This is a genomic window from Leptothrix ochracea, assembly GCF_041083635.1.
Taxonomy (GTDB): Bacteria; Pseudomonadota; Gammaproteobacteria; order Burkholderiales; family Burkholderiaceae_C; genus Sphaerotilus; species Sphaerotilus ochraceus.
The window spans coordinates 1-81,151 of sequence record NZ_JBFPHB010000024.1 but is presented as its reverse complement, the minus strand read 5'-3'; the positions used below and the strand labels follow the sequence as shown (position 1 = coordinate 81,151).

Below are 81,151 nucleotides of genomic sequence, written 5' to 3'. Positions count from 1 at the left end.
CACACTTATCGGCTGCAAATTTTTAAAGAACTTCTCGCCGTCTTGCGAGTCGCTAATCAGTCAGTGATCAGCAGAGAAACGAGATTTTGCCTGTAAACGTAATCCCTGTCAAGGGTGTGGGTATTAAAAGTTCTTCCGGGTCGCCCAACTCAATTGGGCAATCGCAACCACCGTTTCAACCAAATCCTCGATCGCCTCATCCAAAGTCGCCAGAGGATGCTCTTGATCCAGAGCCTCGGTGCACGCCAACTCCTCCTCCGTTTGCTCCGGCAAATGCCGTAACAAGCAAGCCATCAGATCAGGCAAGCCCGGGGCACGCAGATCACCCAAACCCGGGAACAGGTCCTGCGCATGCTCAAACCCAAGCACCCAGCCGCCTAACGCCTCCTGAATCGCCGACTTACCACGCAATACGGGCGCGCCGCGAGCATCCGTCGGCACAGCAACAATCGGACTAAACCAACCATCACCGGATAAAGCAACCTCCATCGCGGCATACCGCCTCAAGACCAGCGCAGCAAGCCCAGGAGCCCGCGACCGACCCCAATCAGGGTGCCCATCCTCAAACACCCCCGCACCCGACTCACCAAAATTCCAATCAAAAACCGCCGGCAACCATTGAGCAGGCATCACCGGATGGGGCGATAACAGAACACCACACAAGAACCCATCCAAAGAAACGATATCCAACGGCTCCAGATACGGGGGCAACGCCATCAACCCATCCTCAAGGATCGCCAACTCCGCCTCCAGAAGATCACCCCGACCCCGCATATCCACGCTGCTCATGACACCCACCTAAAGACAAATCACAGGCGACGATCAGATCATAAATTCCACACTTTGGCCCCGATTCACGCATAAAAAAACCACCTGCTCATCGCAGGTGGTCAAAGACGAAAATAGCTCGCCACTTCAAATCAAGCTAGGGCTTCGCAGGCTTTTTATCAATGATCCGCGTAAGACACCCACCCAACCAGAAGCAAAATTATCAAGAGTCGTTCCGTGTGACAGCAACGGAAGCGACTTTACAAAAACACTTTTCATAGAGACATCCCCATTTCGGTGGAGCATGCGTAACAAAAAGCAACAGAATCAAGGGCCCAAGCCGCACCCACAAACACCCAGCACCGAGAAGCCCATGAAAAAAGCCAGCACCACAAAATAGTGCTGGCTTTTTATTTGGTGCGGCTGGCAGGATTCGAACCCACGACCCCTTGGTTCGTAGCCAAGTACTCTATCCAACTGAGCTACAGCCGCTGAAGTTCATAACTATAGCACGGATTTTTTAGTGGTCAAGAAATTTTGATCACTTCATCAAAACAATTTTGAGCGCGCTCCAAATCACCCTCTCGCTCGGCCAAATGACCAAGAGCCCGCCATGCCTTCATACGTGTCGCAACATCAGCCTTGGTTGATCCCGCCGTAAATTCCAGCAACCGCCGCGCTCGCCCCCAAAGCTGTCGCTCGATCAAGGCCGCTCCAGCCGCATAGGCCACCATCGGATCCTGTGGGCAGGCCTCCACAGCCGCTTCTAAGAGGCCCAGCCAATCCGCAGGCAATTCATCAAGCACCAAAACCAAGGCGTGAGCCAATGCCGCGCGTTCGAGCTGACCGTAACCCGAGCATTGCTCCCAGTGCGGCTTGAGCCAGAGTCGGGCATCCGTGGTATTTCCAAACCCTGCTGCACGCTCAACGGCTCGCGCGGCCACCATCGGATCCCGTCGATCCGAGGGTTCGAGGTCGTTCCAAATCCGCTGCACCTGATCAAAATCACGCCCCGCATCGATGGTTTCCAAGGCCAGCGAACGCAAGAGGCCCTGTGCAGCCAATGGAGCGAACCCTTGGTGCTTGGCCAACAATCGCGCGGTATGCAGCGCCTCCTTCGGCTCTCGTGCCAAGCGCGCCGCCTGCAAGCGCAAGCGCAAGGCCTGCGTACGCCGACCAACACCCGGGGAAAGGACCGCCAACTCCTGCATCGCCCGGGAGGCATCCCGATCATCCAAGGCCCACTCAATGGCCAGAAGGTGCGCCCCTTCGGCAATCGTTGTGCTTTCAGACCGGTTTGCCACCAGAGATCGAACACGCTCAATCGCCGCATCACGACGCGAACGATCTTGTAATCGATGCAGACTGTGCGCCGCCAACAGCTGCATCAAAGCCAGAGACTCCATATCCGAGGACAACTCAGGGGTGGACTCATGCAAGCTCATCGCTCGACGGGCGGAACGGTAGGCACGCGTGTATCGGGCGGCAAAGAAATAGGCCAATGACTCCCGAAATGCCGCCTGTGCAGCCAACTCGCGACGTGAACTGCGCCAAGCCTGTGCACGGCGCGGCAAATCGATCAATGTTGTCGAAGCTCGAATCACCGCAAACCCGACCAAAAGGACCGCCAACAACAACACGATGGCAAAGTTCAGGCCCAGTTCAATCCGATAGGGCGCCCAGTAAATCGACACCAATCCATCGTTGAGGCCAAACGTCTCCGCCGAGACAGCCGCCAGAACAAACAACAACAATAGCCAGACAATGCCTCGCACAGCCGCCCCTTCATTGGCTTTCAATGACCCGCCGTTGCCGCCGCGATGGCCGCAAGGGTGGCTTCTGGCTTGGGCACGCCCACTTGCTGGCTTTGGGTGGTCACCTGCTTGAGGGACTCCAACACCACTTGGGTGCGCCGCGATCCAAGATCAAAGTAGCGTCCCAAGGTTTGAGTCACTTGCATCAAGTCAGCACGAGCCACATCGGATTGATGGGACAAGAGCGCCAACCGTGCATTCATCACCCTCAATTTCAGGTTTTCTCGCAGGAAATACGCTTGGTCCGGTGCAATCAGCATGGCCTCAGGGCGATCGATGCGAGTGACCCGAATCAGCCCCTTCATATCGTTCCAAATCTGATGGGCCAAAGACTGACCTTCCGAAAACAACGGCCCCCAACCAAGAGAACTGCCCCCCCCTTTGGATGCAGCCCCCCCCACCATCGGTGCAGTCGTAGTCGTGGTCGCAGCAACGTTTATAGAGGGTCCTGGCGTTTGAGGTCGCGCCTCCAACTGATTGAACATGGGCAATTCATCGATCAGCCGCACGACTTCATCCAATCGAATCAGCAGCGCACCCACATCGGCAACACCAACGCTGCGGATGCGATCTAAATCACCCGCGATGGCACGACGGACCCGCTCTAAACGGGGTTGATTCACGCGTGTCAGCCGTTCATCAGCGGCACGCAGTGCTGCCACCAAAGGCTCGGCGCTGCCCGTGATGGCTGTCTGCTGCAAGGCCACCCGCAATCCGGCGTCTACATCGGTCAATAGATTTTCATCGCGCGAACGGGCCAGCGACTGCATCAATTCTTCAACTTGCGTGCGCTGCAAGGCGACTTCAGCCAGTCGGTTTTCCAGCAACGACACCTTCGCCGCCGCATCTCGGGTCTGGTCTTGCGCTTGGCGAGCCAGTAAACGCGCCTCACCAGCTTGATCCGCACTGGTTTGCTGCCGCCGAACAAGCTCTTGTTCGAGGGTCGCAAACTGATCTTTCAGCGACCCAACGCTCCAAAGGGCCGCACTACTCACCAGCAACCCCACACCCAACACAACCGCCGCCCAGACGGGTGATTGGCGCGCGATCAAACCCTGTTGGCCAGCAGTGGGAGCAGCAGACGTGCCCGCGCCCGATGGCATCGGGGATCGAACATCCAAGGGAGAAGGCGCATTTGAAGGCACCGAAGGTAAGCGATCTGGTGAATGAGAAGAGGGCTCGCCAATGGCAGGACGAGTCGGCTCGAACGCGGGGCGATCAAGCGAAGGGGGCTCGGCCAGCACCGAGTCACGACGAGGAGAAGACGTTTCGTTCACGGGGCAATGGGCGGGGAAGGGACGACCGCAGATGCGCGATTGTATCGATCAAGGCGGTGTATCACGATCTGCATGTAAAGCGTGAATGATCTGAGCAGGATCCGGGACGGACAAACGAACGGCGCTAAATCCATGCTCCAACGCAGTTTGAGCAATCCGCTCATGCGTAGCAACCACCATGGCGGCACGCACACCCGCAAGGTCATCGGAAGCACGGGAAGTGGCATGCAGCACATGCTGCATCAGATGACGAATGGCTTCTGAGCTGCTGAAAAGCCACGCATGGCGGCCAGGGTTTGCCGCCAACTGCGCCACAAGTGCGCTCGCAGCCGCATCCCACACAGGCCCGAGTCGCTGGTAAGCGCACAACGCGTGGACATCCGCTCCATGCTGCTGAAGGGTCTCCGTGAGCCAATCGCGACCGGCTTCGCCGCGCACAATCAACACTCGCTGCCCAGCCCAGTGCAGGCTCACCAACACTTGCGTCCACAAGGCCTCAGCATCAAATTGGGGTGACTGGGGTGACGGCGCGGCGATCCGTGCTTGGGGAACTCCATGGGCTTGCAACGCCGCCACCGTGCCCATACCTGTCGCCCCCGCCAAGGTCAGCTCAGGCCAAGACGCGCCGGCCGGCCGGCGCTGGAAAAACTGAGCCACCGCATTGGGACTGACAAACATCACCAACCGATGTGCCGCCAATGTTCGCCAAGCCTCGGCAGCAAGATGTGCGTGTGCCGGGGCCCCCTCAATGCGCAGCAGCGGCAGCGCCATCGCCGGCTGCTGCAAAGCATGCAAACGCGCGACCCAAGCGTCAGCCTGCGGCTGGGGCCGGGTCACCACCAAAGTCACAAAGCGACCCGCTGGCGGCATGAAGAAAACTCAGTCTTAGGCCGTCGCCGACGGCAAAGCGGCCAACAGCGCATCGCCACCTTGGCTGCGCAATTGCGCCACCACCGCCAGACCCAGCGCTTCAGCTTGCTCAGTGGTGATCACTTCTGCTTGGGCCATCGCACGGACCAAAGGGACCGTGGCATCGCCCGGATGACCAAGAAGTGCATCCAACTGCAAGACCGAACCGTTCCAGCGCGCGTGAGCCGCCAAAGGCATGCTGCAACTGCCTCCCAAGGCCCGCGAGACGGCACGTTCGGCGTGCACGGCCAACCAAGTCGGTTGATGGGTCAGGGTTTGCATGGCGGCGGAGATTTCGACAGCATCTTGACGAATTTCCAAGCCCAAAGCCCCTTGCCCAGCTGCTGGCAACATTTCATCGAGTTCCAGGCAGCTGCGAATGCGCTGCGCCAATCCAAGCCGTTTCAAACCAGCTGCGGCCAAGATGATGGCGTCGTACTGACCTTCATCGAGCTTGCGCAGGCGCGTATCCAAGTTACCGCGCAAAGGCTGCACATCCAAATCGGGCCGACGGGCTTTGAGCTGCACCACCCGCCGCAGACTGGAGGTTCCGACACGAGCACCGTGGGGCAAATCAGCCAAGCAAGCGTGGTTGTTCGAGACAAAGGCGTCGCGGGGATCTTCTCGGTCCAAAACCGTCACCAACACGAAGCCTTCGGGCATGTCCATCGGGACGTCTTTGAGCGAGTGCACGGCCAAATGGGCCCGACCCTCTTCAAGCGCCACCTCCAGTTCCTTGACGAACAGCCCCTTACCACCCACCTTGGACAAGGCGCGGTCAAGGATCTGATCGCCACGGGTCGTCATGCCCAACAAATCAACCGACCAGCCGAACCGAGCGGCCAACAGGTCACGGACGTGCTCGGCTTGCCACAGGGCCAGACGACTTTCACGGGTAGCAATGGTGCAAGAAAGGGTGTGCGTAGTCATGGCGCTATTGTCCCGCATGTCGCACCACGATCAGCGCACGCACGGATGGTAGGATGTGATCAGAAACAAAGTTACCAACTTTTCCTGTTTGAGGTTTCAATGCCACGCGCCAAAAGCACGCTACCGACACCCCCAGAAACCTTGCTCGACACGGAGGCCATGCAAGCCAGTGCTGCTGAAAAGAATCGACCCTTGGTCGAAGACATTCGACTGCTGGGTCGTTTGCTCGGCGACGTGATCCGCGAACAGGAAGGTCAAGCCGCCTTCGAGCTGATTGAGCGCGTGCGCCAACTCTCGGTCGCCTACCGACTCAAGCGCGATTCCAGCGCCGGCAAGGCGTTGGATCGCTTGTTGAAAAATCTGACCGGCGACCAAACCGTCAGCGTGATTCGCGCCTTCAGCTATTTCTCGCATCTGGCCAACATCGCCGAAGACCGCCACCACGTGCGTCGGCGAGAACACCATGAGGAACAAGGCCATCTGCACGAAGGCTCGCTGACCATGAGTTTCGAGCGCTTGGCCCAAGCCAATATCCACGCTGATCAAATCGTTCATGCGCTGGACCACGCCTACATCTCGCCCGTCCTGACGGCACACCCCACCGAAGTCCAACGTAAAAGCATTTTGGATGCCGAACGGGCGGTGGCGGAACTGATTGGCCGACGGGACACCCTGGGTTCAGCCTCTGATCGACGCGACAACGAAGAATTTTTACGCGCGCGGATCACCCAGCTGTGGCAGACCCGCATGTTGCGCTACACCAAGCTCACGGTTTCAGATGAGATTGAGAACGCGCTGAGCTACTACCCCGCGACCTTTCTGACCCAGTTGCCCCGGCTCTATCGCGAAATCGAACAAGCCTTGCCTGGCCACCCCATTCCGAATTTCTTGCGCATGGGCCATTGGATCGGTGGCGACCGCGATGGCAATCCCAACGTGACCGCCGACACGCTTAAACGTGCGCTCTCTCGGCAATGCGAAACCGCGTTGCGCTACTACTTGACGGAAGTGCATGCTCTCGGAGCCGAGCTGTCGGTGTCACAGATGCTGGCACCTGTCACCGCCGCCATGCAAGCGCTGGCGACCCAATCGCCAGATCAGAATGCCCATCGCGAAGATGAGCCTTACCGTCGTGCGCTGATCGGTATCTATGCCCGCTTAGCCGCCACGTTGATGGCCTTGACCGGCACAGAGGCCCTGCGCCATGCGGTTGCCCCCCAAAAACCCTACGCTGACGCCGAGAGTTTCTTGGCTGATCTGCGCACGATTGAGGCCTCGCTCAAGTACCACCACGCTCAAGCCATGATCGTGCCGCGTTTGGCCCCGCTGATGCGGGCGGTGCAGGTGTTTGGCTTTCACCTCGCCACGGTTGATTTACGCCAAAGCTCGGATCAACACGAAGCGGTGGTGGCGGAGTTACTGCGCGCGGCCAAGGTCGAAGCGGATTACAGCGCGCTGGATGAGGCCGCTCGCCGTGACTTGCTGCTACGCCTACTCAACGACGCACGCCCGTTGCGCTTGATCGCAGGGGAGTATTCCGAGCACACCCGCAGCGAGCTGGCGATTTTCGAAACCGCCCGTTTGATGCGCACGAGCTATGGCCGCCATGCCATCCGGCACTACATCATTTCGCACACCGAGACCGTGAGCGACTTGCTCGAAGTACTGCTGCTGCAAAAGGAAGTGGGCCTGATGCGCGGCACGCTCGATGAAAGTGCAACGGCCGATCTGATCGTGGTGCCGTTGTTCGAAACCATCGGCGACTTGCGCAACGCCGCACCCATCATGCGCGAGTACTACGCCCTGCCCGGCATCGCGGCCATGATGGCCCGCTCCGGCAACGAGCAAGACGTGATGCTGGGCTACAGCGATAGCAACAAAGATGGCGGCTTTTTCACCAGCAACTGGGAGTTGTATCGCGCCGAGATCGAACTGGTGGAACTGTTCGACGCCCTGCGACGCAAAAACGGTCTGATCCTGCGCCTGTTCCATGGCCGAGGCGGTACCGTCGGCCGAGGCGGCGGCCCCAGCTACGACGCCATCTTGGCGCAACCTCCGGGCACCGTGAACGGCCAAATCCGCCTGACTGAACAAGGTGAGATCATCGCTTCCAAGTACGCCCACCCTGAAATTGGCCGACGCAACCTCGAAACCTTGGTGGCGGCCACGCTGGAAGCCACGCTGCTGCATCCCACGCAAAGTGCCCCGGCGACGTTCTTAGCGACGGCAGAGGCCCTGTCCGAAGCCAGCATGAAGGCCTACCGGCGCATCGTCTACGAGACCGAGGGCTTCACCGATTACTTCTTCGCGGCCACGCCCATTCGGGAAATTGCCGGCCTCAACATCGGCTCACGCCCGGCATCACGCAAAGCCACCCGCGCCATCGAAGATCTGCGCGCCATTCCCTGGGGCTTCAGTTGGGGTCAGTGCCGCATCGCTTTGCCCGGCTGGTGTGGGTTTGGCTCGGCGGTCAAAGATTTGCTGGCCACCGATGCCAACAAATTGGCCTTGCTACAGCAGATGTACCGCGAGTGGCCGTTTTTCCGCACGCTGCTGTCCAACCTTGACATGGTGCTGGCCAAAACCGATTTAGCGATTGCTGCGCGCTATGTTGAACTGGTCGAAGACCGTGAACTGGGGGAAACCATCTTCAAGGCGATCCAAGATGAATGGCATCGAACCCAAGAGGCCCTGAGCCAGATCACCGGAGACACGCAACGCTTGGCGACCAATCCAAGCTTGGCCCGATCCATCGAACACCGGTTCCCGTACTTGGATCCGCTCAACCACTTGCAGGTCGAATTGCTGCGTCGCTTCCGACTCCGTCGCGAGGATCATCCGGGCATGGAACGTATTCAGCGCGGCATTCATCTATCGATCAACGGTATTGCGGCCGGATTGCGCAACACGGGCTGACCGCCCGTCTCACAACAAAGTCGTAACTAGACCGACAATCCGACTTCGCCGGCGCGATCGGGCCGGAAAGGAACTGTTGTGAGCTGGAATTTGCGCCCTTCTTCGATGGCAGACCTTCTCAGGAAAAGTCTGCGAAGCCTCTGGAGTTCACTGCGTCACCACCCGCCTGCTGCGTGGGTGACGTTGGTGATCTCCTTGGTCCTGACATGGGCGGGCTGGTATGTGACCAATCAGTTCATCCAGCACCGCGCCTCGGATCGCTACGCTTTCCAAGTCAAAGACGTGCTGGGCGCAATCCAGCAACGCATGCAGACCTACGAGTCGATGCTTCGTGGGGGTGCTGGCCTGTTTGGCGCCAGCGAAACCGTCGATCGACGCGAATGGAAAACCTACGTTCAGGCCCTTCAACTCGATCAACGCTTTCCCGGCATCATGGGGTTTGGCTACATTGAGCGCATCAGCACCGATCAGCTGAGCGCACACCTGAGCCGGATTCGCACCACAGGCAACCCTGATTACGTCATCCGCCCAGAAGGGCCACGCGACGTTTACAGCGCGACCACGTATCTCGAACCCGACACCGAGGCCAATCATCAAGCGCTCGGATTGGATCTGTACGCCCAGCCTAACTTGCGAGGTGCCATGGACCGGGCCCGCGACACGGGGATGCCGGCCCTTTCTCGCTTGGTCAGCTTGGATCACGTGGGCTCGCCTGACCTTCTCAAGGAACGTCGGCTGTTCATGTTTCTGCCGATTTACCGCAAAAACGCGCCCCTTCAGACCCCCACTGAGCGCCAGAACGCTCTGGAAGGCTGGATTTACACCAGCATGCACAGCCAAGATCTCCTGCGTGACATCTTGGGGGCCAGCAACGCGGAAATCGACGTTGAAGTCTTTGACGGCACCGACATGCGCCGCGACACCATGCTCTATCACGACCTTGGTGAAGAAGAGCCCCACTTGGGCCGTACCGACTACGCCCCCGATTTCAGCCAGACCACCCGCCTCGAATTTGGGGGTGAAACGTGGTCCCTTTTCATCCACACCCAACCTGGCTACATCGCCGCCAGCGATACCGGTCAGCCCATCATCGTGGCCTTGGGAGGCTTGGCCTTGGATGTGTTGCTGTTCCTGATGATCGGCATCATGTCCGATCGGCATCAACAAGCGCATCGCATCGCCAGCGCCATGACCGAGGGGCTGCAACAAAGCGAAACCCGTTTGCGGGCCATCTTGGACAACTTCCCCTTCATGGTGTGGCTCAAGGACGAGGAAGGCCGCTTGCTGGCGGTCAATGATCCCTACGCTCACGCGTGCGGTCGGCCCGATATCTCCAGCGTTGTCGGCATGAGCGAGGCCGATTTGTGGCCGCAAGACATCGCCCAAGCGCATGAAGAACAAGCTCAGTTGGCGATGCAAGACCGCTTGGAGCACATCACCATCGGCCGCATCACCCGCGCAGGACAAGAGCGTTGGATGGAGGTGCACTGCGCCCCTTGGTGCGCCAACAACGGCACCGTGCTGGGTACCGTGGGCTACACCTTGGACATTTCAGAGCAAAAACAAGCCGAGCAGTCCCTGCGCGCCAGCGAGCGGCGTTTCCGTCAGATCTTCGAACAAGCGGCGGTAGGCACCGTCCTGATTGCCCCCGATGCCGGGGAAATTCTTGACGCCAACATCCGTTTTGCCGAGTTCTGTGGTCACAGTCGCTCGCAACTTCTGGGCATGCCCTTGCAAGATCTGCTTGAACTGGGCCCCGATGACTCGGTGACGGCGTGGATTGGCCGCCTCTGGCAACCCGGCGAAAACAACCACACCCATGAAGTGACGTTGCGCCATCACGACGGGCACACCGTCTGGGCAGTGGTTGGGATGGTGGCGCTGCGCGATGACCATCTGCCCTTGCCCCTGATGGTGATGTCGGTGATCGACATCACGGCGCATAAGCGGGCCGAGCAAGCGCTGCACGACAGCAAAGAGCTGCTTGATTTGGCCCTGCTGGGCAGCACCGATGGACTCTGGCGCTACGAAATCCGCTCAAACACCTTGGTGCTGTCACCCCGCTACAAGGCTCTGCTGGGTTACAGCGAGCATGAGCTGGACGGTCTGGATGCTCAAGCCTTTATCGAGCAAGCCCACCCGGAAGATCGCCCACGCCTGCAAGCCATCTGGACGGCCTGCCATCAAGGCGAAACCGCCCACCACGAAACGACCCTGCGCTTGGTGCACAAGGACGGGCATGAGATGCCCGTCCTGTTGCGCCTGTTTGTCGGCCGGGATGATCAAAACCACCCACAACGCCTCGTTGGCACCTGCATTGATCTGAGCGAGCGTCTGCGTCTCTTGTGCAACTGGCCCGCAGCAGCACAAGCCAGCCCGACCGTCCCGCGACCGATGCTCTGGGTGGTGGAGCCTGATGCTTCTTTGCGTGAGACCTTGGGCCAAATGCTCAGCCGTGAAGGCTACGCCGTGCGCGCGTTTGATCAGGCCCTGCCCGCCTTGGCTGCGATCGATCACGACACGGGCCCCAAGCCGCAGCACCTGCTGGTGGCCCAACAACTCACCAGCGAACTCTCGGGGCTGGAGTTGGCCATCGCCATGCGCAGTCGCCAACCCGATTTGCGGATCGTGCTCACCCTCGAAGCCCATGCCCCGGCGATCCACACCGAGCTGGCCCACAACCAAGGCGTGCAACAGATCTTGCACAAGCCCTTCGACGCCACCACGTGGCTACACGCACTCACCGTTCAAGGAATTTGAGATGAGCATGGACGTGATCGACTACGACATTCGTGGCTCGGAAATGCAATTCGTCGAGATTGAGCTCGACCCCGGCGAGGCCGCCGTGGGTGAAGCAGGCAGCATGATGTTCATGGATGCCGGCATCACCATGGACGCCGTTTTTGGTGATGGCTCCGGCCAGCAAGGCGGCTTTTTCGGCAAGTTGCTCGGTGCTGGCAAACGGCTGCTGACGGGTGAATCACTCTTCACCACCGTCTACACCAACCAAGCCGGGGCCAAACAGCGTGTCGCTTTTGCGGCCCCCTTCCCCGGCAAGATCATGCCCATGGACTTGCGCCAGCTGGGCGGGATGCTGATCTGTCAAAAAGACTCATTCCTTTGCGCCGCACGCGGCGTTTCGATCGGCATCGCTTTTCAGCAAAAGATGGGTGTGGGCTTCTTCGGCGGTGAAGGCTTCATCATGCAAAAGCTCGAAGGCGACGGACTGGCCTTCATCCACGCGGGCGGCACCGTGGTGCGCCGCGAGCTGCAAGCGGGTCAATCGCTGCTGGTGGATACGGGCTGTTTGGTGGCCCACACACCCAGCGTCAACTTTGAAATTCAGTACGTCGGCAAGATCAAGACTGCGCTGTTTGGCGGTGAAGGCCTGTTCCTGGCCCGTCTGAGCGGGCCCGGGCAAGTCTGGTTGCAGAGCCTGCCCTTCTCGCGCTTGGCCTCACGCGTGTTTGCTGCTGCGCCACAACGGGGTGGCTCGCGTGAAGAAGGCTCACTCTTGGGCGGTCTCGCCACTGGCAGTGCGCTCAGCGGCTTGTTCAGCAGCGACAACGACGACTGAAACGCGCCCTCAACGCACCACCAACACCGGGGTGGTGCTGTGGGTCAGGACTTTCTGGGTTTCGCTGCCCAGCAGCAACCCGGCCAAGCCACGCCGACCGTGAGACGCCATCACGATCAGATCGCAATCGTGGTGACGCGCATGCTCAAGGATGGCTTCCCAAGGGTGCAAAGATTCCACTTTGACCATCGTGCAAGCCACGCCGGCAGCTTGGCAAGCCAGTTCGACTTGATGCAGATGCTGTGTCGCAAAACGCTCTTGCGCGTCATAGAACTCCTGCGGCGGCATCGGTTGCATTTCAGTGATGGCGCTGTAAGGGAAAGGCTCCTTCACGGCCAGAGTCTGAATTTCAGCCCCTTGAGTCCGCGCCAAATCAACGGCGGTGACCAATGCCTTGGTGGTGATATCAGAGCCATCAGTGGGAAACAGAATGCGCTTGAACATATCGTTTTTTCCTTGAAAAAGGGACATGGCCTCGGAGTATCAGGGCAAGCGCCACGCCTTGTAGACCACGAAGTGTAGAGATCGGTAGAGATCAGTGTCCGATTGACACGCCGCAAGTGCGCACCGGTCGGGTCGGGTCAGCGCACCATTCACTCCACGACCCAGGATACAAGGCCGTATCACCAAAACCGGCCACGGCCATCGCTAACAAGTTGTGGCAAGCCGTCACCCCGGAACCACATTGATGCACCACCGGCAAGCGCAAATCCCCCGTACGGGCCCAGAGAGCATCGAAAGCGGCCTTCAGTTGGCCGGCAGAGAGAAAACGACCATCCACGGCCAAATTGTCCTGAAACGGCCGATTCAATGCCCCAGGGATGTGGCCAGCCACGGGATCGAGCGGCTCAATATCACCACGGAACCGTGCTGGCGCACGCGCATCAATCAACGTGTGTTGATGCAAACCGGCTTGCACGGCATCAGCATCCAACGTGGGCATGCCCGGTTCGGCCGACAAGGGATAGCAGATGCGCAAGCCCGCATCGTCCATGCTTGCCACGACGGGGCCCGGCCCACTGTCCAGCGCGTAACCCAGGGCCTGCCAAGTCGGCAAGCCACCATCCAACAACGCCACGGCGCGGTGACCCAGCCAACGCAGCATCCACCAAGCCCGCGCGGCAAACATCCCGCCCTGACGGTCATAGACCACCACGGGGGTGTCGGCCCGAATCCCCATCGCCCCGACCGTGGCCGCAAAGGCTTCGCGGGTGGGCAGAGGATGGCGACCATTGCGTCCCGTTTTGGCCGCACTGAGATCTCGCTCTAGGTGCGCATAAAAAGCCCCCGGAAGGTGGGCGCTCCGATAAGCCGCCTCACCTGCATGCCCATCGGCCAGATCAAAACTGACATCGATCAGCACCACGCGCCCCAACCATGCTGACAAAACGTCAGCGCCGATCAAGGGGGTGGGGAAAATATCTTGTCGGCTCATGGCTCAAACCTCGTTCAAGAGAATCAGGCGTCAGGCGCTGTCTCGCGCATCACACGCCGGTACCACGCATGGAAGTGCTGCATGCCATCTTCCATGGGGCTTTGATAGGGTCCGACCTCGTCGTCGCCGCGCTGCATCAGCGCCTTGCGGCCCTGATCCATGCGCTCGCCGATCTCATCGTCTTCGATGCAGGTTTCCATGTAGGCCGCTTGCTGGGCCGCCATGTACTCGGGCTCGAAGGCGACGATTTCTTCCGGGTAATAAAACTCCACCACGTTCAAGGTCTTGTCGGGCCCTTGGGGGTAGAGGTTGGAAACCACCAACACGTTCGGGTACCACTCGACCATCAAGGTCGGGTAATAGGTCAGCCAGATCGCGCCTGAGCGGGGTGCTTGGCCCCCTTGGTAACTGCGCACCTGCTGCTGCCAGCGCTCGTAAACCTTCGAGCCCGAGCGGCTCAGGGCCTCTCCTTTGGTCGAAGCAATCCCCACGGTCTGGACCGAATAATCGTGCCCCATCTCCCAGCGCAGATCGTCGCACGTGACGAACTGCCCCAAGCCGGGATGGAAGGGCACCACGTGGTAGTCCTCAAGGTAGACCTCGATGAAGGTCTTCCAGTTGTAGTTGCACTGGTGCATCTCGGCACGGTGGAAGACGTAGCCGCTGAAATCAAGCTCCGCCTGCGGGCCGAGCTTGGCGAGATCACCCGCTACGTCGCGGCCGTTATCCTCGAAAATCAGACCGTTCCATGTCTTGACCGGATACGAGCGCAGATGCAAGCACGGATCGGTCTCGAAGTGCGGCGCGCCGCGCAACTTGCCATCCAAACCGTAGGTCCAGCGATGCAGTGGGCACACCACTTGGCTGCCCGTTTGCCCACGTCCGCGCAACATCACCGCTTGACGATGGCGACAAACGTTGGACATCAGGCGAATGCCGTCGGCAGTTCGCACCAAAACACGCCCGTCGCCTTCTTGCGACAGCACGTGGTAGTCCCCCACTTCTGGAATCATCAATTCGTGCCCCAGATAGCGGGGACCGGACTGAAAGATGCGACGCATCTCCATCTCGTAGCGGGCCGTGTCGAAGTAGCTGGACACGGGCAATTGGGTGCGACTCGGCTGGAGCGAGATGCTCAGGTCGGACATGATCCCCAGAAATCTCCAAAGAACGGCATGAGGAAAAAGGGCAAACGCCCAAGATGGGACCGGGATTGTAGCGATCTGAGCGCAACACTCTTGTTTCAAGTCAAAGGGGCTCCACGGGCTACTCACGAAGCCGCCCTACTACAATGGCCCGTTTTGTTGTCCTCGTCATGCCCAAGAGCGCCCCATCCAAATCCTTGCCGCCAATCAGTTACGACGCCGCACTGGCCGAACTCGAGCAATTGGTCCAGGGCCTCGAAAACAGCCAACTCCCTCTTGAGGGCATGCTGACAAGCTATCAGCGCGGTGCCGAACTGCTCGGTGCCTGCCGCGATCAGCTTGCAGCCGTGACTCAACAAGTCAAGGTCGTGGAAAACGGCCAACTCAAACCTTGGATCGACGCCCCATGAAGCGAGAAGCTTTTACAGCGTGGATGAGCACCGAACTGGCTGCCGTCGAAGCCACGTTGGACGCCCTTGTACCGGCCGATGCTCCGGCAGGTCTTGGTGAAGCCATGCGCTACGGCGTCTTGGACGGTGGCAAACGGCTGCGCCCCTTGCTGGTGCTGGCCGCATCCCGCGCCGTAGGGGCCACCGACGGCGTCGGCCGCGAAGCCGCCTTGCGCGCAGCCTGCGCCGTGGAACTGATCCACGCCTATTCGCTCATTCACGATGACATGCCCTGCATGGACAACGATGTGTTGCGTCGTGGCAAACCGACCGTGCACATCAAGTTCGGACAAGCCCAAGCCATGCTGGCCGGCGATGCGATGCAGGCCTTGGCTTTTGAAGTCCTGACCCCCGAGGTCGAAACCCTGCCGATCCCGCCTTGGCTGCAAGCACGACTGTGTGGGCTGCTCGCACGGGCTGGCGGCCAACAAGGCATGGCCGGTGGACAGGCGATCGACTTGGCCAGCACGGGCAAGACCTTGGACGAGCAGCAGTTGCAAGACATGCACCAGCGCAAGACCGGCGCCTTGCTGCAAGCCAGCGTGATGATGGGTGCCGCCTGCGGTGAACCCAACACTGCCGTGAATCACGCTCTCCATACCTATGGGGCTGCGCTGGGTTTGGCCTTCCAAGTCGTCGATGACATCTTGGACGTGACGCAAGCTTCAGACAAGCTGGGCAAGACAGCTGGCAAAGATCGCTGCCAAAACAAACCGACCTACGTCTCCATTCTTGGGCTCGAAGGCGCCACCCAACGGGCTCGAACCCTGCACCGTCAAGCCTTGGATGCCCTCCAAATGCTGGAGGCTCAAGGCTTGCCTGACATCCACGCGCTCGCCCTCTTGGCCGACCGCGTTGTCGAACGCGAGTCCTGAACTGACTTGCCCTGATGGATCCGAAATGCCCGTCGCGATGACCGCTCCTGCGCTGCTTTCCCGCATCAATTCCCCGGCCGACGTGCGCAAGCTGTCGCGCACCGAACTCAAACAACTTGCCCAAGAATTGCGCGACTTCGTGGTCCACAGCGTTTCGCAGACCGGTGGGCATCTCTCGTCCAACCTTGGCACTATCGAGCTGACCATCGCGCTGCACCACGTCTTCAACACCCCGGACGACCGGCTGGTGTGGGACGTGGGCCATCAGACCTACCCGCACAAGATCCTCACCGGCCGGCGCGACCGCATGCACACGCTGCGCCAACAAGGTGGGCTGTCAGGCTTTCCGAAGCGCGACGAGAGCGAGTACGACACCTTCGGCACGGCGCACTCTTCCACCTCGATCTCGGCAGCGCTGGGCATGGCTTTGGCCTCACAGCTCAAGGGCGAAGAACGGCACTGCGTGGCCATCATCGGCGACGGTGCCATGACCGCCGGCATGGCCTTCGAGGCCCTGAACAACGCCGGCATGCCCCACGACGGCAAGGTGCCCAACTTGCTGGTGGTGCTCAATGACAACGACATGTCGATCAGCCCGCCGGTGGGCGCACTCAACAAATACCTGGCGCGGCTGATGAGCGGCAAGTTCTACGCTGCTGCCCGCGAAGGGGCCAAGAACGTGCTTAAAAACGCCCCGCCGCTGTTCGAGCTGGCGCGGCGCTTCGAGGAACACGCCAAAGGCATGGTCGTGCCCGGCACCATCTTTGAAGAATTCGGCTTCAACTACGTTGGCCCCATCGACGGCCACGATCTGGACGCGCTGATCCCGACGCTGGAAAACCTGCGCGACAAACGCGGCGCGCAGTTCCTGCACGTGGTCACCAAAAAAGGTCGCGGCTACAAACTGGCCGAGGCCGACCCGATCGCCTATCACGGCCCCGGCAAGTTCGACCCGGCACGCGGGCTGCAAAAACCCGCCACCCCGCCCAAGACCACCTTCACCCAAGTGTTCGGTCAATGGCTGTGTGACATGGCCGAAGCCGACAAGCGCTTGGTGGCCATCACACCGGCCATGCGCGAAGGCTCGGGCATGGTCGAATTCCATCAGCGCTTCCCCGAGCGTTACTTCGACGTCGGTATCGCCGAGCAGCACGCCGTCACCTTGGCCGGCGGTTTGGCCTGCGAAGGCATCAAGCCGGTGGTGGCGATCTATTCGACTTTCTTGCAGCGCGGCTACGACCAGCTCATCCACGACGTGGCCTTGCAAAACTTGCCGGTGCTGTTTGCCATCGACCGGGCGGGCATCGTCGGGGCCGATGGCGCCACGCACATGGGCGCGTTCGACATCGCCTTCATGCGCTGCATCCCCAACCTCGCCATCTTGGCCCCCGCCGACGAATCCGAAACCCGCCGGGCGCTGACCACCGGCTTTCGCCGTGACGAGCCCGTGGCGGTGCGCTATCCGCGCGGCGCTGGCGCCGGCATCGCCCCCGCACAAGCGCTTGATGAGCTGCCTTGGGGTCGGGGTGAAATCCGCCGCCAAAGCAGCCGCCTGAACCACCCCACCGATCCCACCCAGCCACGCATCGCCCTGCTGGCCTTTGGTCCGCTGCTCTATCCGGCCCTGCATGCCGCTGAAGCGCTCGACGCCAGCGTGGCCAACATGCGCTTCATCAAGCCGCTCGATACCGCCTTGCTGCTCGAACTGGCCCTGAGCCACGACGCCTTGGTCACCCTTGAAGAAGGCTGCATCACCGGCGGGGCTGGCAGCGCCGTGCTCGAAGCCCTGCAACAAGCCGGGGTCTCGATCCCCGTGCTCACCCTCGGCTTGCCAGATGCCTTCGTCGATCACGGCGACCCGGCGTACTTGGCCGCCCACCATGGCTTTGATGCCGCAGGGATTGAAAAGGCTGTTCGGACACGCTTTGGCACGCTCTTGGCTTCCGTATAAAACTTGTGCCCATGCATACCCCTTCCATCCCGGATACCCAAAGCGAACGCGACTCCCGGCATCTCGTCATCCAGCGTGTGGGCGTGCGCGCCCTGCGCTATCCCTTGCAAGTCAAGGTCGGCGCCCATGTGAGCACCAGCGTGGCCACATGGACCTTGGATGTCGCCTTGCCGGCCGAACAAAAAGGCACGCACATGTCGCGCTTCGTGGCGTGGCTGGAAGCCTTGGACACCGAGCAGCGCTTGCTGAGCGCCGAGACTTGGCGCGCTGAACTAAGCGACATGCTGAGCCGCCTGCACGCCACCGACGGCACGATCGAGGCGCGCTTTCCCTTTTTCATCCGCAAGCACGCGCCGGTCTCAGGCGTGACCAGCTTGCTCGACTACCAAGGCGGCTGGATCGCCGAAACCCGGGACGGCCACACGACGATCTGGGCTGAGGCGGTGGTGCCGGTCAAAAGTCTGTGCCCGTGCTCGAAGGAAATCTCCGACTACGGGGCGCACAACCAGCGCTCCAACATCAGCCTGAAGCTCGAACTGTTGGCCCCCATCGGCTGGGACGAGATCGTGCGCTTTGCTGAACAAAGTGCCTCCAGCGAGATTTGGGGCATGCTCAAACGTCCCGACGAAAAGTGGGTCACCGAGCGCGCCTACGAAAACCCCAAATTCGTCGAAGACCTTGTGCGCGACGTCGCCCTGCGCCTCAACGCCGACCCGCGCATCGGTCGCTACAGCGTGGACGTCGAAAACTTCGAATCGATCCACAACCACTCGGCGTGGGCGCGGATTGAACGGTAGACGCTGAGGAGCCATAAGCCCCACGCGGGCTTATTCGCCCAGCACCTTCGCCTCGATCACCACATCACTGCGAGGCTGGGCCACACAGGGCAGGATCCAGCCGGCGAGCTTTTCTTCGGGGAGCAGCCCCGGCCAGTCGATGGTGTGCTGGATCTGACCGTCAAGCAGACGGCACATGCAGGCCCGGCAAGTGCCGTTGCGGCATGAACTCGGTAAACGCACACCCGCAGCCCAAGCAGCGGCCCACAAGGTCCGTCCAGCAGGCGCTGGCATGTGGTGGCCGCTGGGTTGAATCAAAAGGGTGTGCGCAGGCGAACTCAAGGTCGAGCCAGCTGCTTTTCGACCTCACGGATGAAGGCCGGTGACTGGGGCTCGATGTCGCTGGCGAAACTGCTCACGCTTTTGCCGTCACGCCCAATGATGTACTTGTGAAAGTTCCACGCCGGCGCTTCGCCGGTGCGTTGCGCCAGTTGCCGGTAGAAAGGAATCGCAGCCGCTCCCTTGACCGCTGTTTTGGCAAACATCGGAAAGCGGATGCCAAAGGTGCCTTCGCAGAAATCGACAATCTTCTTGGCCGACTCCGACTCTTGGAAGAAGTCATTCGAAGGAAACCCCAACACCACCAAACCCCGATCCTTGTAGGTCTCGTAGAGCGCTTCGAGCCCCTTGTACTGCGGGGTGAAGCCGCAAAAACTGGCGGTGTTGACCACCACGATCACTTGGTGCTGGTACTGACACAGCGATTGCGGCACGTCGTCTTGCAGACGCGGCACGTTGTGTTGCAACAAGGGCGCACAAGCAGGCTCAGCCGCAACAGCCAGCGACGCAGAGCTCGCCCACAAGCCCGTCGCCAACACGACACCGGCCACGGGGCCAGATAGCGCCCTCAAAAAGCCTTGATGAGTCCACATCATGTTCATGCCATCTCCCACGCGATACCACGCAATGAAGTCACAAAAAACTGCGGCACCCAGGGGCACCGCAGCGGCAGCTCAAGCGGCCAGCGTGGTGAGTTTCGCCGTAATCGGCGGTGAGTTCTTCGCCGACGGCAATGGCCCTCAACGCGAAAAGCTCAATGCGCCCGCCTCGCACGCGCAACACCGTGTTGGGCTGGCAGGAATGATTGGTGTAGCGCAGCGGATCGGTGGAGTGGGTGGCATCGACGGCGCGCTTGTCCGAGACCTCGATCATCATGATGCGAGCTTGGCTACGCACCCGCCGATGGGCCTCGCGCACGCTGATGAACTCACCCCGGATCTCGCCAATCTTCTTGTAGGCGGGGATCGGCTCAACCGCAAAAGCCCCCAGCCCATCGATGGCGCTGGGCTGGTTGATAACAGCAAATTTCTGCGGATTTCTCGGCCCTTGGGTCGGCGGCGTCACCACCGTGGGCAGCGCCTCGGGCGCAGGGGCGTGGGTACGAAGTTCAGGCATGGGCTGAGGGTAGCCGATTTACCCACGGGTTAACCACAGGTCGGCCAAGGGCCAGCCAAGGATCACTGGCTATGATCGGCGGTGCAACCCTTCGAAACATACCCATGCTGGAACTTCTTTTTCAACCGCAGACTTGGATCGCCCTGGCCACTTTGACCGGGCTCGAACTGGTGCTGGGGATCGACAACATCGTCTTTATCTCGATCTTGGTCGAAAAGCTACCGGCCGAGATGCGCGACAGCGCCCGACGCATCGGCTTGTTCATGGCGATGTTTTTGCGCATCGGTTTGCTGGTCATGCTGTCTTGGATCATCGGCCTGACCGAGCCCCTCTTTCATGTCATGGACCGAGGTTTTGCTGGACGCGATTTGATCTTAATCGCCGGCGGAATGTTTCTGCTGTGGAAAAGCACCGGCGAGATCCATGAAACCATCCAAGGTGCGGAGGAAGAAAGCCATGGCGGTGTGCGCCCACGGGCTTCCTACGGTGTGGCTATTTTGCAGATCATGTTGATCGACTTGGTGTTCTCACTCGATTCGATCATCACCGCCATCGGCATGGTTGATCAGGTGCCGGTGATGATCGCCTCGGTGGTGACCTCGGTCGCCATGATGATGGTGTTCTCCGCCGCCATCGGTCGCTTTATCTCGAAGTACCCCACCATCAAGATGCTCGCCTTGGCGTTCTTGGTCGCGGTGGGGTTGCTCTTGATCGCTGAGGGCTTTGGCAACCATGTCCCGAAGGGCTACATCTACTTCGCCATGGCTTTTTCGATGATTGTGGAAATGCTCAACATCCGCATGCGTGGCCGCCAAGGTCAAGCATGACCCATCCCAGCGATACGCCCTACGCCGGGCTCACCCCGCACGCGGTGCTCGACGCGCTCGACGCGGTGGGGCTGCGCGGCGACGGGCGCATCCTGCAACTCAACTCGTATGAGAACCGCGTTTTCCAAGTGCATTTGGAAAACGACGGGCCGGTGGTGGTCAAGTTCTACCGCAATGGCCGCTGGAGCGATGCGCAGATCCTGGAGGAACATGCCTTCGCCCTTGAGCTCGCGGCGGCGGAAGTCCCCGCTGTGGCCCCCATGGTGTTGCCCTTGCCCGAACCCAGCACCTTGGCGCATGTCGGCCCTTGGCGCTTGGCCGTCAGCCCGCGCTGCGGTGGCCGCCAACCCGAGCTGGAAGACCCTGATACCTTGAGCTGGATCGGCCGCTTTCTGGCGCGACTCCATCAGGTGGGTCAACAAAGTGCTTTTACCCAGCGCATTCGACTTGAGGGCAGCCAAGCGGCGCGCGCCGCCGTGCAGTGGCTGCACAAGAGCAACATGCTGCCACCCGGCAGCGACGCTTGGCACGCGATGGCGCTGCAAGCGCTGGAGCGGGTCGATGCCGCTTTAGAGCGCCATGGCCGCGTGAACCTGCTGCGCCTGCACGGCGACTGCCACCCCGGCAACCTGCTCTGGAGCCCATCGGGGCCACACTTTGTCGATCTGGACGATGCAGTGATGGGCCCAGCGGTGCAAGACCTCTGGATGCTCTTGGGCGGCACACGCCAAGAGATGCAGTCCCAACTTGGGGCCTTGCTCGACGGCTATGAGAGCCTGCGCGACTTTGACCGCCGTGAGCTGGCGCTGATCGAGCCCCTGCGCACCTTGCGCATCTTGGGGCACAGCGCTTGGATCGCCCGCCGCTGGCAAGATCCGGCCTTCCCGATTGCTTTTCCCGCGTTTGAGAGCCCGTCTTACTGGGGACAACAGCTCACGCTGCTGCGTGAACAAATCGACGCCATGGCTGAGCCACCGTTGGTGGCGTGATGTTGCAGCGAAGAAACAAGCGCCACACCCCGCGCTAAAAAGCCCCGTCCAGCATGGAATTGTCACTGTTGCGAGCGATCCGCTCAGTGCGCCATACCCCTCAAACGCTCGCCCCCCGATAGAGTCTCGCTCCTTCAGAGATTCATCGCCGCACGCTTCAGTCAAGCTTCATTCGCGTTTTAAAAACACGGGCCGTCATCAAGCTGTCACGGCCTTGTCACAGCAACCAGAGATGATCGCCAGCGTGCCAAGAGACTTCATCACAACAACCAAAAACACTCAGGAGCCCACCATGACCTATGCACCATCGCCCCCCACTCAACGTCCTCAGCGTCAACTCTGGTTGACCAGTTCCATGGCCGTCGTCAGTCTTGGGGCGGGATCCATGAGCCGCAGCCGCTCGGGGATTCGCGCTCACACCAGCAGCCACTCGGTGGATGAAACCATCCGCCGCATCAGCGATCAAGCCAACCGCTCCGGCTTGTCGGTTTTTACCCGCCTGAGCCAACCGCAACGCTCCGATGCCCGCTGGGCCGCTCCGTCAGGCACCGTGCTGGTCCTGAGTCATCGCTGTGATGTCGTGCCCGTGCTGCACAGTGGTGCAAACCGGGCGATTGATTTGCCCATGGCCATCGAGATCGGCACCGGCGAAGCCGGCGCGACGCAGGTCCGCCTGCACGACATGGACCAAGAAGAGATGCGCCGCGCTTTGAGCGGCGATGTCTTGCACAGCGCCAGCACCTTGCCCGAACTGGTGGCCAAGGCGCTGGAGCACTGAGTCGGCTTTTCCGCCGATCCGATCAGGCCAGAATCAGGGCCTGAATGCGCTTGACGTGCGCCGCTGGATCTTCCAGCTGACCTCCTTCGGCCAACATGGCGTTGTCGAACAACACTTGGGCCAAATCGTCAAAGGTCGAAGCCCCTTCGGGCAACGCAGCCAGCTTCTTCACCAAAGCGTGCTCGGCATTCACTTCCAGCACCGGCTGGCTGTTGGGTGCGGGTTGACCGGCTTGCTTGAGCATGCGGGCCAAGTGAGCACTCATATCGCCTTCTTCCATCACCAAGCAAGCGGGTGAATCAACCAGCCGGGTGGTGACGCGCACGTCTTTGGCCCGCGCTGCCAAAGCAGTCTTGATGCGATCCAGCGTCGGCTTGAAGCCTTCAGCAGCCACTTCGGCTTGCTTCTTCTCTTCTTCGTCTTGCAACTTCCCCAGATCGACCGCACCTTTGGCCACGCTTTGCAGGCTGTGCCCTTCAAATTCGTAGAGGTGACTGAGCATCCACTCATCGACCCGGTCGGTCAGCAACAGCACCTCGATGCCCTTCTTGCGGAAGATTTCAAGCTGCGGGCTGTTCTTGGCCGCGGCCAAACTGTCGGCGGTGATGACGTAAATCGCCTCTTGGCCGTCCTTCATGCGCGCGACGTAGTCGGCCAAGGACACCCCCGCATCAGCGTGGGTCGAGGCAAAGCGGAACAGCTTGGCCAGACGCTCGCGGTTGGTATGGTCTTCGCCCAGACCTTCCTTGAGCACTGCACCAAACTCTTTCCAGAAGTCGGCGTATTTGGCCTTGTCGTCTGCGCTCTCGCTATCGGCCAAGCTTTCCAGCATCGACAAAACGCGCTTGGTCGAGCCTTCACGGATGGCCCGCACATCGCGGCTTTCTTGCAGCAGTTCACGTGACACGTTCAGCGGCAAATCGGCCGAGTCGATCACGCCCTTCACAAAGCGCAGGTACACCGGCATCAGCGCTTCGGCGTCATCCATGATGAAAACGCGCTTGACATAGAGCTTGACGCCACCACGCTTGTCGCGGTTCCACATGTCCATCGGCGCCTTGGCCGGGATGTAGAGCAGCTGGGTGTATTCGCTGCGGCCTTCAACGCGGTTGTGCGTGTAGGCCAGAGGGGCGCTTTGGTCGTAGGTGAGCTGTTCGTAGAACGCTTTGTACTCAGCGTCGGTGATGTCGGACTTGGAGCGCGCCCAGATTGCCGCTGCCTTGTTGACCGATTCCCATTCGTCGGTGATGACGTTTTCGCTCTTTTCGGCGTCCCAATGCTCCTTGCGCATCAACACCGGCAACGAGAGGTGATCCGAGTACTTGCTGATGATGGACTTCAGCTTCCAAGTGCTGAGGAACTCATCTTCATCGGCGCGCAGATGCAAGATCACATCGGTGCCACGCGCCTCACGGTGGATGGCTTCAACGTCAAAGTCACCCGTACCTTCGCTGCTCCAGCGCACGCCTTGGTCGGTCGGCAAACCAGCGCGACGCGACTCAACCGTGATGCGGTCAGCCACGATGTAGCCTGAATAAAAGCCAACGCCGAACTGACCAATCAAGTTAGCGTCCTTGGCCTGCTCGCCTTCGAGCTTGCCCATGAATTCTTTGGTGCCGCTCTTGGCGATGGTGCCGAGGTGATCAATGGCTTCTTGGGCGGACAAACCAATGCCGTTGTCGCTGATGACGATGCGGCGGGCGGCTTTGTCGAAACTCACCCGCACAGCCAAGTTGGGCGAATCTTCGAACAAAGCGTTGTTGTTCAGCGCCTCAAAGCGCAATTTGTCGCAGGCATCGGAGGCGTTGGACACCAGCTCGCGCAGGAAAATTTCCTTGTTGGAGTAAAGCGAGTGCGTGACGAGATGCAGCAGTTGCTTGACTTCGGCTTGGAAGGAGAGCGTTTGTTTGGTCATGGTCGAAAGGGATCAAAAAGACCGGGCGAAAGCCCAAGGCATCGGCCCAGAACTTGGAGGCGCTTGCAAGCTTTTCAAGTCACCTCGGCAAAAAGCCCGTTGCCCGCAAACGACAAGATGCTACGAAGCGTTGCAAAACCGGACATAAGCCAGATTCCAGGGACTCGGCTGAAGATCTTGTGAAGAAACGGTCCTTACATTGCTTCCTCGCTTGGCAACGTGATTTACTTCTCGGCCGGGATCAAGGATCATCCGTTGCTTTCATCGTCCCGTTCATTCCATCGAGCTGCAGTGGCTGAAAACGTCCCCGACCCCTCCTCCAATTTGGCTGGCATTGCGCGCGTTCTGGTCAACGCTGGCAAATTGAATCAGAAGACGGCCGAAGAGCTGACGCGCAGTGCGCGTGAGCAGCGGCGTACCTTCGTGTCCGCCGTGATCACGGCCGGCGTCATTTCGGCGTCCGACTTGGCCCATGCGTTGTCATCGACTTTGGCGATCCCGCTGGTTGATCTGGCAGCGATCGACATGCGCAAGATCCCGCCCAACTTGGTGGATGCACGCACCCTGAACGAATGCCAGGTGGTTGCTTTGGGCAAACGGGGCAACCGCATCTTCATCGGTGGTGCCGATCCGACCGCCCAAGATGTGATCGACCGCATCAAATTCGCCACCCAGCTCACGCCTGAGTGGATCTTGGTCGAGCACGACAAACTGGCCAAGCTGCTCGGAACGATGAGCACCTCGACCAGCGAAGCGCTGGAATCGATGGTGGGCGGCGACTTCGACTTTGATGTCGAAGAACAAGACCCCAACGCCAAACCCGAAGAAGAAGCCAACGAGGCGGACGACACCCCGGTGGTGCGTTTCCTGCAAAAGATGCTGGTCGATGCCATCAACCTGCGTGCCTCTGACTTGCACTTCGAGCCCTATGAGCTGCATTACCGGGTCCGTTTCCGGGTGGACGGCGAGCTGCGCGAGATGGTGCAGCCACCGGTGGCCATCAAGGACAAGCTGGCCTCACGCATCAAGGTGATCTCGCGCATGGACATCGCTGAAAAGCGCGTCCCGCAAGACGGTCGGATGAAGCTGAAATTTGGCACCAAGTCGATCGACTTCCGCGTCAGCACCTTGCCCACCTTGTTCGGCGAAAAGATCGTGATCCGGGTGCTTGACTCCTCTTCGGCCAAGCTCGGCATTGAAGCGCTGGGCTACGAGAAGGAAGAAAAAGATCGCCTGATGGCCTGCATCCAGCGCCCCTACGGCATGGTGCTGGTCACAGGCCCAACCGGCTCGGGCAAGACGGTGTCGCTCTACACCTGCTTGAACATCCTGAATCAGCCCGGCATCAACATCTCGACGGTCGAAGATCCTGCCGAAATCAACTTGCCCGGCATCAACCAAGTCAACGTCAACGACAAGGCCGGCCTGACTTTTGCCGCAGCCCTGAAATCCTTCCTGCGCCAAGATCCAGACATCATCATGGTGGGGGAAATTCGCGACTTGGAAACGGCCGACATCGCCATCAAAGCCGCCCAAACCGGTCACATGGTGCTCTCGACCCTGCACACCAACGATGCGCCGACCACGCTGACTCGGCTACAGAACATGGGCGTGGCGCCCTTCAACATCGCATCGAGCATCATCTTGATCACCGCCCAGCGGCTGGCACGGCGCCTGTGCGAAAACTGCAAGGCTCCGGCCGATTACCCCAAAGAAGCCCTGATCCGCGCCGGCTTTAAGGCCGAAGAACTTGATGGATCGTGGAAACCCTACAAGGCCATCGGCTGCTCATCGTGCAACAACGGCTACCGGGGTCGGGTGGGGATCTATCAGGTGATGCCCATTTCCGAAGACATTCAGCGCATCATCCTGACCCAAGGCACGGCGGTGGACATCGCCAAGCAATCCGCTCTGGATGGCGTGCGCGATCTGCGAACCTCCGGATTGGTCAAAGTGCGATCGGGTGCCACCACCCTTGAAGAAGTGATCGGCTGTACCAACCAATAACGGGATTCAAGGCATATGGCGACAGCGGCAAAAACAGCCCCGGCAAAAAAAGCCAAAAGCAAGGACTTGATCTTCCAGTGGGAAGGCAAGGACCGGGGGGGTCGGATCGTGCGCGGCGAGATGTCCGGCGGGGGCGAAGCCATGATCAGCGCCAGCTTGCGGCGCCAAGGGATCATGGCCACGAAGATCAAAAAGCGCCGCTCTTCGGGTGGCAGTGCGATCAAGTCGGCCGAAATCGCGGTGTTTACCCGCCAGTTCGCCGCCATGCTGAAAGCCGGTGTGCCGCTGCTGCAATCCTTCGACATCGTCGGTCGGGGTAGCGCCAACCCCCGCATGACCAAAATGTTGGCCGACATTCGGGCCGATATCGAAACCGGCTCCAGCCTCTCGGAAGCCTTCCGCAAGTACCCACTGCTGTTCGATTCGCTCTACTGCAATCTGATCGAAGCGGGCGAAGCCGCCGGTATTCTTGAAGCTCTGCTCGACCGGCTGGCGATCTACCAAGAAAAAACGCAAGAACTCAAATCGAAGATCAAGTCGGCCCTGACTTACCCGATTGCGGTGTTGGTGGTCGCTTTTGTGGTGGTGGCGGTGATCATGATCAAGGTGGTGCCCTCCTTCAAAGAGGTGTTCACCAGTTTCGGCGCCGAACTGCCTGGCCCGACCTTGGTGGTGATGGCGATGTCCGAGTTTTTCGTGGCCTACTGGTACCTGATCTTCGGCTCCATCGGTGGTGTGGGCTACTTTGCCTTCCAAAGCTGGCGCCGTTCACCCAAGATCCAGCTGCTGGTGGACCGCGCCATGCTGAAACTGCCGATCTTCGGCGTGGTGGTCTACAAAGCCACCGTCGCCCGCTGGACCCGCACCCTATCCACCATGTTCTCAGCGGGCGTGCCCTTGGTGGAGGCCTTGGACTCGGTGGGGGGCGCCTCTGGTAACGGCGTTTTCACCATCGCCACGGAGCAAATCCAGCGCGATGTCTCCAGCGGTGTCGCGTTGACCTCGGCCATGCAAACCAGCAACCTCTTTCCGCCGATGGTGCTGCAAATGGCGGCCATCGGTGAAGAGTCCGGTGCCCTTGATCAGATGCTGTCGAAGGTGGCGGACTTCTATGAAAGCGAAGTGGATGAAGCGGTGAAGGGGCTGTCGAGCCTGATGGAGCCGATCATCATCGTCGTGTTGGGCTCGATCATCGGCGGTATCGTTGTGGCGATGTATCTGCCCATCTTCAAGATCGGTCAGGTGGTTTGATTTCATGGCCGAATTTCCTCTGTTTTGGCTCTTGCACCCAGCGGGCCTTGCGCTGCTGGGTTTGATGATCGGCAGCTTTCTGAACGTGGTCATTCATCGGCTACCGATCATGCTTCAGCGCAGTTGGTGGGCCGATGTGCAGGCTCAATTGGCCGATACCGAGAGCTGTCAAAGTATCTTTGGGACCCAAGCACCCACCCGCCCCAGCGATTTGGCCGCTCAAGCACTCGACAAGGCCCTGCAAACCTTGCCCCCCTTGGACTTGGCCGTCCCGGGTTCGCGATGCCCACGCTGTGGTCATGTGCTGGCATGGTGGGAAAACATCCCGGTGCTGAGTTGGTTGATCCTGCGCGGCCGATGCAAGAGCTGTGCAGCGCCCATCTCGATGCGCTATCCCGGCGTAGAGATCGCAACCGCTGTTTTGTTTGCGGCGATCGGTGGGCGTTTTGGCACCGAGCCCGTGACACTGCTTTGGTGCTTGGTGGGCGCCGTGCTGCTGGCGGCTGCGCTGATCGATTGGGACACCACCCTCTTGCCCGATGGTTTGACCCAACCGTTGCTTTGGCTCGGACTGATCGCCGCCGCCATGGGCTGGACGCTGCCCTTGAATACGGCTGTGTGGGGCGCTGTGGCCGGCTACTTGAGCCTGTGGAGCGTGACTTGGCTGTTCAAGCTCGCCACTGGCAAGGTCGGCATGGGCGAAGGGGATTTCAAACTGCTGGCGGCACTGGGCGCATGGACCGGGGCTTCGATGATCCTGCCCATCGTGCTGACAGCTTCGTTGGTCGGCGCGGTGGTCGGTTTGGGCATGAAAGCCACCGGCCAGTTGCGCCAAGGGGTTTACGTCCCCTTTGGTCCCTTCCTCGCGGGCGGTGGCTTGGTCGTGATTCTGGCCGGCCCGCAGCGGGTCATGGGCTGGATGGGATGGGCCTAAACCAGCGCCGTTGGGGACTGACTGGCGGCATCGCCAGCGGCAAGAGCTCGGTGGCGGCAGCTTTGCAGCGCCGAGGTGCGCTGATCGTGGATACCGACCGCATTGCGCACGCGCTCACCGCCCCCGGTGGCGCCGCGATCGCCGCCATCGCCGCCACCTTTGGACCCCAAGCGATCACCGCTGAAGGGGCCTTGGACCGCCCCCACATGCGAGCACGCGTCTTTGCCGATGCCCCACAACGACAACGCCTTGAACAGATCCTGCACCCCTTGATTGAGCTTGAAGCCGAGCGCCAAGCGGCCCAAGCGGCTCACACGCAGCCGGTGGTCTTTGATGTGCCCTTGCTGGTGGAGACTGGGCGCTGGCGCGCCCGGGTCGGGCGGGTGCTGGTGGTCGATTGCTCGCAAGAGCTGCAACGCGCGCGCATCCGCCAACGCAACGGCTGGGATGAAGCCACCATCGACCGTATTTTGAGCAGCCAAGCCCGTCGCGAACAACGCCGAGCCTGCGCGGATGCCGTGATCGTCAACGATGGCAGCGACATGACCACGCTAGATGCCATGATTGGCACACTTTGGGACGTTTGGTGCAACTCGATGAACCCTGCCAACGTCTTGCTATGAAACAATTCGGCCCTTGCGCCGGAGGCCCTTGCCTTGATCCTTTACGAATACCCTTTCAACGAAAGCACCCGCACCATGCTGCGGCTCGAACACCTGTTCGAGCGCTTGGACGTGCTGGTCGCCCGTGATGCCCCGGTCGATCACCATTTCGCCTTGGCCACCCTGTTCGAGATCATGGATGTCTCGTCACGCGTGGACCTCAAGAACGACCTCTTGGGTGATCTCGACCGTCAACGCGCCACGCTCATCAGCTATCGCGGCAACCCCGCCATCTCGGAAAACGCCCTCGAACAAGCCATCACCTTGGTTGAATCCGCCAGCCAAGCGCTGCGCGGCACGGTCGGTAAAGCCGGCCACGCGCTCACGGCCAACGAGTGGCTGATGAGTATTCGCAGCCGCATCAACATTCCCGGGGGCACCTGCGAGTTCGATCTTCCGGCTTACTACGCGTGGCAACAGGAAAGTCCGGCCAAACGCCGCAGCGATCTGGAAGGCTGGATCAGCGTGCTGCGCCCCTTGTCGGATGGCTTGGACGTCAGCCTCGGCTTGCTGCGTGACGCGGGCAGTGCCCAAAACGTCATGGCGCGCAACGGTCAGTTCCAGCACAACCTGAGCGCCGGGCGCAGCTATCAATTGCTGCGCCTGCGCATCGACCCCAGCCTGAAACTCGTGCCCGAGATCAGCGGCCACCGCCTGATGGTGTCGATCCGGCTGATGCGCGCCGACGCCGAAGGACGGCTACGGGCCGTGCCCGAAGACGCACCGCTCGAAATCACGCTCTGCGCCTGAGCCACCACGCCGACAACACCTACCCACGCTCCTCGGCGAGCCACTCCAGCACCGGCCATGTGCCGGGCAGGACCGGCTCGACCGTGACCGGCAAGCTCTGCCACGCCATGGTCTGGCCTTCACGCATCTCGAAAGCGCCAGTCCAGTCGTCGATCTTGCAAAAATGCAGCCGCACCCGGGCATGGCTGTAATCCATGAGCTGCACCTTCCATGGGTGCACCTTGCCCACGGTGATGCCGATTTCTTCGTGCAGCTCGCGCCGCAAGGCTTGCTCGACGGTTTCACCGGGCTCGAACTTGCCGCCGGGGAACTCCCAGTAGCCCGCCCAAACCTTGCCGGGCGGGCGGGTGGTGAGCAGAAAGCGCACCTCTTGGCCCTCGGCGTCACGCTCAATCAACACGCCCACCGCCACATCGACCGGCACCCGGCCTTCGCGGGCCTCGTCCTCGGTGACACGCCGAACTTCGGACGCCGTGGAGGCCGTTGCAGCCGACTCAGTCATGGCCCTGCTCCTGGCGTTGCGCATGCCGTTGTTCATGCCGCCCGGCGTAATCCTTGGCGAACTGAAACGCCACCCGCCCAGAACGCGACCCGCGCTCCAAGGCCCAGATCAGGGCTTGCTGGCGCGCGGCGCTGATCGCCGTCTCGCTGACCTCGAAAGAGCGCAGCCACTGCGCCACGATGCTGAGATATTCGTTTTGCGAGAACGGATAGAAACTGACCCACAGACCAAAACGTTCCGATAGGGAGATCTTTTCCTCGATGGCTTCGCCGGGATGCAACTCGCCGTTCTCGTCGTGCTTGGCCGAGAGGTTGTCCTTCATGTGCTCGGGCAGCAGATGGCGCCGGTTCGAGGTCGCGCAAACCAGCACGTTGTCACTGGCTTGGGCGATGGAGCCGTCCAAGATCGACTTGAGCGCCTTGTAGCCCGACTCACCGTCGTCAAAACTGAGGTCATCGGCAAAGAGGATGAAACGCTGCGGCAAACCGGCGATCTGATCGACGATGTCGGGCAGATCGACCAAATCAGCCTTGTCCACCTCGATCAAGCGCAACCCTTCGGGGGCCCATTCGTTCAAGCACGCCTTGATCAGCGAGCTCTTGCCCGTGCCGCGTGCGCCGGTCAGCAACACGTTGTTGGCCGGCAGGCCTTGCACGAACTGATGCACGTTGCGTCTCAGGCGCTCTTTTTGCGGCTCGACTTCTTGCAGATCAGCCAGTCGGATCGGGGCCAGATGCCGCACCGGCTCCAACACCCCGACCAAACCGCGCTTGCGCCAGCGACAGGCCACCACGGTGGACCAATCGGGGGTCGGGGCGGCCACGGGCAAGGTGGCTTCAAAACGCGCCAGCACGGCCTCAGCACGAGCGATCAGGGCCAACAGGGCCGTGGTGGCAGACACAGTCTTCAGGGCAGCATCCATGACAAAACCAGATCGAGATGTTCGGTGGGGCTGCGTTTGAAATCCGAGCGGGCGAAGCGTTGCAGCCGCCCCATCGCAAAGCCCACCATCATCGAAGCCCGGGCACTCACGCCAACGGGCTGCGGTGCATGGCCCGGCTCGTCCGTCACGCCGCGCAGACATTGCCGCAGTTGCGCTTCAACCCGATCAAAGAACTGGTTCATGCGAACTTGCAGCCGCTCGTGCTCAAACACCAAGGCATCCCCCACCATCACGCGGGTCATGCCGGGGTTTTTCTCGCCAAACTGCAACAACAAGGCCACCACACGTGCGGCCTGTGCAGGCTGAGTGCCCTCGCGTTCCAGCACTTGGTTAATGAGCGTGAAGACACTGTTTTCGATGAAATCGATCAGCCCTTCGAACATCTGCGCCTTGCTGGAGAAATGGCGATACAAGGCCGCCTCGCTGACCCCCAAGCGTGCAGCCAGCGCCGCCGTGGTGATGCGTTCAGCACCGGGCCGTTCCAGCATGGAGGCCAAGGCCTGGAGGATTTGCTCGCGCCGCTCACCCGGTTTGGGTCGTTTGCGCACCGGCACAGCGCCAGCACCAGCGAGTTCGGGACCTGCCGCAATGACATCTTCGGGGGTGAGTTCAGACATCAGATGAGGGCCAACAATCGTTGAAAAGTGCGGATTTTGTCACACACATAAGCCGGCTTACGGCGCATCCGGGCGCTTATCTGCGGGGAGGAGGTCGCAGCTTGGGTCAACCAGCGCTGCATCCACACCGTGCGCATGCCCACCCGCCGCGCGGCTTTCTGGTGTGCCAAGGTGTCTTCCACCAAGACACACTGTCCAGCCTTCACCCCCAAGCGGGCCACCAAAGCCCGCAACATGCGCGCGTCAGGCTTGGGTCTCAGGTGACCAAACATGCGCATCTGTTCGATGCTGATCACCGCTTCAAAGTGATGCCTCAACCCCAAGACCCTCAGCACCCGCTCAGCGTAGTGGGCGGGTGCATTGGTGACGATGACCTTGCGGCCGGGCAAGCGCCGCAGAGCAGCCACGTCGTGCGGGTGGCTGTGCAACCGTCGCTCCAGCCCCGGAAGTCGATGGGTCTCTTCAAGAAAAGCCTGCGCCCGCACCCCGTGATGCCGCATCAAGCCCAACAACGTGGCGCCGTAACGCTGCCAGTAATGGGTGCGTAGATGCTGGGCTTGGACTTCATCCACCCCCAGTTCGCGGACGATGAAATCCGTCATCGCTCGGTTGATCCCACCAAAGGCCGCATGCGAAGCGTTATGCAGGGTGTCATCAAGGTCAAAGAGCCAAACAAGAGAGCGATTCGGCATGGTGGAGCAGGGTGTGACGTCAGATAATGCGCCACGCTCAAATGTGGCCGAAGCCCCAGAGATTCAAGACAAAACAAAAACTGCCGAGGAATATTCGTGATGTCCATGACGGGTGGTGACCCATCCTCGCTCTTGCGATTCCCGCCAGATCATGGGGATCATGATCATGCTGCCTTGGCGCTGGCCTCGGTACGTACTCGGGCTCACCTCCGAGGCATGCTGCTGGAAGTCACCATCGAGCAGTCCTTTCGCAACACCTCAGCGCAAACCCTGCGCATCAGCCCGTCGTTTCTGTTGCCCGATCATGCCGTGCTGCTCGGGCTGGATGCGATCTTGGCCAACCGACAGCACTTGCGCGCGCAAATTGCTGACAAGCACACCGCCAGCTTTCAACAAATCGCCTACACCCCCGTGGGCAGCCCCAACGACGATGACTCCGTCGATGTGTTGCTCGAAGGCAATTTGGATGGCAGCTACACCCTGCATCTGGGCGAGCTGGAACCCGGTGAGATTTGTCTCATCACGGTGCGCTACGGCCAGACCCCGCGCTACGAGCACGGCGCGCTGTATCTGACCATCCCCGCCACGCTCGGCCCGCACCGTTTCAGCACCCCGCGCGACGCCCCCCAAGGGGACGAAAATTTCGACTTGGCCATCGATATCTATGGCAATTGGGCCGAGGCCACCATCAGCTCGCCCACCCATCCATCGATGCAACTCAGCCAAGGCGACCAAGCCCCTGACGCCTCCCAGCGGATTCGGGTCAGCTTGTCGCGGCGCAACACGCTGGAGCGCGATTTTGCGCTGGTGATCAGCGACATCGCACAAGAAGCCATGAGCATGGCTTGGTACGAACACGACCCGATCCAAACCGATCAGGTGGTGGCGATGCTGGCCTTTCAACCCGATCTGCCAGCGCGACAAGACCCGCTGGCGCTGAAGATTTTGGTGGACTGCTCCAGCGCCATGTCCCCGGAAAGCATCCGCACCGCCCGACGACTGCAACAAGGGTTGATTGCCCTTCTCGCCCCCGAAGATCGCTTCAGCCTGTCGCGCTTTGGGACCACGGTGGAACACCACGCCGGACCACTTTGGCCGGCGAACGAAGCCTGCAAGCTGGCCGCCCGTCACTGGTCGCACGATCTCAGCCCACGCATGGGCCCCCCAGATCTGCAAGCCGCATTGCAGTCAACCTTTGAACAAACCATTCAGGGCTCACGCGCGGACATTTTGCTGATCACCCAAGCGCAAAACAGCGACCTCGCGGCGGCCTTGCTCACCGCCAAACAAGGGCCGCAGCGCATTTTTGTGATCTGCATTGGCCCGCCCGCTTCCAGCCACGCCCAAACCTTGATCCGCCAGGTTGCGGAGGTCAGCGGGGGCGTTTTTGATCAGGTGATCAGCGGCCAAACCCTCGAAGCCACGGAAGCAGCAGAAACCTCGATCGAGCGCTTGCTGCACCGTCTGCGCAGCGAACAACGCTTCGGTTTGACCTTGCAGTGGCCCGAAGGCATCACGCCGAAATGGCAGTCCACCATGCCGCATTCGATCTTCGACGGCGACACCGTGCTGGTGCATGCCGTCTTGGATCAACGCCCTCAAGGCAAGGTCCGCCTGCTGGGCTACGGTAGAACCCGCACCGATGAAGAGCGGCCCCTGTGGCAGCGCATGCTGACCATGGTTCGGGGCTCCTTGGGGGCGATCCGTGAACAAGGCCGGCACGGTTGGCGCGGTTGGCCCCACCCGCGCCACCACCGTTGGCAAGAAACCCTGCACAGCATCGCCACCCTGTCCGCCACCTTCAGCAGCGCCGAGCACCCCGGCCCCCCGCCGGTGCGCCCAGCAGCCACCGAATTAGCCCGCATGGTGGCAGCCGCGCGCTATCAAGAACAGCAGCAGCCTGCGTTGGCGGTGCAATACCAACTGACCACGCGATCAACCTACCTGATCTTGGTGCACCCCCACGAGGACGCCCACCAAGCCCTGAACCGCCCGCCCACCTTCAAACTGCGCCAACAGCGCATGGCCCCACTGCCACCCAAGCTCAACCAGCCCACGGTGGCGCAAGCCACGCCACAACGCCAAGAACCGATCTTTACCGCCCAAGCCACGGGAGCCGAGACCCGCCTCCCGATCCGCCCCTTGAGCCCGTGGGAATTCAGCCGGGTGTTCGAACAGCGCCAGCCCAACGACTGGCCCACCACCCTCCAAGGCCTGCGCGACATGGGCTTGGGCAAAGGCATGATCACTTGGTTGGTCTGCCATCTCTCCGAAGGCCCCGCAGGCGACATCGACGTGGCCGCCGGCATCCACGCCTTCCTCACCTTCTTCGCCCACCCCCTCACCCGCCAAGCCCTCCACCAAGGCCACGCCATCCCGGCGACCCACCCCTTACGCCAACACCCCGACCCCCGCCTCGCCCGCATGAGCCGCGACTTCTCCGGCATGACAGGAGAAAACTGGCCGGTGCTTTGAGTGCGCTGGTGATATGAGCGGCTGACCAAGAACACGATTGCGTATCGTCCGTCAGCACACCTACAATACACATCATATTAACTTTGTGTACACATCATGCGCACAAACATCGTGATTGACGACAAGCTCATGGCCGATGCCATGCGATTGACGGGCTTGAAGACCAAGAAGGAAGCCGTTGAACTTGGCCTTCGCACGCTCTTGCGCCTTCGCCAGCAAGAAGAAATCCGGCAATTCCGAGGCAAGCTCGACTGGCAAGGTGACCTTGCCGCGATGAGGACGGACAAGTGATTTTTGTTGATTCAAGCGTCTGGATCGACTACTTCCGTGGAACGGTGACCCCACAGACAGAACGCCTAGATGCACTGCTGGGCAATGAGCCTGTTTGCGTAGGTGATCTGGTCTTGGCTGAAGTACTTCAAGGATTCAACACGGACCGAGAATTCAACCAAGCCAGAAAGCTCTTGACCTCGCTTGAACTTATCGAGCTTGGCGGGCAAGAAATGGCGATTCAAGCAGCCCGCAACTTTCGAACGCTTCGCCAATTAGGCGTCACGGTTCGCAAAACCATTGATACCCTCATTGCAACGGCATGCATTGAGAAAGATCTGCCCCTGCTCTACAGCGACCGTGATTTCGACCCCTTCATCGAGCACCTTGGCCTGCGTTCAGCACTGATACCCGACTGATTGTCGGTGGGTTTCCCGTGCGTATAGATTGAGTCCGAAGAAGCTTCTTCCGGCTGACAAGAGAAAACTGGCCGGCGCTTTGAAGCGTGGGCCATGGCTCTGACGGAGCGGCACGGGTACTGGAAGGCGGTGGTGGCGTTTGTAAGGCCAGCCTGAAACGAGCCAACTTGGTTGAACCACCCACTGCGGACCCGCACGGTGGGTGGTGTTAGATGCTTCCGGCTATCCGATTAGAGCCAACTTCATCGCCATGCCTACTGGCTCTTCTTTGTTGACATTGTTTCCAAAAATGATGGGACTAGCATCTCCGAAAAACCCGCCACAATGATTATTGCCATAAGTGACCAATAACTACTTATAGCGATATCTGAAAATAGAAAACGAGCCTTCACCAGAACAAAAGCTATAGATCCTGCAACCAATGCAAGAAGAACGCGTTCCAGCCCAAACAAGAAGTAGTGAAATTTGCTTTCATACTCTTCGAATCTAAGATTTTTTGTTTTTGACAATATAGCTAGCCCTCCACCGAGACTGGAGCCAAGCGCTACCACTATAAGTTGCCAAATAGGAGTGAAATTTGCTCGTTCGCCCATGAATTTAAGCGCAAACCCGGCAGACACCACTAAGCCAATAATCATAGGAAACATGTATGACGCGCGATTGAAAACGACCTCCTTAGCTTCTTCCCTAATTGATGCAATGAGCTGATCGAACTCTTCCGCAACGTTGTTTTTGTCTGAGATCAACGCTGTCGCAAGAGCATGGGCTACGCGATTCTTCATCATTCCAAAATTCGATGATCTGTAGAGCAGCCCTTTTGCCTCAATGTACTTTTGCTTAACGTCAGAGAAACGCTTCGTCAACGCTCTTTCGGATTCATCTGTAAACCCGTCAATAAACACCCTCAACCGATTGTTTATGTCCGCATGTTCTATTTCGTAAACAGCGTATTCGTTCCCTTTAGCGAGAACATCAACTATTTCATACCCAGAAGGATCCTTCCCCCCTTTAACAATCTTAACGACCGAATCAATGGGCTGAGACTTGGCTCCAGGTTTACCTGACTTTTCCTCCTTAACTTCGGCTACCTTTTCCAATTGGGCACCCAAATCCTCTCTTAATTTTTCACTCACAGAATTCTCCGATGCGTTCTTTCTTGGCTCTAACAAAGAGGTCCAGAAACCCCAATTTCCACCTCAGACGTCTTGCGGAGTGGTTCCGATTCAGAGCGTGGCGGGGTTCTGGAGTTCATGGACAAAGTTCGGTTCAAATAGGCTGGCAGCGTACCTGAGGCCGACATCGACCTTTCCTCCGTATGCCAGCCGCCTTGAAACACGGGGCGGTTCAAGGTGCATCGTTGCTTGTCAAGTCGGTCAACATCGCTCAACGCGCCCGAATCATCGTCCCGAAGGCTTGGTCGGTGAGGATTTCGAGGAGGAGGACGTGGGGGACGCGGCCGTCGATGATGTGGACGGCGTTGACGCCGCATTTGGCGGCGTCGATGGCGCCGGCGAGCTTGGGCAGCATGCCGCCGCTGATGGTGCCGTCGGCCACCAACTCGTCGATGCGGCGTGAGGTCAGATCGGTCAGCAGTTGGCCTTGCTTGTCGAGCACGCCGCTGATGTTGGTCAGCATCAAGAGCTTCTCGGCCTTCAAGACTTCAGCCAGCTTAGACGCCACCAAATCGGCGTTGATGTTGTAGCTCTCGTTGTGCTCGCCAAAGCCAATCGGGCTGATCACGGGGATGAAAGCGTCGTCTTGCAGCGCCTTGACCACGGCCGGGTCGATGGAGTCGATCTCGCCGACTTGGCCCACGTCGTATTCCTTGGTGGGATCGTCCTTGTCGAGCAACTTCATCTTGCGGGCACGCACCAAGCCACCGTCACGCCCGGTCAGGCCCACGGCCTTGCCGCCGGCGTGGTTGATCAGGCCGACGATGTCTTGCTGCACTTCGCCGGCCAAAACCCACTCGACCACGCCCATGGTTTCGGCGTCGGTCACGCGCATGCCCTGAATAAAGGTGCCCTTCTTGCCAATGCGCGCCAGCGCTTCGTCGATCTGCGGACCGCCGCCGTGGACCACGATCGGGTTGATGCCAACCAATTTCAGCAACACCACATCTTCGGCAAACGCCGCTTGCAACGCCGGGTCGGTCATGGCGTTGCCGCCGTACTTGATGACCATGGTCTTGCCGTGGAACTTGCGGATGTACGGCAAAGCGTGGGCGAGGATTTCGGCCTTGTCGCGAACGGCAATGTGCGACAGGTCAAGGGGCGTGTGGGACATGAACAACTCCGTGATTTGAATCGGCGAAACAGGCGGGGATTCTAGGCAAGAGCGCAATGCTGCGTAGAATCGCCCCCGTCATGTCACGCCGACCGATTCACCCCGCCTTCGCGTTTTTGCGTCTGCTGCGCTGCACCCTGTGGGTGCTGATCGCACTGCTGCCGCTGCGTGGCTGGGCAGTGGCCGGGATGGGCATCGAGTCGCTCAAAACGGTGGCGGCTCACACGCTGATGCATACGATGACGGCCGCTGACGATGAGGCTTTACCGCCCTGTCACCAGCATCGCAACGACAACACGCAGGCCGATACCGATACTGATACCCAGGCTCATTGCGCGCACTGCACCTTGTGCCACGCCGCCAGCGCACCGCCGCTGCCGATGACTTCAGCCGCTGAAGAACCCCACTCCAGCCATGTGATGTCGGCCCACGTGCCGACCGGCCACGCCCAACAAGGCTGGTCCGCCTTAGAACGCCCACCGCGCGCCTAACCATTTCCCGTTGGCCCTGAGAAAAGTCGTGCGCTGCCCCGCTGGGCACCGCGCTGCATCGTCCAGGTTCTTCCACGTCGTTTTGACGGAAATGTTTCATGCTTACGCCGATCTCGCCCCTCCTGCGCCGCGCTTTGGCGCTGACGTCGCTCGCCTGCACCGCCTTCATCACCCTTGGCACCGCTGTGAGTGCCCATGCCGAACCCGTCAAGGGCGAGGTGATCAAGGTCATGGCCAGCCAGCAAAAACTCACCCTGCGCCATGAGGCCATCCCCTCGCTCGACATGCCGCCCATGACGATGAACTACCGCGTTGCCAAGCCGGAGCTGCTCAGCGGCGTCAAGGCGGGCGACAAGGTGATCTTTGAAGCCGAGGACCGCCAAGGCAACTTCATCGTCACCCAGCTCAAGGTGCAGCCATGAATGTTCACCGGCCCAGATACCCCCTCAAAACGCTGCTCGTCACCGCCTTGCTGAGTGCGTGGTGCATGGGTGTCCGGGCCGGTGACACGCCGCCGCTGAACCCTCCTATTGCGCCCTCGGCATCGGCCTTGGGTGCGCAGGTGGACGAGCTGCTGCGCTTTGCCCGTGAGCGCAACCCGGAAGCCCTCAGCCTCCAGCAAGAAGCGCTCACGGCTTCCGCACGGGTCGAATCCGCCGGGGCCTTGCCCGACCCCCGACTGCGGACTGAACTGATGGACGTGACCCAAGGGGGACAACAAAGCCCCAGCGTCTCCCCCAGCCGGGTGGGCAGCACGCGCTACACCTTGATGCAAGACGTGCCGTGGTTTGGCAAGCGCGACTTGCGGCGCGACATCGCGGAGCAAGACGCCAAAAGCGCCCACAGCCGGGCGCAGGGCACGTGGTCCGAGGTGGCGGCCAAGATCAAAACCACCTACGCGCAGCAGTACGTGCTTGCGAAAAACGAAAGCCTGACGCGCGAGATCCTGGCCCTCCTCGCCCGGCTAGAAAAGCTGGCGCAGACCCGCTATGCCAGCGGTTTGGCCGGCCAACAAGACGTGATCCGAGCGCAGGTGGAACAAAGCCTGATGCAAGGCGAGCTGATCGGCGTGGAAACCGAACGGCATCACATGCACGCCCGCATGAACGCGCTGCTGGGCCGCCCGAGCAACGCGGCGCTGGCTGAGCCCCAAGGACTGCGGCCCTTGCCCAGCAACGAACAACTCGATCAGACCCGCTTGGAAGAGCGCATCCAAGCCCACAACCCACAACTGCTGACGGAGGACGCCCGGCTGCAAGGGGCCGAGAAGAGCCGTGAGCTGGCCTACAAGAACCGCTACCCCGATGTCACCTTCGGCATCGTGCCCAACCAGGTGCAGAACTCGATCAAACAGTGGGACTTGATGATCGAGCTGAACATCCCCTTGCAGCAAAGCAGCCGCCGAAGCCAAGAAAGCGAGGCCGAAGCGATGCTCACGGTGGCCAGAACACGGCGGGAAGCCACGCGCAACCAAGTCTCCGCCGAACTGGCCGAGAACATCGCGGGGCTCGACGCCGCACGCCGCCTCGAAGCGCTGGCCGCGCAAAGCCTGCTGCCCCAAGCCGAGCTGAGTTTCAAGTCGGCCTTGGCGGGCTACGAAAACGGCAGAGGCGATTTCGCCAGCTTGCTCGACGCCCAGCGACAAATTCGCCAAGCGCGCCAAAGCCAGATCAAAGCCCAAGCCGAAGCCCAAGCGCGGCTGGCCGATATCGAACGCATCCTCGGAGAAGATCTATGACCGCTCGCACCACAGCTCGCACCACCAAGATGGGGATGGGGATCGTGGCCGCTTTGCTGGCTGCCAGCGTGTACGGCGTCGGTTACTGGATGGGCCACCGGCAGGCCCCCGCCAACGCCGACCATGAAGCCGCCGCGCAAGCGCGCAAACCGCTGTTCTATCGCAACCCGATGGGGCTGCCCGACACCTCGCCCACGCCCAAGAAAGATGCGATGGGCATGGACTACATCCCGGTCTACGCCGGTGAGCAGCCCGACGAAGCGCCCGGTGCGGCGCAGCAGATCAAGATCAGCACCGACAAAGTCCAAAAACTCGGCGTCCGCACCGAAGCCGTGCAACGCAAGGTGCTGGACCGCACGCTGCGCGCTGCGGGCCGCGTTGAGCTTGACGAGCGCCGCGTCTACACCATCGCGGCCAAATTCGAGGGCTATGTCGAGAAGCTGCATGTGAACGCCACCGGGCAGGCGGTGCGCCAAGGCCAAACGCTGTTCGAGGTCTACAGCCCAGAGCTGGTGTCGGCGCAGCGCGAGTACCTGCTGGCCAACCAAGCCCTGAAGGACGCCAGCGCGGACAACCTACCCGGTCTCCAACCCGGCATGCAGCAGCTGGCCGACGCGGGCTTGGCCCGGCTGAAAAATTGGGACATCTCGCCCGAGCAGTTGGCGCAAATCAAGGCCGCCGCCGCAGCCGGCCAAACGCGCCGCACCCTGAGCGTGAGCTCCCCCGTGGGCGGTGTCGTGACCGAGAAAAAAGCGGTCCAAGGGATGCGTTTCGCACCGGGCGAGGTGCTCTACCAAGTGGCGGATCTTTCGACGGTCTGGGTGATGGCCGAGGTGTTTGAACAAGACATCCGCTGGGTCAAGACCGGCAGCCGCGCCAAGGTGCATCTCAGCGCCTATCCCGACAACGTCTTCGAAGGCCCGGTGACCACCATCTACCCGACCTTGAAGGCCGAAACGCGCACCGTGGCGGTACGCATCGAACTCAGCAATCCGGGCGGGCGGCTCAAGCCGGGCATGTTCGCCCAAGTGGAGCTGGGCAACGCCACCCCCCGTGACGTGACCCTTGCTGTGCCCATCTCGGCGGTGATCGACAGCGGCACGCGCCAGATCGTGCTGGTCCAGCGCGGCGAGGGCCGCTATGAACCCCGCGAGGTTCGACTGGGGGTGCGCAACGATAAGGATGTCGAGGTGCTGAGCGGCGTGCAGGACGGCGAGGCCGTGGTGGTCAGCGCCAATTTCCTGATCGACGCCGAAAGCAACCTGAAAGCAGCCATCAGCGGCTTTGGCCACGCGGCGGTCGGTCACCACGCCCAAGGCAAGGTCGAGGCCATCGACGCCGCCAACAAAGAACTGAGCATCAGCCACGGCCCGGTCGCCAGCTTGCACTGGCCGGGCATGACGATGGATTTCAAGGTCGCCAACGAGGCCCTGCTGCAAGGCTTGCAGCCCGGCAGCGCCATCAGCTTTGAATTCGTCGAACGCGGCCCGGGTGAATGGGTCATCACCGCTGTGCAGCCCACGGCACACGCTGGGCACTGATCCACAAGGACATCCGCAAGGACCCCCAACATGCTGGCCCACATCATTGATTGGTCAGGCAGAAACCGCTTCTTGGTGCTGCTGGCGACCCTGTTTGTCATCTTGGGCGGCGGCGTGGCCGTCGTCCAAACCCCGCTCGACGCGCTGCCCGATCTGTCGGACGTTCAAGTCATCGTCTACACCGAGTATCCGGGGCAGGCCCCGCAGGTGGTCGAGGATCAAGTCACCTATCCGCTGACCACCGCGATGCTCTCGGTGCCCAAATCGAAGGTGGTGCGCGGCTTCTCGTTTTTTGGCGCGTCCTTCGTCTACATCATCTTTGAGGACGGCACCGACATCTACTGGGCGCGCTCGCGGGTGCTGGAGTACCTCAACTTCGCCTCCAGCCGCATGCCCCGAGGCATCACGCCGCAGATCGGGCCCGACGCCACCGGCGTGGGCTGGGTCTATCAATACGCCCTGCTGGCCAAGGATCGCTCTTTGGCCGAACTGCGCACCTTGCAAGACTGGTACCTGCGCTACCAGCTGACCAAGGCGCACGGCGTGGCCGAAGTGGCCTCCATCGGCGGCTTCGTCCAAACCTACCAAGTCACGGTCGATCCGCTCAAGCTGCGCGCTTACGGCATCCCGCTGTCCAAGGTCTCGCAGGTGGTGCGCGACTCGAACCGCGACGTGGGCGGGCGAGCGATCGAAATGGCCGAGACCGAGTACATGGTGCGCGGCAGGGGCTATCTGCGCGGCGTGGCGGATCTCGAAAACTTGGTGGTCAAAGCCGACAAGGGCACCCCGGTGCTGATCCGCGACATCGCCCGGGTCGAGCTGGCCCCGGACGAGCGACGCGGCCTGACCGAGTTGAACGGCGAAGGCGAAGTGGTCTCGGGCATTGCCATGGCGCGCTACGGCCAAAACGCGCTGGAAGTCATCCAGAACCTCAAAGACAAGATCCGCGAGGTTTCCGCTGGCTTGCCCGAAGGGGTCAGCATCACCGCCGTTTACGACCGCTCCGAGCTGATCCAGCGCGCCATCGAAACCCTCAAGCACACGCTGATGGAGGAAAGCCTGATCGTCGCGCTGGTCTGCGTGGTCTTTTTGATGCACGTGCGCTCGGCGCTGGTCGCCATCCTGATGCTGCCGGTGGGCGTATTGATCGCCTTCATCGCCATGCGCTTGCTGGGCATGAACTCGAATCTGATGAGCTTGGGCGGCATCGCCATCGCCATCGGCGCGATGGTGGACGCGGCCATCGTGATGATCGAAAACGCCCACAAACACCTTGAGCGCATCAAGGAGGGCGAGTCGCGCTTCGAAGCCATGCTGGCGGCGTGCAAGGAGGTCGGCCCGGCGCTGTTTTTCTCGCTGCTGATCATCACCGTGTCGTTCTTGCCGGTGTTCACGCTCGAATCCCAAGAGGGCCGGCTGTTCTCACCGCTGGCCTACACCAAGACCTTCGCCATGGCCGGTGCGGCGCTGCTGTCGGTCACGCTGGTGCCGGTGCTGATGATGCTGTTCATCCGGGGCAAGATCCTGCCGGAGGCACAAAACCCGGTGAACCGCGCGCTGATCTGGCTGTACCGCCCCATCATCGCCGGCGTGATGCGCTGGAAAAAAACCACCATCACCATCGCCATCGCCGCCTTGGCCGCCTCGATCTGGCCGGCCACGCAGCTCGGCTCCGAGTTCATGCCGACGCTCAACGAAGGCACGCTGTTGTACATGCCGGCGTCCCTGCCGGGGATGTCGATCACCAAGGCGGCCGAACTGCTCCAGACGCAGAACAAGATCATCAAAAGCTTCCCCGAAGTCGCCTCGGTCTACGGCAAGGCCGGCCGGGCCAACACCGCCACCGACCCCGCCCCGACCGAGATGTTCGAGACGGTCATCAACCTGAAGCCCGAAAGCACGTGGCGGGCCGGCATGACCATCGACAAGCTGGTGGCCGAGCTGGACAAGGCGCTGCAATTTCCGGGCATCTCCAACGCTTGGACGATGCCGATCAAGGCCCGCATCGACATGCTCGCCACCGGCATCCGCACGCCCATTGGCATCAAGGTCTTCGGCAAAGATCTGGAGGACATGGAGCGGCTGGCGCGGCAGATCGAGACCGTGGTCAAGACTGTGCCCGGCACCACCTCCGCTTTTGCGGAACGCATCACGGGCGGCTTTTATCTCAACATCGAGCCGGATCGCGCCCAACTGGCGCGCTACGGGCTGGCCGTGGGCGAGCTGCAAGACGTGATCGGCACCGCCTTGGGCGGCGAGATCGTCACCACCACCGTCGAAGGCCGGGAACGTTTCGGCGTCAACGTGCGCTACCCGCGTGAGTTGCGCGCCAACCCGCAACAAATCGCCCGCGAAGTGCTGGTGCCAACCCCGGATGGCGCGATGGTGCCGCTCGGCCAAGTGGCCGCGATCAGCATCAGCAAGGGAGCCCCCGGCATCCGTACAGAAAACGCCCTGCTCTCGGCCTACATTTTTGTGGACATCCGCGAGCGCGATATCGGCGGCTATGTCGCCGACGCCCGCAAGGCGGTGGCCGAACAGGTCAAGTTCCCGCCGGGCTACTACGCCACTTGGAGCGGCCAATTCGAGTCGATGGAGCGCGCCATCCAGAAGATGAAAGTGGTGGTCCCGGTGACGCTGCTGCTGATCTTTTTGCTGCTCTATCTCAACTTCAGGCGCCTGACCGAAACGCTGATCGTCATGCTGTCGGTGCCGTTTGCCTTGGTCGGTGGCATCTGGCTGATGTGGGCCTTGGGCTACAACCTGTCGGTGGCGGTCGCCGTCGGCTTCATCGCCTTGGCCGGGGTCGCAGCTGAAACCGGGGTGGTGATGCTGATCTATCTGGATCACGCCTGGGAAGACGCCAAAGAACGCTGCCACAGCGCAGGCCGCGCCCCCGACGTGGCCGACTTGTACGCCGCCGTGATGGAAGGGGCCGTGGAACGCGTGCGCCCCAAGATGATGACCGTGGTGGCCATCATGGCCGGCCTGCTGCCCATCCTCTGGGGCACCGGCACCGGCTCAGAAGTCATGAGCCGCATCGCCGCCCCGATGGTCGGCGGCATGCTTTCCTCCACCGTCCTCACCCTCGCCGTGATTCCCGCCCTCTACGCCTTGGTCAAGCAATGGCGGCTGGGACGGGGGTTGGAAAGCCCCAGCCGTGAAATTCACACACCGTGAGCGCCGCCCGCTTGACGTGGAAAAATTTTCCACGCACAATCCAATTGCCGTGGAAATTTCTTCCACGGCATTCGTACCACCCACGGAACCTCGCATCATGAACGCTCAATCCCTTGCCCTCTCCTTGATCGCCCTGCTCACCTGTGGTGCCGCCTTTGCACAAACCGCCCCGGCAGCAGTGATGCAAAAACCCACGGTCACCATGCAAAAACCTGCGATCACCACCGCAACACCGGCCACCCCGATGATGCAAAGACCTGCTGTCACCCCCATGGCACCGGCAGCCACCATGCAAAAGCCGGTGATGCCCGGCAAGATGGGCCGCTGATCCACGGTCAGGATGAAGACACGAACCCCGCGTTGCACTTCAGAAATAAGCTCACGGTTCGTAGATAATTCACCCCCTCATTTTCGCAAGTGCAACGCCATGAAACCGTCCTCCATTTCCAAAACGCTGGAGTATGCTTTTGCACAGATACTGCGACCTATTATTCGTTTGGCTTTATCCCATGGCGTCACCTATCCTGCCTTGGCTGAAATCCTGAAGTTCACGTGTGTGGATGTGGCTCAACGTGATTTCAAAATTCATGATGAATCCCCCAGCGATAGCCGAATCAATCTACTAACCGGTATCCATCGGAAAGAAATAAAACGCTTACGAGAAATGTCGGTGAGTGAAGCCACAGACATCTCAGAGACCGTCTCCCTCGGCGCTCAACTGGTTGGTATTTGGTTGAGTCGCCAACCTTATTCGGATGCCATGGGCAGCCCAAAACCGTTACCACGCTTGGCCAGCGTGGGGGGGGAAGCTTCCTTTGAAACCTTGGTCACCATCGCCAACAAGGATATTCGTTCGCGCGTGATTCTTGATGAATGGCTACGCTTGGGGGTTGCCACCATCAATGACCAAGATGAAGTGATCTTAAATACCCATGCTTTTATTCCAAGCCAAGGTTTTGAAGAAAAATCGTTTTATTTCACAAAAAATATTCATGATCATGCCGCTGCTGCCGCAGAAAATCTATCTGGACAACAGCCAGCTTGGTTAGAGCGGAGCGTCTACTACGATGCCTTGAGTGCCGAAAGCGTTGATGAGTTACATCGCATAGCTCAGCAAACTGGCATGGATACGCTTCAGATTCTGAATCGCAAGGCGATTGAATTGGAATCATGCGATACCCAGGATCCACAGAAACACCGTTTCACCTGTGGCATTTACTTCTATAGCGAGGCGACATCTCCACGTGATGTCGAAAAGCCATGAACCGCCATTTAAAAATCACGACACCTATGCTGATGAAATCATGGGCCACCATAGGTTTGGTACTTATATCACTGACGGCGTCATGGTCTGTGATGGCTCAAACACCCGTTTGTACTGAGCTTCCCTTGGTATCACCGACCCTACCAGATAAAAAGATTGAAGCAGGCGTTTTATCCATCATGGATAACGGCGGCATTGGCGGCACCGGCAACAAAGCAGATGCGGGTGGGGTTGGCATCATTGGCACCATCACCGGCTTCGCCAGTATCTGTCTCAATGGTCAAGAAGTTCATTACGATGCGACCACCCCTGTGAGCCGAAACGGTGTCTCGACCCATTTTGATGCACTTGCCGTGGGTCAAATTGCCGCCATTGATGCCGTCGAAACACCCAAAGGGTGGGTTGCGCGTCAAATTCATTTGATCAATGTCTTGGAAGGGCCGATCACCCACACAGCCACAGAAAATGGTTCAATTTCAGTTATGAATCAATCCGTGGTGATGGATGCCTCAACCCGCTTGGGTGGATTCAGTCAATTGGATCAATTGAAGTTAGAAACACCCGTGCGAATTGCAGGTTTCCGAGATACCCAAGGGCAGATTCACGCCACCCGTATTGAGATGGCCCCTGATCTGATGGTCAGCAGCAGCATCGGTATGCCGACGCAAGGTTCAACGAATCCGATAACCAGCGCCGACGAGATGCTGGTGCGCGGTCATTGGAATGGCCAACAGCTGGAGTCGCAGAGCACACAACCGAGTCCCGCCACACCATTCACAACGCATGGTCATCGTGTCATCGTGGAAAGCATGATTCTTGAATCCAAGAATCCCACCCATTTGCGAGTCACGGGCTTTGACGTGAGCTTGGATAAACGCACCCAGATGCCGAATGTGCCTAATGCACCAGGTAATCAACCCATGGCCGAGGGTCAGCGCATCCTGATCACCGGCCATATGGATGGCAAACATCACATCGTGGCAGAAACCATTGTCTTCAGTTCACCTCGTTCATTTGATTCGAAGCATACCCTTATGCCCATGCCTAAACAGGGTGGTTCGATGCCATCGGATCAACCCATGATGATAGATCGCATGAAAACGCCTGATATGCCACAGCGCATGAATTCAACACCCATGCCTCATCCTCCAAGGATGCCTCCTGGTTCAGGCATGCCCCAAATGCCAAAGATGTAATCTCATACGTACACAGGAATGAGCCCCATTTATTCAGCCCACATGCGATTTAAAAAGTTTCTTCTGTGGGTCATTCCTCTGTGCATGGCCTATAGCCTACCCGTTGCCGCCAAAGACATGACTCTATCCACGGGCATCGACTACTCATCGGGCACCTATGGAGCGACTCAATCAACGGACATCATTTATCTACCGATCACCGTCAAATATGAAAAACCGTCATGGTCACTCAAATTGACGCTGCCTTATATTAAAATGACGAGCCCGGACAACACCATCAACAGCGGCACCCCTGTGCAAACAGCTTCGACGGTCAGCTTGGTTCGCCAAACATTTTCTGGACAAGGTGACATAATCGTGACAGGTACGCACAACCTTCACCACGATTTGGCCCATGGCTTCGCGATTGATTTAACCGGAAAAATCAAGATACCGACAGCTGATGCCACCCAAGGTCTTGGCACAGGCAAATATGATTACTCCGCCCAGTTGGATCTTCTCAAACAAAGCGGTCGCCATATGCTTTTTAGCAGCGTTGGGTATCGGAAGATGGGCGATCCTGATGGCCTTGATTTCAAAAATCCATGGTATGGCTCTATAGGATGGGGGCATACCGCCAGCAATACCATCCAATGGGGTGGTATTTATGAACTACAACAACCCGTTATTGACGGCAATGCCTTACTCAAAGATGTTTTAGCTTATATCACCTACAAAATCACAGCTACTCATACCGTGCAGGGATATCTTGTCAAAGGCCTGTCAGATGGCAGTCCAGACTGGGGTTCTGGCATAAGTGTTAGCACATCTTTTTAACAACATACCATCTTCATCATCATGAAATCAAAACAACGCGGCGAAATCACCACCATCATGCTTATCGTGATGGCCGGCATGCTGATCTGGACTTTTTCGAATAAACATACTCACATGGGACCGATGGGCATGATGAATCACGCTGACCACGCGGCCGAACCAGCCAGTCCACCAGCATCCACCCCTGACGTTCTGGCCTCAGAAAAATCAGCCAGTGCCACCGCGCATCATTGATGTATGAAAACCCCCCTCAAAAATGTACCGATACACACGACCCGTCGCAGCCTGCTGCGCGGTCTCGCCGGTCTGGCCTTGACCCAGCTGCTGTCCACCTTAAGCGCCTGCGGGGGGCGCGGCAACGGCATGGGCGGCATGGGCACCATGAACCCAACCCCGCTGATCAACCCGAATCTGGCCAGTGCGCGGCCGCTGCCGATCGTGCCGCTGGCGACCGGCACGGTCGATGGCACGGGGACGCGGCGTCACAGCCTCAGCGCCCAAGCGGGCACGTCGCAGCTGGTGAGCGGCGTCAACACATCCACGTGGGGCTACAACGGCGCGCTCCTTGGCCCGGCGCTGCTGCTGCGCCAAGGGGAAGCGACCGCGCTGACCGTGCAGAACACCTTGGCTGAGACCACCACCGCGCACTGGCATGGCCTGCTGGTGCCCGCTGACATGGATGGCGGACCGCACCAAGAGATTCTTGCGGGCAGCAGTTGGACGGCGGCCTTCACCGTCAGCAACGCGCCCTCCACCTGCTGGTATCACCCGCACACCCACGGAGCCACCGGCCGGCAAGTGATCCAAGGGCTGGGCGGGCTGCTGATCATCGAAGACAGCGCCAGCGCCCAAGCCCTGCTGCCGCACGTTTGGGGGGTGGATGACGTGGCACTGGTCTTCCAAGACCGGCGCTTCAACGCCGATGGCTCGATCGACTACGCCCTGACGCCAGCCGACAAGGGCCGGGGCTATCAGGGCGATCACCTGCTGGTGAACGGCTGCCACAACCCGGTCTGGCAAGCGCCGCAGCAATGGGTGCGGCTGCGACTGCTCAACGCGTGCAACGCGCGCTTTCTCAGCCTGCGCCTGAGCAACAGCGCAACCCTGCACCAGATCGCCAACGAAGGTGGCCTGCTCGCCAGCCCGGTGGCCCGCAGCAGCCTGATGCTGGCCCCGGGCGAACGCGCCGAAGTGCTGGTCGATCTCTCCGGCCTGAGCTTGGGGCAGAGCTTGAGCCTCAACGCCCGCTCCAGCGGCATGATGGACAGCGGCAGCGTTGAGGTCAGCGCGCTGTTTCTCAGCGTCAGCCAAGCCGCGCAGGCCGGGGCGATCACCGCCCTGCCCGCCACCTTGCCCGCCACGCCGACCCTCAGCGCCCCAGCCGGGGCCATCCGGCGCACCTTCAGTCTGGACAGCAGCATGAGCGGGGGCATGGGCGGCGGTATGGGCTCGGGCGGCATGGGCTTCACGATCAACGGCACACCCTTCAACATCGCCCGCACCGACTTCAGCCTGACCGCCGGAAACACCGAGGTCTGGACCTTCACCAACACCACCGGCATGGGTCACCCGATCCACGTTCACGGGGTGCGCATGAGCCTCTTAAGCCGCAACGGCGCCCCGGTGGCAGCGCAGGAACAGGGTCAACGCGACACCTTTGTGGTCGATGGCAACGGCAGTGTGGACGTGGTGGTGCAAGCGCCAGCCACCGCCAGCGCCATGCCCTTCATGCTGCACTGCCACATCCTGGAGCACGAAGACGCCGGGATGATGTTGCAGTTCGTGGCCGCTTGAGAAAACCGCTAACCTTGGTGCCCCCATCAGCGACATCGCAGAGGCACCATGTTCAAAGGCATCCTGATCGAAAAAGATGAAGCGGGCTATCGCGCCGCCGTGCAAGACATCGACCCAGCGGCCTTGCCCGCAGGCGATGTCACCGTCCAAGTGGCGTACTCCACCTTGAACTACAAGGACGGGCTGGCGATCAGCGGCAAGTCGCCGGTGGTGCGACGCTTTCCGATGGTGCCGGGCATCGATTTGGCCGGCAGCGTGATCGAGAGCAGCCATCCCGATGTCAAAGTGGGTGACGCAGTGGTGCTGAACGGCTGGGGCGTGGGTGAAAGCCATTGGGGCGGTTTGGCGCAACGGGCGCGCCTCAACGGCGACTGGCTGGTGCCGCTGCCTGCCGCCTTCAGTCCGGCGCAGGCCATGGCCATCGGCACGGCGGGCTACACCGCGATGCTGTGCGTGCTGGCGCTGGAACGGCACGGCCTCACGCCGGACCGAGGCCCCGTCATCGTCACCGGCGCAGCTGGCGGCGTGGGCAGCGTGGCCGTGGCCGTGCTGGCCAAGCTGGGTTACCGCGTCACAGCGGTCACAGGCCGGCCCCAAGAAGCGGATTACTTGCGTCAACTCGGCGCCACCGAGGTGCTGGCGCGCACGGACTTCAGCAGTCCCGGCAAACCACTGGCCAAAGAGCGCTGGGCCGGGGCCGTCGATACGGTCGGCAGCCACACCTTGGCCAACGTCTGCGCGCAGATGAGTTACCGGGGCATCGTCACCGCTTGCGGCTTGGCCGGCGGCATGGATCTGCCGGCCAGCGTGGCTCCTTTCATCCTGCGCGGTGTGACCTTGGCCGGGATCGACAGCGTGATGTGCCCCCGCCCTGAGCGCCTACAGGCGTGGCAACGCCTCGCCACCGATCTCGACCTGACCAAGCTCAGCCTGATCACCCACGACATCGGCCTGACTGACGCCATCCCCACCGCCACCGCCTTGCTCGCCGGCCAAGTACGCGGCCGGGTGGTGGTGGATGTGAATCGCTAAAAAGAGGACAGGATCGGCAAACTGACAGGGCCTCAGCACGGTGCCAACTCAACGTACCAACCCGTATCACAAGAGGTTGTCGTGAATCGCACCGGCAAAAAGCGCTCAATCACCGCGAAATTCGTGGTGGCATGGGGCGTCAGATCCGTGCAGGTATAAGCCGCCGCACGCTGGCTCTTCCACACTGCCAGCGCCAGCGGCAAGGCCCATTGATCGGCCAGATGGGGCCCAAGCACGGCTTGACTCCTCTGGTAGCTCCGCACTTCACGCACCAGTTCACGAGCAACATGCTCAGCACTGAGACCCTTGGCCCCGAACTGCGTGAAAACCTCGGTGACGTGGTCATAGACCAAAGTAGCCAGTAAAGCATTGCCAGGCCCCTCGTTTTGGCGCACAGCCACCGTACGCAATTGGTGCGTATGCCAGCCAAGGGCACTTTCAACATGCGCTAGCTCACGCTGAGCGACCGTGCGAGGCACGGCGGGGGCCAAACATTCGGCGTAGCTTTCCACCCATGGCCCACGCTCAATCAGGTTGAAGGGGCGCAACGCGTCATGGCATGGCCAGATCGTGACGTCAATGTCACCACCACCGGCGGGATAGAACCCTAGCCGATGTAACGTCAATTCGACATGGGCGCCAAGTCGGCGCATCAGCGGTGCATAGCTGCGCGCCAGAAAATGGAATGGCGGAGCCATGGGATTATGGGTACCACCGCCCAATTTCAGGCAGCTGCGCCCCTCTGCCTGCAACAAGGCAGGCCAAACGGTTTGAAGAACCAGCGTGCAGCTGCCAGCCGTACCGACATGAAAGGTGTACGAGCCCGCACGCACAGCACCGGGGACAAACCTTAGCTGTTGCGCATGCATCTCGGCGCCCTGCACATCAGCACCCGACACCGCCACTGCGGCTTGCACACAGGTCAGATGTTGGCGCAATAACCCAGGCTTCGAGCGCCCGGCGCGAATACGGGTCAGGGTGAACGCTTGCCCCGTACACATGGACAGTGCCAAGGCGGTGCGCAGGATCTGTCCGCCGCCTTCACCGACAGAACCATCGATATCGATCATGGTCTTGTCAACCTTTCACACACACGACTTGCTTCAAGGTATGAACCACCTCGACCAGATCGCCTTGTGCGGCCATCACTGCATCGATGTCCTTGTAGGCCATGGGAATCTCATCGATCACCTCGGCATCCTTGCGGCACTCCACCCCGGCGGTGGCTTGGACCTGATCAGCCACAGTGAACATTTTCTTGGCCTTGGTGCGACTCATCACCCTTCCGGCGCCATGACTACAGCTCTCGAAGCTCTCCGGGTTCCCCAGACCACGCACGATGTAGCTACGAGCCCCCATGCTGCCCGGGATGATGCCCAACTCGCCGCGCTTCGCGCTCACGGCTCCCTTACGAGTCAGGAAGACGTTTTCACCAAAATGCCGTTCCTGTTGAACATAGTTGTGGTGACAGTTCACCGCCTCAACATGGGATTCAAAGGGCTTGGGGATCACCTTGCGAACAGTCGCAAGAAGGTTGGCCATCATCACTTCCCGGTTTCTGGCCGCGAAACGCTGGGCCCAACTCACGCCACGCACGTAGTCGCCGAAGTACTGTGCCCCTTCTTCAAAGTAAGCCAAGTCCTTGTCGGGCAAGTTGCGCTGATTGCGTTCGGCGTCCTTCTTGGCCAGATCAATAAAGTGCGTACCTATGGCATTGCCAACCCCCCGTGAACCCGAGTGCAGCATGAGCCACACAGCACCTTCCTCATCCAAACAAACCTCGATGAAGTGGTTGCCCGTGCCAAGCGTTCCCAAGTGCTTGCGGTTATTGGTGTTCTTCAAGCGTGGATGCAGTTCACACAGCGCATTGAATTCATCAACCAGCGTGGCCCAGACCTGATCGACCAACATGGGCGGGTTCTCCCAACTACCCGGATCACGACCCCGATGCTTCGGCACTGAACCATGCGGTACCGCCTGTTCGATCGCAGCACGCAAAGGACCGAGGTTGTCGGGCAGATCATCAGCACGCAGGGTTGTCTTGCAGGCCATCATCCCGCAACCGATATCCACACCAACGGCCGCCGGAATGATGGCCTTAAGTGTAGGGATGACCGAGCCCACGGTCGCTCCGATGCCCACGTGGACATCCGGCATCGCCGCGATGTGTTTGAACACAATGGGCAGCTTGGCCGCGTTGGCAAGTTGCTTTCGAGCTTCATCTTCTACGGGCACACCTTGTGTCCACATCTTGATGGGTACCCCATCGGGAACGATGTCGATGGTGTAGGTCGGTGCTGACATGTTTTCATCTCCAAAAGATTGAGTGATTGGTTGTTAGATCCACTGTGAAATTTCACTCCGCAATGAATGTGCCAACGCACTCATGGCGTGAAGATCGTGGCCATGTGATTTTCAAGTATTTGATATCAAAGACATTTTTCTGATTGAAGGCTCTTTGTCCTTGATGGACACCCCTTCAAACTGACGTTTCAAACTAGAATTTTGGCTATTTTTATAGATTTAAAAATATGCCCCGCAAGAACGTTGTTGTTGGTTTTCTTGGTACACAACTGGACTCTGGGCGTGGTGCTGGCCGCTGGGAGAAGTGGCGACCGACCCTATCGCTGGTGCAGCACGAAGACACACTCATTCACCGGCTGGAGTTGCTTTACCCCAGCAGTGCCCACACCTTGGCCCAAGGGTTGATGGACGACATTGCCAGCGTGTCACCAGAGACCGAGGTGCACTTGATCCAGATGGACATTGCGGACCCTTGGGACTTTGGTGAGGTCTACGCTGCTCTATACGACTGGGCTAGGGGATATGCCTTCGACACGGAGCATGAGCAGTACTGGGCCCATATCACCACCGGCACACATGTCGCACAGATCTGCATGTTTCTGATGGTGGAGTCCCGTTTCATCCCCGGGGTGTTGCTTCAGACTGCGCCACCCAAGCGCCAAGGCCGAAACCACCCTGGTAGCTACACGCTGATCGACTTGGATCTGTCGCGCTACGACGTACTCACCCAACGTTTCAACCGAGATCAAGCCGAAGCACTGGATTTCCTCAAGAGCGGCATTCCAACGCGCAACAAGCATTTCAATGCCCTGATCGAAGAAATCGAGCGTGTGGCCGTGCGATCACAAGCCCCGATCCTTCTGAGCGGCCCAACGGGTGCCGGCAAATCACACTTGGCCCGCCGGATGTATGAACTGAAAAAATCACGCCATCAAGTTCAAGGCCCTTTTGTCGAGGTGAACTGTGCCACCCTCCGGGGGGACGGCGCTGCATCGACCCTGTTCGGTCACAAAAAAGGGGCGTTCACAGGTGCCGTGACGGACCGCGCAGGTCTGCTGCGAACAGCACATCAAGGAATGCTGTTTTTGGATGAAATTGGCGAGCTCGGTCCCGATGAGCAAGCCATGCTGCTCAAAGCCGTGGAAGAAAAGCGTTTTCTGCCGATGGGTAGCGACCGGGAAATCAGCAGCGATTTCCAGCTAATCGCGGGCACCAACCGCGATCTACGCCGGGACGTGGCGCAAGGGCGCTTTCGTGAAGACTTGTTTGCACGCATCAACATCTGGTCGTACACCCTGCCAGGGTTGGCCCAACGCCCAGAAGACATTGAACCCAACATCGAACACTTGCTCACGCGAGCTGCCGTCGAAGCAGGGCGCGCCATTCGCTTTACCCCCGAAGCCAAAACGCGCTACCTTCAATTTGCCAACGCCTCAGAAGCCCGCTGGCGGGGCAATTTTCGGGATCTATCAGCCAGCGTGACGCGCTTGGCCACACTGGCTGATGGTGGTCGCATTGCCCTTGGGCTGGTGGACGCCGAGATTCAACGTCTGCACTGGCTTTGGCAACGAGAAGAGAGGCCGAAAGCACCCGCATCTGATCTGAGCCAATGGTTGGCTGCGGACGTGATCGAAGACCTCGATCTCTTCGACCGCCTCCAACTAGAAGCCGTGATCGGCATCTGCCAAGCGTCCCGGACGCTATCCGAGGCGGGTCGCACCTTGTTTGATCGCTCACGCACGCAACGATCCACCGTCAATGATGCAGACCGACTGCGCAAATATCTTCTGAAATTTGGATTGCAGTGGGAATCTCTTACACAGCCTCCGAAGCCGCCTCAAACACCCGGTAGCCATTGCGACCTGAGCCTTTGATGGCGTACATCGCGGTGTCTGCCTTTCTCATCAAGGCGTTGGCATCGTCTTGCCCACCTTCGGGGTAAAGAGCGATGCCAATGCTCATGGAAACATCGACCATCTGCCCAACAAGGCAAACCGGAATCTGGATGATTTGCAGGATTTTTGCAGCCACCAAGATGGCGTCATTCGGGTTTTGAATTTCGGTCAGAACCACCACAAACTCATCCCCGCCTGAACGAGCAACGGTGTCGGCAGCGCGGACACATCCGGCCAACCGACGAGCCACCTCTTTCAGAAGATCGTCTCCCGCCTCATGACCCAAGCGATCGTTGACCTGTTTGAAACGATCCAAATCGATGAACATCACCGCCATGGCCCGATGAAAGCGCTTGGCTTGTGAGAGCCCCTGTTCGAGCCGATCCATCAGCATTCTTCGATTCGGTAAACCTGTCAGCTGATCAAAAAAGGCCAATTCCCGAGCACGCTGCTCAGCCTTTTTAAGATCGGTGATGTCACGATCATTGGAGCGCAAGCCCAAATAGCGCCCGTCATCGGTCACCACTTTTCGGCAGCCATGCGCAATCCAACGAACTTCACCATCTTTGCGAATGATTCTAAAAATCACATCGGATTCTGGGACCGTCAAAAGATGCTGCTTATGATCATCATAAAGTTTCTTGTCCTCTTGATGAATGATGCTGCCCAACAAATCCGGATGCGCATAAAAATCAGCTTGGGCGTACCCGCTGACACGTTCACAAGCAGGGCTGACATACATCATATCGCCATGAACGCCCTGCCAATATTCCCAATCGTAGGTGTAGTCAGCGATGATTCTGAAACGTTCTTCACTTTCAATCAACGCCGATTCAAAGTTCATCCGTGCATTCACATCGACCAAAGCACCAATAGATTCATGAATCACACCCGGCGTGATCGGCCCCACATTAATATCGAACCAAGAAAGACCCCCATCTTTGCGTAAAAGTTGCGCCGTTGTTCTGAAATAAGCATTCCGCGCCACTTGCTCTTTCACCGATGCTGAAAATGCCAAGGATGCATCTTCAGTGGGGTGCAATATCCTGATGGGACGACCAATCAGTTCATGATTTTTATAACCAAGCATCCTGGCAAAAGCCGTATTGACCCAAACAATGTGACGGTAACTTACCTTGACGATACCCACCAAATCGCTATCAATGATGGCTTTTTGTTCAGCAAGTAGCTTTTCAATCTGAACCTCGTCGCGCACTCGATCCGTCACATCGTGAACGATCGAAACAAGCATGGCGCGATCATTCATATTCAAGGGTGTCGAATGCACCTCAACGGTTCTGGTGTCACCATTGGCCAGTCGATGTGGAAAGATGAAGTAGTTGCGCTTTTCTTCCAAAGCCAAAAGACGCTCTTGCTTGATCAATTCTGGCGATAAGGTATTGATTTCATCAATACGTTTGGAGCACAACTCTTGATGGGTCCAACCATAAAAATGACACGCAGCGGCATTGGCATCGGTAATCTGACCGCTGGCAGGATCAATCTGCAAGATGACGGCGTGATTCTTCTGAATCAGCAATCTGAATCGCTCTTCACTCAACCGCAAATCGGCTTCACTTTCGCTTCGACGCCGCTCTGATCTTGCCAAGGCAAAAAATATCATCGACAAAATCGCAACGAATAAAAAAGAACACCCCCCAATCATCAGCACATCGCCATACCATTCTTTCAAGTAGTACGCATCAGCCAAACCAACCACGACAAAAAATGGCATATACCCAATCGGGCGATAACCATAAATACGTTTGACGCCATCCACGGGAGAAATCATTTCCATCGAACCGGTGAGATCGTCACCCAAAATAGCAACCCGCGCAGGAGATGCCAAAAAAGGCTTGTTATCAGACACCCCGGAACTTGGATAATCAACCACCAAAGCGCCATCATCAAGACGCCGCAAAGCAATCACCCCCCGATGACCCACGAATAATTTTTTAAAATCATCTTGTATGGCGGTCAGATCAATGGCTGTCACCGCCACACCCAAAAATAAACCATCAGCATCAACCACCGATTTAGCAATGTACATGGAAGCCCGGCCTGTGTAGCGCCCCACAAGAACTTCTGAATACACAATAGATGCCGATGGATTTTGCTTGAGTTTTCTGAAAAATAACCGATCCGATATGTTGACCGCAGATTCACCCGGGTAACTCGTATAAAGACGATCCCCATGAACATCAAAATACCGCAAAGCTGAAGCAGATGACACAGCATAAACATAAGACTTGAGCCAAGCCGTCACTTTGGGACGAAATTTCTCCGCATAACCGATATTCATCGCTTTTGGATCGATCTCCCTGGCCATGGTTGCCACCACATGCTCAGCAGCCTCAAAATCACGCGCTATTCTGGATTCGATCACAAGACTCAAATTCTTCGCATTGGTGCTTGCAGAATCTTTAGCACGATGATACGAAATCTGAATCTGATAAATCACCAGAGCCAGAAAAGGCAACACAATGGCGAGAAAATAAATCTGATAGCGATATTTTCTTCTAAGACTCAAAACATCCATCACAGGCCAAAGCAGCTTTTCGAAAAGACCTACCTGATTTGGCCAGATCATTCTCGGATGATCGAAAGCCGACACGCCCCGGGACGATACGCCCGGATGGGGCGCGACTATTGACATCCATCAAGAAATCATGATGCCAACAGCCATGACGAGGTTTGTGCGTTACACATCCAAGGATGGGTGGACCTTCATCTGTGAGGCCAAATTAGGCCGCCATGCCCCGTGACAGTGAAGAGTGTGCTCAGAAAATCCGACCGCTACCGATGACTGCATCCAACAACCCAGCGCCAGCAAGGAACCCGCCCCCTTGCGCGTGGTTTCACAAAAATAGCAAAATAGGCATATTATGAGCATGTGGACGGTTGAACTTCACCCGCTGGCCGAGCCTGAATTGCTGGCGCTGCCTGCGGATATGCAAGCAAGATTTATCCGAATATCCGAACTTTTGGAGCAGTTCGGGCCCCATCACGTTGGGTTGCCCCATGTGCGCCCTTTGGAGGGCAAGCTGTGGGAAATGCGGATGCAAGGCCGTGACGGCATCGCCCGCAACCGCTTGGAGACCGCACCATGAAGACCCTGAAAACCCTCAAAGCTGAGCTGCTGAGCCACCCTGCAATCCGCACCGAATACGACGCCTTAGAGCCCGAATTCGAAGCCGCCAAGGAACTCATCGCCGCCCGCGTCCGTGCCGGACTGACTCAGGAAGAATTGGCCACGCGCATGGGCACCACACAAAGCACGATTGCCCGCCTAGAAAGCGGCCGCCGTCCGCCCTCGCTGCGCACCGTTCAGCGCTACGCCCAAGCCCTTGGATGCCGCGCCGTGGTGCGGATTGAGCGCATGCCCAGTTGAAGTTTCTGCCACGGATAGGCCCGCGTCGAAACCGGGCCGAAAAGCGGGACACCTTCACCAGCCTGCCGTTGCACCACGATGAAGGGCACCGGAAGGGGTGCAGATGGCCAACGTTCCGTATACGCCTAAAGAGGCTGAACCGCCACTGATTGCGAGCCTGCTCGAATGCAGTGAATGGCTGTCTAGGCAAGGCATACAACGCACCGCAAAGAAAATTCTCGAAGATGCCGCTGAAGGGCTCATAACCCTTTACAGCCCTGTTGTAGAGAATGGATTCATACCCGAAAAAATCGTGGTCCCCACCCCAGAACGCATCCGTGCCATGCATGCTGCGCTTGGGAAAGACCCAAGCAAAGTAAAGAGCTACGGCATACGCAACCGGAAGGCTGAAAAAGGTGAGTTGATTCGAGTCGGCAAAAAAGATTGCCTGCAATTCTTGGCCGCTGGTGAAACCAGTGTTAACGGCACTGGCTTTACTGATGATGCCGAGTTAATCGAAGGCACGATGAGAGCAATCATCATTCTGAGCATTGATGCGTTCAGGGTGAAGAGGGAAGACCTTGGAACATATGCCGCCAGACAAGAGCGAGCGCATCCACCGAAGCCCGAGCCAAGTAAAACAACGGAAAACCGACAAGCAAGGCGCTATCAAATGTGCCTAGATGCGGGGCTAACGATGCCCACAGATGACTACGCGCACCTGCCAAGGGGTATCGGCGCACTTGCCAGACAAGAAGGCATCACGCGGCAGGCATTCTCAGAGGATGTTAAAGCGCACATTCGACGATTGAACGGCAGGTAATTGGCAGGTGATTGGCAGGCACCTCCCTGCCGATTTATTTAAATAATGGGGGACATGTTCAACGAATCAACAGATTCAAACATGTCTACAAAGACCGTTCAACCCGTGCCGCTGGCACAGGAAACCCGCACCGCGCTGCCTACCCCAGAGGCGGCCTTTCACCTCAACCGTGCCGCACAAACCTTGCGCCTGTGGGCAAGCCTTGAGCGCGGCCCACTGCGGCCGATTCGCATCAATGGGCGGCTTGCATGGCCCGTTGCGGAGTTACGCCGTGTCTTGGGGGTAGCAGCATGAAGACGAACGCACCTTCACGGTTTCTCGGCACCGCGAACCCGCGCTATATGCGCATCCTGACCGCACTACTGACGCGGCCCCGCACCCGCGAGGACATCGACAGCATCGCCGGGGCCAGCAATGGACCGGCAGCCATCGCCGCACTGCGAGCGCTGGGGCTGTCTGACTGCCTGCCATGCGCCAAGACGCCCGTCTTTGACCGTGACGGCAAAGAAGTGAAGCGAGGCGTTTACTACCTCACCCCCAAAGGAAAGCGGCTTGTGTGGGCATGGGTGGCCCGCAGTCGCAAACCACGCAAACCATGAGCGCGGCAGCCGTGCTCAGACTCAAAAAGCTGACCGGGGCCAACATCGTGAGCATGGCCGCCAAGCACAACCGAAGGGCCATTGCTGCGGAGCTTGGGTGCGGTAGCCACATCGACGCCAGCCGGTGCGCCATGAATGTGAGGATGGAAGGAGCCGACACCCGCAAGGGGTCGCGGCATACGCGCAAACGCTCATGGATGCGGCAGGCGTGGGCAAGCTACGCAAGGATGCCGTGCGGGCTATCGAGGCCGTCTTTTCGCTGCCCGCCGATGGGGCTGGGGTCGATACCGCCGCCTACTTTGGCCGGTGTATCGAGTGGGCACGCGAGACCTTCGGCCCGGTGCTATCGGCGGACGCCCACCACGACGAAGCAACGCCCCACCTTCATGTCTTGTGCCTACCACTGGTGAAGGGCCGCATGGTGGGTTCTGACCTTGTGGGCGGCCCGTCACGGCTGAAAGCCTTACAAACCGAATTTCACGCCAAGGTAGGGCAAGAGTTCGGACTTAAACGAGGCGCGGCCCGGATGTCAGGCGGGAGCCGAACAGACACCGCCGCCGCTGTCTTGGGACGCCTGCGGGCCATCCATGACCCGGTGCTGAAGTCCAAACTTTGGCCCACCTTTCGGGATGCCATCGAACACGACCCGCGCACCTATGCCGAATCCCTAGGGTTTGAGGTGGGCAGCGCCAGCCCATCCAAACCGGCGAAAGCTTCACGAGCATCATGACAAGCAAGGGCAAGGGGCCAAAAACGCACGCCGAAGCCGCACGCCGTGATAGCGCCCTGATGGATCAAAACCATATAGGGTTCTATCGACCAACAAACAGTGAACCCTAGACTCTGTAGGGTTCACCTTTCTGCACCACTCTTTGCCATCCGCCCAAGCCCCCCCCCCAAGAAGGGCCAAAGTGCGAACATTCGAATGTTTCAAGGTGCGCAGTTAGGCGCCACCACTTGGCCCGCACGAAGGGGTGCAGATTCACCGTGGCTACGATGTGGCTACGGAATTCAGATTCACCCGTCAAGACACCAAGGCATCGCGCCTAAGTCCTTGATTTATATGGTAGGCCGTGTTGGACTTGAACCAACGACCAAAGGATTATGAGTCCTCTGCTCTAACCAACTGAGCTAACGGCCCCCTGTCGAGTCGGCGCGCATTGTAGACGCAGCGCGCCCACGCAGGACCTCTACTTGGGCTGACTCAAGGCGTTGCCCACCAAGCGGGCGGTGATGTCCACGATCTGGATCATGCGATCGTAGGCCATGCGGGTAGGACCGATCACCCCCAAGGTGCCAACCAGCTGGCCATCGACCACGTAGGGAGACGAAACCACTGAAAGCTCCTCGATGGGAATGACGCCGCTTTCGCCGCCGATATAGATCCGCACCCCTTCAGCACGACAGGAGCCATCCAGCAAGCGCATCAAGAGCGTTTTTTGCTCGAAAAGATCGAACATCTTGCGCAGCGAGCCCATGTCGGCGCCAAAGTCCTGCACGCCGAGCAAATTGCGCTCGCCCGCGATCACCACTTGCTCTGACTCGGCGCTGGCCGCATCACTGCCAAACTGCACGGCTGCTTGCATCAGGGTGGTGATTTCGCTGCGCAGATGCTCGGTCTCGTTGTGCAGCAACTCGCGCACCGCCTCGATGGTGCGACCACTGTAGTGGCTGTTGAGAAAGTTGCTGGCTTCGGTGAGCTGACTCGGGGTGTAGTCCTGCGCGGTATGCAGCACCCGGTTTTGCACATCACCATCGCTGGCCACCAAGATCAGCAAGATGCGCCGCTCACCCAAGCGCAAGAACTCAATCTGATGAAAGACCGCCCCATGACGCGGCGAGGTCACGACCCCGACAAATTGGGACAGATTGGAAAGCAGATGTGCGGCGTTGGCGATCACGCGCCGGGGTTGATCGGGTTGGAGTTGCTCGCGCATGGCCCCCAAACGCTGGGACTCTTCCTCCATCCGCGCCCCCGACGTGGTCAGCATGGTATCGACGAAGAGCCGATAGCCCCGAGGGGTGGGCACCCGCCCCGCCGAGGTGTGTGGGCTGACGATCAGGCCCAGATCTTCCAGATCGGACATGACGTTGCGGATGGTGGCTGGCGAAAGTTCCAGTCCCGCTGCTTTGGACAAAGTCCGGGAGCCGACGGGCAAGCCATCGGCGATGTAGCGCTCAACCAAGGTCTTGAGCAGGATTTTGGCGCGTTGATCCAACATGGAAATGATTGTAGGGGTCGGTATTTGCTCGGAATCGATCCGTTTGAGGCCTTGGCGAGCGCTTGTTTCCTCGCGTCACGGTCGAAGCTGAGCGCTGTGGTGTAATTTCCGACCATGGTGAGTCGCTTTCGTCATGCCGCGCTGGTCGGCAAGTATCAGGCACACGGCATGGGACCGTTGCTCGAAGACATTGCCCATTTGCTATCACGCAAAGGGCTGGATGTCTCTATCGAAGCGCGTACCGCGCTGGCCACAGGCATCACGGAATACCCGTCGCTGACTGTCCCGGAGTTGGGCCGTGAGTGCGACTTGGTGGTGGTGGTGGGCGGTGACGGCACGATGCTGGGCATCGCACGCGAGCTTGCGCCGTTCCATGTGCCCATGATCGGCGTCAACCAAGGTCGCTTGGGCTTCATCACCGATGTACCGATCAGCTCTTTGCATGAGGCGCTGTGCGCCATCGTCGCGGGCGACTACGAGGAAGAGCATCGCGCCGTTCTTGAAGGCCAAGTGCTCCGCAACGGCAACGTCATCCTCTCGGCCACCGCCATGAACGATGTGGTGGTGCGTTGCAGTGGCATCGGCATGATCGAATTGAGCGTGAGCGTGGACGAGCAGTTCGTCACCAACTTCCGCGCCGACGGCTTGATCTTGGCCTCGCCCACCGGCTCGACGGCTTACTCGCTCTCAGCCGGCGGGCCCATCGTGCATCCGGGCATTGCCGGACTGGTGCTGGTACCGATTGCACCGCACACCCTGTCCAACCGCACCATCGTGCTGCCCGACTCGGGCCGCATCAGCATCGAGATCGTGGCCGGTCGGGAGATGAGCGCCAACTTCGACATGCAGTCGATCGCTAATTTGATCTTGCAAGATCAGGTCATCGTGCGCCGTTCACCCAACCGCGTGCGTTTTCTGCATCCACGCGGCTGGAGTTACTACGCCACTTTGCGCCGCAAGTTGCATTGGAACGAAGGTGGTGTGCAAGTCCCCGGAGGCTTCTGATGCTGCAACGGCTGGTGCTGCGCGATTTCGTCATCGTCGAGAGTTTGGAGATCGACTTTGGTCGGGGATTTTCTGTGCTGACAGGTGAAACCGGGGCGGGCAAATCGATCTTGATCGACGCCTTGCAACTGGTGCTGGGTGGACGCGGTGATGCTGGCTTGGTGCGCGAAGGCTGTGCCCGAGCTGAGATCAGCGCCGAGTTCGATCACCTGCCGCCCTCCTTGGTTCAACACCTCGAAGAAGCAGGCTTTGACCCCGCTGAGCCGCTCCTGCTGCGCCGCAGCGTCGATGCCCAAGGCAAGAGCCGCGCATGGATCGCCGGCAGCCCGGCCACCCTCACGCAACTCAAGGAACTGGGCGAAGACTTGGTCGATATCCACGGCCAACATGCGTGGCAAAGCCTGACCCGACCGGCTGCGGTGCGCGCCCTTCTTGACGCCTTTGCGGGCATCGACAACACCGGGCTCACCCAAGCTTGGAGCGCATGGAAAGACGCCCAAACCCAACTCGACAACGCCCGCGCCCGCGCCACCAGTCTTGAACAGGAACGCGAACGCTTGGCGTGGCAGATCAGCGAACTCGACAAGCTGGCTCCCGTCGAACACGCTTGGGAAACGCTGAACGCCGATCACCAGCGCTTGGCCCACGCCCAGAGCATCTTGGACGGCGTGCACCAAGCGCTCAACGTCCTCAGCGAGGCGGAGAGTGACAACGCCAGCCGCTGGGTAGAACAAGCCCTGCACGCCCTGAGTCCCTTGGTCACCCACGAGCCACAGCTGGCCGAAGCCGTCACCGTCTTGCAAGAAGCCCAAGCTCAACTGGCCGATGTGGTACGCACCCTGCACAGCGTGCAGCGCCATACCGATCTGGACCCTGAGCACTTGGGTGAACTTGACGCCCGCATGGCCACTTGGATGAGCTTGGCAAGACGTTATCGCCGCCAACCGCAAGATCTGCCCGCCACGTTGATTGCCTGGCGCACCGAACTGACCACCCTTGACGCGGCCACCGATGTGGACGCTTTGGTCGCGGCCACACAACACGCTGAGGCCGCTTTTCGTCAAGCGGCCGAACACGTCTCCAAGGCCCGCCAAGAGCACGCCCCGCGTTTGGCTCAAAGCGTCACGCAGATCATGCAAAGCCTCGGCATGGCGGGGGGCCGTTTCGAGATCGCCTTGGAGCCGTTGCCCGAGCCTCAAAGCCACGGCTTGGAAAACGTCGAATTCCAGGTGGCGGGTCATGCCGGTACCACCCCAAGGGCCATCAACAAGGTTGCCTCGGGCGGCGAGTTGTCACGCATCGCCTTGGCGCTGGCCGTCACCACCCGACAAGATCGCTGGGTGGATACCTTGATCTTTGATGAAGTCGATGCGGGCATCGGCGGCACGGTGGCAGAAACCGTCGGGCGACTGATGCAACGCTTGGGGCAAACGCACCAAGTGCTCGCCATCACCCATTTGGCCCAAGTGGCGGCTTGCGCTCACCAGCACCTCATCGTCAGTAAAAACAGTGCGGGTGGCCGCCCACGCAGCCAGATCAGCACAGCGGACCCGCAGGCCCGTGTCGAGGAACTATCCCGCATGTTAGGGGGCCACCCCCACTCCGAGGTCGGTTTAGCGCACGCAAGGGCCATGTTGGCGACATTGACCCCGTACGCGCCACAGGCGTTGGAGTGACAATGCATCGCCCTGCCACGGTGGCCCATGGTGCCCTTAACCCTCCTTGTCCATGAACACATCCGTTGCCCCTTCATCCCCGACACACACCGCCCCGGTTGTGCTGATTGCTGGCATCTCCGGCTCCGGCAAAACCGTGGCCTTGAACGCCTTGGAAGATGCCGGTTACTTCTGTGTTGATAACCTGCCGCCGGAGTTGCTGCGCGAATTTCTGAACTTGGAGCGCATCAAAGGCACGCCACTCATCGCCATCGCTGCCGATGTCCGCAGCGCCTTGTCGCTGCCTATTTTGTTGGCCATGATCGACGACCTGCGGCGCTCGGGTATTCAGCTGCTGCCGATCTTTCTCGATGCCCGCACCGAAGCCTTGGTGCCCCGTTTCTCCGAAACGCGCCGACGCCATCCACTGTCGTCTCAGGGCCTGCAAGACGATGCGATGCATACGCGGCTCATTGAAGCGATTCGCCATGAGCGCGAGATGCTGGCCGGACTGCATGAAATCTCGACCATCATCGACACCAGCGACTTGCGCCCGGTGCAGTTGCGCGCTTGGATCCGTCAACTTGCCGGCGCAGCGCAGGCCTCCCTCACGCTGACCTTCGAATCGTTTGCGTTCAAGCGCGGCGTGCCCCGTGACGCCGACATGGTGTTTGACCTACGCATGCTGCCCAACCCGCATTACGTCCCTGAACTGCGGGCGCAAACCGGCCGTGATCCCGCAGTGATCCGTTTCCTTGAGGCCGAGGCCGAAGTGGCCGAGATGCTCAAACAGATTGAAGCTTTTCTGACTCACTGGCTGCCGTCCTTCACCCGCGATCAACGCTGCTACCTCACCGTGGCGGTCGGCTGCACCGGCGGTCAGCACCGCTCGGTGTACTGCGCCGAACAACTCTCCAAACGCTTCCGCGACCGGATCCCGACCTTGGTCAGGCACCGCGAACTGGAAACGCGCGCCGCTGCCGGATGAAGCTGGCGCTCTTGCCGCTTCAGGCCGTGCTCTTTCCTGACGGCCGGCTCAATCTCAAGGTGGTGGAACCCCGTTATCAGGCCCTGATGACCAGCTGTCTACGCAGCGGTCGCAGTTTTGGGGTGGTGACGCTGAAACCAGCCTCTGAGCATCCCCCCGTCCCCTTCGAGTCCATCGGCTGTCTGGCCGAGTTGGTGGCTTGCGATAGCCCATCGACCGAGGTCATGCACCTGCGTTGCCAAGGCGTGCAGCGCTTTGACATGGAAACCCCAACCTGCGACAGCGAGGGCTTATGGCACGTCGAAGCCCGACTGATCGATCCCGACCCGCTCCAAGCGCCGTCGGCTGAGTGGCAAAGCGCGGCCGTTCAAGCCTTGGCACGGGCGCTGGACGTCTTTGAAGCCCAAGGCAAGACACCCCCGGTGGCCCGTCCCCATCGTTTTCACGATGCCGGCTGGGTGGCCAATCGCTGGTGCGAGCTGTTGCCCATCCCCACCCCACTGAAATACCAGTTGATGACGCTGCCCGATCCCCGGGTCCGCCTGCAACTGGTCGATGGCTTTTTACGCCGCCACGGCATCGTCAAGGATTGATCGACTTCAGCAATTTTTGCAGCGGCGCCGGCAGCGCCAGCCCAGCCAGCGCCGTGAAAGGCACCCAGCGCCCTTGCGATCTGAAACGTGGTGAGGCCGTGGCGATGCTCCCTTTGACAGGGTGCAAAAACCAGTCGAAATGGGTCAGGGCATGTTGGATGACCGGCAACGCCTGCATCGACCCGCCACCCAGGTGTTCTTGGCAAGCAGCCGCGCTATCCAGCAACGGCAAGGTCCACAACCCCGCCCAAACACCCTGATCCGGACGCTGTTCAAGCCAGATCTGATCGCCGCATTGGGCCCAAAGCCACCAATTCTCTCGGCGCTGGCGCACCAGTCGCCGCCCCTTGGCCGGATAGCGCTGCGGCTCACCCGATTGCAGGCCATGGCACGAAGCGGCCATCGGACAGCGCCCACACGCCGGGTCACGCGGCGTACACAGCGTGGCCCCCAGATCCATCAAACCTTGGGTGTAGGTCGGCATGACGTCAGCGTGAAGCGGCAACAACACGGCTGCTGCGGTCTCAAGTGCTCGCTGGGTGGCGGTGGTCGCTGGATCGGCCTCACAAGCCAGCAAGCGCGACAACACACGGCGCACATTGCCATCCATGATCGAAACCCGTTCCTCAAAACAAAAGGAAGCGATTGCCGCTGCTGTGGAAGGGCCGATCCCCGGCAAGGTCACCAACTGCGCCGCTTGACGCGGAAACACCCCGCCGTGATCGCGCACCACCGCTTGAGCACACTGGTGCAAAAACCGTGCACGGCGGTAATACCCCAGCCCAGCCCACTGGGCCAAGACCTCATCCAAGGAGGCGGCCGCCAACCCATGGACATCGGGGAAACGGTGCAAAAAGCGCTCAAAGTACCCCAGCACCGTGCTCACTTGGGTCTGCTGCAACATGATCTCCGACAGCCAAACCCGATAAGGATCCCGATCACGTTGCCACGGCAGGTCATGGCGCCCTTGATGGCGCTGCCAGACCACCAAATCCCGAGCAAACAGGGGGGCCAAAGCTCGGGCCCGCGTGGCCAGCAAGGTCGTCAACATCGTTGGGTCAGAGGGCCATGGCGCCAAGGGTGGGAATCTCGATATCGGGGCGAGGTCCCAAGGGCGGGACCAAGGACGGCAGTTCTTCGTGAACCGAGAAATCGCGCTGAGTGGCAACACGCCGAGCCCCCGCAAACAATTCCGCCAAACGAGACTCCATATCTAGGACGCGCCGATCGTAAGCTTCGAGTTCGCTCAGGCGCTGCTCCAACTCTCCCGCAGCACCGCGAATACGCTCCAAGGCATCACGCCGCCGCTTGAAGCCACGCCGCCGATCTCGCAGTTGCACATCAATTTGACCGGAGGCGCTGCGATTCCAGACCTCGACCTCGTTACCCGCCCCTTCGAACACCACTCGCAGACGCGAAAGCAACATGCGGCGAAACTGTTCAAGAAAACGCGGCTGTGACAGTCGCAAACCTTGGGTCACACCCAAGTACTGGGTGTAATTGCGCTCAATCAAGGAAAGATCATCCCGGTAACGGGTCAGATCTGGGGGAGTTGCCGGTACCAAACTGAAACCAAACTGGGTGTTCAGTTGGGTGTACGCCGAGGCCAGCAAGTCCCGAATCTCACGCCCTTCCCGCTCGGCTTCTTCAAGCAAGAGTCCCAGCTCAGTGAACAGTTCTTTGAAGGCTTTGCGAGCACCGAGCTTGAGCAACGATTCCCGGATGGTGCGCATGGTGCCATCGACCAGCCGCCGCAGGGCATCGCCACCAATGCCGGCCAAGAGCTCTTTGAGCATGCGGGAATGCACACCACGCAAGGCTTGCAACTGCGCGATACAGCGCTCAAATTCAGCCGTTTCCGCGCTCACACGGTCCAACATCACGGTGACCTTGTGCACGTTCTTGCCCCGCAGGCCCCGCAACTCGACGAGTTGATCGCTCAGCTGCCGACGCATATCGTCCAAGTGATGTGTCGTCTGACGCTCGACATGACCCAAGGCTTCAAGGGTGAGTTGCTCAAAGATCTGCCGTCGTTGCGGCAACAACTGCTGCGCCAGGGCCTCTTCAAAAATGGGCAGCCGACTTTCGGTCAGCAACCGCGGATTGCCATCAATGCGGGCGCTCAAGGCTTGGCGTGCAGAGATCGGGAATACCCGTGCGGATGGAATTTCCAGCATCTTGGCCACCTGAGCACATTGCACCGCGATCTGCGCTTCGGTGTGTTCAGGGGGGGAGAGTGGATCGAACAAGGCATCGATTTTGTTCAACACCACATAGCGTGTCAGCGCTTGGGACGTCAAATGGTCTTGCCAGATTTCAAGATCAGAACGCGTCACGCCCGTATCCGCACCCAACACAAAGACCACCCCGTGTGCGCTGGGCAGCAAACCGACCGTCAATTCGGGCTCAGCACCGATGGCGTTCAACCCCGGCGTATCAAACACCACCAACCCCCGCTTGAGCAAGGGATGGGGCACGTTGATCAACGCATGACGCCAAAGAGGAACATCGACTCGGCCGTCAGCATTGCGCTGCGGGTTATCACGTGGGTGGTCCTCGCTCCAAAAACCCAAGGCCATCGCTTCTGCCAAGGTGGCGGGCCGGGTATCCATGACGGCCGAAACTGCCTTCGCAAACGCTTCTGAATCTTTGATATCAAGGGGGGTATGGATCCAAACCCGGGGCTGAGCCCGCAGTTCAGCCAAGGAAGCCCCTTCTAGTCGCGTCTCAATGGGCAGCAGCGCCATCCCCACGGGCTCATCAGGGTCCCAGCCCAACTCGACGGGGCACATGGTGGTTCGCCCGGGCGAGGCCGGCATGATGCGACGACCCGCATCGGAGAAGAAGATAGCATTGATCAGCTCGGATTTACCGCGCGAAAACTCGGCCACAAAGGCCACCACCATTTTCTCTTCTGCAAGACGCTGACGCAGCGAATCGAGCAGATCTTTGGCGGTTTCATCCAACAGGCTTTGCTCGCGCAGAAATCGCACCAAATCGCGCAGGCGCACCTCCAAATTGAGGCGCCAAATGCCCAAGGCATCCAGACTGCGAACAAAAGGCGTATGGGCGGATTCGGAAGCAAACTCGGACATCACCAGACCGGTGTGAAAGGGTCTCGGCATGGTAGCGCAAGGCCCATGCAAGCAGACAACTCTTCGTAACGCAATCCGACATGCCTCCCGCCTGAATCGGGGGTGTACATCGATCATGCGCTCATGGCAGCAAATCAGGCGGATTGGCAGCGTCGGCAAAAGTAGGTGGCGCGCTGGCCTTGGACTTCTTTTTCAATCACCTCGGTGCACACCCTGCACGCCTGTCCAGCCCGACCATAGACATGCGCCAAGCCTTGGTAGTTGCCATTGACCCCATGAGCACTTTGAAAATCACGCAAAGTCGATCCCCCAGCCGCCAAGGCTGCCGTCAATGTGGCTTGAATCGCTTCAACCAGCCGCGCACATTCGGCATGTGTCAGCGAACCTGCCGGGCGTTGCGGAGCGATACGGGCCAAGAACAGAGCTTCAGAACAATAAATATTGCCAACGCCGACCACCACATGACCGGCAAGCAAAGCTTGCTTGATGCTGATACGCCGTCCTGCAAGGCCCTTGAACAGCACCTCTGGTTTGAAGTCGGTTGATAACGGTTCAACGCCAAGATGGTTCAGCAAGGTGGTGGCCGGCGCAGCTTCCAGAGACGGCGACCAAACCACAGCGCCAAAACGGCGCGGGTCGGTCAATCGCAGCTCACCTCGATCGGTTTGCATCTGTACATGGTCATGCCGCCCAAGTTCGCCCAAAGCGGTACCCCATCGCAAAGATCCGGACATGCCCAAGTGCCACAACAATCCCCCATCACCCTGAGCCCTCTCGACCAACGCACGCATGGGCATCCAAAGGTACTTGCCTCGACGCTGCACGGTCAGGATGCGCCAGCCAACAAACTGCAACGGGTCACAGCCCAAAGGCCAGCGCAGGGCTTTGCCCATCACAAGGCCGTGGATGGTTGCGCCACTGAGGGCGTCCAGCAGCCCCAAGCGGGTGACTTCGACTTCAGGTAGTTCAGGCATGCGACATTATCAAGGCCACCGGCCCACCTAGAATCTCCGCCCTGAAGGAGTTCCCCCATGCCACTGCGTCTCCAAGTCCGGCCCTGGACCTTTCTGCTCCTGGCCGGTAGTCTGACCCTCTTATGGCCTACCGCCCATGCTCAGACCCCATCGACGCCCCCCGTCTTAGCGCCTGCACACAGCTATTCAGCGCTCGACGAGTACGTGTTTTATCGACTTCTCGCCAGCGAAATCGAACTGCGTCGTGGCGAAGCAGGCTTGGCTTATCCATGGGCACTGGAAGCAGCTCGGCACAGCCGGGATGAATCGCTGTTTCGGCACGCTGTTGAAATCGCCATCAACAACCGGGCAGGGGAACAGGCACTCCACACAGCGCGACTCTGGCGCCAAGCGTTGCCCCATTCCGTGCATGCCCTTGAAACCCAAGCGGTGGTCTTGGTCGCGCTCGGACGCAGCGCCGAGGCGACGGAGCCCTTGCAAACGATGCTCGACATCACACCCGCCCCGCAACGCTCAGCGGCCATCACCGGCTTGACCGGCATTTTGCTGCGCAGCCAAGATCAAAAAGCTGCGGCGCAATGGCTCGAAGAGGTTCTGAAACCGTGGCGGGAGGCCAAACCCACGCGGGGCGTCAGCTTGGCCGTCTTGGCCCGCAGTTGGGCGATGGCCGGTGATGTTGATCGCGCCCTGCGTCTGGCCGACGAAGCGCAGCAGGCCGAACCTGGACTTGAGCCCGCCGCGCAATTGGGCCTAGACCTGATGGATGCCGAGCCTCGTGGAGAAAAACTGGTCACCCACTATCTTGATCAGCCCAACACCCAGACGATCTCGATTCGCATCGGTTACGCGCGCCGACTCACGCGCCAGCACCGCTACCTTGAAGCCCTGGCCCAGACCGAGACCCTCACCCACACCCATCCGGACATGGCGCCTGGGTGGCTGTTGTTGGGGGCCTTGCAAATGGAAGTCAACCAACCCGCCAAGGCCCTCGCCTCTTTGCAGCGCTTTTTAGCGCTCGACGAGAAAAAACCACCCTCGTCCTCGACCGAAGCACCGCACATGCCGGTGGATATCGAGGACGATGCCAGCGAGGTGGATGATGAGCATCCCGATCGCCGCGAGCGCGCCCAAGCCTACTTGATGCTGGCCCAAGCCGCCGAACAAACCCAAGACTACGCAAGCGCCCAAGCTTGGCTCGAAAAACTCAGCGAGACGGACAGCGACAACAACAACGTCCTCATCCGTCGGGCTTCGTTACTTCAGCGCCAAGGTCAGCTGCAAAACGCCTTGGAGCTCATCCACACCCTGCCCCAGTCCACACCCAGCGAATTGCGCTTGCGGATTGGCAGTGAGGCGCAAATTTTGCGGGATGCGCAAGCATGGGCCCAAGCCTATGACGTGCTGAGTCAAGGCAATCAGCAACTTCCCGATGACGCTGACCTGCTTTACGAGCAAGCCATGCTGGCTGAGCGCCTGCAACATCTCGATGAAATGGAACAACTCCTGCGCCGGGTCATCACCCTGAAGCCCGACCATCATCACGCCTACAACGCGCTGGGCTACAGCTTGGCTGAGCGCAACGAACGGCTGGAGGAAGCGCGCGATCTGATCGCCAAAGCGCTGTCTCTGTCCCCGGGTGACCCCTACATCACGGACAGCTTGGGTTGGGTGGAGTTCCGTATGGGCCATTACCCCCAAGCGGTGGATCTGCTGCAAAAAGCCTACAACCGCCGACCCGACACGGAGATTGCCGCTCACTTGGGCGAGGCGTTGTGGGTCAGTGGTCAACAAGACCATGCTCGGCAGATATGGAACGATGGCCTACAGCGCGACAACCACAACACGGTGTTGCAAGAAACGCTCAAGCGACTTCAAGTGAAGCTTCAGGCCCATCCGTGAGCGCAAGCCCTGTCTTTTCTCGACGCGACCTCGTCGGTGCAGCTTTGGCAGCAACGCTGTTCAGCGGTTGCGCCACGCCGCCGCCATCGATCACAAAGATCACCAGCGGTCGCATGGCCATGCAGGTGGTGAACGATGCCAGCCGATCGTTCAACGCCGACTTTGAACTCCAAGGTTCAGCAGATCGTGGCCAACTCCTCTTAAGCGGGATGCTCGGTACTCGGTTGGCCCAAGCCACATGGACACCCACACGGGTGACCCTCAGCACAGGCAGCGAGCAACACACCTTCCAGAGCCTCGATCACATGGCGCTGGCGGTCTTTGGGGAGTCGATTCCTTTGACAGCGCTCTTCGACTGGATCGAAGGCCGCCCTTGGCCTCAGGCTGCGAGTGAAGCCCTGCCCGACAAAACCCCCGGCTTTCAGCAAATGGGCTGGACGATCGACTTGCAACGCTTGAACGAGGGCCGCATCCTTGCCCAACGGGCCGCCGCAACAGCTGCCAACACCGATGCAGGCCTCGCACACCCAGAATTGCGACTACGCATTCGTCTTGACCGCCCCTGATCTTCGAAACCCTTCTTCTCCGTCCCAAGCTCATGTGTCCCCAGGCTTTTTTGGATGTTCCGGCACCCGCCAAACTGAACCTGTTCCTGCACGTGACTGGCCGTCGGCCTGACGGCTATCACTTGCTGCAATCAGCCTTCACACTAATCGACTGGTGCGACACGCTGCATTTCGAGCGCAATGCCTCGGGACGACTGCATCGCATCGACCTTGGCCCCCCTTTGCCGGACGAAGATCTCTGCATCAAAGCGGCCCGACGGCTGCGGGAGTTCAGCGGTACCCTGCAAGGGGTGGACATCACCATCGAGAAACACATCCCCTCTGGGGCAGGTTTGGGTGGCGGTAGTTCGGATGCTGCATCAACTTTGATCGCTCTCAATCGACTCTGGGGACTGCACTATCCGCGCAAGGTCTTGCTCGATTTGGCGTTGAAACTCGGGGCCGATGTGCCCTTTTTTGTCGGCGGGCACAACGCATGGGTGGAGGGTATTGGGGAGATCCTGAGCCCTCTAACCCTGCCAACAAGCACCTTCGTGGTGCTGAAGCCGCCGGCATCCATCCCAACGGCGGCAATTTTTTCAAACCCCCTCTTGCCACGCAACACAAAGACCACTACAATAGCGGCTTTCGTTGAGCAGCCAACCGGCTTCGGAAGCAACGATTTACAGGCTTGTGCCGAACAGCACAGTCCAGAAGTAAGTCAAGCCATCAGACTGCTAAGCAGCTTTGGTTCTTTCGCTCGGATGAGTGGCTCAGGAAGTGCAGTGTTTGTTCAAATCAAGGATCCTTCTCAAGAAGCCCTTGAAGCACAAAAGCAGCTTTTGGTGACGCTGCCCAGTGATTGGACGCATCGTGTTTGTCAGAGCTTGGTGTCGCATCCTTTGCGACATTGGGTCGATGACAACAACAAGTTTCAAGGCAACCTTTCGGGGTTTCCGGTGTAGGGGAGTCGCCAAGTTGGTTAAGGCATCGGATTTTGATTCCGACATGCGAAGGTTCGAATCCTTCTTCCCCTGCCAAAAGTTATCGACGGTCTAATCACCGTTCGTTCATGGCTCGTAAGCGCCCGCCGGAAACGGTGGGCGTTTCTTCTTCGGCTCTCCACCGAATCACTCCGGGATCGACAGCATGCTCGCCGACACCGTTCTCTTCACGGGCAACGCCAATCCGGCGCTGGCCCAAGAAATCGCCACCGAACTGCGCGTTGACATGGGTCAAGCCAGCGTTGGGCGCTTCTCCGATGGTGAAGTCACCATCGAAATCCAACAAAACGTTCGTACCCGCGACGCCTTCGTCATTCAGCCGACCTGCGCGCCCACGAACGACAACTTGATGGAATTGTTGTTCATGGTGGATGCCTTGAAGCGCGCCTCGGCTCGCCGCATCACCGCCGTGATTCCCTACTTTGGCTACGCCCGCCAAGATCGCCGTCCGCGCTCAACCCGTGTACCGATCAGCGCCCGCGTGGTGGCCAACATGCTCGAAGCGGCCGGTGTGAACCGCGTGCTGACCATGGATTTGCACGCCGATCAGATCCAAGGCTTCTTCGACATCCCGGTCGATAACATCTACGCCTCGCCGGTGCTGCTTTCTGACTTGCAAAGCAAACGCTACGACAACTTGGTGGTGGTTTCGCCGGACGTCGGCGGCGTGGTGCGCGCGCGCGCCTTGGCCAAACAACTGGGTTGTGATCTGGCCATCATCGACAAGCGCCGGCCCAAAGCCAATGTCTCTGAGGTGATGCACATCATCGGTGAGATTGAAGGCCGCAACTGTGTGGTCATGGACGACATGATCGACACCGCTGGCACGTTGGTGAAAGCCGCTGAAGTGCTCAAGAGCCGTGGGGCCAAGAGCGTCTACGCTTACTGCACTCACCCGGTCTTCTCGGGCCCGGCCATTGAGCGCATCAAGGCCTCGCATCTGGATGAAGTGGTGATCACCAACACCATTCCGCTGGCGCCAGAAGCCCGCAACACCACCAAGATTCGGCAACTGTCGGCCGCGTTCTTGTTTGCTGAAACCATCCGCCGTATCTCGGACGGGGATTCAGTGACCTCGCTTTTCTCGGAACAGAACAACAACTTCTGATCCAATCGTGACCGCTGAAGGCGCGAGCCTACTGCGGTTTTTTTCGGGTACCTGGTCGCGGGTACCTTCCATTCTTCGTTGGAAAACATCATGAAATTCGTCGCTTTCGCGCGTGAACTGCAGGGGACCGGAGCGAGCCGCCGCCTGCGTATTGCTGGCCGCGTTCCTGGCATCGTCTACGGTGCTGGCACCCCAGCCAACATCGAACTCGATCACAACGCCCTCTTCCACGCTCTGAAGAAGGAAGCCTTCCACTCCTCCATCTTGGAGATGGATCTGGCCGGTCAAGTCGAAAAGGTGCTGCTGCGCAACGTGCAAATGCACGCTTGGAAGCAACAAGTCCTGCATGTGGACTTCCAGCGCGTCGATGCCACCACCCGCATCCAGAAGAAGGTGCCGCTGCACTTCATCAACGAAGCTGAATCGCAAGCCGTCAAGTTCGACAAGTGCCTGATCAATCACATCGTCAGCGAACTTGAAATCGAATGCTTGGCTGAAAAGCTGCCCGAATTCCTGACCGTCGATCTCGGCGGCTTGAGCAAGGGCCAGTCGCTGCACGTCAACGACATCAAGCTCGACGCTGGCATCAAGGTGGTGACCCACGGTCGCAAGAACCCAGCCATTGCCACGGTTGTGGCTCAAGAAGAAGAAGTGGTTGTGGCTCCGGTCGCCGCCGCTCCGGCCAAGGGCAAGGCTGCCAAGGGCAAGAAGTAATTCTTCCCCCTTGCACCGCGCAACGCGCGCGCTCTTGCATGAAAACGGCTTGCCCTGAACGGCAGGCCGTTTTTCTTTTCACCTCTCATCAGCACAAACAGCATGATTCGGCTCTTTGTCGGCCTGGGTAATCCGGGGTTTGAATACGAACAGACTCGCCACAACGCGGGCTTTTGGTGGATGGATCAGCTCGCCAAACCTTGGCACGCAACGCTAACACCGGATCGCAACTATCACGGTTTGGTCGCGCGGGTGAATCACCCCCAAGGTCCGGTGTGGCTGTTGCAGCCGCAAACCTATATGAATCTGTCGGGGAAATCGGTCGCAGCTTTGGCCCGATTTTTCAAGATCGCGCCGCACGAAATCTTGGTGGCGCACGATGAACTCGATTTACCGCCGGGCCAGATGAAACTGAAGCAAGGCGGCAGCGCTGCGGGTCACAACGGTCTCAAGGACATGCAGGCTCAACTGGGTAGCACCGATTTTTGGCGCTTGCGCCTTGGCATCGGTCACCCGGGGGCCCGTGGTGAGGTTTCAGGCTATGTGCTGGGCAAACCGTCGTTGGACGACCGCATCGCCATCGATCGGTGCATCGAGGATTCGCTCAAAGCCACCGAGACCTTTCTCAGCGGCGACATGAGCAAGGCGATGGCACTTTTACACGCCAAACCTCAACGACCCAAACCCCCAAAACAGACCCCCTCCTCATCAGGCGCAGCATCCCCAACCCGCCCCAAAGACACCAACTGCTGATACTTGAGCATCAATTGCTCGGGGGTTTCGACGTGTTCCGGATGCACCGGGATGCACGACACCGGGCAGATTTGCACGCACTGGGGCGTGTCGAAATGCCCGACGCATTCGGTGCAACGATTGGGGTCAATCACGTAGTACTGCGCCCCTTGCGCAATGGCATCGTTGGGGCACTCGGGCTCGCACACATCGCAATTGATGCATTCATCGGTGATCATCAAGGCCACGGTCAGATCCTTTCATGGCGTTGAGCGACTTTGGCTTTGAGCCGCTCAAGCACCGAAGGTGCCACGAACTTGGACACATCGCCGCCAAGCAGCGCGATCTCACGCACAAAAGTACCGCTGATGAACTGGTACTGATCGCTGGGTGTCAGAAAAAGGGTTTCCACCTCGGGCATCAATTGGCGATTCATGCCCGCCATCTGAAACTCATACTCGAAATCACTCACCGCGCGCAGCCCGCGCACCACCACTTGCCCACCATGGTTGATCACCAGATCGCGCAACAAGCCATGGAAGGAAATCACCTCGACATTGGGATAGGCCGCAGCCAGTTCGCCAGCGATCTCTAAACGCTCATCCGGGCTGAACAGCGTGCGCTTGTGATGCCCCGCCGCGACAGCCACGATCAGGCGATCAAACAGCCGACTGGCGCGACGCATCAAATCCTCGTGGCCCAAGGTCATGGGGTCGAACGTGCCGGGATACACGGCGGTCAAAGGGGGCTTGGACAAACGTCACTCCTGCAAAGGGGTTTTCAAGCGTTCAAGAAGAAAGTAATGCACCATGCCTGCCCGGCCTGAACGGCGGACCATCAGGCCCAAGGGGGCCAGCACCGCTGTCGGCCAATCCCGGTCAGACTCCAAATAGATGAGCCCAGTGGGCTGTAACACCTGGAGGGCGGCCTGCAAAGCCGCCTCGAACAGGTCCAAGCCAAAAGGGGGATCCAGCATCACCAGATCGAAATCAGCCGTCGTGCTGGCCCGATTCATCCACGTGAGCGCGTCGGCACGTTGAACCGTCACCTGCACCGCCCCGAGTCGCGCCTGACTGGCGTGCAAGGCGGCCACGAGACTGGGATCCCGCTCAAGCAGCACCGCCGCTGCCGCACCCCGCGAAGCGGCCTCAAAGCCCAAAGCACCCGTTCCAGCAAAGGCATCCAGCACTCGCCAACCCGCCAAGTCTTGGCCCAGCCAGTTGAACAGCGTTTCTCGCACCCGATCTGGCGTGGGTCGCAGACCCGGTCGATCCGGCACAGGCAGCTTGCTGCGCTTCCACCGTCCGCCAATCAGACGAACCTCATGGGGAGCCGCCGCTTTGGCGGGCTTGGGAGGAGGAGAAATCGAAGAAGGTTTTGGCACGCGCGCGATTGTAGACAGCACACTGCCTACAATCCACGCCTCCTAAGGGCCCCCAAGCATGTTCAGTTTCTTCCGCAAGAAAACCCCCCCCGCCGCCACACCCCCGGCGACGCCGCCAGCCATACCCACGCCCCCCACCACGGCATCGTTGCCAACACCTGTGTCGGAGGTCCAGCGAGCACCCGCGCCAGAGCCAGCCGCTCGCAGCTCATGGCTCACACGACTCAAGGCGGGCCTCAAAAAAACCGGCTCCAGCATTGCGCAGGTCTTTGTCGGCACGCGGATCGATGACGCCCTGTACGAGGAGCTAGAGACCGCCCTGTTGTTGGCCGATGCCGGGGTGGGTGCCACCGAATTTCTCTTGAATGACTTGCGCCGCCGTGTCAAAGACAGCGCAACCACCGACCCTGCCGCCGTCAAACAATTGCTGGTGCAAAGCCTTGCAGACTTGCTGGCTCCGCTCCAAGGAGCCTTGGTGGTCGGTCGTCACAGCCCCACCGTGATGATGGTGGCAGGTGTCAACGGTGCGGGCAAAACCACCAGCATCGGCAAGTTGACCCGTTATCTGGCGGAACAAAACGGCAAGGTGCTGCTGGCCGCCGCTGACACGTTTCGGGCCGCCGCCCGCGAACAACTCGGGGTCTGGGCTGATCGAAACCACGTTGAAATCGTCAGTCAAGAAGGTGGTGACCCGGCTGCGGTGTGCTTTGACGCCGTCAAAGCAGGCCAAGCCCGGCAGTGCGATGTGGTGATCGCAGACACGGCCGGACGACTCGCGACCCAGCTTCACCTGATGGATGAACTGCGCAAGATTCGCCGCACACTGGGCAGAGCCATGGAGGGTGCGCCGCATGAAGTCTTACTGGTGGTGGACGGCAACACGGGACAAAACGCCTTGGCCCAAGTGAAGGCCTTCGATGACGCCATTCAGCTGACGGGCCTGATCATCACCAAGCTCGACGGCACGGCCAAGGGCGGGGTCTTGGCCGCCATCGCGCTATGGGTGCGGGAACGCATGACCCGGGGTCTGGGCGCGGTCCCGGTGTACTTCATCGGCGTGGGCGAGAAGATGGAAGATCTCCAGACCTTCGATCCCCTCGAATTCGCCCAAGCCTTGCTCGACGAATGATCCAAGATCAAGTCGAGGCCAAGGACTGCTGCAGCGCCATGTGATTGATGATCGTGACGGCGGCACCGGTTTGAGAGGCTTCGGCACGGCGAAGGTGATTCGCCGCCGCCGTATCCCGGCCCCAGCCCAGCAGATGCTGGGCCACGGTGTCATCGTCCCAAGCATGACGCTCGACCTCTTCCTGCGCACTCGCATCGAGCCAAAACTCGGCCCCTGACCGCAACAACGTTGGAATGCCGGCAGGGCGGGCCATTTCAGCCAAGAAATGGCCCGGTTGCGCCAGCAAAGCTGCCGATGCAGCCAAAACAGCCACCTGATCAGCCAGCGCAGGCAACTCACCACACCACAACCGAACCACGTTCACCGCAGCATCAGCAGCAAACGAAGAGAGCCGAGCCGCCGCAGGATCCCACAGCAGGGCAACGTCACTCCACTGTCGACGACGTGGATGAGCCATCCAGCGGGTCATGGCGACACGGGTCGATCGGCTCATCAACCAGAAAATGCGGGTGCTTTGAGCCAACTCACGCACTGAGTTGACGCAATCCTCTGTCGCTGTCTCATCGTTGGCATTGAGCTCCAAAGTGATCACGGCAAAAGGCTCCCCTTGGTGGTGATCCAGCCATGTGGGACCAAGCCAAACGGGCACGCGCGCATCCAACCAAACTTGCGGCAAGCTGGGCAGACGAGGCCGCAGCATGTGCCAAGCATCGGCACTGAGTGCGCCTGTGGGGCAGACCCGTTTCGGTGAAACGCCGCAATGCCGCAGCACATCGTCAGCGGGGGTGGTTATATCCGCATAGAGCCAGTCAGCCGACTGATCCATCATCACCGCGTTTTCACGCAGCAGCGGTGAATGACGCCGCCCACCGTCGAGGCGCACGAGCTTGATCCCTTGCTGATGAACCAGCAAGGCACAAGCCAACGCCGCATCGCTCTCGCCCTGAGAGAGCAAGGCCGCAGGCTGATACGAATCCAGCAGCGGACTCAAGTGCTCTGCAACATGGGCAAAAACATCTTCAAAAATACCCTTCGGCAGCGTCAGAAGGATCTCGGCATCGGGCTGCGGCAACACGCTTTGGACGGAACGTCGATCCCACAGCTGAAGATCGAGTTGCGCATTCGGTTGCACCAGCACCAAATAAGGCGCATCCCCTCGATCACGCCAAGTGCGCAGCAACACCGCCAACGTCAAAAGGTCGGCCGACGTGTCCGCCAAGGCCATCAAGACCTGCTGCCCCGGACGTAGAGGGCGGTGCTGAAGGTGCGTGAGCTGCGCAACCACCTCGGGCGCCACATCGACCTTGGGGCGCCAATCCTTGCGCGGATCGACCGACACCGGCACAGCCATCACCGGTTCGGGAACCACCGTCACGAGTGGCGGTGGCGGTGGCGGTGGCGGTGGCGGTGGCGGTGGCGGTGGCGGTGGCGGTGGCGGTGGCGGTGGTGGCTGTCTCTTATACACAT

The 81,151-nt window shown here is 59.7% G+C and carries 77 protein-coding genes and 3 tRNA genes; 49 read left to right on the top strand and 31 right to left on the bottom strand.

Features of this window, described 5'->3' with window-relative positions:
• Positions 1-123: 123 nt before the first annotated feature.
• From AB3X39_RS10090 to hemC, 6 genes are all read right to left on the bottom strand, one after another.
• Entirely contained in the window at positions 124-789 is a 666-nt protein-coding gene (locus AB3X39_RS10090) for a YecA/YgfB family protein (protein ID WP_369417247.1), read from the bottom strand.
• Between the two features lie 394 nt (positions 790-1,183).
• A tRNA-Arg gene (locus tag AB3X39_RS10085) sits at positions 1,184-1,260 on the bottom strand.
• Between the two features lie 35 nt (positions 1,261-1,295).
• Entirely contained in the window at positions 1,296-2,543 is a 1,248-nt protein-coding gene (locus tag AB3X39_RS10080; RefSeq protein WP_369417246.1) for a heme biosynthesis HemY N-terminal domain-containing protein, read from the bottom strand.
• Positions 2,544-2,563: 20 nt separating this feature from the next.
• On the bottom strand, positions 2,564-3,703 hold the full coding sequence (locus AB3X39_RS10075; RefSeq protein ID WP_369417245.1) for a uroporphyrinogen-III C-methyltransferase: 1,140 nt from the start codon (positions 3,701-3,703) through the stop codon (positions 2,564-2,566).
• A gap of 204 nt (positions 3,704-3,907) precedes the next feature.
• Entirely contained in the window at positions 3,908-4,729 is an 822-nt protein-coding gene (locus AB3X39_RS10070) for a uroporphyrinogen-III synthase (protein WP_369417244.1), read from the bottom strand.
• Between the two features lie 15 nt (positions 4,730-4,744).
• Positions 4,745-5,716, bottom strand: coding sequence for a hydroxymethylbilane synthase (hemC, locus tag AB3X39_RS10065; protein WP_407069388.1), 972 nt, complete (start codon positions 5,714-5,716; stop codon positions 4,745-4,747).
• Between the two features lie 141 nt (positions 5,717-5,857).
• On the opposite strand from hemC, the gene ppc reads away from it, so the two are divergent.
• The 3 genes from ppc (at position 5,858) to AB3X39_RS10050 (ending at position 12,191) form a co-directional block, all read left to right on the top strand.
• The gene (gene ppc / locus AB3X39_RS10060; RefSeq protein ID WP_369417249.1) at positions 5,858-8,614 is read left to right on the top strand and encodes a phosphoenolpyruvate carboxylase; all 2,757 of its coding nucleotides are present in this window, start codon (positions 5,858-5,860) and stop codon (positions 8,612-8,614) included.
• 105 nt (positions 8,615-8,719) lie between these two features.
• Positions 8,720-11,374, top strand: coding sequence for a PAS domain S-box protein (locus AB3X39_RS10055; protein ID WP_369417242.1), 2,655 nt, complete (start codon positions 8,720-8,722; stop codon positions 11,372-11,374).
• A 1-nt stretch (position 11,375) separates the two neighbouring features.
• The gene (locus AB3X39_RS10050; protein ID WP_369417241.1) at positions 11,376-12,191 is read left to right on the top strand and encodes a TIGR00266 family protein; all 816 of its coding nucleotides are present in this window, start codon (positions 11,376-11,378) and stop codon (positions 12,189-12,191) included.
• Positions 12,192-12,200: 9 nt separating this feature from the next.
• Here the strand turns inward: AB3X39_RS10050 and AB3X39_RS10045 are convergent, their stop codons facing one another.
• From AB3X39_RS10045 to AB3X39_RS10035, 3 genes are all read right to left on the bottom strand, one after another.
• Positions 12,201-12,635, bottom strand: a complete 435-nt coding sequence (locus AB3X39_RS10045; RefSeq protein WP_369417240.1) for a universal stress protein — start codon at positions 12,633-12,635, stop codon at positions 12,201-12,203.
• A 91-nt stretch (positions 12,636-12,726) separates the two neighbouring features.
• Positions 12,727-13,626: a sulfurtransferase gene (locus AB3X39_RS10040; RefSeq protein WP_369417239.1), complete on the bottom strand. Its 900-nt coding sequence runs from the start codon at positions 13,624-13,626 to the stop codon at positions 12,727-12,729.
• A 23-nt stretch (positions 13,627-13,649) separates the two neighbouring features.
• On the bottom strand, positions 13,650-14,774 hold the full coding sequence (locus AB3X39_RS10035; protein WP_369417238.1) for an aromatic ring-hydroxylating oxygenase subunit alpha: 1,125 nt from the start codon (positions 14,772-14,774) through the stop codon (positions 13,650-13,652).
• Between the two features lie 167 nt (positions 14,775-14,941).
• Here AB3X39_RS10035 and xseB point away from each other — a divergent pair, with 167 nt between their 5' ends.
• From xseB to folE2, 4 genes are read left to right on the top strand one after another with little or no spacing between them, the layout of a single operon-like run.
• Complete coding sequence (gene xseB, locus AB3X39_RS10030; protein ID WP_369417237.1) at positions 14,942-15,181, top strand: exodeoxyribonuclease VII small subunit; 240 nt, start codon at positions 14,942-14,944, stop codon at positions 15,179-15,181.
• A complete protein-coding gene (locus AB3X39_RS10025; protein ID WP_369417236.1) occupies positions 15,178-16,095 on the top strand; it encodes a polyprenyl synthetase family protein in 918 nt (305 codons plus the stop codon). The genes xseB and AB3X39_RS10025 overlap by 4 nt, the downstream gene beginning before the upstream one ends.
• Before the next feature lie 37 nt (positions 16,096-16,132).
• Entirely contained in the window at positions 16,133-18,046 is a 1,914-nt protein-coding gene (gene dxs / locus AB3X39_RS10020; RefSeq protein ID WP_369417248.1) for a 1-deoxy-D-xylulose-5-phosphate synthase, read from the top strand.
• 11 nt (positions 18,047-18,057) lie between these two features.
• Positions 18,058-18,843, top strand: coding sequence for a GTP cyclohydrolase FolE2 (gene folE2 / locus AB3X39_RS10015; protein ID WP_369417235.1), 786 nt, complete (start codon positions 18,058-18,060; stop codon positions 18,841-18,843).
• Between the two features lie 30 nt (positions 18,844-18,873).
• On the opposite strand, the gene AB3X39_RS10010 is transcribed toward folE2, so the two are convergent.
• Genes AB3X39_RS10010 through AB3X39_RS10000 form a run of 3 tightly spaced genes read right to left on the bottom strand, consistent with a single transcriptional unit; the run spans position 18,874 to position 20,277 of the window.
• Positions 18,874-19,164, bottom strand: coding sequence for a 2Fe-2S iron-sulfur cluster-binding protein (locus tag AB3X39_RS10010; RefSeq protein ID WP_369417234.1), 291 nt, complete (start codon positions 19,162-19,164; stop codon positions 18,874-18,876).
• Complete coding sequence (locus AB3X39_RS10005) at positions 19,161-19,763, bottom strand: glutathione peroxidase (protein WP_407069720.1); 603 nt, start codon at positions 19,761-19,763, stop codon at positions 19,161-19,163. The genes AB3X39_RS10010 and AB3X39_RS10005 overlap by 4 nt, the downstream gene beginning before the upstream one ends.
• A 31-nt stretch (positions 19,764-19,794) precedes the next feature.
• Positions 19,795-20,277 (bottom strand): SET domain-containing protein, encoded by a 483-nt coding sequence (locus tag AB3X39_RS10000; protein WP_369417233.1) that lies wholly within the window; start codon positions 20,275-20,277, stop codon positions 19,795-19,797.
• Positions 20,278-20,381: 104 nt separating this feature from the next.
• Here AB3X39_RS10000 and AB3X39_RS09995 point away from each other — a divergent pair, with 104 nt between their 5' ends.
• The 3 genes from AB3X39_RS09995 (at position 20,382) to AB3X39_RS09985 (ending at position 22,871) form a co-directional block, all read left to right on the top strand.
• Complete coding sequence (locus AB3X39_RS09995; protein WP_369417232.1) at positions 20,382-21,104, top strand: TerC family protein; 723 nt, start codon at positions 20,382-20,384, stop codon at positions 21,102-21,104.
• Positions 21,101-22,093: a serine/threonine protein kinase gene (locus AB3X39_RS09990; RefSeq protein ID WP_369417231.1), complete on the top strand. Its 993-nt coding sequence runs from the start codon at positions 21,101-21,103 to the stop codon at positions 22,091-22,093. The genes AB3X39_RS09995 and AB3X39_RS09990 overlap by 4 nt, the downstream gene beginning before the upstream one ends.
• 292 nt (positions 22,094-22,385) lie before the next feature.
• Complete coding sequence (locus AB3X39_RS09985) at positions 22,386-22,871, top strand: hypothetical protein (RefSeq protein WP_369417230.1); 486 nt, start codon at positions 22,386-22,388, stop codon at positions 22,869-22,871.
• A 22-nt stretch (positions 22,872-22,893) separates the two neighbouring features.
• Here AB3X39_RS09985 and htpG read toward each other — a convergent pair whose 3' ends face one another.
• A complete protein-coding gene (htpG, locus tag AB3X39_RS09980; RefSeq protein WP_369417229.1) occupies positions 22,894-24,786 on the bottom strand; it encodes a molecular chaperone HtpG in 1,893 nt (630 codons plus the stop codon).
• 291 nt (positions 24,787-25,077) lie between these two features.
• On the opposite strand from htpG, the gene pilB reads away from it, so the two are divergent.
• Genes pilB through zapD form a run of 5 tightly spaced genes read left to right on the top strand, consistent with a single transcriptional unit; the run spans position 25,078 to position 30,390 of the window.
• Positions 25,078-26,793, top strand: coding sequence for a type IV-A pilus assembly ATPase PilB (gene pilB, locus AB3X39_RS09975; protein WP_369417228.1), 1,716 nt, complete (start codon positions 25,078-25,080; stop codon positions 26,791-26,793).
• Positions 26,794-26,808: 15 nt separating this feature from the next.
• Complete coding sequence (locus AB3X39_RS09970) at positions 26,809-28,044, top strand: type II secretion system F family protein (protein WP_369417227.1); 1,236 nt, start codon at positions 26,809-26,811, stop codon at positions 28,042-28,044.
• Between the two features lie 4 nt (positions 28,045-28,048).
• On the top strand, positions 28,049-28,978 hold the full coding sequence (locus AB3X39_RS09965; protein ID WP_369417226.1) for a prepilin peptidase: 930 nt from the start codon (positions 28,049-28,051) through the stop codon (positions 28,976-28,978).
• A complete protein-coding gene (gene coaE, locus AB3X39_RS09960; protein ID WP_369417225.1) occupies positions 28,969-29,601 on the top strand; it encodes a dephospho-CoA kinase in 633 nt (210 codons plus the stop codon). Before AB3X39_RS09965 ends, coaE begins: the two co-directional genes overlap by 10 nt.
• Positions 29,602-29,634: 33 nt before the next feature.
• Entirely contained in the window at positions 29,635-30,390 is a 756-nt protein-coding gene (gene zapD / locus AB3X39_RS09955) for a cell division protein ZapD (protein ID WP_369417224.1), read from the top strand.
• Between the two features lie 19 nt (positions 30,391-30,409).
• Here the strand turns inward: zapD and AB3X39_RS09950 are convergent, their stop codons facing one another.
• The 4 genes from AB3X39_RS09950 to AB3X39_RS09935 are packed head-to-tail and all read right to left on the bottom strand — an operon-like array spanning position 30,410 to position 33,144.
• Positions 30,410-30,892, bottom strand: a complete 483-nt coding sequence (locus AB3X39_RS09950; RefSeq protein WP_369417223.1) for an NUDIX domain-containing protein — start codon at positions 30,890-30,892, stop codon at positions 30,410-30,412.
• Positions 30,885-31,814 carry an ATP-binding protein gene (locus AB3X39_RS09945; RefSeq protein WP_369417222.1) on the bottom strand — a complete coding sequence of 310 codons (930 nt, stop codon included), beginning with the start codon at positions 31,812-31,814 and terminating at the stop codon, positions 30,885-30,887. The genes AB3X39_RS09950 and AB3X39_RS09945 overlap by 8 nt, the downstream gene beginning before the upstream one ends.
• Positions 31,799-32,452, bottom strand: coding sequence for a nucleoid occlusion factor SlmA (slmA, locus tag AB3X39_RS09940; RefSeq protein WP_369417221.1), 654 nt, complete (start codon positions 32,450-32,452; stop codon positions 31,799-31,801). Before slmA ends, AB3X39_RS09945 begins: the two co-directional genes overlap by 16 nt.
• Complete coding sequence (locus AB3X39_RS09935) at positions 32,452-33,144, bottom strand: pyrimidine 5'-nucleotidase (RefSeq protein WP_369417220.1); 693 nt, start codon at positions 33,142-33,144, stop codon at positions 32,452-32,454. Before AB3X39_RS09935 ends, slmA begins: the two co-directional genes overlap by 1 nt.
• A 99-nt stretch (positions 33,145-33,243) precedes the next feature.
• On the opposite strand from AB3X39_RS09935, the gene AB3X39_RS09930 reads away from it, so the two are divergent.
• From AB3X39_RS09930 to vapC, 3 genes are all read left to right on the top strand, one after another.
• Positions 33,244-35,619: a hypothetical protein gene (locus AB3X39_RS09930; RefSeq protein ID WP_369417219.1), complete on the top strand. Its 2,376-nt coding sequence runs from the start codon at positions 33,244-33,246 to the stop codon at positions 35,617-35,619.
• A gap of 96 nt (positions 35,620-35,715) precedes the next feature.
• A complete protein-coding gene (locus AB3X39_RS09925) occupies positions 35,716-35,910 on the top strand; it encodes a type II toxin-antitoxin system VapB family antitoxin (RefSeq protein WP_009453365.1) in 195 nt (64 codons plus the stop codon).
• On the top strand, positions 35,907-36,308 hold the full coding sequence (gene vapC / locus AB3X39_RS09920) for a type II toxin-antitoxin system VapC family toxin (RefSeq protein ID WP_009453364.1): 402 nt from the start codon (positions 35,907-35,909) through the stop codon (positions 36,306-36,308). The genes AB3X39_RS09925 and vapC overlap by 4 nt, the downstream gene beginning before the upstream one ends.
• 254 nt (positions 36,309-36,562) lie before the next feature.
• Here vapC and AB3X39_RS09915 read toward each other — a convergent pair whose 3' ends face one another.
• On the bottom strand, positions 36,563-37,441 hold the full coding sequence (locus AB3X39_RS09915; RefSeq protein ID WP_369417218.1) for a hypothetical protein: 879 nt from the start codon (positions 37,439-37,441) through the stop codon (positions 36,563-36,565).
• Positions 37,442-37,691: 250 nt separating this feature from the next.
• On the bottom strand, positions 37,692-38,594 hold the full coding sequence (gene argB, locus AB3X39_RS09910) for an acetylglutamate kinase (RefSeq protein ID WP_369417217.1): 903 nt from the start codon (positions 38,592-38,594) through the stop codon (positions 37,692-37,694).
• An 80-nt stretch (positions 38,595-38,674) separates the two neighbouring features.
• Here argB and AB3X39_RS09905 point away from each other — a divergent pair, with 80 nt between their 5' ends.
• From AB3X39_RS09905 to acuI, 12 genes are all read left to right on the top strand, one after another.
• The gene (locus AB3X39_RS09905) at positions 38,675-39,085 is read left to right on the top strand and encodes a hypothetical protein (RefSeq protein WP_369417216.1); all 411 of its coding nucleotides are present in this window, start codon (positions 38,675-38,677) and stop codon (positions 39,083-39,085) included.
• 98 nt (positions 39,086-39,183) lie between these two features.
• A complete protein-coding gene (locus AB3X39_RS09900) occupies positions 39,184-39,507 on the top strand; it encodes a copper-binding protein (protein ID WP_369417215.1) in 324 nt (107 codons plus the stop codon).
• On the top strand, positions 39,504-40,823 hold the full coding sequence (locus AB3X39_RS09895) for a TolC family protein (RefSeq protein WP_369417214.1): 1,320 nt from the start codon (positions 39,504-39,506) through the stop codon (positions 40,821-40,823). The genes AB3X39_RS09900 and AB3X39_RS09895 overlap by 4 nt, the downstream gene beginning before the upstream one ends.
• Positions 40,820-42,364 carry an efflux RND transporter periplasmic adaptor subunit gene (locus AB3X39_RS09890; RefSeq protein WP_369417213.1) on the top strand — a complete coding sequence of 515 codons (1,545 nt, stop codon included), beginning with the start codon at positions 40,820-40,822 and terminating at the stop codon, positions 42,362-42,364. Before AB3X39_RS09895 ends, AB3X39_RS09890 begins: the two co-directional genes overlap by 4 nt.
• A 30-nt stretch (positions 42,365-42,394) precedes the next feature.
• Positions 42,395-45,544 (top strand): efflux RND transporter permease subunit, encoded by a 3,150-nt coding sequence (locus AB3X39_RS09885; RefSeq protein ID WP_369417212.1) that lies wholly within the window; start codon positions 42,395-42,397, stop codon positions 45,542-45,544.
• 97 nt (positions 45,545-45,641) lie between these two features.
• Positions 45,642-45,872, top strand: coding sequence for a hypothetical protein (locus AB3X39_RS09880; RefSeq protein ID WP_369417211.1), 231 nt, complete (start codon positions 45,642-45,644; stop codon positions 45,870-45,872).
• 99 nt (positions 45,873-45,971) lie between these two features.
• Complete coding sequence (locus tag AB3X39_RS09875) at positions 45,972-46,808, top strand: DUF6502 family protein (protein ID WP_369417210.1); 837 nt, start codon at positions 45,972-45,974, stop codon at positions 46,806-46,808.
• Positions 46,805-48,004 (top strand): DUF5666 domain-containing protein, encoded by a 1,200-nt coding sequence (locus AB3X39_RS09870; RefSeq protein ID WP_369417209.1) that lies wholly within the window; start codon positions 46,805-46,807, stop codon positions 48,002-48,004. The genes AB3X39_RS09875 and AB3X39_RS09870 overlap by 4 nt, the downstream gene beginning before the upstream one ends.
• 18 nt (positions 48,005-48,022) lie before the next feature.
• Entirely contained in the window at positions 48,023-48,820 is a 798-nt protein-coding gene (locus AB3X39_RS09865) for a DUF3187 family protein (protein ID WP_369417208.1), read from the top strand.
• A 21-nt stretch (positions 48,821-48,841) separates the two neighbouring features.
• Positions 48,842-49,054, top strand: a complete 213-nt coding sequence (locus AB3X39_RS09860; RefSeq protein ID WP_369417207.1) for a hypothetical protein — start codon at positions 48,842-48,844, stop codon at positions 49,052-49,054.
• Between the two features lie 3 nt (positions 49,055-49,057).
• Positions 49,058-50,614 (top strand): multicopper oxidase family protein, encoded by a 1,557-nt coding sequence (locus AB3X39_RS09855; RefSeq protein WP_369417206.1) that lies wholly within the window; start codon positions 49,058-49,060, stop codon positions 50,612-50,614.
• Positions 50,615-50,662: 48 nt separating this feature from the next.
• The gene (gene acuI / locus AB3X39_RS09850; protein ID WP_369417205.1) at positions 50,663-51,646 is read left to right on the top strand and encodes an acrylyl-CoA reductase (NADPH); all 984 of its coding nucleotides are present in this window, start codon (positions 50,663-50,665) and stop codon (positions 51,644-51,646) included.
• Between the two features lie 32 nt (positions 51,647-51,678).
• On the opposite strand, the gene rtcA is transcribed toward acuI, so the two are convergent.
• Entirely contained in the window at positions 51,679-52,716 is a 1,038-nt protein-coding gene (gene rtcA / locus AB3X39_RS09845; RefSeq protein ID WP_369417204.1) for an RNA 3'-terminal phosphate cyclase, read from the bottom strand.
• A 7-nt stretch (positions 52,717-52,723) separates the two neighbouring features.
• Entirely contained in the window at positions 52,724-53,950 is a 1,227-nt protein-coding gene (locus tag AB3X39_RS09840; RefSeq protein ID WP_369417202.1) for an RtcB family protein, read from the bottom strand.
• A 227-nt stretch (positions 53,951-54,177) separates the two neighbouring features.
• Between AB3X39_RS09840 and rtcR the strand changes: the two genes are divergently transcribed.
• On the top strand, positions 54,178-55,824 hold the full coding sequence (gene rtcR, locus AB3X39_RS09835; protein WP_369417201.1) for an RNA repair transcriptional activator RtcR: 1,647 nt from the start codon (positions 54,178-54,180) through the stop codon (positions 55,822-55,824).
• On the opposite strand, the gene AB3X39_RS09830 is transcribed toward rtcR, so the two are convergent.
• On the bottom strand, positions 55,766-58,459 hold the full coding sequence (locus AB3X39_RS09830) for a sensor domain-containing diguanylate cyclase (RefSeq protein WP_369417200.1): 2,694 nt from the start codon (positions 58,457-58,459) through the stop codon (positions 55,766-55,768). The genes rtcR and AB3X39_RS09830 overlap by 59 nt on opposite strands.
• A 277-nt stretch (positions 58,460-58,736) precedes the next feature.
• Here AB3X39_RS09830 and AB3X39_RS09825 point away from each other — a divergent pair, with 277 nt between their 5' ends.
• The 6 genes from AB3X39_RS09825 to AB3X39_RS09800 all read left to right on the top strand — a co-directional run bounded on the left by AB3X39_RS09825 (position 58,737) and on the right by AB3X39_RS09800 (position 61,367).
• Positions 58,737-58,955, top strand: coding sequence for a type II toxin-antitoxin system RelE/ParE family toxin (locus AB3X39_RS09825; RefSeq protein ID WP_369417199.1), 219 nt, complete (start codon positions 58,737-58,739; stop codon positions 58,953-58,955).
• The gene (locus AB3X39_RS09820) at positions 58,952-59,236 is read left to right on the top strand and encodes a helix-turn-helix domain-containing protein (protein ID WP_369417197.1); all 285 of its coding nucleotides are present in this window, start codon (positions 58,952-58,954) and stop codon (positions 59,234-59,236) included. The genes AB3X39_RS09825 and AB3X39_RS09820 overlap by 4 nt, the downstream gene beginning before the upstream one ends.
• A 103-nt stretch (positions 59,237-59,339) precedes the next feature.
• Positions 59,340-60,038, top strand: a complete 699-nt coding sequence (locus AB3X39_RS09815) for a hypothetical protein (RefSeq protein WP_369417196.1) — start codon at positions 59,340-59,342, stop codon at positions 60,036-60,038.
• A gap of 81 nt (positions 60,039-60,119) precedes the next feature.
• On the top strand, positions 60,120-60,332 hold the full coding sequence (locus tag AB3X39_RS09810; RefSeq protein ID WP_369417195.1) for a DNA-binding protein: 213 nt from the start codon (positions 60,120-60,122) through the stop codon (positions 60,330-60,332).
• Positions 60,329-60,637 carry a hypothetical protein gene (locus AB3X39_RS09805; protein WP_369417194.1) on the top strand — a complete coding sequence of 103 codons (309 nt, stop codon included), beginning with the start codon at positions 60,329-60,331 and terminating at the stop codon, positions 60,635-60,637. The genes AB3X39_RS09810 and AB3X39_RS09805 overlap by 4 nt, the downstream gene beginning before the upstream one ends.
• Before the next feature lie 193 nt (positions 60,638-60,830).
• Entirely contained in the window at positions 60,831-61,367 is a 537-nt protein-coding gene (locus tag AB3X39_RS09800) for a plasmid recombination protein (RefSeq protein ID WP_369417192.1), read from the top strand.
• A 334-nt stretch (positions 61,368-61,701) separates the two neighbouring features.
• Here AB3X39_RS09800 and AB3X39_RS09795 read toward each other — a convergent pair.
• Positions 61,702-61,778 (bottom strand) — tRNA-Ile (locus AB3X39_RS09795).
• Positions 61,779-61,827: 49 nt separating this feature from the next.
• Positions 61,828-62,859, bottom strand: a complete 1,032-nt coding sequence (gene hrcA, locus AB3X39_RS09790; RefSeq protein WP_369417190.1) for a heat-inducible transcriptional repressor HrcA — start codon at positions 62,857-62,859, stop codon at positions 61,828-61,830.
• A gap of 114 nt (positions 62,860-62,973) precedes the next feature.
• On the opposite strand from hrcA, the gene AB3X39_RS09785 reads away from it, so the two are divergent.
• The 4 genes from AB3X39_RS09785 to AB3X39_RS09770 are packed head-to-tail and all read left to right on the top strand — an operon-like array spanning position 62,974 to position 67,100.
• Positions 62,974-63,864, top strand: a complete 891-nt coding sequence (locus AB3X39_RS09785; RefSeq protein WP_369417189.1) for an NAD kinase — start codon at positions 62,974-62,976, stop codon at positions 63,862-63,864.
• A complete protein-coding gene (recN, locus tag AB3X39_RS09780) occupies positions 63,864-65,540 on the top strand; it encodes a DNA repair protein RecN (RefSeq protein ID WP_369417188.1) in 1,677 nt (558 codons plus the stop codon). Before AB3X39_RS09785 ends, recN begins: the two co-directional genes overlap by 1 nt.
• A gap of 52 nt (positions 65,541-65,592) precedes the next feature.
• The gene (gene rapZ, locus AB3X39_RS09775; protein ID WP_369417187.1) at positions 65,593-66,507 is read left to right on the top strand and encodes an RNase adapter RapZ; all 915 of its coding nucleotides are present in this window, start codon (positions 65,593-65,595) and stop codon (positions 66,505-66,507) included.
• On the top strand, positions 66,504-67,100 hold the full coding sequence (locus tag AB3X39_RS09770; protein ID WP_369417186.1) for an LON peptidase substrate-binding domain-containing protein: 597 nt from the start codon (positions 66,504-66,506) through the stop codon (positions 67,098-67,100). The genes rapZ and AB3X39_RS09770 overlap by 4 nt, the downstream gene beginning before the upstream one ends.
• Here the strand turns inward: AB3X39_RS09770 and mutY are convergent.
• The 3 genes from mutY to mutM form a co-directional block, all read right to left on the bottom strand.
• Complete coding sequence (gene mutY / locus AB3X39_RS09765; RefSeq protein ID WP_369417185.1) at positions 67,090-68,151, bottom strand: A/G-specific adenine glycosylase; 1,062 nt, start codon at positions 68,149-68,151, stop codon at positions 67,090-67,092. The genes AB3X39_RS09770 and mutY overlap by 11 nt on opposite strands.
• Positions 68,152-68,158: 7 nt before the next feature.
• Complete coding sequence (locus AB3X39_RS09760; RefSeq protein WP_369417184.1) at positions 68,159-70,225, bottom strand: dynamin family protein; 2,067 nt, start codon at positions 70,223-70,225, stop codon at positions 68,159-68,161.
• A gap of 104 nt (positions 70,226-70,329) precedes the next feature.
• Complete coding sequence (gene mutM / locus AB3X39_RS09755) at positions 70,330-71,169, bottom strand: bifunctional DNA-formamidopyrimidine glycosylase/DNA-(apurinic or apyrimidinic site) lyase (RefSeq protein ID WP_369417183.1); 840 nt, start codon at positions 71,167-71,169, stop codon at positions 70,330-70,332.
• A gap of 57 nt (positions 71,170-71,226) precedes the next feature.
• On the opposite strand from mutM, the gene AB3X39_RS09750 reads away from it, so the two are divergent.
• The 7 genes from AB3X39_RS09750 (at position 71,227) to pth (ending at position 77,192) form a co-directional block, all read left to right on the top strand.
• Positions 71,227-73,068: a tetratricopeptide repeat protein gene (locus AB3X39_RS09750; protein WP_369417182.1), complete on the top strand. Its 1,842-nt coding sequence runs from the start codon at positions 71,227-71,229 to the stop codon at positions 73,066-73,068.
• Complete coding sequence (locus tag AB3X39_RS09745) at positions 73,065-73,634, top strand: lipoprotein insertase outer membrane protein LolB (protein WP_369417181.1); 570 nt, start codon at positions 73,065-73,067, stop codon at positions 73,632-73,634. Before AB3X39_RS09750 ends, AB3X39_RS09745 begins: the two co-directional genes overlap by 4 nt.
• A 32-nt stretch (positions 73,635-73,666) precedes the next feature.
• Positions 73,667-74,578 carry a 4-(cytidine 5'-diphospho)-2-C-methyl-D-erythritol kinase gene (ispE, locus tag AB3X39_RS09740; RefSeq protein ID WP_369417179.1) on the top strand — a complete coding sequence of 304 codons (912 nt, stop codon included), beginning with the start codon at positions 73,667-73,669 and terminating at the stop codon, positions 74,576-74,578.
• Positions 74,577-74,653, top strand: a tRNA-Gln gene (locus AB3X39_RS09735). The genes ispE and AB3X39_RS09735 overlap by 2 nt, the downstream gene beginning before the upstream one ends.
• Positions 74,654-74,762: 109 nt before the next feature.
• Positions 74,763-75,725 carry a ribose-phosphate pyrophosphokinase gene (locus tag AB3X39_RS09730; RefSeq protein ID WP_369417178.1) on the top strand — a complete coding sequence of 321 codons (963 nt, stop codon included), beginning with the start codon at positions 74,763-74,765 and terminating at the stop codon, positions 75,723-75,725.
• A 90-nt stretch (positions 75,726-75,815) separates the two neighbouring features.
• Entirely contained in the window at positions 75,816-76,439 is a 624-nt protein-coding gene (locus AB3X39_RS09725; protein WP_369417177.1) for a 50S ribosomal protein L25/general stress protein Ctc, read from the top strand.
• 102 nt (positions 76,440-76,541) lie between these two features.
• A complete protein-coding gene (pth, locus tag AB3X39_RS09720; protein ID WP_369417176.1) occupies positions 76,542-77,192 on the top strand; it encodes an aminoacyl-tRNA hydrolase in 651 nt (216 codons plus the stop codon).
• Here pth and AB3X39_RS09715 read toward each other — a convergent pair.
• The 3 genes from AB3X39_RS09715 to rsmD are packed head-to-tail and all read right to left on the bottom strand — an operon-like array spanning position 77,111 to position 78,555.
• Entirely contained in the window at positions 77,111-77,419 is a 309-nt protein-coding gene (locus AB3X39_RS09715; RefSeq protein WP_369417175.1) for a YfhL family 4Fe-4S dicluster ferredoxin, read from the bottom strand. The genes pth and AB3X39_RS09715 overlap by 82 nt on opposite strands.
• Before the next feature lie 2 nt (positions 77,420-77,421).
• Positions 77,422-77,928: a pantetheine-phosphate adenylyltransferase gene (gene coaD / locus AB3X39_RS09710; protein WP_369417174.1), complete on the bottom strand. Its 507-nt coding sequence runs from the start codon at positions 77,926-77,928 to the stop codon at positions 77,422-77,424.
• Between the two features lie 3 nt (positions 77,929-77,931).
• The gene (gene rsmD, locus AB3X39_RS09705) at positions 77,932-78,555 is read right to left on the bottom strand and encodes a 16S rRNA (guanine(966)-N(2))-methyltransferase RsmD (protein ID WP_369417173.1); all 624 of its coding nucleotides are present in this window, start codon (positions 78,553-78,555) and stop codon (positions 77,932-77,934) included.
• 58 nt (positions 78,556-78,613) lie between these two features.
• On the opposite strand from rsmD, the gene ftsY reads away from it, so the two are divergent.
• Positions 78,614-79,684: a signal recognition particle-docking protein FtsY gene (gene ftsY / locus AB3X39_RS09700; RefSeq protein WP_369417172.1), complete on the top strand. Its 1,071-nt coding sequence runs from the start codon at positions 78,614-78,616 to the stop codon at positions 79,682-79,684.
• 7 nt (positions 79,685-79,691) lie between these two features.
• Here the strand turns inward: ftsY and AB3X39_RS09695 are convergent, their stop codons facing one another.
• Positions 79,692-81,053, bottom strand: a complete 1,362-nt coding sequence (locus AB3X39_RS09695; RefSeq protein ID WP_369417171.1) for a UDP-N-acetylglucosamine 2-epimerase — start codon at positions 81,051-81,053, stop codon at positions 79,692-79,694.
• Between the last annotated feature and the right edge of the window lie 98 nt (positions 81,054-81,151).

Excerpts from the sequence above, each read along its gene's own strand:
- AB3X39_RS10090 (WP_369417247.1), bottom strand. The coding sequence starts at position 789 with ATGAGCAGCGTGGATATGCGGGGTCGGGGTGATCTTCTGGAGGCGGAG.
- AB3X39_RS10070 (WP_369417244.1), bottom strand. The coding sequence starts at position 4,729 with ATGCCGCCAGCGGGTCGCTTTGTGACTTTGGTGGTGACCCGGCCCCAG.
- hemC (WP_407069388.1), bottom strand. The coding sequence starts at position 5,716 with ATGCGGGACAATAGCGCCATGACTACGCACACCCTTTCTTGCACCATT.
- ppc (WP_369417249.1), top strand. The coding sequence starts at position 5,858 with ATGCAAGCCAGTGCTGCTGAAAAGAATCGACCCTTGGTCGAAGACATT.
- AB3X39_RS10055 (WP_369417242.1), top strand. The coding sequence starts at position 8,720 with ATGGCAGACCTTCTCAGGAAAAGTCTGCGAAGCCTCTGGAGTTCACTG.
- AB3X39_RS10050 (WP_369417241.1), top strand. The coding sequence starts at position 11,376 with ATGAGCATGGACGTGATCGACTACGACATTCGTGGCTCGGAAATGCAA.
- AB3X39_RS10045 (WP_369417240.1), bottom strand. The coding sequence starts at position 12,635 with ATGTTCAAGCGCATTCTGTTTCCCACTGATGGCTCTGATATCACCACC.
- AB3X39_RS10040 (WP_369417239.1), bottom strand. The coding sequence starts at position 13,626 with ATGAGCCGACAAGATATTTTCCCCACCCCCTTGATCGGCGCTGACGTT.
- AB3X39_RS10035 (WP_369417238.1), bottom strand. The coding sequence starts at position 14,774 with ATGTCCGACCTGAGCATCTCGCTCCAGCCGAGTCGCACCCAATTGCCC.
- xseB (WP_369417237.1), top strand. The coding sequence starts at position 14,942 with ATGCCCAAGAGCGCCCCATCCAAATCCTTGCCGCCAATCAGTTACGAC.
- AB3X39_RS10025 (WP_369417236.1), top strand. The coding sequence starts at position 15,178 with ATGAAGCGAGAAGCTTTTACAGCGTGGATGAGCACCGAACTGGCTGCC.
- dxs (WP_369417248.1), top strand. The coding sequence starts at position 16,133 with ATGACCGCTCCTGCGCTGCTTTCCCGCATCAATTCCCCGGCCGACGTG.
- folE2 (WP_369417235.1), top strand. The coding sequence starts at position 18,058 with ATGCATACCCCTTCCATCCCGGATACCCAAAGCGAACGCGACTCCCGG.
- AB3X39_RS10005 (WP_407069720.1), bottom strand. The coding sequence starts at position 19,763 with ATGAACATGATGTGGACTCATCAAGGCTTTTTGAGGGCGCTATCTGGC.
- AB3X39_RS10000 (WP_369417233.1), bottom strand. The coding sequence starts at position 20,277 with ATGCCTGAACTTCGTACCCACGCCCCTGCGCCCGAGGCGCTGCCCACG.
- AB3X39_RS09995 (WP_369417232.1), top strand. The coding sequence starts at position 20,382 with ATGCTGGAACTTCTTTTTCAACCGCAGACTTGGATCGCCCTGGCCACT.
- AB3X39_RS09990 (WP_369417231.1), top strand. The coding sequence starts at position 21,101 with ATGACCCATCCCAGCGATACGCCCTACGCCGGGCTCACCCCGCACGCG.
- AB3X39_RS09985 (WP_369417230.1), top strand. The coding sequence starts at position 22,386 with ATGACCTATGCACCATCGCCCCCCACTCAACGTCCTCAGCGTCAACTC.
- htpG (WP_369417229.1), bottom strand. The coding sequence starts at position 24,786 with ATGACCAAACAAACGCTCTCCTTCCAAGCCGAAGTCAAGCAACTGCTG.
- AB3X39_RS09970 (WP_369417227.1), top strand. The coding sequence starts at position 26,809 with ATGGCGACAGCGGCAAAAACAGCCCCGGCAAAAAAAGCCAAAAGCAAG.
- AB3X39_RS09965 (WP_369417226.1), top strand. The coding sequence starts at position 28,049 with ATGGCCGAATTTCCTCTGTTTTGGCTCTTGCACCCAGCGGGCCTTGCG.
- coaE (WP_369417225.1), top strand. The coding sequence starts at position 28,969 with ATGGGCCTAAACCAGCGCCGTTGGGGACTGACTGGCGGCATCGCCAGC.
- AB3X39_RS09950 (WP_369417223.1), bottom strand. The coding sequence starts at position 30,892 with ATGACTGAGTCGGCTGCAACGGCCTCCACGGCGTCCGAAGTTCGGCGT.
- AB3X39_RS09945 (WP_369417222.1), bottom strand. The coding sequence starts at position 31,814 with ATGGATGCTGCCCTGAAGACTGTGTCTGCCACCACGGCCCTGTTGGCC.
- slmA (WP_369417221.1), bottom strand. The coding sequence starts at position 32,452 with ATGTCTGAACTCACCCCCGAAGATGTCATTGCGGCAGGTCCCGAACTC.
- AB3X39_RS09935 (WP_369417220.1), bottom strand. The coding sequence starts at position 33,144 with ATGCCGAATCGCTCTCTTGTTTGGCTCTTTGACCTTGATGACACCCTG.
- AB3X39_RS09930 (WP_369417219.1), top strand. The coding sequence starts at position 33,244 with ATGTCCATGACGGGTGGTGACCCATCCTCGCTCTTGCGATTCCCGCCA.
- AB3X39_RS09925 (WP_009453365.1), top strand. The coding sequence starts at position 35,716 with ATGCGCACAAACATCGTGATTGACGACAAGCTCATGGCCGATGCCATG.
- argB (WP_369417217.1), bottom strand. The coding sequence starts at position 38,594 with ATGTCCCACACGCCCCTTGACCTGTCGCACATTGCCGTTCGCGACAAG.
- AB3X39_RS09905 (WP_369417216.1), top strand. The coding sequence starts at position 38,675 with ATGTCACGCCGACCGATTCACCCCGCCTTCGCGTTTTTGCGTCTGCTG.
- AB3X39_RS09900 (WP_369417215.1), top strand. The coding sequence starts at position 39,184 with ATGCTTACGCCGATCTCGCCCCTCCTGCGCCGCGCTTTGGCGCTGACG.
- AB3X39_RS09895 (WP_369417214.1), top strand. The coding sequence starts at position 39,504 with ATGAATGTTCACCGGCCCAGATACCCCCTCAAAACGCTGCTCGTCACC.
- AB3X39_RS09890 (WP_369417213.1), top strand. The coding sequence starts at position 40,820 with ATGACCGCTCGCACCACAGCTCGCACCACCAAGATGGGGATGGGGATC.
- AB3X39_RS09885 (WP_369417212.1), top strand. The coding sequence starts at position 42,395 with ATGCTGGCCCACATCATTGATTGGTCAGGCAGAAACCGCTTCTTGGTG.
- AB3X39_RS09880 (WP_369417211.1), top strand. The coding sequence starts at position 45,642 with ATGAACGCTCAATCCCTTGCCCTCTCCTTGATCGCCCTGCTCACCTGT.
- AB3X39_RS09875 (WP_369417210.1), top strand. The coding sequence starts at position 45,972 with ATGAAACCGTCCTCCATTTCCAAAACGCTGGAGTATGCTTTTGCACAG.
- AB3X39_RS09870 (WP_369417209.1), top strand. The coding sequence starts at position 46,805 with ATGAACCGCCATTTAAAAATCACGACACCTATGCTGATGAAATCATGG.
- AB3X39_RS09865 (WP_369417208.1), top strand. The coding sequence starts at position 48,023 with ATGAGCCCCATTTATTCAGCCCACATGCGATTTAAAAAGTTTCTTCTG.
- AB3X39_RS09860 (WP_369417207.1), top strand. The coding sequence starts at position 48,842 with ATGAAATCAAAACAACGCGGCGAAATCACCACCATCATGCTTATCGTG.
- AB3X39_RS09855 (WP_369417206.1), top strand. The coding sequence starts at position 49,058 with ATGAAAACCCCCCTCAAAAATGTACCGATACACACGACCCGTCGCAGC.
- acuI (WP_369417205.1), top strand. The coding sequence starts at position 50,663 with ATGTTCAAAGGCATCCTGATCGAAAAAGATGAAGCGGGCTATCGCGCC.
- rtcA (WP_369417204.1), bottom strand. The coding sequence starts at position 52,716 with ATGATCGATATCGATGGTTCTGTCGGTGAAGGCGGCGGACAGATCCTG.
- AB3X39_RS09840 (WP_369417202.1), bottom strand. The coding sequence starts at position 53,950 with ATGTCAGCACCGACCTACACCATCGACATCGTTCCCGATGGGGTACCC.
- rtcR (WP_369417201.1), top strand. The coding sequence starts at position 54,178 with ATGCCCCGCAAGAACGTTGTTGTTGGTTTTCTTGGTACACAACTGGAC.
- AB3X39_RS09825 (WP_369417199.1), top strand. The coding sequence starts at position 58,737 with ATGTGGACGGTTGAACTTCACCCGCTGGCCGAGCCTGAATTGCTGGCG.
- AB3X39_RS09820 (WP_369417197.1), top strand. The coding sequence starts at position 58,952 with ATGAAGACCCTGAAAACCCTCAAAGCTGAGCTGCTGAGCCACCCTGCA.
- AB3X39_RS09815 (WP_369417196.1), top strand. The coding sequence starts at position 59,340 with ATGGCCAACGTTCCGTATACGCCTAAAGAGGCTGAACCGCCACTGATT.
- AB3X39_RS09810 (WP_369417195.1), top strand. The coding sequence starts at position 60,120 with ATGTCTACAAAGACCGTTCAACCCGTGCCGCTGGCACAGGAAACCCGC.
- AB3X39_RS09805 (WP_369417194.1), top strand. The coding sequence starts at position 60,329 with ATGAAGACGAACGCACCTTCACGGTTTCTCGGCACCGCGAACCCGCGC.
- AB3X39_RS09800 (WP_369417192.1), top strand. The coding sequence starts at position 60,831 with ATGGATGCGGCAGGCGTGGGCAAGCTACGCAAGGATGCCGTGCGGGCT.
- hrcA (WP_369417190.1), bottom strand. The coding sequence starts at position 62,859 with ATGTTGGATCAACGCGCCAAAATCCTGCTCAAGACCTTGGTTGAGCGC.
- AB3X39_RS09785 (WP_369417189.1), top strand. The coding sequence starts at position 62,974 with ATGGTGAGTCGCTTTCGTCATGCCGCGCTGGTCGGCAAGTATCAGGCA.
- recN (WP_369417188.1), top strand. The coding sequence starts at position 63,864 with ATGCTGCAACGGCTGGTGCTGCGCGATTTCGTCATCGTCGAGAGTTTG.
- rapZ (WP_369417187.1), top strand. The coding sequence starts at position 65,593 with ATGAACACATCCGTTGCCCCTTCATCCCCGACACACACCGCCCCGGTT.
- AB3X39_RS09770 (WP_369417186.1), top strand. The coding sequence starts at position 66,504 with ATGAAGCTGGCGCTCTTGCCGCTTCAGGCCGTGCTCTTTCCTGACGGC.
- mutY (WP_369417185.1), bottom strand. The coding sequence starts at position 68,151 with ATGTTGACGACCTTGCTGGCCACGCGGGCCCGAGCTTTGGCCCCCCTG.
- AB3X39_RS09760 (WP_369417184.1), bottom strand. The coding sequence starts at position 70,225 with ATGCCGAGACCCTTTCACACCGGTCTGGTGATGTCCGAGTTTGCTTCC.
- mutM (WP_369417183.1), bottom strand. The coding sequence starts at position 71,169 with ATGCCTGAACTACCTGAAGTCGAAGTCACCCGCTTGGGGCTGCTGGAC.
- AB3X39_RS09750 (WP_369417182.1), top strand. The coding sequence starts at position 71,227 with ATGCCACTGCGTCTCCAAGTCCGGCCCTGGACCTTTCTGCTCCTGGCC.
- ispE (WP_369417179.1), top strand. The coding sequence starts at position 73,667 with ATGTGTCCCCAGGCTTTTTTGGATGTTCCGGCACCCGCCAAACTGAAC.
- AB3X39_RS09730 (WP_369417178.1), top strand. The coding sequence starts at position 74,763 with ATGCTCGCCGACACCGTTCTCTTCACGGGCAACGCCAATCCGGCGCTG.
- AB3X39_RS09725 (WP_369417177.1), top strand. The coding sequence starts at position 75,816 with ATGAAATTCGTCGCTTTCGCGCGTGAACTGCAGGGGACCGGAGCGAGC.
- pth (WP_369417176.1), top strand. The coding sequence starts at position 76,542 with ATGATTCGGCTCTTTGTCGGCCTGGGTAATCCGGGGTTTGAATACGAA.
- ftsY (WP_369417172.1), top strand. The coding sequence starts at position 78,614 with ATGTTCAGTTTCTTCCGCAAGAAAACCCCCCCCGCCGCCACACCCCCG.